Origin of the sequence: Pseudomonas sp. NFACC14 (assembly GCF_900106885.1) — a bacterium.
In the GTDB taxonomy this organism is placed as follows: domain Bacteria; phylum Pseudomonadota; class Gammaproteobacteria; order Pseudomonadales; family Pseudomonadaceae; genus Aquipseudomonas; species Aquipseudomonas fluorescens_AA.
In genome coordinates this window covers 1-115,343 of sequence record NZ_FNOA01000006.1, presented here as the reverse complement: position 1 = coordinate 115,343, position 115,343 = coordinate 1, and the positions used below count along the sequence as shown (strand labels likewise).

At 62.2% G+C, this 115,343-nt stretch carries 89 protein-coding genes, 3 tRNA genes and 2 pseudogenes (1 of these 94 running past the window's edge); 39 read left to right on the top strand and 55 right to left on the bottom strand.

The window, feature by feature from the left end:
• The 5 genes from BLU85_RS12020 to BLU85_RS12000 form a co-directional block, all read right to left on the bottom strand.
• Positions 1 to 702, bottom strand: partial view of an energy transducer TonB gene (locus BLU85_RS12020; RefSeq protein ID WP_092199555.1) — the 5' portion only. It extends 120 nt beyond the left edge of the window; 702 of the gene's 822 nt are visible here — the first part of the coding sequence; it begins with the start codon at positions 700 to 702; its stop codon lies beyond the left edge, outside the window.
• Positions 699 to 1,145, bottom strand: a complete 447-nt coding sequence (tolR, locus tag BLU85_RS12015; protein WP_092199552.1) for a protein TolR — start codon at positions 1,143 to 1,145, stop codon at positions 699 to 701. Before tolR ends, BLU85_RS12020 begins: the two co-directional genes overlap by 4 nt.
• A gap of 13 nt (positions 1,146 to 1,158) precedes the next feature.
• Positions 1,159 to 1,863 (bottom strand): protein TolQ, encoded by a 705-nt coding sequence (tolQ, locus tag BLU85_RS12010; protein WP_092199549.1) that lies wholly within the window; start codon positions 1,861 to 1,863, stop codon positions 1,159 to 1,161.
• 64 nt (positions 1,864 to 1,927) lie between these two features.
• The gene (locus BLU85_RS12005; RefSeq protein WP_092199546.1) at positions 1,928 to 3,853 is read right to left on the bottom strand and encodes a phytase; all 1,926 of its coding nucleotides are present in this window, start codon (positions 3,851 to 3,853) and stop codon (positions 1,928 to 1,930) included.
• 133 nt (positions 3,854 to 3,986) lie between these two features.
• Positions 3,987 to 6,515 carry a TonB-dependent receptor gene (locus BLU85_RS12000; RefSeq protein WP_092199543.1) on the bottom strand — a complete coding sequence of 843 codons (2,529 nt, stop codon included), beginning with the start codon at positions 6,513 to 6,515 and terminating at the stop codon, positions 3,987 to 3,989.
• 472 nt (positions 6,516 to 6,987) lie between these two features.
• Between BLU85_RS12000 and BLU85_RS11995 the strand changes: the two genes are divergently transcribed.
• Positions 6,988 to 7,902: a GGDEF domain-containing protein gene (locus BLU85_RS11995; RefSeq protein ID WP_092199540.1), complete on the top strand. Its 915-nt coding sequence runs from the start codon at positions 6,988 to 6,990 to the stop codon at positions 7,900 to 7,902.
• The gene (locus tag BLU85_RS11990) at positions 7,899 to 8,936 is read left to right on the top strand and encodes an AraC family transcriptional regulator (RefSeq protein WP_092199537.1); all 1,038 of its coding nucleotides are present in this window, start codon (positions 7,899 to 7,901) and stop codon (positions 8,934 to 8,936) included. The genes BLU85_RS11995 and BLU85_RS11990 overlap by 4 nt, the downstream gene beginning before the upstream one ends.
• A 118-nt stretch (positions 8,937 to 9,054) precedes the next feature.
• Here BLU85_RS11990 and nirD read toward each other — a convergent pair whose 3' ends face one another.
• The 3 genes from nirD to BLU85_RS11975 form a co-directional block, all read right to left on the bottom strand.
• Entirely contained in the window at positions 9,055 to 9,441 is a 387-nt protein-coding gene (nirD, locus tag BLU85_RS11985; protein WP_092199534.1) for a nitrite reductase small subunit NirD, read from the bottom strand.
• Positions 9,441 to 12,002, bottom strand: coding sequence for a nitrite reductase large subunit NirB (nirB, locus tag BLU85_RS11980; protein ID WP_092199532.1), 2,562 nt, complete (start codon positions 12,000 to 12,002; stop codon positions 9,441 to 9,443). The genes nirD and nirB overlap by 1 nt, the downstream gene beginning before the upstream one ends.
• Before the next feature lie 531 nt (positions 12,003 to 12,533).
• The gene (locus BLU85_RS11975) at positions 12,534 to 13,157 is read right to left on the bottom strand and encodes a TetR/AcrR family transcriptional regulator (protein WP_092199529.1); all 624 of its coding nucleotides are present in this window, start codon (positions 13,155 to 13,157) and stop codon (positions 12,534 to 12,536) included.
• Between the two features lie 82 nt (positions 13,158 to 13,239).
• Between BLU85_RS11975 and BLU85_RS11970 the strand changes: the two genes are divergently transcribed.
• Positions 13,240 to 13,869, top strand: coding sequence for an NAD(P)H-dependent oxidoreductase (locus tag BLU85_RS11970; protein WP_092199526.1), 630 nt, complete (start codon positions 13,240 to 13,242; stop codon positions 13,867 to 13,869).
• Between the two features lie 2 nt (positions 13,870 to 13,871).
• Here the strand turns inward: BLU85_RS11970 and BLU85_RS11965 are convergent, their stop codons facing one another.
• On the bottom strand, positions 13,872 to 15,434 hold the full coding sequence (locus BLU85_RS11965; RefSeq protein ID WP_092199523.1) for a L,D-transpeptidase family protein: 1,563 nt from the start codon (positions 15,432 to 15,434) through the stop codon (positions 13,872 to 13,874).
• Between the two features lie 162 nt (positions 15,435 to 15,596).
• Between BLU85_RS11965 and BLU85_RS11960 the strand changes: the two genes are divergently transcribed.
• The gene (locus BLU85_RS11960; protein WP_170847579.1) at positions 15,597 to 16,280 is read left to right on the top strand and encodes a murein L,D-transpeptidase catalytic domain family protein; all 684 of its coding nucleotides are present in this window, start codon (positions 15,597 to 15,599) and stop codon (positions 16,278 to 16,280) included.
• 86 nt (positions 16,281 to 16,366) lie between these two features.
• Positions 16,367 to 17,323, top strand: coding sequence for a class I SAM-dependent methyltransferase (locus tag BLU85_RS11955; RefSeq protein ID WP_092199517.1), 957 nt, complete (start codon positions 16,367 to 16,369; stop codon positions 17,321 to 17,323).
• Here the strand turns inward: BLU85_RS11955 and BLU85_RS11950 are convergent.
• From BLU85_RS11950 to BLU85_RS11910, 9 genes are all read right to left on the bottom strand, one after another.
• Positions 17,292 to 22,415 (bottom strand): dermonecrotic toxin domain-containing protein, encoded by a 5,124-nt coding sequence (locus BLU85_RS11950; protein ID WP_092199515.1) that lies wholly within the window; start codon positions 22,413 to 22,415, stop codon positions 17,292 to 17,294. The genes BLU85_RS11955 and BLU85_RS11950 overlap by 32 nt on opposite strands.
• Positions 22,416 to 22,561: 146 nt before the next feature.
• The gene (locus BLU85_RS11945) at positions 22,562 to 23,164 is read right to left on the bottom strand and encodes a LysE family translocator (protein ID WP_092199512.1); all 603 of its coding nucleotides are present in this window, start codon (positions 23,162 to 23,164) and stop codon (positions 22,562 to 22,564) included.
• 53 nt (positions 23,165 to 23,217) lie between these two features.
• The gene (locus BLU85_RS11940) at positions 23,218 to 24,054 is read right to left on the bottom strand and encodes an AraC family transcriptional regulator (RefSeq protein ID WP_092199509.1); all 837 of its coding nucleotides are present in this window, start codon (positions 24,052 to 24,054) and stop codon (positions 23,218 to 23,220) included.
• 237 nt (positions 24,055 to 24,291) lie between these two features.
• The gene (locus BLU85_RS11935; RefSeq protein ID WP_092199506.1) at positions 24,292 to 24,717 is read right to left on the bottom strand and encodes a GlcG/HbpS family heme-binding protein; all 426 of its coding nucleotides are present in this window, start codon (positions 24,715 to 24,717) and stop codon (positions 24,292 to 24,294) included.
• 69 nt (positions 24,718 to 24,786) lie between these two features.
• The gene (locus BLU85_RS11930) at positions 24,787 to 25,569 is read right to left on the bottom strand and encodes an ABC transporter substrate-binding protein (RefSeq protein WP_092199503.1); all 783 of its coding nucleotides are present in this window, start codon (positions 25,567 to 25,569) and stop codon (positions 24,787 to 24,789) included.
• A gap of 144 nt (positions 25,570 to 25,713) precedes the next feature.
• Complete coding sequence (locus tag BLU85_RS11925) at positions 25,714 to 26,064, bottom strand: RidA family protein (protein ID WP_092199500.1); 351 nt, start codon at positions 26,062 to 26,064, stop codon at positions 25,714 to 25,716.
• Positions 26,061 to 27,434, bottom strand: coding sequence for an FAD/NAD(P)-dependent oxidoreductase (locus tag BLU85_RS11920; RefSeq protein WP_092199497.1), 1,374 nt, complete (start codon positions 27,432 to 27,434; stop codon positions 26,061 to 26,063). The genes BLU85_RS11925 and BLU85_RS11920 overlap by 4 nt, the downstream gene beginning before the upstream one ends.
• Positions 27,427 to 27,756 carry a (2Fe-2S)-binding protein gene (locus BLU85_RS11915; RefSeq protein ID WP_092199494.1) on the bottom strand — a complete coding sequence of 110 codons (330 nt, stop codon included), beginning with the start codon at positions 27,754 to 27,756 and terminating at the stop codon, positions 27,427 to 27,429. Before BLU85_RS11915 ends, BLU85_RS11920 begins: the two co-directional genes overlap by 8 nt.
• On the bottom strand, positions 27,746 to 28,870 hold the full coding sequence (locus BLU85_RS11910) for an NAD(P)/FAD-dependent oxidoreductase (RefSeq protein WP_092199491.1): 1,125 nt from the start codon (positions 28,868 to 28,870) through the stop codon (positions 27,746 to 27,748). Before BLU85_RS11910 ends, BLU85_RS11915 begins: the two co-directional genes overlap by 11 nt.
• 157 nt (positions 28,871 to 29,027) lie before the next feature.
• Here BLU85_RS11910 and BLU85_RS11905 point away from each other — a divergent pair, with 157 nt between their 5' ends.
• From BLU85_RS11905 to BLU85_RS11895, 3 genes are all read left to right on the top strand, one after another.
• A complete protein-coding gene (locus BLU85_RS11905; RefSeq protein WP_092199995.1) occupies positions 29,028 to 29,933 on the top strand; it encodes a LysR substrate-binding domain-containing protein in 906 nt (301 codons plus the stop codon).
• A gap of 138 nt (positions 29,934 to 30,071) precedes the next feature.
• Entirely contained in the window at positions 30,072 to 31,157 is a 1,086-nt protein-coding gene (locus BLU85_RS11900; RefSeq protein WP_092199488.1) for an aromatic ring-hydroxylating oxygenase subunit alpha, read from the top strand.
• Positions 31,154 to 32,104 carry a PDR/VanB family oxidoreductase gene (locus tag BLU85_RS11895; RefSeq protein ID WP_092199485.1) on the top strand — a complete coding sequence of 317 codons (951 nt, stop codon included), beginning with the start codon at positions 31,154 to 31,156 and terminating at the stop codon, positions 32,102 to 32,104. The genes BLU85_RS11900 and BLU85_RS11895 overlap by 4 nt, the downstream gene beginning before the upstream one ends.
• 216 nt (positions 32,105 to 32,320) lie before the next feature.
• Here the strand turns inward: BLU85_RS11895 and BLU85_RS11890 are convergent, their stop codons facing one another.
• The gene (locus BLU85_RS11890) at positions 32,321 to 33,034 is read right to left on the bottom strand and encodes a GntR family transcriptional regulator (RefSeq protein WP_003202123.1); all 714 of its coding nucleotides are present in this window, start codon (positions 33,032 to 33,034) and stop codon (positions 32,321 to 32,323) included.
• Positions 33,035 to 33,132: 98 nt separating this feature from the next.
• Complete coding sequence (locus BLU85_RS11885; protein WP_092199482.1) at positions 33,133 to 34,164, bottom strand: Ldh family oxidoreductase; 1,032 nt, start codon at positions 34,162 to 34,164, stop codon at positions 33,133 to 33,135.
• Positions 34,165 to 34,372: 208 nt separating this feature from the next.
• On the opposite strand from BLU85_RS11885, the gene BLU85_RS11880 reads away from it, so the two are divergent.
• Positions 34,373 to 39,202, top strand: coding sequence for a dermonecrotic toxin domain-containing protein (locus BLU85_RS11880; RefSeq protein ID WP_092199479.1), 4,830 nt, complete (start codon positions 34,373 to 34,375; stop codon positions 39,200 to 39,202).
• 309 nt (positions 39,203 to 39,511) lie between these two features.
• The gene (locus BLU85_RS11875; protein WP_092199476.1) at positions 39,512 to 40,510 is read left to right on the top strand and encodes a FecR family protein; all 999 of its coding nucleotides are present in this window, start codon (positions 39,512 to 39,514) and stop codon (positions 40,508 to 40,510) included.
• Between the two features lie 196 nt (positions 40,511 to 40,706).
• On the opposite strand, the gene BLU85_RS11870 is transcribed toward BLU85_RS11875, so the two are convergent.
• On the bottom strand, positions 40,707 to 43,055 hold the full coding sequence (locus BLU85_RS11870; protein ID WP_092199472.1) for a bifunctional acylase PvdQ: 2,349 nt from the start codon (positions 43,053 to 43,055) through the stop codon (positions 40,707 to 40,709).
• 296 nt (positions 43,056 to 43,351) lie between these two features.
• Here BLU85_RS11870 and BLU85_RS11865 point away from each other — a divergent pair, with 296 nt between their 5' ends.
• The gene (locus tag BLU85_RS11865; protein WP_092199469.1) at positions 43,352 to 43,732 is read left to right on the top strand and encodes a fe2+ zn2+ uptake regulation protein; all 381 of its coding nucleotides are present in this window, start codon (positions 43,352 to 43,354) and stop codon (positions 43,730 to 43,732) included.
• 9 nt (positions 43,733 to 43,741) lie between these two features.
• Here the strand turns inward: BLU85_RS11865 and BLU85_RS11860 are convergent, their stop codons facing one another.
• The gene (locus tag BLU85_RS11860; RefSeq protein ID WP_042731964.1) at positions 43,742 to 43,930 is read right to left on the bottom strand and encodes a hypothetical protein; all 189 of its coding nucleotides are present in this window, start codon (positions 43,928 to 43,930) and stop codon (positions 43,742 to 43,744) included.
• A gap of 239 nt (positions 43,931 to 44,169) precedes the next feature.
• Between BLU85_RS11860 and BLU85_RS31690 the strand changes: the two are divergent.
• The 16 genes and pseudogenes from BLU85_RS31690 to BLU85_RS11785 all read left to right on the top strand — a co-directional run.
• Positions 44,170 to 45,306: pseudogene (locus tag BLU85_RS31690) on the top strand (cache domain-containing protein); the annotation flags it as partial.
• A gap of 330 nt (positions 45,307 to 45,636) precedes the next feature.
• Positions 45,637 to 46,164 (top strand): annotated as a pseudogene (locus BLU85_RS31685) (methyl-accepting chemotaxis protein); the annotation flags it as partial.
• 220 nt (positions 46,165 to 46,384) lie between these two features.
• Positions 46,385 to 46,831: a DUF411 domain-containing protein gene (locus BLU85_RS11850; RefSeq protein WP_092199463.1), complete on the top strand. Its 447-nt coding sequence runs from the start codon at positions 46,385 to 46,387 to the stop codon at positions 46,829 to 46,831.
• Positions 46,831 to 47,265 carry a YqaA family protein gene (locus BLU85_RS11845; RefSeq protein WP_092199460.1) on the top strand — a complete coding sequence of 145 codons (435 nt, stop codon included), beginning with the start codon at positions 46,831 to 46,833 and terminating at the stop codon, positions 47,263 to 47,265. The genes BLU85_RS11850 and BLU85_RS11845 overlap by 1 nt, the downstream gene beginning before the upstream one ends.
• An 85-nt stretch (positions 47,266 to 47,350) precedes the next feature.
• Positions 47,351 to 48,382, top strand: coding sequence for an alpha/beta fold hydrolase (locus BLU85_RS11840; RefSeq protein ID WP_092199457.1), 1,032 nt, complete (start codon positions 47,351 to 47,353; stop codon positions 48,380 to 48,382).
• An 11-nt stretch (positions 48,383 to 48,393) separates the two neighbouring features.
• Positions 48,394 to 49,356, top strand: a complete 963-nt coding sequence (locus BLU85_RS11835) for a D-2-hydroxyacid dehydrogenase family protein (RefSeq protein WP_092199454.1) — start codon at positions 48,394 to 48,396, stop codon at positions 49,354 to 49,356.
• A 636-nt stretch (positions 49,357 to 49,992) separates the two neighbouring features.
• The gene (gene glgA, locus BLU85_RS11830; protein ID WP_092199451.1) at positions 49,993 to 51,564 is read left to right on the top strand and encodes a glycogen synthase GlgA; all 1,572 of its coding nucleotides are present in this window, start codon (positions 49,993 to 49,995) and stop codon (positions 51,562 to 51,564) included.
• 7 nt (positions 51,565 to 51,571) lie between these two features.
• A complete protein-coding gene (gene treZ / locus BLU85_RS11825; protein WP_092199448.1) occupies positions 51,572 to 53,374 on the top strand; it encodes a malto-oligosyltrehalose trehalohydrolase in 1,803 nt (600 codons plus the stop codon).
• Positions 53,371 to 55,449 carry a 4-alpha-glucanotransferase gene (gene malQ, locus BLU85_RS11820; RefSeq protein ID WP_092199445.1) on the top strand — a complete coding sequence of 693 codons (2,079 nt, stop codon included), beginning with the start codon at positions 53,371 to 53,373 and terminating at the stop codon, positions 55,447 to 55,449. The genes treZ and malQ overlap by 4 nt, the downstream gene beginning before the upstream one ends.
• On the top strand, positions 55,446 to 58,232 hold the full coding sequence (locus tag BLU85_RS11815; RefSeq protein WP_092199442.1) for a malto-oligosyltrehalose synthase: 2,787 nt from the start codon (positions 55,446 to 55,448) through the stop codon (positions 58,230 to 58,232). The genes malQ and BLU85_RS11815 overlap by 4 nt, the downstream gene beginning before the upstream one ends.
• Positions 58,233 to 58,252: 20 nt before the next feature.
• On the top strand, positions 58,253 to 58,606 hold the full coding sequence (locus BLU85_RS11810; protein WP_092199439.1) for a DUF2934 domain-containing protein: 354 nt from the start codon (positions 58,253 to 58,255) through the stop codon (positions 58,604 to 58,606).
• Positions 58,607 to 58,834: 228 nt separating this feature from the next.
• Positions 58,835 to 60,994, top strand: coding sequence for a glycogen debranching protein GlgX (gene glgX, locus BLU85_RS11805; RefSeq protein WP_092199436.1), 2,160 nt, complete (start codon positions 58,835 to 58,837; stop codon positions 60,992 to 60,994).
• A gap of 251 nt (positions 60,995 to 61,245) precedes the next feature.
• The gene (locus tag BLU85_RS11800) at positions 61,246 to 62,010 is read left to right on the top strand and encodes a PIG-L deacetylase family protein (RefSeq protein ID WP_092199433.1); all 765 of its coding nucleotides are present in this window, start codon (positions 61,246 to 61,248) and stop codon (positions 62,008 to 62,010) included.
• Between the two features lie 320 nt (positions 62,011 to 62,330).
• Positions 62,331 to 63,095, top strand: a complete 765-nt coding sequence (locus BLU85_RS11795; protein WP_219738694.1) for an endonuclease/exonuclease/phosphatase family protein — start codon at positions 62,331 to 62,333, stop codon at positions 63,093 to 63,095.
• A 181-nt stretch (positions 63,096 to 63,276) separates the two neighbouring features.
• Complete coding sequence (locus tag BLU85_RS11790; protein WP_092199429.1) at positions 63,277 to 65,736, top strand: autotransporter family protein; 2,460 nt, start codon at positions 63,277 to 63,279, stop codon at positions 65,734 to 65,736.
• Positions 65,737 to 66,036: 300 nt separating this feature from the next.
• Positions 66,037 to 67,662, top strand: coding sequence for an NADP-dependent glyceraldehyde-3-phosphate dehydrogenase (locus BLU85_RS11785; protein WP_092199426.1), 1,626 nt, complete (start codon positions 66,037 to 66,039; stop codon positions 67,660 to 67,662).
• A gap of 15 nt (positions 67,663 to 67,677) precedes the next feature.
• Here the strand turns inward: BLU85_RS11785 and BLU85_RS11780 are convergent, their stop codons facing one another.
• The gene (locus tag BLU85_RS11780) at positions 67,678 to 68,571 is read right to left on the bottom strand and encodes a DMT family transporter (RefSeq protein ID WP_092199423.1); all 894 of its coding nucleotides are present in this window, start codon (positions 68,569 to 68,571) and stop codon (positions 67,678 to 67,680) included.
• A gap of 133 nt (positions 68,572 to 68,704) precedes the next feature.
• Between BLU85_RS11780 and BLU85_RS11775 the strand changes: the two genes are divergently transcribed.
• Positions 68,705 to 69,142, top strand: coding sequence for an Lrp/AsnC family transcriptional regulator (locus BLU85_RS11775; protein ID WP_092199420.1), 438 nt, complete (start codon positions 68,705 to 68,707; stop codon positions 69,140 to 69,142).
• Between the two features lie 40 nt (positions 69,143 to 69,182).
• Here the strand turns inward: BLU85_RS11775 and BLU85_RS11770 are convergent, their stop codons facing one another.
• A complete protein-coding gene (locus BLU85_RS11770; RefSeq protein WP_092199417.1) occupies positions 69,183 to 70,532 on the bottom strand; it encodes a hypothetical protein in 1,350 nt (449 codons plus the stop codon).
• Positions 70,533 to 70,913: 381 nt separating this feature from the next.
• On the bottom strand, positions 70,914 to 71,585 hold the full coding sequence (locus BLU85_RS11765; RefSeq protein ID WP_025213780.1) for a Bax inhibitor-1/YccA family protein: 672 nt from the start codon (positions 71,583 to 71,585) through the stop codon (positions 70,914 to 70,916).
• Positions 71,586 to 71,709: 124 nt separating this feature from the next.
• Between BLU85_RS11765 and BLU85_RS11760 the strand changes: the two genes are divergently transcribed.
• The 3 genes from BLU85_RS11760 to BLU85_RS11750 all read left to right on the top strand — a co-directional run bounded on the left by BLU85_RS11760 (position 71,710) and on the right by BLU85_RS11750 (position 74,838).
• Positions 71,710 to 71,797: transfer RNA gene (locus tag BLU85_RS11760), tRNA-Ser, on the top strand.
• 124 nt (positions 71,798 to 71,921) lie between these two features.
• Complete coding sequence (locus BLU85_RS11755) at positions 71,922 to 72,776, top strand: prohibitin family protein (protein ID WP_081015426.1); 855 nt, start codon at positions 71,922 to 71,924, stop codon at positions 72,774 to 72,776.
• Positions 72,777 to 73,041: 265 nt separating this feature from the next.
• A complete protein-coding gene (locus BLU85_RS11750) occupies positions 73,042 to 74,838 on the top strand; it encodes a DAHL domain-containing protein (protein WP_092199414.1) in 1,797 nt (598 codons plus the stop codon).
• Positions 74,839 to 75,025: 187 nt separating this feature from the next.
• Here BLU85_RS11750 and BLU85_RS11745 read toward each other — a convergent pair whose 3' ends face one another.
• Positions 75,026 to 75,217 carry a DUF2188 domain-containing protein gene (locus BLU85_RS11745; protein ID WP_092199992.1) on the bottom strand — a complete coding sequence of 64 codons (192 nt, stop codon included), beginning with the start codon at positions 75,215 to 75,217 and terminating at the stop codon, positions 75,026 to 75,028.
• 100 nt (positions 75,218 to 75,317) lie between these two features.
• Positions 75,318 to 76,217 carry a polysaccharide deacetylase family protein gene (locus BLU85_RS11740; protein ID WP_092199411.1) on the bottom strand — a complete coding sequence of 300 codons (900 nt, stop codon included), beginning with the start codon at positions 76,215 to 76,217 and terminating at the stop codon, positions 75,318 to 75,320.
• A 238-nt stretch (positions 76,218 to 76,455) separates the two neighbouring features.
• Between BLU85_RS11740 and BLU85_RS11735 the strand changes: the two genes are divergently transcribed.
• The 3 genes from BLU85_RS11735 to BLU85_RS11725 all read left to right on the top strand — a co-directional run bounded on the left by BLU85_RS11735 (position 76,456) and on the right by BLU85_RS11725 (position 77,635).
• A complete protein-coding gene (locus BLU85_RS11735; protein WP_060742222.1) occupies positions 76,456 to 76,710 on the top strand; it encodes a DUF6555 family protein in 255 nt (84 codons plus the stop codon).
• A gap of 150 nt (positions 76,711 to 76,860) precedes the next feature.
• Positions 76,861 to 77,091 (top strand): hypothetical protein, encoded by a 231-nt coding sequence (locus BLU85_RS11730; RefSeq protein ID WP_092199408.1) that lies wholly within the window; start codon positions 76,861 to 76,863, stop codon positions 77,089 to 77,091.
• 118 nt (positions 77,092 to 77,209) lie between these two features.
• A complete protein-coding gene (locus tag BLU85_RS11725) occupies positions 77,210 to 77,635 on the top strand; it encodes a hypothetical protein (RefSeq protein WP_092199405.1) in 426 nt (141 codons plus the stop codon).
• Between the two features lie 34 nt (positions 77,636 to 77,669).
• Here the strand turns inward: BLU85_RS11725 and BLU85_RS11720 are convergent, their stop codons facing one another.
• Positions 77,670 to 77,897 carry a PLD nuclease N-terminal domain-containing protein gene (locus tag BLU85_RS11720; RefSeq protein WP_042731642.1) on the bottom strand — a complete coding sequence of 76 codons (228 nt, stop codon included), beginning with the start codon at positions 77,895 to 77,897 and terminating at the stop codon, positions 77,670 to 77,672.
• A gap of 84 nt (positions 77,898 to 77,981) precedes the next feature.
• Entirely contained in the window at positions 77,982 to 78,167 is a 186-nt protein-coding gene (locus BLU85_RS11715; RefSeq protein ID WP_092199402.1) for a hypothetical protein, read from the bottom strand.
• A gap of 277 nt (positions 78,168 to 78,444) precedes the next feature.
• Here BLU85_RS11715 and BLU85_RS11710 point away from each other — a divergent pair, with 277 nt between their 5' ends.
• Positions 78,445 to 78,807 carry an NUDIX hydrolase gene (locus tag BLU85_RS11710; protein ID WP_092199399.1) on the top strand — a complete coding sequence of 121 codons (363 nt, stop codon included), beginning with the start codon at positions 78,445 to 78,447 and terminating at the stop codon, positions 78,805 to 78,807.
• 75 nt (positions 78,808 to 78,882) lie between these two features.
• Here the strand turns inward: BLU85_RS11710 and BLU85_RS11705 are convergent.
• Positions 78,883 to 78,969 (bottom strand) — tRNA-Leu (locus BLU85_RS11705).
• A gap of 192 nt (positions 78,970 to 79,161) precedes the next feature.
• Positions 79,162 to 79,235: transfer RNA gene (locus BLU85_RS11700), tRNA-Cys, on the bottom strand.
• 358 nt (positions 79,236 to 79,593) lie between these two features.
• On the opposite strand from BLU85_RS11700, the gene BLU85_RS11695 reads away from it, so the two are divergent.
• The 3 genes from BLU85_RS11695 (at position 79,594) to BLU85_RS11685 (ending at position 82,479) form a co-directional block, all read left to right on the top strand.
• Complete coding sequence (locus tag BLU85_RS11695; RefSeq protein WP_170847572.1) at positions 79,594 to 80,415, top strand: SRPBCC family protein; 822 nt, start codon at positions 79,594 to 79,596, stop codon at positions 80,413 to 80,415.
• A complete protein-coding gene (locus BLU85_RS11690; protein WP_092199393.1) occupies positions 80,415 to 81,587 on the top strand; it encodes a zinc-dependent alcohol dehydrogenase in 1,173 nt (390 codons plus the stop codon). Before BLU85_RS11695 ends, BLU85_RS11690 begins: the two co-directional genes overlap by 1 nt.
• Before the next feature lie 112 nt (positions 81,588 to 81,699).
• Positions 81,700 to 82,479: a TSUP family transporter gene (locus tag BLU85_RS11685; protein WP_092164354.1), complete on the top strand. Its 780-nt coding sequence runs from the start codon at positions 81,700 to 81,702 to the stop codon at positions 82,477 to 82,479.
• Here the strand turns inward: BLU85_RS11685 and nudC are convergent.
• The 23 genes from nudC to BLU85_RS11565 all read right to left on the bottom strand — a co-directional run bounded on the left by nudC (position 82,447) and on the right by BLU85_RS11565 (position 112,747).
• The gene (gene nudC, locus BLU85_RS11680; RefSeq protein ID WP_092199390.1) at positions 82,447 to 83,277 is read right to left on the bottom strand and encodes an NAD(+) diphosphatase; all 831 of its coding nucleotides are present in this window, start codon (positions 83,275 to 83,277) and stop codon (positions 82,447 to 82,449) included. The two genes, BLU85_RS11685 and nudC, sit on opposite strands and share 33 nt — an antisense overlap.
• Positions 83,278 to 83,283: 6 nt before the next feature.
• Entirely contained in the window at positions 83,284 to 84,096 is an 813-nt protein-coding gene (locus BLU85_RS11675) for a crotonase/enoyl-CoA hydratase family protein (protein ID WP_092199387.1), read from the bottom strand.
• A 243-nt stretch (positions 84,097 to 84,339) separates the two neighbouring features.
• The gene (locus BLU85_RS11665; RefSeq protein ID WP_092199381.1) at positions 84,340 to 85,815 is read right to left on the bottom strand and encodes an efflux transporter outer membrane subunit; all 1,476 of its coding nucleotides are present in this window, start codon (positions 85,813 to 85,815) and stop codon (positions 84,340 to 84,342) included.
• Positions 85,812 to 88,916: an efflux RND transporter permease subunit gene (locus tag BLU85_RS11660; RefSeq protein WP_092199378.1), complete on the bottom strand. Its 3,105-nt coding sequence runs from the start codon at positions 88,914 to 88,916 to the stop codon at positions 85,812 to 85,814. The genes BLU85_RS11665 and BLU85_RS11660 overlap by 4 nt, the downstream gene beginning before the upstream one ends.
• Positions 88,917 to 89,115: 199 nt before the next feature.
• Positions 89,116 to 92,211, bottom strand: a complete 3,096-nt coding sequence (locus tag BLU85_RS11655) for an MdtB/MuxB family multidrug efflux RND transporter permease subunit (RefSeq protein ID WP_092199375.1) — start codon at positions 92,209 to 92,211, stop codon at positions 89,116 to 89,118.
• Complete coding sequence (locus tag BLU85_RS11650) at positions 92,208 to 93,530, bottom strand: MdtA/MuxA family multidrug efflux RND transporter periplasmic adaptor subunit (RefSeq protein WP_092199372.1); 1,323 nt, start codon at positions 93,528 to 93,530, stop codon at positions 92,208 to 92,210. Before BLU85_RS11650 ends, BLU85_RS11655 begins: the two co-directional genes overlap by 4 nt.
• 191 nt (positions 93,531 to 93,721) lie before the next feature.
• Positions 93,722 to 94,222, bottom strand: coding sequence for a thiol peroxidase (tpx, locus tag BLU85_RS11645; RefSeq protein WP_018602018.1), 501 nt, complete (start codon positions 94,220 to 94,222; stop codon positions 93,722 to 93,724).
• Positions 94,223 to 94,340: 118 nt separating this feature from the next.
• The gene (locus BLU85_RS11640; RefSeq protein ID WP_092199369.1) at positions 94,341 to 95,012 is read right to left on the bottom strand and encodes a DUF3313 domain-containing protein; all 672 of its coding nucleotides are present in this window, start codon (positions 95,010 to 95,012) and stop codon (positions 94,341 to 94,343) included.
• A gap of 92 nt (positions 95,013 to 95,104) precedes the next feature.
• On the bottom strand, positions 95,105 to 95,599 hold the full coding sequence (locus BLU85_RS11635; RefSeq protein WP_092199366.1) for a hypothetical protein: 495 nt from the start codon (positions 95,597 to 95,599) through the stop codon (positions 95,105 to 95,107).
• 472 nt (positions 95,600 to 96,071) lie between these two features.
• Positions 96,072 to 97,052 (bottom strand): LysR family transcriptional regulator, encoded by a 981-nt coding sequence (locus tag BLU85_RS11630; protein ID WP_092199363.1) that lies wholly within the window; start codon positions 97,050 to 97,052, stop codon positions 96,072 to 96,074.
• Between the two features lie 204 nt (positions 97,053 to 97,256).
• The gene (locus BLU85_RS11625; RefSeq protein WP_092199360.1) at positions 97,257 to 98,201 is read right to left on the bottom strand and encodes a peptidylprolyl isomerase; all 945 of its coding nucleotides are present in this window, start codon (positions 98,199 to 98,201) and stop codon (positions 97,257 to 97,259) included.
• Entirely contained in the window at positions 98,198 to 98,677 is a 480-nt protein-coding gene (locus tag BLU85_RS11620; RefSeq protein WP_092199357.1) for a YbjN domain-containing protein, read from the bottom strand. Before BLU85_RS11620 ends, BLU85_RS11625 begins: the two co-directional genes overlap by 4 nt.
• A 22-nt stretch (positions 98,678 to 98,699) precedes the next feature.
• Entirely contained in the window at positions 98,700 to 99,347 is a 648-nt protein-coding gene (locus tag BLU85_RS11615) for a DNA repair protein (protein ID WP_092199354.1), read from the bottom strand.
• A 15-nt stretch (positions 99,348 to 99,362) separates the two neighbouring features.
• Complete coding sequence (locus tag BLU85_RS11610; RefSeq protein ID WP_092199351.1) at positions 99,363 to 101,054, bottom strand: putative porin; 1,692 nt, start codon at positions 101,052 to 101,054, stop codon at positions 99,363 to 99,365.
• Between the two features lie 39 nt (positions 101,055 to 101,093).
• Positions 101,094 to 101,798, bottom strand: a complete 705-nt coding sequence (locus BLU85_RS11605; RefSeq protein ID WP_092199348.1) for an energy transducer TonB family protein — start codon at positions 101,796 to 101,798, stop codon at positions 101,094 to 101,096.
• A gap of 2 nt (positions 101,799 to 101,800) precedes the next feature.
• Positions 101,801 to 102,226, bottom strand: coding sequence for an ExbD/TolR family protein (locus BLU85_RS11600; protein WP_003201710.1), 426 nt, complete (start codon positions 102,224 to 102,226; stop codon positions 101,801 to 101,803).
• A 10-nt stretch (positions 102,227 to 102,236) separates the two neighbouring features.
• Positions 102,237 to 104,036, bottom strand: a complete 1,800-nt coding sequence (locus BLU85_RS11595) for a DUF2341 domain-containing protein (protein WP_092199345.1) — start codon at positions 104,034 to 104,036, stop codon at positions 102,237 to 102,239.
• Positions 104,037 to 104,053: 17 nt separating this feature from the next.
• Positions 104,054 to 105,616: a ShlB/FhaC/HecB family hemolysin secretion/activation protein gene (locus BLU85_RS11590; RefSeq protein WP_371914235.1), complete on the bottom strand. Its 1,563-nt coding sequence runs from the start codon at positions 105,614 to 105,616 to the stop codon at positions 104,054 to 104,056.
• 68 nt (positions 105,617 to 105,684) lie between these two features.
• On the bottom strand, positions 105,685 to 106,287 hold the full coding sequence (locus BLU85_RS11585) for a transposase (RefSeq protein WP_092199339.1): 603 nt from the start codon (positions 106,285 to 106,287) through the stop codon (positions 105,685 to 105,687).
• Between the two features lie 466 nt (positions 106,288 to 106,753).
• Positions 106,754 to 107,551, bottom strand: coding sequence for a transglutaminase family protein (locus tag BLU85_RS11580; RefSeq protein WP_092199336.1), 798 nt, complete (start codon positions 107,549 to 107,551; stop codon positions 106,754 to 106,756).
• A complete protein-coding gene (locus BLU85_RS11575; RefSeq protein ID WP_003201699.1) occupies positions 107,548 to 108,498 on the bottom strand; it encodes an alpha-E domain-containing protein in 951 nt (316 codons plus the stop codon). The genes BLU85_RS11580 and BLU85_RS11575 overlap by 4 nt, the downstream gene beginning before the upstream one ends.
• 3 nt (positions 108,499 to 108,501) lie before the next feature.
• Positions 108,502 to 109,911: a circularly permuted type 2 ATP-grasp protein gene (locus BLU85_RS11570; protein WP_092164313.1), complete on the bottom strand. Its 1,410-nt coding sequence runs from the start codon at positions 109,909 to 109,911 to the stop codon at positions 108,502 to 108,504.
• Positions 109,912 to 110,632: 721 nt separating this feature from the next.
• Positions 110,633 to 112,747: a TonB-dependent siderophore receptor gene (locus BLU85_RS11565; protein ID WP_092199333.1), complete on the bottom strand. Its 2,115-nt coding sequence runs from the start codon at positions 112,745 to 112,747 to the stop codon at positions 110,633 to 110,635.
• 208 nt (positions 112,748 to 112,955) lie between these two features.
• Between BLU85_RS11565 and BLU85_RS11560 the strand changes: the two genes are divergently transcribed.
• Complete coding sequence (locus tag BLU85_RS11560; RefSeq protein WP_092199330.1) at positions 112,956 to 114,752, top strand: methyl-accepting chemotaxis protein; 1,797 nt, start codon at positions 112,956 to 112,958, stop codon at positions 114,750 to 114,752.
• A gap of 315 nt (positions 114,753 to 115,067) precedes the next feature.
• Here BLU85_RS11560 and BLU85_RS11555 read toward each other — a convergent pair whose 3' ends face one another.
• Positions 115,068 to 115,265 carry a YbdD/YjiX family protein gene (locus tag BLU85_RS11555; protein ID WP_003182142.1) on the bottom strand — a complete coding sequence of 66 codons (198 nt, stop codon included), beginning with the start codon at positions 115,263 to 115,265 and terminating at the stop codon, positions 115,068 to 115,070.
• Positions 115,266 to 115,343 lie beyond the last annotated feature (78 nt).

Sequence of the window (115,343 nt, the reverse complement as noted above, 5' to 3'; positions counted from 1 at the left end):
CGGGTGGCAGCCGTCGAGCACCTTGGGACTGTCGATCCGCCCGTCCGGCATCACGCTGTATTCCACGGTGCAATCGCCCTCCAAGCCCTTGTCCAGGGCCCGTTGCGGATAGTCCGGCGCTTGCTTGCTCAGGGGCTGATAGCTGCGGCTGTCCGCGGCGGCCTGGCGCGCCTGCTCGGCGTGGCGTTGCTCGGCGAGTGCTTGGGCCTGCCGGGCCTGGCGCTGTTGTTCGGCTGCTTGCTGCTCGGCGTCTTGCCTGAGCCGCTCACTTTCCAGGCGTTCACGCTGCTGCTGTTGCGCCTGTTGCTCGCGTTTTTGCTCCTCGACCCGTTTGCGGGCCAGCGCCGCCTGTTCCAGCTTCTGCGCCTGGACTCGCGGGTCGACAAGCGGCTTGGTGGGGGCAGGAAGTGGCGCTTGCACGGGTGGTGGCGCGGGTTCGACCACCGGTGATGCAACAGGGATGACAGCCGCCGGTGCAGGCGCTTCGGGCACCGGTGCGGCCGGCAACATCACCAGTTGCGTACGCAACACCCGTGTCGTCTCGGCGGCGGGCTTCTCCACGTTCCACCCCAACACCAACAACGCGGCTATCGCGACGTGCAGAGCCACGGCCAGTCCCGCCGCCAGGCTGTTTCTCCACAAACCGGGGCGGCTCAACGCGGGTACGCTCATGAAGGGACTGTGCATGATCATCGCCGTCATTGCGGCGCCTCGGTCACCAGCCCCAGGTTGCTCACGCCACCCTGCTGCAACGCAGCCATGGCCGCGACCACCCGGCCGTAATCGGCATGATCATCGGCACGGATGTACACCTGGGTGTCGCTGCGCTCGGCCACGACCTGCGCCACCTTGACGCGCATCTGCTCCAGGTCCACGGCGCTGTCGGTCTGGTGGCGGGTGTCCAGCTCACCGCCCAGGTTCCAGTAGTAACCGCCTTCGGCCTTTACCGACAGGGTGAGGATTTGCTGGCGACTGTCGGTGGCCAGCGCTTCGCTCGCGACCTTGGGCAATTCGATCTTCACGCCCTGGGTCAGCATCGGCGCGGTGACCATGAAAATCACCAGCAGCACCAACATCACGTCGATGTACGGCACCACGTTCATTTCGGCCTTGGGACCGTGCTTGCGTTGTGGCTTGACGAGCATCTGTCCTCTCCTTTCAAGCGGCCGAGGCCAGGTTCACCGGGGCGCCGTGCAGCTTGCGGTGCAGACGCGCCTGCAGTTCGTTGCCAAACCCGTAGTAACGGGTCAGCAGGGTCTGGCCGCGGGCGGCAAAACGGTTATAGGCAATCACCGCCGGGATCGCCGCGAACAAGCCGATGGCCGTGGCGATCAGCGCTTCTGCAATGCCTGGCGCTACGGTGGAAAGGCTGGCCTGTTGCACCTGGGACAGGCCGAGGAACGCATTCATGATCCCCCAGACCGTGCCGAACAAGCCGATGTAAGGGCTGACCGAACCGACAGTCGCGAGAAACTGCAAACCTTTCTCCAAGTGCACTTCCTGTTCGCTGATCGCCACCTGCAGCGAACGCTCGACGCCTTCGAGCACCACCTCGGGCGTGCAGGCAGGCTGGTTGAGTTGAGTGAAGGCCAGCAAGCCTGCCTGGAAAATCGGCGTGACGCCCTCGTCCTCACGTATGTGTGCGTGTTCCCGGTACAGGGGCAACAGGTCCTGGGTGCTGCGAAAACGTTGCATAAAACCGTTGAGCTGGCGCTCGTTGCGTTGCAGCACGGCACTGCGCTGGATGATCAGGTACCAGCTCAAAAGCGAGGCCAGCAGCAAGGTGAGCATGACCGCCTTGACCAGCAGACTCGCGTCGCTGATCAGCCCCCAGATCGTCATGTGTTCCAAAGTGGCTTGCATGGGTATAACTCCTGTCTGGCTGCTATTCGATGAAATGTTCGTGACCGGTTGATGACCGTGCCGCTCAAGGCAGACGCAGGGCTTTCGCCACGTCGGCCCAGGGCACGAACTTGAAGTTCTGGGTCTGTTCGGGCATGCGCTTGCGGCCGTCCTGGACCACCAGCATGCCCTGGCTCCAGGGCCCGCCGAGGTTCACCGAGGTCACCTCCAGGCCATCGGTCTCCGACGCGCCATCAATGCCCGCAGCCGCGTTCAGGCCGACCCGGAACGCGCCCCGTACGGCGAACGGAGGCTCGGCGTCGAGCACCAGGTAGCTGTCGTTGCCTTGGCTGGAGATCACCAGGTAGTCGCGGCCCTTGGCCTGGTACAAGGCCATGCCCTCGACGTCAGCGTGCAACGACGGGCCAACCTTGATCACACTGCTCAAGGTCGCCGGCTGGTCGGCCCGGGCATCCATCGTCCAGACACCCACGTCCTCCTCTCCGAGAAACAAGCGCTGGCGCTGCTCATCGGCCACGCAGCCTTCGGGCTGGCTGTCGACGCTGAACTGGCGCACCAACTGGCCGTGCACCACGCCGTCCGGCGCACTCAGGCGGTATTGCACAAAGCGCCCGTCCTTGCCGTTGGCGAAGGCGTACAGCTCACCTTCGGCGGGCTGGAACAGGCAGATGCCGTAGATGTCCTTCAATGGCGTCGCAATCTCCCCCGCTTCGCGCAACTCGCCACTGGCGCGGTCGATGCTGAACAGGCTCAAGCTGTTGCGATCACGGTTGCTGGCCACCGCCAGATCGACGGTTTGCGTGCCCAGTTTGAAGTTCGCCCGCACATCGACGTTGTTCAGGCGCCCGACCGGCAGCTCCTGCAGCAACTTTCCTTGCAGGTCATAGGCCAGCAGGCCTTGCTTTTTGTTGGTGCCCAGCACCCGGCTCAAGCCCGGCGTGGTCGGATGCACCCAGATCGCCGGGTCATCCGCGGCGTCGCCCTGGCGGGCCACCGGCTCGCTCTGGGCGATGGCAGCCACCGTGGGCAGTACCGGCGGCAAGGGCATGGGCGTGGGTTGCCAGTCGAGTTCTCCCTGATACAGGCGCCCGTCGTCATCGTCGCGCAGCAGCACCTCGATACCGGTTTTCGTCCGGCGTGCCGCCAGGCTTTCCGGTTCCTTCAGGCCCGGCAGCGACAACGTGGCGCGGGGTGTCCAGCCTTTGCCGTCCTGCTCATACAGGTGCAACTGCAAAGCCTCTGGATCGAGGCCCAACACCCCACCGGGCAATACCGCCAAGGCGCCGGCCGCCTGCTGGATGTCGCCGAACGGCGCACGCATCGCCACGGGCACCCGCACGGTCTCAGCCTCGGAGGATGCCGGGTAGGCCCACCAGCCGATCCGCTCTTCGTTGACGAACAACTGCTGGCTGGCGTCCTGCACTTGGCAGGTCTTGGCGTCCGGCGGCAGAGGCAAGCCACGCACCCGTTGGGCGGTCGCGCCCAACTGCTCGCCGGCGCCCACCAGCCATTGCTCGCCCTTGCCCTCTTCCCCCACCAGAAACACGAACAGGTTGCTCGCCTCGTCGCGGTACAGGCACAGGCCGTTTACCGGGAACTCGCGCGTGGGCAGGTACAGCGGCGTGCCCCACTGGCGGCCTTGTGGGTCGAGGCTAACGACTACGGCTTGCTGGCGCTCGCTGTCGAGGCTGGCGACCAGCACGTTCGCGCCCTGGGCCCGGCTATCGACACCTTCGAAGGTGCCCTTCAGGCGCATCAGTTCGCGACCCTGGGCATCGAGCAAGAACAGGCCCTCGCGGGCACTGGCCAGTCGCTCGGTCGTCGAAGGACCAGGCAGGAATGCCAGGGCGTTGATCGACCGTTGTTCGGCTTGAGGCCAGGGTTGCAGCTTTAGCTTGGGCGCTGAAGCAGCTGCCAGGGCGGCGGCTGATGCCAGGCTGAGCGCCATCGCCAGTAGGCAGCGCTTGGGTAAGGAAAACATCGTGTTCAACGGGAAAATCCTTGTCGTTCAGTCAGACTCAAACGGGCTTGTTGCTCACTTCTATTGCCAGGGAATTCATCTGTGGGAGCAAAGCTTGCTCCCACAGCCAAATCCTCTTGCCACAAGTGATCAGGTTCGCGAATCAGAAATGGGTAAAGGTCAGCCCCAGCTTGTACGTCGGGCCGTACTCTTCGTACTGGCCGTTATAGGAGCGGTGGCCGGTGTAGACGAAATACGACTCGTCGGTGAGGTTCTGGGCTTCGAGGCTGACTTGCAGGTTCTTGGTCAGCGAGTAACGCGCGCTGAAATCGACGAAGGTCTGGGCATCTACGTGCAGGTCATGGTCGCGGTCGCCGATGGACGCCAGTTCGAACAGGTACGCTGACTTGTAGTTGGCCGACAGCCGCAGGCTCAGCTTGTCGTTTTCCCACCCCAGCATCAGGTTGCCGACCGTGTCCGACTGGTTCGGCAGGTCGATGCTGCGCTTGCGCTGGGTACCGCTGGCCTGGTCGAAACCCTCGATCTCGGCGTCCGAACGGCTGAAAGTGGTATTGGCCCCCAACAGCAGCCCGTTCCAGGGGGCCGGCAGCCAGTCGAACTTTTGCGAGTAGGCCAATTCCAGGCCATACAGCTTGGCGCTGTCGCCGTTGGCGTAGCTGTGGGCTTCTGAAAAGTCGGTCCAGGCACCCGTACCGGCCAGGTCGGTGTTGTAGACGAAATGCTTGATGTCCTTGTAGAACAAAAAGGCCGAGACCGTGCCGGCGTGGCCCATGAAATGCTCGATACCCAGGTCCAGGTTGCTCGATTCCAGCGGCTTGAGTTCCGGGTTGCCGAAAGTGGCCTCGTCATCGTCGATGACAAAACCTGGCGCCAATTGCCCGAAGGTTGGACGCACCACGGACTTGGTCCAGGCCGCACGCACCTGGGTGTTCTTGTCCAATTGGTAGCGCGCGTGCAGGCCCGGCAACCAGTGGTGATACTTGCGACGGGTTTCGGTATCGGTGAAGACGCCGTCAGTGGCGCCGGTGCCCTTGGCGTCGAATTCGGTACCTTCGTAGCGCATGCCAGCGATGAAGCGCCAGTCATCGATGTCGACGGTGTTCATCAGGTACGCGGCATTGATGTCCTCGCTCATCTTGAAATCGTTGACTCGCGATTCTTGCTCGTCGAAAAACTCGTCGCGGTTCAGGCCGCCCAGCAACCGTTTGATGGCATCGGCGCTGATGCCCGGACCGAAGCGACCGAGACGGTAGTCCACGCTGCCTTTCCGGAACTGCCCGAGGTTCAATTGCTCGTCGGTGAAACCCAGGTCGTCGAAATCCTCGTAGACCCAGGCGTCCAGGTCGTTGTCCTTGTCCCGCCGGCTGACTTTGCCACCGAACTTGACCTGGGACGCATAGCCGCTGAAGTCGTAGTCCCGGGCCAGGTCCAGGCGCAGGTTTTTCTCGGTGTCGGTGGTCTTCTGCGCTTCCCAGTCCACCTTGTCGAGGCTGAAGTTGGCCGGATCGTAGAACCCCGAGCCGATGATCGGCCGCGGCTTGTCGTTGTCGTAGAAACCACCGTTGAAACCATCGATGCCTTCGAAGGTGGCCCCGGCAATATGGCCGGGGCTGTCTTCGCTGGATTGGCTATAGCCGCCCTGGCCACTCAGGGTCCAGAGACCGAACAGACGCTCGCCACCGAGTACGTAGGATTGGATTTCCTGGGTCTCTTCACGTTGCTTGAGCTTGCGCTCGCCCTCGGCGTCCCCCAGTTGCCCGGCGGCCTGCGGGTCTTCGAAGGCGATGCTGGCGGCGTTGCGGGTTTCGCTGTCCTTGTAGCGGCTGTACAGCGTGCGCAGGTAATAGCTGCTGAAGTCATCGGGTTTGTAGTCGAAGTTCAAGCCGCCACCGGCCCGCTCGCGGCGGATGTCGTAGTCGCGCTGTTCGAACTCTTCGAGGCGTGAACCCTGCGCGAAATCCCAGGCACCGCCGGTTTCGACGTTGTCCGAACCGAAGTCGCGCTTCTGCCAGCTCAGCGCCGCGGCCACGCCGAAGTTGTCGATACCATCGCCAAGGCTGAAACGGTCGCTGATGGCGCCGGAGAATTTCGGGCTGGTCTGGCGGGTGTTCTTGTCATAGCTGGCTTCGCTGCTGCCGGTGTAGAACAGCCCCTTGTGGTCGAAGGCCGAGAGGCTTTTCACATCCACCGTACCGCCCAGGGAGTTGGCGTCCATGTCCGGCGTCAGGGTCTTGATCACCGACAACGATTGCACCAGTTCCGAGGGCAACACATCCAGGGCAACGGCGCGACGCTCGCTTTCCGGAGCCGGCACCAGGGTGCCGTTGATGGTCACGCTGTTGAGGTCCGGCCCCAGGCCACGCACGCTGACAAACCGGCCTTCGCCCTGGTCGCGCTCGACGCTGACACCGGGCAGGCGCTGCACCGCTTCGGCGACGTTTTCATCCGGCAACTGCGCCACGCCGTCGGCATGCACCACGCTCTTGATGCTGTCGGCGCTGCGCTGCTCCTTGAGGGCCTGGTCGATACTCGCCGCCTGGCCGACCACTTCAACGTGTTCCGTGGCGCCGGCCGCTTGCTCGGCGGCACTCAGTCGTTCGCTGGCAATGGCCATCGCCAACGCGGTGAAGGTGAAACCGACGAGCCCGGCGGTGCTTGTGCGGTGGTACATGGTGATCCTCCCCAGGAATCCGGAAATCCGCCAGGCAGTGGCCCGGCAACTGGGAGGGCACGCTAGGGGTGGGGAATGACGGTTCTGTGACAGCGGCGCCAGCCAAAGGACGATATCGGCGATTTAGACAGGTTGGTCGACCGAAGTGAGCTGAAATGACCTCTTCCCTGCGGCTCAATGAATCTGAAGACAATTAATTTTGTGGCGAGGGGATTTATCCCCGCTGGGGTGCGAAGCGCCCCCATGCGGCATACCTGTCACGCCGTGCAATCAGCTCTACAGGGCTGCTGCGCAGCCCAGCGGGGATAAATCCCCTCGCCACAATGGGAGAGGTGCTGTCCCATACAGTGAAAAAAAACGAATGACCGATGAGCTGATTCGACCTCCCCCACCCCGTCACCCGCCGTCACCGCACTGTCACATCCATCTGCTGTGCTGGGCCGCATTCCGCTTCTGGCAAAGGACTCCGGCCATGTTCTTCGTGCTTCGCCCGCACCGCTTCAAACTCGCCCTGCTTCTGCTGGCGGCCAACCTCGGGCTGATCCTGCATTTGGCCAGCGGCGAGCTCAAACCCATTGCCGAATGGGTCTGGCTGGATATTCTCGGCGAAGGTGGCTCGGCGCTGCTGGCGCTGGTCTGGCTGGGGCTGGTATTGAAAAGCCGCCCGGCCGGGCGGGTGACCAACTACCTGGTCCTGGGCCTGGGCTGCATCTTCTTTTCCTGGTGGATCGACAGCCTCGACGAATTCATCCGTTTGCCCGACAGCATCACCTGGGATCACTGGCTCGAGTCCGGGCCCATGCCGGTGGGCATGATCCTGCTGACCCTCGGCATCTATCACTGGCACCGCGAACAGCTGGCGATCAACGGGCAAATGGAGAAGCGCGAGCGACTGTTCCGTGAGCACCGCCTGTTCGACAAGCTCACGCCGTTGGGGGGCGCCGACTTTCTCAAGCACGAGCTGTCCGCCAGCCTGGAAGACACTCGGCGCCGCCAGCAGCCACTGTCGTTGCTGGCCCTGGACCTGGACAACTTCACCGCCATCAACCAACGCTTCGGCCACGGCGAAGGCGATGCGGTGTTGCAGGCGATCAGTCAGTTGCTGGTCCTGAACCTGCGTCGCCAGGATCTGCTGTGCCGCCTGGCCGGCGATCGCTTCGTGGTGCTGCTGCCCGACACCGGCGAGAGCCAGGCCCGGCGCCTGGCCCTGGAGCTGGAAATCGCGGTGCGCAGCCTGGCCCACAAGACCCGGCAACACAGCGAGCGCTTGCAACTGACCGCCAGCACGGCGGTGGTGATGGCGTTCGACGAAGCCCCCGACGCTTTGCTCAAACGCCTGAACCTGGCACTGGCCCAGTCCCGGACCACGCTGGCGAAAAGCGCATGACGCTCAAGACCTGCTGGTACGAAACCGACAGCCGCTTCATTCCGGGGCACTATCAGCCAGCCGCGCTGATTGACCTGGCGCTGTCGCGGGACATCGACAGCCATCGCCTCCTGCGCGGCACCGGACTGTTCCATGACGATATCCTCGCCGGACAGAGCCGCATCAGCCCGCAGCAATTCCTCGGCCTGATCGACAACAGCCGGCGCCTGCTGGATGCCAGCGACAGCAGTTTCCTGTTTGGCCAGCGGCTGTTGCCCGGCCACTACGGACCCGCGAGCCACGCTTTGCGCCACGCGCAGAATCTGCATCAGGCCTTGCAAAGCCTGATCGACCAGCAGGCGCTGCTCAGCCCGTTGGCAGCCCCGCGCCTGTTGCTGGACGAGCACTACGCCTATGTCCATTGGCTGGACAGCTGCGGCGCCGGGGAACAATGGCGCTTCGTGCTGGAGGCGAGCATGACCTCGATGGTGGCGATGAGCGCCTGGCTCAGCGGTGAACGCCTGCCCTGGCAGTGCAGTTTCCGCCACAGCGAGCCGCGTTACGTCGAGCAGTATTGGGTGCACCTGGGCGAGCACACGCAATTCGACCGTCCCCTGGACCTGATGCGCCTGCCCCGCCACTGCCTCGCCCAGCCGTGGCCCAACGTGTCGGCCACCGCTGGCCAGGTGGCGCGGATCGAAGCCCGGGACCAGCTCGACCAACTGGGCTTCGCATCAAGCTTCCTGGATTGCCTCTACGACTACCTGCACGCCCATGTGCAACAGACGCCAAGCCTGGAACAGACCGCCCAGGCCTTCGCCATGAGCCCGGCGACCCTCAAGCGCAAGTTGCACAAGCACCACACCGGGTTCCAGCAACAGGTCGACCGGGTGCACACCCACGTGGCGTTGTATCTGTACCAGGTCAAGGGGTTCAGCAACGAGGAAGTGGCGCAGTACCTGCGCTTCAACGATACGGCGAACTTCCGTCGCTCGTTCAAGCGCTGGACCGGCAGCACGCCGAATCTGATCCGGCAGTTGTTGATGCTGGGCTGAACTGTGGGAGCGAGCTTGCTCGCGATAGCGTTGGATCAGCAGCAGGTTGACGACTGATGCACCGCTATCGCGAGCAAGCTCGCTCCCACAGGTTTTCATTCAGCTTTCAACTCACGGATCAGTCCTCGCCAATCTCCACCACATCGCCATTCAAACGCACCGGCCACACCCGCAGGCTTTGCTCCGGATATTCCAGGCAATGCCCGTCTTCCAGGCGGAAATGCTGCTTGTACATCGGCGAGGCAATCACCAGCTCACCCTTGATGCTGCCCAGCAGGCCGCGGCCGATGACGTTCGCACCGGACTTGGGGTCGCGGTTGTCGATGGCGTACAGCGGCTTGTCCCCATGTTCCGGCAGATAGAGCAACGCCACTTGGCTGCCGTCATGCCAGGCGACTACGCCGGAGTTCGGCACCAAGTCGCCGCGGCGGCACAGGGCACGCCACTGCAAGGGCTCCTGGGGGACATCGCGGGCGGGCATACGAACGACGTTTGACTGGCTCATCAGAGCACCTCCTCGGTAACGGGAATCAGGTGGAGTTCATGGGCGTGAACCGGCCGACGCTGGCCGCGTTCGCGGACGAAGTGAACGTCCGGATCGCCACGTTTGTCGTTGACGAAGGTGCGGAAACGCTTGAGCTTGTCCGGGTCCTTCAAGGCGTTGGCCCATTCGCATTCGTAGCGGTCGACCACCAATTGCATCTGGGCTTCAAGCTCGGCGCCCAGGCCGAGGCTGTCGTCGATGATCACGTCTTTGAGGTAGTCCAGGCCACCTTCCAGGCTTTCGCGCCAGACCGAGGTCCGTTGCAGTTTGTCGGCGGTGCGGATGTAGAACATCAGGAATCGGTCGATGTAGCGGATCAGCGTGGCATCATCCAAGTCCGTGGCGAACAGCTCGGCGTGACGGGGACGCATGCCGCCGTTGCCGGCCACGTAGAGGTTCCAACCCTTCTCGGTGGCGATCACGCCGACGTCCTTGCTCTGGGCCTCGGCGCACTCGCGGGTGCAACCGGACACGGCGAACTTGAGCTTGTGCGGCGAGCGCAGGCCTTTGTAGCGATCTTCGAGGGTCAGGGCCATCTGCACGCTGTCCTGCACGCCGTAGCGGCACCAGGTACTGCCCACGCAGGATTTCACCGTACGGGTGGACTTGCCGTAGGCATGGCCGGTTTCGAAACCGGCTTCGATCAGCTCGGCCCAGATGTCCGGCAACTGGTGCAACTGGGCGCCGAACAGATCGATGCGCTGGCCGCCGGTGATCTTGGTGTAGAGGTCGTATTTCTTGGCGACCACGCCGATGGCGATGAGTTTGTCGGCGGTGATTTCCCCGCCGGCGATGCGCGGCACTACCGAGTAAGTGCCGTTTTTCTGCATGTTCGCCATGAAGGTGTCGTTGGTGTCCTGCAGCGCCACCAGGGACGGGTCCATGATCGGCTGGTTCCAGCACGACGCCAGGATCGAGCCCACCGCCGGCTTGCACAGGTCGCAGCCGGTGTGACCACGACCGTGCTTGGCCAGCAGTTCTTCGAAACTGATGATGCCTTCAACGCGCACCAGCGCATACAACGCCTGGCGGGTGTAGGCGAAGTGTTCGCACAGGCTCTTGTCGACGCTGACGCCACGGGCAATCAATTCGTGCTCGAACACTTGCTTGACCAGGGCCGCGCAACCACCGCAACCGGTACCGGCCTTGGTGTCGCACTTGAGCTGGCCGAGATCGGTGCAGCCGCCGTCGATGGCCGAGCAGATCGAGCCCTTGGTGACGTTATGGCACGAGCAAATCGTGGCAGTTTCCGGCAATACCGCCGGGCCCAGGGTCGGGGCGCCTTCGGACGATGGCAGGATCAGGCTGGCGGCATCCTTGGGCAAGGCGATGCCGTTCTGCATGTATTGCAGCAAGGTGTCGTAGTAGCTGTTGTCCCCCACCAGCACCGCGCCGATCACGCGCTTGCCTGCGGCGTCCACCACCAGCCGCCGGTAGCTGGCGCTGGTTTCGTCGATGAACTGGAAGCTGCGCGAACCTGGAGTGTGGCCATGGGCATCGCCGATGGAGCCGACGTCCACGCCCAGCAACTTGAGCTTGGTGGACATGTCGGCGCCGGTGAAGGCTTCAGCGCTTTCGCCGCACAGCCGGGCCGCGACGTTGCGGGCCATCTGGTAGCCCGGGGCGACCAGGCCGAAAATGCTGCCGTTCCAGGCTGCGCATTCGCCGATGGCGTAGATGTCCGGATCGCTGCTCTGGCAATGATCGTCGATCACCACGCCACCGCGCGGGCCGATCTGCAGGTCGCTCTGGCGCGCCAGGGCATCCTGGGCGCGGATACCGGCGGAAAACACGATGAGGTCCGTTTCCAGGAAATCGTCGTCGCCGAAATTCATCCGATAACGGTACTGCTCGCCGGCGCTGATGGACTGGGTGCCCTTGGACAGGTGCACGCCGACGCCCAGGCTTTCAATGCGCGCCTTGAGGGCCAAGCCGCCCTGGGTGTCCAACTGCACCGGCATCAGCCGTGGCGCGAATTCCACCACATGGGCTTCCAGGCCCAGGGTCTTGAGGGCATTGGCCGCCTCCAGGCCCAGCAGGCCGCCACCGACCACCACGCCGCGGCGGGCATGGCTGGCAGCGGCGCGGATCGCATCCAGGTCTTCAAGGGTGCGGTAGACCAGGCAAGAATCCCCCTCGGCGCCCTGGATCGGCGGCACAAACGGGTAGGAACCGGTGGCGAGCACCAGTTTGTCGTAGCTGAGGCGCTCCCGAGCAGTGACGACCTGGCGCGCCTGGCGGTCGATTTCCAGCACGGGAACGCCCAGGTGCAACGTGACGCCGGGGGTCTGGTACAACGACGCTTCGCCCAGGGCCAGGGACTCGGCATCACGCCCGGAGAAGTATTCGGACAAGTGCACGCGGTCGTAGGCACGCATCGGCTCTTCGCTGAACACATGCACGTGGTAATGATTGAGGGCACCGCGTTCGATCAGTTGCTCAACGCAGTGATGGCCGACCATGCCATTGCCGATCACGATCAGCGTTTGCAGCTTGTTCAGAGAAGCAACGTTGGAATTCATAAAAAGCACCCGACAAAAGCCCATCACGATTTTGAAAGCAAAAAAAAGACGCCTGAAACCTTGCGGTTCCAGGCGTCTTTGCCTGTTCTGTGCGGTATCGGTCCGGCGACTGCGCCCTGACCTACCGTTGTCCCCCGGCCTGTTGGCGCTCGATCTTCGTTGACCGACGGGGCTGCCCACTCGGCTGTGTTCGCGGTGGGCCTGAATAACCTCTTGCAGCGAGCGTGCCAAACCTTATCCGCGACTGTATCCACAACCTCGCATTCGCCGACGATCCCCTGTGGGAGCGGGCCTGGCCGCGACACCGCAGGCTCAGCCACCGCAAGCTGACCAGCCCCTGCGGCGTTTCGCAGGCACCGCCAACTGCCTTGCGATGGTGCGATCACTCCGCCCGCGGCTTCATAAAAGTGCAGCCGTTCAAACCCGCCGTTCACCGTCAGACCGTCATCGCGAGCAAGCTCGCTCCCACAGGGGGAGTTGCGGTTGAGCCCAACCCTCTGTGGGAGCGAGCTTGCTCGCGATAGCGGTGGGTCAGCTTGAAGGGTTATCGGCGGTCCTGGCCACCATCGCCACGATACTGGCCAACAACTCTTCCTTCGCCTCGTCAGCGCTGATTTCCCCGGTGGCGGCGGCATTGGACAGTGCTTCCGCCGCTCCCAGCATCGCCCGCAAACCGGCCCGGGTGATGCCCTTCGTGCCGGCGAACGGCTCCAGCACCGCGCGGCATTTGTCGAGAAAAATACCCTCGTATTCGCGCTTGATACGTTCCAGCTCCGGCGAACTGGTCAACGCTGCAATCACCCCCGGAATCTCTCGGCCTTGCAACAACACGCATTCGACGTAGGAAGAAGCGATCACCGCCGCCCGGCTTTGCAAGGTGGCGTCACTGGCATCCAGGGCCGCCTCCATCCGTGCGGTCTGACGGGCATCGAAATCCTGGTAAAGCGCCGCCAGCAGCCCAGATCGGGTAATGAAGTGGTTGTAGACGATGGGTTTGGTCACCCCCGCCTGGTCCGCCAGCCGGGCCAGGGTCAGGGCGTCGCTGCCCTCCTCCCGCACCAGTCGCCAGGCGACATCCAGCAATTGGCGCTGCCGGTCGTGCCGGGATAAACGACGCCGAGGTGAAGCCTGCGAATGTTCGTCAGTGCTTGACATGCTAACTTTACCAACCGTAACTTACTAAGCGTAACTTAAGCATACCTGTCATCAAGACCTCGTGACCAGAAGGAGTTTCGCCATGCATGCACTCATCGTTGTGGCTCACCATGATCCGCGCTCCCTCACCCACAGCCTGGCCGGGAAAATCGCCGAGGGCATCACCCGCGCCAACCCTGCCGATACGTTCGAGATCGCCGACCTGGCTGCCGAAGGCTTCGATCCGCGCTTCAGCTTCGCCGACCACGCCGTGCACCACCGCGAGGCCTTGCCGCCAGCGGATGTGCTGGCCGAGCAAGCCAGAATCGACCGTGCCGACGCGTTGGTGCTGGTCTATCCGATTTATTGGTGGTCCATGCCGGCACTGCTCAAGGGCTGGATCGACCGGGTGTTCTCCAACGGCTGGGCGTTTGATTTCAGCCTCGACAAGCCGTTTATCCAGAAGCTGCGGCACTTGCGGGTTCATTTGGTGGAAGTCGGTGGCGCCGATGCCGACAGCTTCCAACGCCACGGCTACGGTGAGGCGATGACCACGCAGATCGACCATGGCATTTTCGGTTATTGCGGCGCCCGGGTAGTGAGTTCCCAGCGTTTGCTCGACTCGGAAACCGCCGATCCGCAACAGCATTTGCAGGCCGCCGGCGTTATCGGCCAACGGTTATTCGCAACGCTCGACGAAACCACCCAGGCGCCCGCGACCGCATGCGCCTGAGCTCAGAGCGCACGTCCACGGGCGGCCGACAGCGTCGCGTCACGCCCATAGATATCCGGGACGTACACCGCCTGGCCCTGGCTGTCCGCTTGTGCTGTCCAGTAGCCCAGCAGGATCGGCACGGGCCGGGCCAGCCTGAACTCGTGGGTCGACTCACTGGCCAGCAACGTGTCGGTGCGTGCGCGTTCGGCCGGGCTCACCAGCAGGTCGCGCAGGTGCATCACTTGCTCGATCCGCACGCAGCCTGAACTGAAGGCCCGTGGCCCTTTGCTGAACAACGCCTGGCTCGGTGTGTCATGCAGGTACACCGAAAACGGATTGGGAAAACGGATCGCCATTTTGCCCAACGGGTTCTTCGGACCTGGATCCTGACGCAGCATGAGGTTGCCCGGGTGCTCCCAGTCGATATCTTCCGCCAGCAACGGCAGGCCATCGCCATCGAGGATCCGCAGGTTGTGGCGGCTGAGAAACTCCGGATCGCGGCGGATCTCGGGCAGTTTGTCTTCGCGCATGATGGTCGGCGGAATGGTCCAGGTCGGGTTGAGTGTCAGCCGGGTGACGTGGGATTTGAGCAGCGGCGTCTGCCGTTGCGCACGGCCCACCTGGGTGCGGGTTTGCCAGACCGGCGCGCCGCCCTGGTAAACCGTCAACTGCGCCGCCGCCACGTTGACCAGGACGCTGTCGGTCTCCACGTCCTGGGCCAGCCAGCGCATGCGCTCCAGGTTGATGCGCAACTGCTCGCGGCGCATGGCCGGGCTGATGTTCAGTTCGGTGACGGTCCACGGCCCCACCACGCCATCGGCCTGCAACGAATGCTGGGCCTGGAAGCTCTTCATCGCCTCCACCAGCATGGGGCTGTAGTGCTCGTCGCTCACCTGCGGCGGCGTACTCAGATATCCCTCGTTGAACAGTCGTTGGGCCAGGGCGGGTACGCGGGCGTCCTGTTTGTCCGGTTGCAGCAACGGCCCGCCCGGCACCGCTTGCCATTCGGCCAAAGGCTGTTGCCGCAGCCGGGCATAGAGGCCGCGCAGGTTGCGGTAGAGGTCCAGGTTCGGCCGTGCCTGTTCAAAAGCGTCGGCCAGGTTCTGCAGGCCCAGCCCGGCGATGGCCAGCACCACGGCCGGGTGGTCCTGTGGCGGTGGGTTGGCCTTCCACACCGGTTCCAGCCGGTCTTGCGGCAGGTAGCCAAAACGCAGGTCATGCAAGGCTTGCAGGTAGCGCCGGCTGATGGCGATATCGGCACAATGAGGGCCTTGGGTTGCCCCCTCGCCCGGCAAGCCATAGCGCGCGGGATCCAGGCCGTCATCGGCAAGCTGTTGCAACTGGACCTGCAACGCCCCCCGTCGTTCGTCGTCCGACCAGACTTCCTGGCCTGCGTTTTGCTGATAGAACGCGTGCAAATCGAGCAGCGTCGGAAAGTCGACACCCACCGCGATGTCCGGGCATGCGACCGCCAATTGCGCCAGGGTGGTCTGCACCAGTGCCGGATCGCTGTCTTCGGCTGTGGCGACCAATGGCGCAGTGAGCAATAAAAGGCTCAGGTAACATGCGGACTTTTTGAACAACTGCTTTACTCCAATCCATGGCCGTCTCGTTGACGGTGAATTTTGCGACAGGTACGACCCGCCATCATGCAGACAAACAAAATCGGACGGGATGCCGCGAACGAACACCACGTTGGAACCCCTTCGCCTGTGTCGGGCCTTTTGCGCCGACTCTGCCTGGTCATGCTGGGCCTGGGCATCATTTGCAGCCCGGCACTGGCCGAAAAAAAGGCAAAGCCGCAGACGCTTTACCACAGCCTCGCCCAGGCAGCGCCGGAACTCAATCCCCTGGCGCTCAAAAGTGCCTTGAGCGCCATGCAATGCGCGGTCGCCAATGGCGCCGGCCAAGCCCGTCACCTGGCGGTGATCGACTACTCGCAACCGTCCACGGCCCGGCGTTTGTGGATTTTCGACTTGCGCCAGAAAAAACTGGTGCTGCGCGACCTGGTGGCTCATGGGCAGAAATCCGGGGAAAATTTCGCCACGCAATTCTCCAATCGCCTGGGCAGCTATCAGTCGAGCCTGGGCCTGTTCCGTACCCAGGAAAGCTACCAGGGCACCCACGGCTATTCACTGCGCATGGACGGCCTCGAACCGGGCTTCAATGACCAGGCCCGTGACCGGGCGATCGTGATCCATGCCGCCGACTACGTGAATCCGCTGTGGAGCGTGCGCCAGGGGCGTATCGGCCGCAGCCAGGGTTGCCCGGCGGTGCGCCCGCAAGTGGCGCGGCAGGTGATCGACAAGCTCAAGGGCGGCCAATTCATGTTTTCCTGGTACCCGGACCCGGGCTGGCTCAAGCGTTCGGCCTATCTCAACTGCCAGCCGCAACAGGTGGCGAGCATTCTGGCTACCAGCGGTGGCTGAACAGGCCGTCGCTGCGTAACTGAGCGGGAGCAAGCTGCCTCGCCGCAGGTTAAAATGCCGGCCTTTCGAATCGCTGGCCTTGCCTGATGACCCCTCAAGTTCTACATGACCTGCAGACCCATTTGCTGACAGCCCTGGCGTCCCCGCCGGAAGAAACCCGCCGTTTGTTCCATGGTCGCGGCCGTTGCTGGCCGGGGTTGGAGCAGATCACCGTCGACTGGCTGCAAGGGATTGTGCTGGTTTCGTTGTTCAAGGAACCGGAGCCGGCGCAGTTGGATGACCTGATGGCCATGCTGCTCGCCCTCGCCGCCTCGCCCGCCTGGAAAGACAGCGGCGCCCATACGCTTGCCGTGCAGCACCGCTACCTGCCCCAGAGCCTCACCCAATGGCTGGTGGGCGACCCCATCGACGAATGGACCCTGACCGAAGGTGGCCTGCGCTATCGGATCGACTTGGGCAAGAAACAGAACAACGGCCTGTTCCTCGACATGCGCTACGGTCGCGACTGGGTGCGGGCCAACGCCAGTGGCAAGCGGGTACTGAACCTGTTCGCCTACACCTGCGGTTTCTCGGTGGCGGCCATCGCCGGCGGTGCGCGGCATGTGGTCAACCTGGACATGTCGCGGGCGGCCCTGAGTCGAGGCCGTGACAACCATCGCCTGAACGGCCACGACCTTGGCCAGGTGAGTTTCCTCGGGCATGACCTGTTCAAATCCTGGGGCAAGGTGATCAATAGCGGGCCGTACGACCTGGTGATCATCGACCCGCCGACCTTCCAGAAAGGCAGCTTCCTGCTGACCAAGGACTACCAGCGGGTCCTGCGCCGCCTGCCGGAACTGCTGACGGCAGACGGCACGGTCCTGGCCTGCAGCAATGACCCGGCCACCGGCCCGGACTTCCTCATCGACGGGGTCACCCGCGAAGCCCCCGGCCTGAGGTTCGAGCAGCGCCTGGCCAACCCACCGGAGTTTCCCGATGCCGACGTGCAATGTGGCCTGAAGGCGCTGATCTTCAAAGCGGCAGCACCGGCCACCAGGCGGTAACCAGGCTCCTGGTCACCCGGCGCACCAAGGCCTCGACCTCCCGGCTCTTGACCGAGCGGTAGATGGCCATGGTGCGACGCAACTGATCCTCGTTGAGCGTCACCGGCTGGCCGCCCCTCCAATCCACATCGGCGACGGCTTCGAGTCCCGCGCGACGCCAGACGATCCGCTCGCCTTCGGTGACCGGCTCCAACGGGCTGGGTAATTCGGGGTCCGGCAGGACCAGGTTATCCAGCATGACCTGGGGCCAGCGGGACGGATCGATGGGCTCGCTGAAGGCATTCACCAGGTCGTCATCGACCGTTTCCCAGATCGCCAGTCCTTCGGGCCAGTCGCGGGACATCAACCCCAGGTAAGGCCGCCAGGTCATCTCGCCGGTACGTGGGGTTTGATCGTTGCTATTGAACGTATCCTGGGCGTCGCTGAGCCATTCTATGAATGCCTCCCGGCTCATCTGTGCATGGCGTTGCAAGGGATCGATATAGCGATCCATCAGCGCGAAGTCCCAATGGGAGAGGTGTTCGGCCAGGAAACTCGCAAACGGCGCCCCGTCCCGGGCCAGTCGTGCACGCATCACCGACTCGAACATCGTGAAGTGCACCTCCAGCTCGCCGATGTCCGGCTGCTGCCGATCATGACTGCGGATTTGCAAACGCGTGCGCAGTTGGCGAAGTTGCACATCGAAATCGCCAATCAAGGTGGGCAGGCGGCCATAAACGTTTCCATAACCGATGAAGTGCTGCAGAACGGCCCCGGCCCTCTGGCGAACGCCGAACGCCAGCCCGGCTGGGGAATCCTCGTCGGCTTCGCGGACGCGGCCAGAAAACCAATCGATGAAACCCCGCATCCCGGGATCGTCACGGGCGACCTCCAGTGCCCTTTGGAGCGAGGCAGAAATATAGAGCCACTCGTCGACGGTGTAGTGAAACGCCTCGGGAAACACATTGCGCAGGGCATTGATCTGGGCGCTGGGCAAGGGATTGTCATCAAGCCAGACCCCAAGTGTGTCAAGGCTCGGCAAACGGTTGAGCGCAGGGAGCAGGTCATTCTGGATAGAGGTGATACGGTTGCCGCTGAGATCGACGACGAACGTATCGGAGATGAACACATCGGAATGCCTGGCCAGCACCGCCAAGGCCAACGAGGGCACCCGATCCAGGCCGGTCCTGCCCAGCTCCAGCGTCATCAGGTTTGCAAGCTCGGGGAGCTCCGGCAGGTCCCGGCAGTTGTTTCCACTCAGGCGCAGTTCCTGCAAAGCAGTGGCGCTGCGCAGGAAGGCGCTGCCCTCCTCGTCCAGCCGCAAACCACAGCGCGCCAGGTTCAGCGCCCGCAGGTCAGGCAATGTGGCCGTCAGGGCCTGCAACTGCTCGGGCGTGAAATCCAGGTTGTCGGTCCAGATGACTTCACGCAGGGACGGTAGCGAGGCCAGGCTGCCAATGGCGGCAAGCACCTCGGCGTTGGTGCCCGAAGCCGCGCCGCTGCTGATCCCGGACACGTCCAGGGTCCATAACGGGATCGTGGGATCATCGCCCAGCAGAGGGGCAAACACATCCGGGTTCAAGTGCAACGGGTTGCGAGCCAATGACAGATCCACCAGCGCCCGCAACTCACCTACCGCTACGGGGACGGCGGTGAGGTGATTGCCTCGCAGGTTCAGCGATTCGATGCCGGGGAACATGCGCAGGAAGGCTGAAGGATCCTCGACCAGCTCCAGGTTGGCCAGCACCACCGATTCGATGTGCTCGAAACGAACAGGAATGGGCGGCAGCCTTCCGATGTTGACGTTCTCTATCCGCAGCACCAGCTCTGCGCCCTCCCGGCCCGGGTCAGGCGCGCGTTGCCAGGCCCGGCGGATTTCCCTCGCGATGACCTGGCGCTGCGCGACGAGCGCCTCACGGTCCAGAACCTGTTCGGCGGGATGGTGAAAGCCTTCCTGGTCGACCCATTGGCGCAGCCCCTCGTCCAAGGTGGTCCATTCATGCTCCAAGCGGGTGATCACGTCGTCGAGGCTGATGCGCTCGAGCCCGGCCTGTTCGGTCAGGCCAAGCTGCAGCCGTTCCAGTGCATTGCCCGCGTGGGCGGGATAGAGCCGCTCCAGGCGCTGACGCGTGCTGCCTTGCCATTCCTGCAACGGCAGCCGGCCACGGCCGCTGAGCGGGTAAACCAGGTGTCCGTTCAGCCATTGCGGACGAGACCCGAGGCTGCCCAGGCGACGCATCGCCAAGTACGGACGCAGGGCTTGCCGGTCTTCCAGGGCCTGTGCCAGCAGTTGGCTGCGCAGCCGCTCCGCCTCCCAGATGTTCAGGCCCAGGGCGCTGCGCGCTTCATCCGGCATCGCCCTTAGCAGCGCCGCCTCCAGGGCCACGGCGTTCGCCAGTTCTTCGCCGGTTTCGTCGAAGGGGCGATACCGTTCACCTTCCTGGCGGATGACTTTCAGTGGTCCGGCGTCCCCCAGCCCGACCGGATCCGCCAGCTCGCGCAACCACAGGCGCAGGTGCAGACGCCCGCGGAGCCTGGGCATATCCGCCAGCAGGCCCATGACGATGCGATCCCGATCGACGCTGCTTTCGCCACGCTCCAGGGCGCGCAGCGCACGGCTCAAGCGCAGCTCGCGCAACGCTTCGGCCGCCTGCCTGCCGAGCTGCCCAGCCACCCGCCCCTCGAGCAAACGCAGCCGGTCATCGCCCGTCACGTCGCGCACAAGTTCGTTGGCGATGGATTCAGGCAGGCTCGGGAATGCCTGGACCAAGGGCACTGCCAGCGGATCGAGCCGGGTGGACCTGCCCATGGCCATCGTCACCCGCCTGGCGTCACGCTCCAGGCGTGCGGCCCAACGGCCGGCCAACAGACGACTTCGCTCCAGCGGTTGCAAACCGATACTGCTTTGCCCCAGCAGTACGGTCTGCTCGTCGCTGCTCAGGCCTTCCAGGATGCGAGCGGCCCAAGCGTCATGGGCCAGGTCGGTTTTGGTCAGGAGGATGGAACGGGTGTCGGCCGTATCGCCTACCGGGTACAGATTGATGCCATCGTGGTAGCGCAAGGTCATGTCTTCCGGCCAGCCCGGCAACTCCACGAGGGTCTGGACAATGCGAAAATGCGTTCCTTTCGGTGCTTCGCCACGGCGCAGGCGTTCGATGGTGTGCCGCACCCATTGCCAGTTCCGTGCCTCGTCCAGGGCGTCGGCCAATATGGCCGGCATCGGCCGCGCCTCCACTTGCAGGTAGCGCAGATGCGCTTCGCCGATACCGACCTGGCGTTGCACGGCCAGGATCGTAGAGTCGTCGAGTTCGACGGGCGTCTCGGGGAAGGTTCGCAACAGCTCCAGGCCACTTCGCTGCAAGGGGTTGCGGTGCGCCCACTGCCAGCCTCGCGTGCGGTTCCATTCCAGCGGCGGGGCAACGCCTCTATGCCCGGGAGGCAGGCGCAGATTCACCTTGTCCCGCGTGCCTTGCACTTCGAAGTAACGATCCTCGATCCGCACCCAGGCCTCGTCAGCGGTGCGCCAGACACCCCAGGCGTCCTGCTCGGCATCCACCGGAGGCAAGCGCTGTGCTTCAAAGGAGCGCACGTCGCCATTCCACAGCCGGGTGGTGCCGTCAGCCACCGGCATGGGCTCGATGGCGGCACCAATGAAGCCCAGGTAAGCGCCTTGGGCAACCCCGAACAAGGCGTTGAAGATATGCTCGATACCTTCTTGCGCATGCCCTTCATTGAACGCCTGGATCCCTTCGAAGATTTCGTATACCAGGCGCACCCCGCCGACCGCGGCGGCCACCATGCCGACGGGCGCGCAGAACGGGAAAAAGGTCGCGGCGACCATCAGCGAACGCTCGACCAGGCTTTCCCAGTATTCGAGGCGTGCCAGCAGTGCCCGCCAGTCCTGGTCCCGGGTCGGGACCATCAATGCCGAGGCGTTGGCCAAGGTATGACCGCGCCATTCATGGTAGGTGGCGTGCCAGGGATCCTCGCGCAGGTCATCCAGGCCCCAGGCCACCTTGGGCGTGGGGATCCGGACGCGTCGAGGGTTGTCGTCCTCGCCTCGCTCACCCTCGCGCCAACCGGTGATGCGGGCATGGATTTCCTGGAAGAGGTTGAGGTTGTCCGTGACCTTCCACTCCACCTGATCGTGCAGGGCCGACCCCAGGCTGGCCTGTAGACGCAGCGGCAGATAACGCAACAGGGTCTGGCGGTAACTGCGTTTGCGGACCCGCTCGGTCAGCTCGGCCGACAGTGCCTGCAAGCTGGGAAACTGCTTGAGCGGTGCCACTGCATCATGAGGCATGTGCAGCACGATCGGGCGAACACCCTTGGCATCTCCTTCCAGTCCCCAGTACACCCGTGCGCCGAACAACGGCGCCGACAGCAACGCCAGCGCCTTGACCTCGCAGGCCAGGGGCGCCACGGACCGATCTTCCAACTGCACGCCGACATGGGCCAGTAAACGCTCACCGGTGTTGTCCAGGCGTCCATCCAGCTTCGCCTCGTAGGCGTCATAGGCGAGCTGGCTGCGTGCATAGGCCATGTAAGCCGTGGCGACAATGGGTACTTGACGGCCGATACGCGGCAGCCGCCATTCGAGCGAGCGCCGGTAAGCCCCGCCCACATCCACGCCGCGGCACAGGCGAGCGAAGCTGGCCGGGGTCATGGGCAGCGGCGTGGTGTCCGCTGGGGCACCCCAACGATAGAACTCCCCAGGCTTGCCCTTGATGAAAAGCTCGCCTTTTCGATCGAACGCGCTGCCGGTGACTGCATCGTCGGGCGGATAGTTGCGCATGGCCGCCTCGACGATCGACAGCGCGGGGTCCGTGACGAACGAACTGCGCCGGACCCTTGCCCGACGTAGCGCATCCGCGACATCGCCGCGGCCATTCACCTGGCTCCAGCCTTGCACCTGCGGCTGCTCCTTGAGCAGGTCGAGGGTAAAGGCATAGGGCGCGGGCAGGTCCTTAAGCAATGCGTTGAGTGCATCGCTGTCGTGTTGCAGTTGCCGGGTAAGCACCCTGAAGCGCTCCTGCCGGGGCCGTGGGGCTCGTTTCAGCCAGGCGGGCAGCCTGGCCTGGATAAACTCGACATGGGTATCGAGGGTAGACATGGTGGACCTCCATCCTTGGGGGCGATTGGGTATTCGACAGGTGACGTACGCTTGACCGGCACGAACCCGATGCTCCAAGAAATGGCTGTCTTTTGAAACTGTCCAACCGTTGCAAGGGGTTGCGCGGCGCGGGGCCTGGCAAACGGCTACACCACCAGCGTCAACCATGCCGACGCCAGCAACAACACCGCCATGCTGCGATTGAAGCGTCCCATCGCCACGGCTGAGCGACAGAACCTGGCGGCCCCCAGGCCCAGGTAGGCCCAGACGGTCATGCAGGGAATGGAGATCGCGAAAAATGCCAGGGACAACCAAAGGACCCGGATCGTCCGGTCGGCCTCGGCGCCGGCAAACACGCTGACCACCGCCAGCGCCATCATCCAGGTCTTGGGGTTCACCAATTGCAACCCGGCGGCCCCCGCCAGGCCCAGTCGCGGGCCCTCAACCGGACGGTCCGGGTCGATGGCCTGGGCCGGGGCGCGGAAAATCTGCCAGGCCATCCAGCTCAACCAGGCAATGCCGGCCCATGAAAGCACGGTCTGCAGCGTGGCGTGGCGCGCCAGCACGTCGCCCAATCCGGTGCCCACCAGCAACACCAGCAAAGCCGCCGCGGCGCAGGCCCCCAGGATGATCGGCAAGGTGGTGGCCAGGCCAAAGCGCGAGCTATGGCTCAGCACCAGGATATTGGTCGGGCCCGGGGTGATGGAGGCGACAAAGGCGAACAAGGCAAACGGCAGCAACTGGTCCATGGAGCAACTTCTCGGTGAATGATCGTCACTCGATCATCCCCACGAAGGCCCGCTCAGTCTGGAACAATTGAGCAGCGCTTGCGGTAGTCCGCCGGGCTCAGGCGATAGGCACGCTGGAACCAGCGCCCCAAGTGGCTCTGGTCGGCAAAACCGAGCATGGCCGCCACCGTCCCGGCACTCTCGCCAGAAGCCAGCAAGCGCCGCGCACGGGCCAGGCGCAATTGGATCAGATAGGCATGGGGGGCCAGGCCGAAAGCCGCCTTGAATGCACGGCTCAGGCGAAAACGATCCACACCGGTGACCTGCGCCAGATCGTCCAGACCGATGTCGTCGCTCAGGTGACTGTGCAGATAATCCCGGGCCTGCTGCGCCACCAATGGCAACCGCGGATCCGGGTTGATCCGCGCCCGCCAATGCAGGTGTTGGGTCAGGTTGGCCAACAAGGTATCAAGGGCCGTCTGGCGCACGATGCGGATTTCCTGCTCATGCAGGCTCTGGAAGGCCAAGGCCGTGGCACTCGCCAGCCGCGCATCGTCGGTCAGGGTGGCGGCGAATCCCAATTGGGCGTTGTCCGGCGCCCCGTCGAACAAGGAACGCAACTCACGCTCCAGCCATTGGGGTTCCAGGTACAACGTGCGGTAGGTAAAGCCGTGGTCGTGGGGCGCGTTGCCGTCATGCAACTCGCCGGGCTCGAGCAGGAATACCTTGCCCGGCGTGCTGTTGTGCTGCTGGCGACGGCAATGGAACTGCTGCACCCCCTGCTCGGTCACGCCCACCAGGTAGCTGTCATGCCAGTGGGGATCATAGGCATGCCCCTCGAAATGCGCGCGCACGGTCTCGATACCGGACGTGGCGTCCTGCTTGAGATCGATCCAGTTGCGCGCTGTCATGCCCTGCCCCGTTTAACGAATGTGCTCTTGACAGATTAACTGCTGATGGGGCGTGTGTCTGGAAGATTTGTGCAAACCCTGTGGGGAGCGGGCTTGCTCGCGAAGGCGCTCAGCCTGTAGATACACGGGGCGACTGACCTACCGCTATCGCGAGCAAGCTCGCTCCCACCGTTTCTTGTGGTGCTCACAAAATCGCATTCCCCTGCAAAGCCCCCTTCCCACAGGTTTATGGCCGTCTCAGGCATCCGGGGTGATCGCGGGCAGCACCGCCTCCACCGCCAGTCTGGCCAATTCGGCGTCTTGCTCGGCCTTGACCCCGGACACGCCAATGGCGCCGATGCATTGACCGTCATGACGGATCGTCACCCCACCTTCAAGCATGCCCTGCAGGTGCGGAGCGCTGAGAAACGCGTAGCGACCACCATTGATCATGTCTTCGAAAACCTTGCTGTCGCGCCGGCCCATGGCGGCCGTGCGGGCTTTTTCGGTAGCGATATAGGCCGATAACGGCGAGGCATCGTCCAGGCGCAACAGCCCGAGGGGATGGCCACCGTCGTCCACCACGCAGACCGAAACGGCCCATTGGCGCTGGTGCGCCAGTTCCTTGGCCGCCACCAGCAACTGCGCGACATCCTGTTCAGTGAGTACCGCTTTGCTTTTCATGGATCACTCCGTGCTGTGCCACAGGAAGCCCGCAGGCTAGACCTGCGGGCCAAAAAACAGCCTCGAACGTCATTCACCGTAGATATCGAAATCGAAGTACTTCTGGCGAATCCTGTCGTAGGTGCCGTTGGCGCGAATGGTCGCCAGTGCCTGATTGAAGCGGCCCGCCAGCGCATCGTTCTTGCGTACCGCAATGCCGATACCCGTGCCGAAGTATTGTTCTTCGGTGAAATTGGGTCCGACAAACTCAAAATCCTTGCCCTCGGGACGCTTGAGCAGGCTTTCATCGATCACCACCGAACTGGCCATGGTCGCATCCAGGCGTCCGCCCAACAGGTCGAGGAAAATTTCATTCTGCGAACCATAGCGCACTACTTCGGCACCCGCCGGGGCAAAGTGATCGGTGACATAGCGATCGAAGTTGGTCGCCCGCTGCACACCGATCCGCTTGCCCTTGAGTTGTGCCGGGATGTCGCTGATACCACTGCCCTTGCGGAACACCAGGCGCGCCGGGATCCGGTAGTAGCGGTCGGTGAAATCCACCGACTTCAAGCGCTCCGGGGTGATCGACATGGACGAAATCACCGCGTCGACCTTCTTCACCTTCAGCGCCGGGATCAAGCCATCGAACTCTTGCTCCTGCCAGACACAGCGGACCTTCATCTCGGCGCACAATGCCTGGCCGATGTCATAGTCGAAACCGACGATGGCGTTATCCGGGGTTTTCGAGGCGAATGGCGGGTAAGCCGCCTCAATGCCGATACGCAACGATGATTCGGCGGCTTGCAGGCTCGCGCCGAAGGCCAGCAGCGAGATGAAACCCAGTTTCAGGGCAATGCGTTTAACGTTCATTCATTTGCTCCAGGTGCGATGTTATTGAGTTCGGGCGCTCCACAGAAGTCGCCCGTTATGGCAGCAGCAATGTGAACAAGCCCGGACGGCGACTCTGGCGGTCGCCTGCCCGGTGACAGCACAACGGTGATCCGGCCGGAGGCCTCAGACCGCCGCCGTGACAATCAACTCCAGCAAAATCTCGGGATCGTCGAAGGCCACTTGGGCGGTGGCCCGCGCCGGGGTGTGCGCGGCATCGACCCAGTCACTCCACAACGCGTTCATCGCAGCGAAATCCCGGGCCATGTCTTTCATCCAGATCTGCACACTGAGCAGCCTGTGTTTGTCGCTGCCGGACGCGGCCAGCAGCTCATCGACCCGCTGCAACACCTGGCGGGTCTGGCCCTGGATGTCCTGGCTGCAATCGGCAGCGACGACACCACTGAGCCAGGCCACGCCGTTGTGCACGACGCTGCGGCTCAGGCGTGGGTTGCTTTCGATGCGTTGAATACTCATGAGGGTTCCTCGACAGAGAGACGCTCGCCAGCCAATTGGGCGAGCGTGATGGGTTTGAGGGGCGAACGGATGCGGTAGTAGCCCACCTCGATGGGTGAGACGTGGCGGCGTTCGGCGATGATTTCGGTGACGCTCAGACCACACTGGCGCCCCTGGCACGGGCCCATGCCGCAACGGCCGAAGGCCTTGGCCTGGTTGGGCCCCAGGCAACCCAGGTCGACGTAACGGCGGATGTCCCCGGCGCTGACTTCTTCGCAGCGGCACACGGTGACGTCGTCGGCGGGGATACGATGGCCGACCTGGGGGCGATACAGGGTGTCGAGCAGCGGCCGTGCGGCGCGGGCGCGGCGTAGTGCGTATTGCAGGGGCCGCGCCTGCGCCTGCTGGCCGGCGATGGCCAACGCGGCCAGGCGTCCTTCCAGTCTCGCCACCTGGGCTCCGCCGATGGCGCCACCGTCACCGGCGATGAAAATGCCCGGCGTGCTGCTTTCACCCCATTGGTCACGGCGGGTCATCCAGCACAGCTGCTGCTCGCTCCAATCATGCTCCAGGCGCAATGACCAACTGACCTGGGTGTTCGGCACCACGCCTTGATGCAGCAGGATCAAATCGGCGCGAATGCGCTGCGAACGGCCTTGGCTGTCGAAGCTCAAGGCGCAGGCCCGATCCGCGCCTTCAATCTTCAGGTTGCGCGCACCGTGAAAATGCCGGACGCCAGCCCGCTTGAGTTCCGTCAGCAGCCCCAGCCCTTTGAGCAGGTCGCGCCAACCGCGCAACGCAGCGGGAATGTGTCGCCAGGCCCGCAGCAGATCGCTTCGGTGGCTGGTATCCACCAGCGCTTCAATGACGATGCCGGCACGCAGGTATTGCACTGCCAGCAGGTAAAGCAATGGACCACACCCGGCCAGTACCACGGGCGTGGCCGGCACCATGGCCGCGCCTTTGAGCAGGATCTGCCCGGCGCCAGCGGTCATGACGCCCGGCAAGGTCCAGCCAGGAATCGGCATCGGCCGTTCGAAAGCCCCCGTGGCAATCAACAGGTGGCGCCCTTGCAGGACTTCGGCGCGCCCCTCGACCAGGTAATGCACCTGGCGCTGCGGCGTCACCTGCCAGATGGCCGCATTGGGCAAATAGCGAGCACCGCAGCGCAGAAAGTCGGTGGCCAATGTCGCCCCGGCCCCGTAGTCATCACCCAATACGGCACGGCGATGTGCGTCAGCCTGGAGCACCTGGCGATAAATCTGCCCGCCTGGACTGGCCTGCTCATCCAGCACGACCACCGACAGGCCGTGGCTCCTGGCTTCGAGCGCAGCACTCATTCCCGCCGGGCCAGCGCCGATGACAATCAGATCGATGACCGCGTTACTCATCGCCGCCCTCCTCCCACGGTGCCAGGCAAACGGCCCCGCGTTGACGACGCACGCGTATGCCGGCACGCACCGGCACCAGGCAGGCCTGGGTATTGGCGTGTCCGTTCACCTCCACCAGGCACTCGAAGCACACCCCCATCATGCAATAAGGCGCGCCGGGGCGGCCGTTGATGGCGCTCTCGCGGGTGTGTCGGATGCCGCAACCCAGCAGCGCCGCCGCCAGGGATACCTCGGCGGGTACCGTGAAGGGCGTGCCTTCGAACTCGATTTGCACGGTGTGATCTTCCGAGGCCAATGGCCGGAACAGACTGTCAGCCGACATGGCGCGCCTCTGTTTGCAGGTTGAAACGTTGCAGCCCGAATGGCTTCACCGCCGAATCATCGAATTCGCCGGCGATCCACGGCGCCAGGCGCAAGGCATGGGCAGCAGCCAGCGTCACGCCGCTGTGGCAGCTGACAATCGACAGCCCCGGGCAGCTTGGCGGCGTTTCGTAGATGGGAAAGCCATCGGCACTCATCACCCGCAGCGCCCCCCAGGCCCGCACCAGTCGTACCTGGCCCAAGCGCGGGAAGCACTGCACCGCGCGCCGTGCAATGGCGGCCATGACCTGGCTGCCGGTGCCGTCATCCAAGCCCGTCGACTCGTGAGAATCCCCCAGTTGCAGCGTGCCCTCGTCGGTCTGGCGGACATAGGTGGTGGGGTAATGCAGAAATGGCTCGAGCCGTTCGGTGACCAGGATCTGGCCACGGTTCGGCTGCACCGGTACATCCAACCCCACCATGCCCCCCAGCGCCCGATTGCCGAGGCCGGCGGCCAGCACGACCTGGCGGGCAGACCAGAGCTGCGCTCCGGCCCGCAGCTCGAAACCCTTGGCAACCGCATCGATCGCATCGACATGATGGCCGTTGATGAGCCTGACCCCGCGAGACTGGCAGGCGGCAAAAAGCGAGCGCAGCAGCTTGAGCGGGTTGACGTGACCGTCCATGGGCGAAAAGCAGCCGCCCACCACATCCGGCCCGATGCCGGGCAAGCGCGCCCGCAGTTGCGCGGCGTTCAGCTGTTCAAAGGGGTAGTCGCCGGCAAAGGCATCGCGCAGCCAACCCAGTCGACGGCTTTCTTCGGCCATTTCCGCGTCGCTCAGGCACAACTGGAAGCCACCCCGTTGGCGCAGATGAATGTCGATGCCGGTATCGGCTTGCAACGCCGCGGCAAACCGAGGCCAGAGCGCCACAGATTCCCGCGTCCACCGGGCATACGGACTCATGCGGTAGCCCTTGCCCTGGACCCAGAGCAAACCAAAGTTGCCCCGGGCGGCGCGAATAGCGTCATCGCCCTCGTCGAGCACGCTCACCTGGCGCCCGAGCAAAGCCAGTCCATAGGCGATGGACATGCCCACCAGGCCACCCCCTACGACAATGACATCAGTTTTTAGCATGGCTTTCGGATCGCTGTTTTCGGCGCCGATAATTCAGTCAGGCGCCGGCCCATGGCTGGTTCAAGTGCTTTGCGTCGATCCTAGGGCGATGACAACGGCTTGAAAAATGCTTTATTTTGGCAACCTCATGTCTTTTTGTTATGGGTTGGTCCGCACCATGAATCTCCGTCAGTTGGAAGCCTTTCGCGCCGTCATCCTGGGCCAGACCGTGACCCGCGCCGCCGAAATGCTGCACATCTCACAACCGGCGGCGACCCGGCTGATCGCCAGCCTGGAAGAGGACATCGGTTTCAGCCTGTTCGACCGGGTCAAGGGACGGCTGCAACCCACCGCCGAGGCCATGACGCTGTATCAGGAAGTGCAACGCTCGTTGCTGGGCGTGGAACGCATTGCGCGCACCGCCCAGGACATCCGCACGCTCAAGCGCGGTTCGCTGCACATTGCCTGCGCACCGGCCATGGGCCTGTCATTCGTGCCTCGGGCGATTGCCGCGTTCATGGCCGAACACGATCAGGTACAGATCTCGCTGGTGGTGCATTCGTCCCGGGAAGTGGTGGACCTGGTGGTGGGGCAACGCTGCGACCTGGGCCTGATCGTATTGCCCAACACGTACCCAAGCCCCCGCGCCGAAAAACTGTTGGCAACGCGCATGCTCTGCGCCCTGCCCGCTGGCCATCGCTTGCAGGGCCAGGCGACGATCCGCCCGGAAGACTTGCAAGGCGAACCGTTCATTTCCTACCCGCAGTCGATTGCCTCGCGCCAACACATCGATGCGATCTTCGCCGCCCACGGCGTAGACCGAGAACTGCGGCTGGAAACCCAACTCTCGCTGCCCATGTGCGCATTCGTCGAACAAGGTTTGGGCGTGGCGTTGGTGGACGCCATCAGTGCCGTCGAGTACCGCGGCCAGGGCATCGTCTTCCGGGCTTTCGAACCGGCGATAGAAATGGACTTCAGCATGCTCCTGCCCATCCAGGGGCCGGTTTCCAGGCTGCAAGCCAGCTTCCTGGAGCACATGAAGCGATTCATCGAAGCGCAGGTGCCGGCGGCCTACCGGTTCTGACGCTGTCGCAAAACGGCAGCCAATGGATCCACTGAACAAGCCAATCATCCACTTATCCAGCAAAACCGTTGACAAAGAAATTAGTTAAGAGAGTTAATGGATCCACAGACAAGAACAACATCCGCCTGGAGATCCGTCATGTACCCCAAGAACGCCTGGTACGTTGCCTGCACCCCCGATGAAATCGCCGACAAACCCCTGGGCCGGCAGATTTGCGGTGAAAAGATGGTTTTTTACCGGGGCCATCAAGGTAAGGTCGCGGCCGTGGAAGACTTCTGCCCCCATCGCGGCGCCCCGCTGTCCCTGGGCTATGTCGAAAATGGCAACCTGGTGTGCGGCTATCACGGCTTGGTGATGGGCGGTGATGGCAAGACCGTCGAGATGCCGGGGCAACGGGTACGGGGATTCCCCTGCAACAAGACCTTCGCGGTGCAGGAACGGTATGGCTTCATCTGGGTCTGGCCCGGTGACCAGGCGCTGGCCGACCCGGCACTGATCCATCATCTGGAATGGGCTGAAAGCGATGAATGGGCCTACGGCGGCGGCCTGTTCCACATCCAGTGCGACTATCGCCTGATGATCGACAACCTGATGGACCTGACCCACGAAACCTACGTCCACGCCTCGAGCATCGGCCAGAAGGAAATCGATGAGGCGCCGCCAGTGACCACCGTCGAAGGCGATGAAGTGGTCACCGCCCGCCATATGGAAAACATCATGGCCCCGCCGTTCTGGCGCATGGCCCTGCGCGGCAACAACCTGGCCGATGACGTGCCGGTGGACCGCTGGCAGATCTGCCGCTTCACCCCGCCCAGCCATGTGCTGATCGAAGTGGGCGTGGCCCATGCCGGCAACGGCGGTTATCACGCCGCGCCGCAATTCAAGGCGTCGAGCATCGTGGTGGATTTCATCACACCGGAAACCGAGACCTCGATCTGGTATTTCTGGGGCATGGCCCGGCACTTCCAGCCGCAGGATGAAGCCCTCACCGCGTCCATTCGCGAAGGCCAAGGCAAGATTTTCAGCGAAGACCTGGAAATGCTCGAACGCCAGCAACGCAACCTGCTGGACCACCCGCAACGCAACTTGCTCAAGCTCAACATCGATGCGGGCGGCGTGCAGTCCCGGCGGGTGCTGGAGCGTTGGATAGCACGGGAGCGCGAGCCTCAAGCCGGCTTGATCGCCAGCAGCCAACAGCCACATCTGGCGGAGCAACGGCCATGATCGAAGTCCAGGTCACGGCGCGACACCGCGAAGCCCTCGATATCTGCAGCTACGAGTTGACCCGCGTCGACGGCGCGCCGTTGCCGGCCTTCACCGCTGGTGCCCACATCGATGTGCACTTGCCCGACGGGCTGATTCGCCAATACTCGCTGTGCAATCATCCCGAGGAACGGCATCGCTACCTCATAGGCGTGCTCAAGGACCCGGCGTCCCGCGGTGGTTCGCGCAGCCTGCATGAGCTGATCCAGCCAGGCATGCGCTTGCACATCAGCGAACCACGCAACCTGTTCGCGCTCGCCCCCCACGCCCGGCGCAGCCTGCTGTTTGCCGGAGGCATCGGCATTACGCCGATCCTGTGCATGGCCGAGCACCTGGCCCAGAGCGGTGCAGCGTTCGAGCTGCATTACTGCGCCCGCTCCCGAGACCGTGCTGCCTTTGTCGAACGCCTGCGCCAGGCCCCTTACGCTGACCGGGTGTTCCTGCATTTCGATGAAGAACCAGAAACCCTGCTGGACGCCGCCAGGGTGCTGGCCGCCCCCGATAACGACCTGCACCTCTACGTGTGCGGGCCCGGTGGTTTCATGCAGCACATCCTCGAGACCGCCAAGGACCAGGGTTGGCAGGAAGACCGCCTGCACCGCGAATACTTCGCCGCCGCCCCTACCGACACCCGTGCCGACGGCAGCTTTTCAGTCAAGCTCGCCCGCACAGGCCAGGTCTTCGAGGTGCCGGCGGACCGCAGCGTGGTGCAGGTGCTGGAGAGCCATGGCATCGAGATCCCGATCTCCTGCGAACAAGGCGTGTGCGGCACTTGCCTGACCCGCGTGCTGGAAGGCGTGCCGGAGCATCGGGACATGTTCCTGACCGAGGCTGAACAGGCTTGCAACGACCAGTTCACACCGTGTTGCTCCAGGTCGAAGACGCCGGTGCTGGTGCTGGATCTCTAACGCAGAACACTGTGGGAGCGAGCTTGCTCGCGATGGCGTCGGCTCAGCAGCATTGGTGGCGACTGACACACCGCAATCGCGAGCAAGCTCGCTCCCACAGGAGATCTGTGGCGTATGCGAATCCTGGGGCCACCCCAAAACAACTGTGGGAGCAAGCTCGCTCCCACAAGGGATCTGGGCAAGAGGAAATTCTGCCATTGCCTGCGACCGGGCGAATTACTCCGAACGCAGAATCACCGTCATCCGCTCGTCAGCCAGCGTCGAGCCGAACACTTCGGCGTAACGCAGCGTCGCATTGGCATGCTCGCGCATGATCGCCTCGGCACGGCCGCTCTGGCGATTGATCAGTGCGTCGAACACCGAATGGTGTTGCATGTGGGCATAGTTGAAACGGCGAAACTCGCCGGCCATGTTCTGGCGATCCACCGCCAAGGCGGTGACTGAAGCGAAAGGCAGATGATCGTTGCGAGCCAGGGCGTCGGCGATCGCCGGGTTGTGGCTGCCTTCGACGATCACCTGATGAAAGCGCATGTTGAGGTCGTGATAGACCTCCAGGTCATCCTCGGTCACATAACCTTTGGCGAACAGTTCATCCCCCTGCACCAGGCATTGCTCGAGTATCGCGCGCGCTTCTTCAGACAAGCCATGCTCGGCCGTCTGCCGTGCCGCCAGGCCCTCCAGCACGCCACGTACCTCCACAGCCCCGGCGATTTGCTCGGCACTGACCGAACGCACCTGAAAACCTCGCCCGCCAAAGCGCACCAGCAGCCCTTCCTGCTCCAGGGTGCGGAACGCCATGCGCACCGGCATGCGCGACACGCCGAACAACTCAGCCGTGGGAATTTCCATCAAGCGCTCGCCAGCGGCCAGCTCACCCGAGGCGATCATCTTGCGCAGCGCAACCAGCACCGTTTGGCCGGGCTTACTCATCCAGGCGATTCCAGAGAAAAGAAGCCCTCATAGTAGAAGGCTTGGCGCAACGTGTCACGGCGAGGCACGGGGGCGAGGCCTTGATAAAAGCCGGTGGTTCAAATGCCCGCCAGTTCCCGCAACTGCGCCAAAGTCTGCTCGTCCAGGGTAATCCCCTGCTCATTGGCCTTGCTGCGCTCGCGATGACGACGGTCTCCCGGCAACCGCCGCAGCCCGACGCCATGCATCTGCCTGACCAGTTCCCGGCTGCGTTCGGCAAAATCTTGCCCGGCGGACTTGCTGGGGTCGATCACGATCAACAACTGGCCAGTCCACGGCGTCTTGGCGCCCGGATGATTGTTCCAGTCGAATTCGAAGGAAAAGTTACCCCCGGTCAGGGCCGCCGCCAGCAACTCGACCATCATCGACAACGCCGAGCCCTTATGCCCGCCAAACGGCAGCAGCGCTCCGCCTTCGAGAATCGCCTTGGGGTCGCGGGTCGGTTGGCCGAGGCTGTCCACGCCCATGCCCGGCGGCAACAACTCCCCCTTGCGTGCAGCAATCTGTACGTCACCGTGGGCAATGGCGCTGGTGGCCAGGTCGAAGACAATCGGCTCACCGTCGGCCCGTGGTGCGGCGAAGGCAATGGGGTTGGTGCCGAACAGTGGACGATCCGCGCCATGGGGCACCACACACGTCATGCTGTTGACCACGCTCAACGCCACCAGGCCTTCGTAGGCAAACGGCTCGACATCCGGCCAGAGCGCCGCAAAGTGATGGGAGTTGCGAATGGCCAGGACGGCGATACCGGCGCTGCGGGCCTTTTCCACCAGCAATGGCCGCGCAGCAGCCAGGGCTGGCTGGGCAAAGCCATTGCCGGCATCCACCGCGACGAACCCTGACGCCACGTCTTCGACCACCGGCACGGCCTTGCCGTTGACCCAGCCGCTGTTCAGCGTCGAGACATAACCGGGGATGCGGAACACCCCATGGCTATGGGCACCGTCGCGCTCGGCCCCGGCGCAGTTTTCAGCCAGGCACCGGGCGACTTCGGTCGACGTGCCATGACGCAGGAAAATCTTCTCCAGCAAGCTCACCAGAGCATCGAAGGACAGGGTGCAAGAAGCGGCATGATCGGATGGTGCAGACATCTGAAGCTCCGGAATGATTGTTGGAGGTAGCAACAGCGTGAAGGACCCGCCCGGTGATTAAACACTGTTTCAGGCGCGCACTGTCAATCCTTCCACTGCCGATCGAAGAAGCCCGGCGTGCAATAACTATGTACCACCCTTGCCCATCCATCGCTGCCTAGTCTGAGCGCTTGCGCCCCATTCGCGGCGCCTTGATCGAGAAGCAACGATGACCACTGAAACCACGCCACTGCTATTTCCCGAGGTATTGAACGCCACTCGCCTGGACGAATTGACCGCTCCCCACGGCCTGACCCAGGCCGACCTCGACTGGTTGCACCATGTCTCCCTGCCCAGCCATGCGCAACGTGCGGCGCAGATGCCGTCGATGTCCGCCGAAACGATCCTGCTCCAGGCCGAGAACAAGGCGCCGATTCCATTGGCCGGCTGCTTTACCCTCAAGGTCCTGCCAGATACCGACGCAGCCGACCTCAAGCCTGCGTTCCTTTACACGCCGGACAAGGGGATTACCCGGTTCAGCGACCCGCAAGCCCTCGAAAACAAGATCGATGAAATGCTGCAGGACGCCGCAGGGCGCGACGATCTGTTTCGCTACCTGTCGATTTCCCAGCGCAGCGAACTGAACAGCACGACCGACCTCACACAAACCAGCCAGATCATCGACGAAGACGTTTTCAAGGCGCAGATCGAATCCATCGAATACGCCCAGAGCCTCAACGCCCTGGCCATGGTGGATGAGCTGATCAAACTGCCCACACTGACCTCGATGCTTGACCAGGCCTTGAACGAGCGGCTTCCCGACTTCGATCAACGACAGGCCCGCGTCGCCTTGCGCAAGGGTGTCCCGCTGGGCGCTACCCATGCGATCCCCGTCACCGAGAGCATTGCTCTGAGCGACGCCGTGCTGGTGTACTTTCACCATCAGGGTTGGCCTGCCGGGCATGACGTCGACCTGACGCACCCCGGCACGAGCGCACACACGGCGCAGCAATGGGAAGGCATCATCGAGGCCACGGCCAGGAACCTGATCCCCAAGCTCAGCCAATGCATCGATGCCTACTGGGCGGCGAACAGCCCCTTCCACCTGTCGCGCCGCCACTTTCTTGCCCGCGTCATTCGCGACGCATTGCAGGCCGCGATCCTGATCAAACGTGAAAAAGGGCAACTGACCCAGGCCCAAAGCCAGGAGTTGCTTCGACTGTTCAGGCCTTCGCGCCGGGAAGAGCCACTGCTGTTCATCGAAACGATTCGCCTCTGGGAATATGCGCCGCGTTTCGTCGAACTGGCGGGTTCGTTGATGATCAGCGGCAAGGATCATTATCTCTATACCCCCAGCCATGGTCTGCAGAAGGTCGCGAACTACCTGGGCTTCAAGGATGCACTGTTTAACCCCCCCGCCACAGTCAAGCCCGGGCAAGCGCTCTACAACCTCTTGAGCCTGGAAGAACGCAACCGTTTTCTGCGCTTCGACCAGCCGCAAGTGTCGGGCGAATCGGTGAACCTGCCAGTGGCCGAATCCCTGGCAGACGCGATCATTGCCAAACAGCTGGACAACTTGCACTACGCGTTGGAAATGTCCCGCCAGGGCGACGTCAACCTCCACTCACTCATCGACAAGGCGCTGGATATCCGCACCTTGATCAACAAAAGCCTGCTGGATCAGAAAACCGATGGGCATTGGGGTACACGACCGGCGTTTTACGGAGACTTGCGACCGTCCAACTTCATGGCCGACCAACTGGAAAGGAAGATCAAGAGCTACACCGATGTCGAAGACGCTTTTCACACCCACTTCATCAAGCTGCCCCCCGCCAACACGGCCTCGCTGCACAGCGGGCTGGACAAGCTGCTGCCTGAACTGACCAACGTTTTCTCACTGGGCCTGCGCGCCGAGACCGAACTCAGAGAACGTGACGCAACGCTACCCGCCGCCGCCCATGACTTGATCAGGAGCGTTTTCGCCTACGACGCCGACTACCCGGACCGCACGCAGCGCCCGGGCGTCAGAGGCTTTCAGCCAGATGTCTATTCGTTGAAGCTGACATGCCGTACCGAGGAGCGCGTGATTTCCCTACGCCTGGCCAACTGTTTTTTAATGACCGAGCGCGGCGGCCTGGATACTCCCTACTCGGGCATGGCCATCCTTTGGTCCCCCACCGACGGCCTACAGGCTTTTGCGAACGTCGAGCTGGCCACGGAGCAATTGAACAAAAACCTGCTGGACACTCGAAAACGCTTTGCCTGGCTCTCGAACCTGGCGCCCGCTCAACGCCTGCCCCACGGACGCTACCAACTCCAGGCCTATGAACTGCTGGAAGATAATGTGCTGGTGAATCGGATGAATTCGTTCATCGAACAGTTCAAGAGCGAGCGCAATTACTTGAGCACGTTGAAGGTCGGGGATTGGAAACTCAGCGGATCGGCGCTGCGCAACAGCCTCGACGCCTTGCTGGCCAAAGGCGCGCCCACCAATCTGAAGCGCGCCGTGGACATCGCCCGAGCCAACAGGCGACAACAGACACTGCCCGCCTGGCTCGGTACGGCGTCCCTGGAAGATCAACGCCTGCATATCGAACTGCTCGAGCAGTACAGGAACAGCGTGGTCGATGCCGATGCCAAGGACTACCTCGACGGTATCGAGCCATTGCGCACCTACGTGCATAAAAAGCTCAAAGCGTTACTGGACGCACGTTTCCCTGGAAAAAACCTCGACCCCGACACCCTCCAGATCACACCGAACCTTGCCGTCGTGGGGCCGGCCAGCGCGTTGACCGACTTTGCCTTGCATCATGTCGATGTGACCCGAAACGGCTTCAAGATTTCGTCAACCTCCACGCACAAACTGCCCGACGGCTTGAACGAGATGGCGGTCAGGCAAATATTATCGTCATTGGATATTTCCACCGCCTATAAAGCACAGGTCGTGGAGAAACTTTCCGGTTCTGCCGCGCCAGGCTTGCAAAGCAAGCGACGGTTCCGCCGACAACTCCCCTGGCAACTGCTGCAACATGCTCACGCCCGGCACCTGCAGCAACAGCTCTCCAGCAAGGCATTCGACCTGATTCGCCAGGTACTGGACATGCCGGACGCCATCGCCCGTAGCGCGGTCGAAGGCGCCAGCGCCGTGTTTCGCCCAGTGGAACTGATCAAGACCGGCGGCGCGGCGGCGGTCAAGGCCCTTGGGCTTTACCTGGTGGGTTCGAGCGCCCAGGCAGCCAACCCCCTTGTCCTGTATGCCCCTTATCACTCAGGTCATTGCTTTACCGAATTCAAGGACGAAGCGAGTGTGGTCGCGGCCTTCAACACGCCCGGCGCGCTCCAGGATCTGCTGGTCCACCGGCTTCCCGAGGATCAGCGAGCCATTTTCAAGAACCTGTTCGCTTCGACACTCGGGCGCCTTTCGGAAATCACCCTGGGGTCCAACCCTGTTCGCACAAACCTGCTCGACACGCTGTTCGATGACAACACGAAGTTGCTGGCAGAACTGTTGGGTTCCCAGGCACAGGACAAGCGTCAATTCGACTGGAGTACCGTCTTGCACCTGTTCAGCTCGGGCATCCGGTTAGTGGGAAGACAGTTGCCAGGCAAACTGACGTTCATAGAAACGCTGTGGGACAGTTACCAGGACTTCAAGGCGTCTTCCGAGGCCCTGCAAGCGCGTGACTGGAAAGCCGGCTTGCACAACTTCATCGCCGGCGCCGCCGAGATGGTCTCGCTGGGCCTGCTCAATCGCGACGATACATTCGGTCTGCTCGATCCCGTTGAACCCGCCTTGCCAAGTGCCCCGTCGACGCTCGACTGGAAGAGCATCGCTTCCACCGGCCAACTGCGTACCGACCTGGGCGTCTTCGAAGCCACGGGCGTCAGCCTGTCCAACCTGCAAAAAAACCTGGCTGATGGAACTTACAAGGCCATGGAAAACGGCAGGCTTTATATCCCCTTGGCCGGCAAAGTCTTTCAAGTGGCAAAAGCCGGCCAAAACTGGCGAATCATTCATGAACACGGCGAGGGACCGTTTTTGAAAAAGTCCCCGGATGGCCGGACATGGGAAATCGACCCACAGCGCCAAACCATCCGCTTTGGCAAGGCCGGCTCGAAGATGGCCATCACCTATAGCGACTTCAAAGCCAAAGGCTCATTGAATATTGAAGCACGAGGCATGACGGAAATACGCCGGAAATATCAACATCGGGCAAATGCGATCGTGCAGGCCCTGGAGACCGCGCGGTTCTACTCGTTCAATGCCCTTCACAACCTCCATCAACTCAAGCAACAGGTTGTTCCGGGCTCTCGACTGGACAACTACCTCAGATTGTTTTTTGGTGTCAGCAGCGTCGACGCCAGTCTTATCCGCAAAATAGAGACGGCGATCTCGCCGATATGCCAGGCCTTGGCCGATCCTTCCTGGGAACTGCAAAATGCGAACCGCATCGTTGTCGGCCACCTCAAACATCTGGAGGACAGAGCCACTGCATTCGTGCTCGAACCGACCGCCGTTGGAAGAATCTACCTCACACAGTTCTTCTTCGACATGGAATTGGATGGGTACAAGGCCGTCGTCCCCGATACGTTTAATGTCGACGCCCATGCCCAGGCAGCGACCTTCATCCATGAAGTCTCCCATCAGCTGTTCGATACCCTCGATATCATCTATCTGGACGCGGTACTGCCATTCCTCGACTTGATTTCAACAGCGACTCATCCAGGGCAAGTGCAATACGCCAAGCAAAAGGACCTGCAACTCAACGGACTTTCATTGACCACCCCAAAATCCAAACTGTTCATGCATTGGGACAGCGCAGACAACACCTACAAGAAGTTTGAGCTGCTGCCTTTGTACAAAGAAACAACCCGGGAGATCCTGAAGATCACTGGCGCCAAAACCATGGATATTGCCCGCGATGATTTTCTGGATCCGATTTTGCCGGGCAAGCGCATCGACGTCATACTTCGCAACGCCGACTCGCTCACACTGGTGATTTGTGAACTAGGACGGCAACTCGATGCGAGTCCTTCCCGGCAACTTGCCGTGCCGTGAGCTGCACAAGAGGGGGGTTGATTAATGCCAGTCAAAAACCCGTGGGAGCAAAGCTTGCTCGCGATAGCGGCCGATCAGTCAATGGCATGTCGACTGGCTCACCCAATCGCGAGCAAGCTTTGCTCCACGGGTTTGAGGCTTGACTGACTGGCGCTAGGGGTGTTGATCTTTTTTTCACGCAAAGTATGCGACGGTAGGCTACGACTGTTGTTTGAGCGAAAAAACAGGCTCATTGATGCGCAAACGCCATGACGGCAGTTCTCGGCAGCTCATGCCGAAGGTTAGAATGCGGCAAACCAGGACGAATCAATGACCGAACATACCCTCTCGGAAGCCGAATACGACGCCATTACCGATGCCGCAGCCCATTGGTGCATGCGGTTGCATGCCGTCGACTGCACCGATGCCGAACGGCAGGCATTCAAGCAGTGGCACGATGCCGATCCCCTGCATGCTTTCGAATACCAAGCCATGCTGGAAATCTGGGATGTTGCCGATCATCTGCCGCGTGTCGAGGCCGTAGCCGCCACTCCAGCGTCCAGGCCCCGGTCGCGCTGGAGCCGGTTGGCTGTGGCGGCCGCAGTGTTCGTCGTCGGCCTGCCCCTGGCCGCCTACACTGGCTGGAACCTGGACTGGATCGCCAATTCCTACCAGCGGTTCGAAGCCGGCACGAGCGTGCGCCATGTCACCCTGAGCGACGGCAGCCAGGTGGAACTCAACCTGGGCAGCGAGCTGACCTTCGCCAACCACAAGCACGAGCGCCGGGTAACCCTGGAAAAGGGCGAGGCGTTTTTTGACGTCAGCCATGACAAACAGCATCCGTTTGTCGTGCGCGCGGGCCAAGGCCAGGTGCGTGTGACCGGTACTCGCTTCAACGTCTGGATGTACCAGGACCAGGTGCGGGTCACGCTGGTGGAAGGCTCGGTCAAGGTCACCAGCAACCAGGCGCTCACCCATAACGGCCTGCAACTTTCGCCGGGCATGCAGGCGAGCTACAAGGCGGGCGACTATCAGCCCCAAGTCCGCGAGACGGCCGCGAACGACAGCTCGCTGGCGTGGCGCAACGGCAAGCTGGTGCTGGATGACCTCGCCCTGAGCGACGCGCTACCGCTGATCAACCGCTACCTCGAGCGTCCCGTCATGCTCGCTGACAACAGCACCGGCGGCCTGCGTGTCGGCGGTGTCTACAACATCAGCGAAGTACAGAACCTCGTGGCTTCGTTACCCAAAGTCCTGCCGGTCTACCTGACCCAGAACAAGGACGGCAACCCGGTGCTCAACTCCATTGGGCAGCGGCCGGTCCAATAACTGAAAGTCTCCCCTGTGGGAGTAAAGCGTGCTCGCGATAGCGGTGAATCAGCCTGACTCGTTCTTGAAGTACCGCCCCTATCGCGAGCAAGCTCGCTCCCACATTGGCAGTGTGGTGGACTCAGGTTATGTGAACGCCGCAACGCCCCTGTGGGAGCGAGCTTGCTCGCGATGACGCCGGCAAGCACAACAGCGGTTACTGCGTCGCCACCCTGCCCGCCTCATCACGCTCACGGATAATCACGGCCTGATAATGCGGATCGGCCTTGATCTGCTGTTCGGTGAAAGGCAGCACACTCCACTGCTTCTGCGAAAACGCCTGGGTCTGGTCGGCCGAATACGGTGAAGCGGGGTCGCTGGAAATGGAGAACGCCAACAATCCCTGGGCTTGCGGACCTTTACCGTCAAACGTCACCACTTGCAGGTAGCTGGTACCGCTGACCACCTCCCGCTTGCCGTTCGCCCCCGGCACGCTCTGGATCGCGTTATAGATGCCCAACTCCCCGGGGCCGCCGTGGATCGGCGTCTGTCGGCTGCCGCTGCTGGCCACCTGGACGTCCTGCCATCGGCTGTCCTTCGACAACCCCGCAACCTTCACCGCCTCCACCGAAGCCAGCATGGCCTCGCGCACAGCCTTGAGCACCGGCGGTCGCTCGATCGCCAGGCCACGCGGGGTGCGTTGCGGGTCTTTGGGATCGAACGCAACGCGCCATGAATCCGGCACTGCCTGCAGCCGTTCCATGATCTGCTGGAAGTACACGAACCCCAGACCGCTGTTCAGGCCGGCCTTGCGATCCCAGGCCTTGAGGCTGGTACAGGCCCCGGCCAATGTCGACGCATCGCCCCCCAGGTCACCGGCGCAAACGCCGAGCAGGTCCGGCATCACCTGGTCAGCCAGGTAAACTTGATCGTCCATGACCATGCGCTGCAAATCCTCCACTTTCACCGGCCCGTCCTTGGCCAACTGGCCCACCCGTTCCAGCGCAAACCGCGCCCGCAGGCCCAGCGGCTGGCCTTGCTGGCTGATCACCGGGGAAAAACCGGACAACGGCTGCGCGGGGTTGACCATCCAGGCCGAATCGTTGGAGTTCTGCACGTAATCGCGGCGCAGCAACTGCGGGAGCTTGTCGGCGGCATAAATGCCCTTTTGCACGGCGTTGGCATCGCTGCCCCAGGCACACTCGCTGCGACTGCCATCCAACACGATCAGCTGCAATCCGGCCCTGGGATCGCTGCACCGGGCCAGTTTGTCGGCGTCGACGTTCGGCACCACCGACACGTTCATGTAGAGGCTTTGCCCCTGGTCGTCCACCGCCAGGGTATTGACCCAGGGAATGCCTTGGATCTTATGGACAGCGTCCTGCAAATCCTTGAGGGTGACGGCCTTGTTCATGGCGTACCACTGGGCCAGCACGCGATCGTTTTCCAGGTTCGCGTCCCGCAGGCTGTAGGCGAACCGGTTGTCCCAGTCCAGCCGGCCAGGCCATTGCACGATCAGGCCGAACTGCGAGCCATAGACCACGCGGGAAACCGTCTGCACCTGGCCGTCGGGTTGCCTGATGTCCACCGCGACCGTCTGCTGGCTCATCGGCACGGATTTGCCATCGAGCAGGTAGCGGGTCGGATCTTTCGGGTCGAGCTGCAGCCGGTACAGGGTGAAATGCTTGGAACTGTCGACGGTGTGGGTCCAGGCCAGGTGCTGGCTGAAACCGATATTGATCATCGGCAGGCCTGGCAGCGCCGCCCCCATGACGTCCAGCTTGCCGGGAATGGTCAGGTGCATCTGGTAGAAACGCATGCCGCCCACCCACGGGAAATGCGGGTTCGCCAGCAGCATCCCGCGACCGTTGAACGAACGCTCACTGCCGATGGCCAGGGCATTGCTGCCGCGTTCCAGGGCAAAACGCTGCTGGCGGGTTGCGGCGGCGGCGAAACCGGCGACCGGGGTGTGCGCGAGGGCCGTCGCCTGGGGCGGTTGCGCGCCAGCCAGGGCTTCGGCGAACTGGCCGACGCCGCCTTCCACCAACAACCGACGGGTCAATTTGACCAGGTCCAGCGCGGTGATCGGCCGCACCCAATCGCTGGCGCACTGCTCGGGCAGGCCCTTGGCCTTGCGCTCGGCCAACGCGCGGTTGTAGCCCGCCGCATAACCTTCGACCAGTTGTTGCACTTGAGGCGTCTGGGCCTGCCAGAAACCGGAGACCGCTTGCGGCGTGTTGAGCCAACTGAAAAACAGATCGCTGACGCGGTTCTGCCGCTGCTCGACCGTGACCTGCTCGGGCCCGAAATAACGCGAGCGCTGGGCATTGACCGTGACGATCTCGTTGGCCAGCAGGCACAGATTGTCCTGGGCATAGGCATAACCGATGCCATAACCCAGCCCACGCTCGTCCTGAGCCCGGATATGTGGCACGCCAAAACGGGTGCGACGGATCTCGGCACTGGCCTGCTGCCCATCGTCCTGTGCATTGACCACGGGGCTGAGCCCGAGGGCGATCCCTAGAAAAGCACCTGCAAGGCCAACCCTCGATAACTGCCCGGACATTCTCACGTTCACTCCTGATGAAAACTGCAGAAACCAGGACGGCTACCGGTGCGCCAGTAGACAAGCACTCGGCCCGCCTGGGAAATCACACGCCGCATACTGGGCCGGAATGTGCCTACCTTGAAAACGAACCGGATGAAAAAAAATTAATGACCGCACACCGCTTGAATACGGGGGTTTGACGAAGCAGGGGCAATTTTTTCACATCACCGCCCTCATGATTGCGCATCCTCGTTCGTCCTATTACAGGAGAGCATTCGTGACCTTTTCTGATCTGGCTGGTAAGGAGTTTCTGCATGCGTAACGCGCAACTGCCCATGGAGGGCAAGCCAAGGCCGACCGGCGTCCCGCTGAGCGCCACCCACCGTGAATTCGAGAGACCGCCAGAGCGCGGCGGCAACGACCATATCAGGCGCCTGCTCAAGAGCTTCGGGCTCAGGACCAGCCTGATTCGCCTCAAAGTCATCGACGCGTTGCTCAAGGCCGCCCACGAAAACCGCTGCCTGGGCGTGCGTGGTGTGCACAGTCAGTTATTGGGGCTGGACATTCCGTTGTCCTTTCTCAGCGTGCGCGAGGTGTTGAAGCGCCTGTGCAGCGAGGGTGTCGTGACCCTCAACCCCGATAAAAGCTACCGCCTGCACCCCAGCGCGCTGGCCGTGCTCGAGGCCGAGGAATGAAGCCGGCGCTCAGGGCTTGACCTTGCGCCGCATCACGCCGTTGATCACCACCACGATGACCGCCACGGCAATGGCGATGTATTGAAACAGCTGCTCGCTGATCATGCCCTTGCCCTGCATCCAGGACAGCCCGAGCATGATTGCCAGGACGACGAGGACGATCAGAATCGAGTATTTCAAACGTTGCGAATGAGTCATTGCCAATTTCCTGAATGTATCCGTTCTGTATCCGAAGGCTTGCCGATCCATACCTCATCTACCGGAATGACGACTCACCAACGGGACCCCATGGTACAGCCGAAGGCGTGTCTTCGTGCAATCCGCTCGTTTTATCCCTTGGCTGACTGACCTCTAAAGCTGCGTCCTCCCAGGCCGATATATACGGAACTGCCCATTCGCCAGTTCCAGAAAATCGCCTTCGTGCAAGGATTCCCCGTATGCCCTCACTCCGAACGATTCAGGCTCGCTATACCCTGTTTCTGGTTGTTTTCATGCTGGTGGTGTCCCTCTTGACCGTGGTGGGCATCAGTTACCTGGTCGCGCCCAAGCTGCGCCAGACGGAAGAGAAAGTGGCACTTAACCGCATCGCCGAGGTTGCCGAGCAGATCCAGGGCGAACTGAACAAGGTACAGGCGCAGCAACGCAGCATTACCCAGACCATCCCGCTGCTCGACAGCGATGCCATCGACAAAGTGCTGCCGGGGCTGGTGGACCAGTACGGCGAGCTGAAAGTCTTCGGCGGCGGGATCTGGCCCTTGCCCAACCAGCGGGCCGAGGGACGCAGCAAATTCAGCACGTTCTGGCACCGCGACGCGTCCGGCAAACTGGTGGTCAATACCTTCTGGAACAGTGACGCCGCGCCCAACTATTACGAACAACCCTGGCACAAGGGCGGCATGGCCACTCCACCGGGCAAATGCGCCTGGGCCGCGGCCTACAAAGACGACGCCAGCGCCGAACCACGCACCAACTGCGCCATGGCCATCCAGAAAAACGGCGTGCCTTACGGCGTTTCCACCATCGACGTGACCCTGGGCTTCTTCAATGAGCTGGTGGCACGCAAGGAAGCCGACCTGAGCGCCGAGATGCTGATCGTCGAAGGCGACGGCAAGATCATCAGCAACAGTTCGCGCATCAGCGGTCCGATCGTGCTGAAGAACATCAGTGAACTGGCGGCCACCTCGCCATTCGCCGCCCAGGTCAAGGCGGGCCTGGCCAAGCGCGACCAGCCGCTGCAACGTGTGGAGTTCGACAACAAGGGCGAGGCCAGTACCTTCTTCATGCGCCCTATCGAAGGTTCGCCGTGGTTCCTTGCCACCGCGTTGCCGACCCGCCTGATCACGGCCCAGCGCGATGATGTACTGAGCACGCTGAGCCTGCTGCAGATCCCGATGGTGATCCTGCTGGTCTTGATGCAGCTGTACGCGATCCGCCAATTAACCAATCGCATGAAGGTTCTCAAAGGCAACATCGACGCCCTGTCCACTGGCGATGCCGACCTGACCCGACGCATCACCATCCGGGCCGAGGATGAATTGGGGGCGATCGGGCACTCGGTCAACCGCTTCATCGCTTACCTGCAAGACATGATCGGTGAAGTCACCCAGGCCACCGGCGCCATGGCGTCGAGCCTGGGCGATCTGCAGCGGACCTCGGCCCACACCAGTGAAATCCTGATGCGCCACGCCTCGGAAACCGACCAGACCGTGACGGCCATCACCCAGATGAGCTCCACGGCTGAAAGCGTCGCGCATAACGCGGCCGAGACCGCGGCGTTCACCCAACGCGCCAACGAGCATGCCGATCGCTCCCGCGTGGTGGTCGGTGAGGCCTCCAACAGCGTGGTGGCCTTGATCGACGAAGTGGCCAGCGCCACCCGCAAAGTCGAGAGCATGCAACAGGACGCTCAGCGCATCACCGAGATCCTGGGTGTGATCGGCGCCATCGCCGGGCAGACCAACCTGCTGGCCCTCAACGCGGCCATTGAAGCCGCCCGGGCAGGCGAGCAAGGCCGTGGTTTTGCCGTGGTGGCCGACGAAGTCCGCGCCCTCGCCGCCCGCACCCAGGCCAGCACCTCGGAAATCAATGAAATGCTGACCCGCCTGACCCAAGGCGTGAGTTCGTCGGTCTCGGCCATGGAAAACACCCAGGCCAGCTGCCAGTCGGCCGCCGACGCGACCTCCCGCGTCAACTCTGGCCTGGACGAAATGGCCGGCTCGGTCAGCCAGATCAACAGCCTGAGCACCCAGATCGCCACGGCCGCCGAGCAACAAAGCGCGGTGACCGAGGAGATCAATCGCAGCATGGTGCAAATCCGCCACATGGTGGAGGAACTGGTGGAAAGTGGCCTGGCCAGCGAAACCAACACCCGGCAATTGCTGGAAGCCAACACACGGGTGAATGCGATCATGGGGCGCTTCAAGGTTCGCTAAAACCTCACCATCTCCTGTGGGAGCGAGCTTGCTCGCGATAGCGTCGGATCAACTGCAAGGTTGTGACTGACAAACCGCTATCGCGAGCAAGCTCGCTCCCACAGGACTGTATTCGCCCTCCCAACCTGACAATTCTGTAATCCCTGCCTCAGCCCCCTGTCAGCTCGTGCTCGCTACTCTGTTATCCTTGCGCCAAACCGTTCGACACGAGACCTCCTTCATGGCCAACTCCCTGCACCTGCTCGCCTTGAGCGCCCTGTTCATGACCACCCTGGCCCAGGCCGCCGAACCGGTCACCATCGATGTGCACCGCGACGCCAATTGCGGCTGCTGCAAAAAGTGGATCTCGCATCTGCAAGAAAACGGCTTCAAGGTCAACGACCATGTCGAGGCCGACATGAGTTCGGTCAAGCAACGCCTGGGCGTGGCGCCGAACCTGCGCTCCTGCCACACCGCCGAAATCAACGGCAAATTCGTCGAGGGCCATGTCCCGGCCGACCAGGTACTGGCGCTGAGCAAGCGCGATGACTTGCTCGGCGTGGCCGCACCGGGCATGCCCATGGGCTCGCCCGGCATGGAAATGGACGGCATGAGCGACGCTTATCAAGTGATCGGCCTGAAAAAAGACGGGACCCAAACCGTAGTGGCGGATTACCCGGCCCACTGATGGGCCAAGCCTATATCGGCTTGTTCCTGGCGGCATTTGGCGCGGCGACCTTGCTGCCGCTGCAATCGGAGGCCTTGTTGGTCGGCCTGTTGCTCGGCGAGCGACACGTTGTCTGGCTGTTGCTGGGGGTCGCCACGCTCGGCAACGTCCTGGGTTCGCTGGTGAACTGGTGGCTGGGCACGCGCCTGGAACACTTCAAGGACCGACGCTGGTTTCCGGTCAGCCCGACACACCTGGACAAGGCTCGCGTGCATTACCAGCGCTTCGGCCGCTGGTCGCTGCTGCTCAGTTGGTTGCCGATCATCGGCGATCCGTTGACCCTGGTGGCCGGGGTGATGGGTGAGCCGTGGCGCCGCTTCCTGCTGATCGTGACCGTTGCCAAAGGCTTGCGCTATGGCGTTCTCGCCCTGGCCACGCTGGGCTGGATGGGTTGAACATTCGGGCCGTTCGGTTGCCTGTGGTTAATGTCGCCATAATCGGGTCGCGCCAGGATCGGCGGCGGCCACAAGGAGATTGACCATGTCCCGAACCCCCACGCGCTGGTTGCCCAGCCTCTTGCTCAGCGCCGCCCTGCCCCTGCTCGTCCAGGCCGCCACCCCGCCGGAAAGCCCGGCCTACGGCGCCCAGCTGGAGGGCTTCGAATACCCCTATACCCTCAAGCACTTCGCCTTCCAGTCCCAGGGCCAATCGTTGCAGATGGGCTATATGGACGTGCCGGCCCAAGGCAAGGTCAATGGCCGCACCGTGGTGCTGATGCACGGCAAGAATTTCTGCGCCGCCACCTGGGGCGATTCGATCAAGGCGCTGAGCGAAGCCGGCTACCGGGTCATCGCCGCGGACCAGGTCGGCTTCTGCACATCGAGCAAACCCGAGCATTACCAGTACAGCTTCCAGCAACTGGCGACCAACACCCAGGCCTTGCTCAAGGCCCTCGGTATACAGAAAGCCATCGTCCTCGGCCATTCCACCGGCGGCATGCTCGCCACCCGTTACGCCTTGCAGTTCCCCGATCAGGTCGAGCGCCTGGCGATGGTCAATCCCATTGGCCTGGAAGACTGGAAAGCCTTGGGCGTGCCCTACCGCACCGTGGACCAATGGTACGCCCGTGAGCTGAAAGTCACCGCCGAGGGCATTCGCAATTACGAGCGCACGACCTATTACGCCGGCCGCTGGAAACCTGAGTTCGACCGCTGGGTGGACATGCTCGCCGGTTTGAACAAGGGCCCGGGCCATACACAAGTGGCGTGGAACTCGGCGCTGATCTACGACATGATCTTCACCCAGCCGGTCTATTACGAGTTCAAGGACCTGACCGTACCCACCCTGTTGTTGATCGGTACCTCCGACACCACCGCCATCGGCAGCGACATCGCGCCGCCGGCGGTAAAGGCCAAGCTGGGCCGCTACGAGGTATTGGGCAAGCAGGCCGCCGGGCTGATTCCCCGCTCGACCCTGGTGGAGTTCCCCAATCTGGGGCATGCCCCGCAGATGGAAGAGCCGGATCGGTTTCACAAGGCCCTGCTGGACTGGCTGGACAAACCCATTCCCTGACGAGGTGTTCCATGGCGGTGCAAATAGCAGTCATAGACGATTGGCAAGATGTGGCACGCGGTGTGGTGGACTGGTCGGTGCTGGACAGCGTCGGCCCAGTGACCTTTTTCCACGACTATCCCGCCGACCGCCACACCCTCGCCGAACGCTTGCAGCGCTTCGAGGTGATCTGCGTGATGCGCGAACGCACCGTGTTCGACGAAGGCCTGCTGCGCCGCCTGCCTAATCTCAAGCTGCTGCTCACCGGCGGCATGCGCAATGCCGCCCTGGACCTGAAGGCCGCCGCCGAGCTGGGCATCCAGGTGTGTGGCACCGACAGCTACAAGCATGCCGCGCCCGAACTAACCTGGGCGCTGATCATGGCCCTGGCCCGCAACCTGGTGCAGGAAGCCAATGCCTTGCGCGCCGGTCTGTGGCAGCAAGGCCTGGGCGGCGACCTGCACGGCAAGACGCTGGCGATCCTCGGCCTGGGCAGCATCGGTACACGGGTGGCGCAGTTCGGCCAGGTGTTCGGCATGCGGGTCATCGCCTGGAGCCAGAACCTCAGCGCCGAACGGGCCGCCGAAGTGGGCGTGACCTACGTCAGCAAGCAGGTGTTGTTCGAACAGGCCGACATTCTCTCGATCCACCTGGTGCTCGGCGAACGCACCCGCGGCCTGGTGGATGCCCAGGCGCTGGGCTGGATGAAACCGGAGGCGCTGCTGGTCAACACCTCCCGCGGGCCGATCGTCGATGAAACCGCCCTGATCGACGCCCTCCAGCAGCGGCGCCTGGCCGGCGCCGCCCTGGACGTCTTCGCCCAGGAGCCCTTGCCTCTGGCCCATCCATTCCGCACCCTGGAGAACGTGCTGGCCACACCTCACGTGGGTTACGTCAGCCGACAGAATTACCAGCAGTTCTATTCCCAAATGATCGAAGACCTGCTGGCCTGGGCGGCGGGCCAGCCAATTCGCTTGCTGACGCCGACGAGCTGAACCCCGCGGAGCATCCTCCCTTGCTGTGGGAGCGAGCTTGCTCGCGATAGCGGAGGGTCAGTTGCAGGTTTGTGCCTGACACACCTCTATCGCCAGCTCGCGCCCACGGGAAACAGCGTGCTTCCAAGATGTTATTGGCCATCAAAACGCCTCTACCCCACCCGCCCTCCAATGGTGCATCACGCCATTCCATCGCGCACGCCAATGAGCCAACGCCCTCCCCATACACTTTTTCCTTTGCAGAAAACTGCACTTCGTCGGTGCGTACTCCCCTTCGTCGTGTAAGACATTGCCGCTAAAAAACGTGATTGTCTGACAATGCGACGAACCGAGGCGCACCGCTCTAGGATATGACCTAGACTGCCAAACCGGGGAGAAAACCGACCGGTCATCCGGACGAAAAAAAGTCGAAACTTTTCGCAACGGCGACAGGTCAGGTTAGAGGTAGGGCAACAGCGACTGGTGCAGTCCTTGCACTGGTCATTGCAACAGCTCCTTCAGCTGATTCGCTTCGTCGCGTTTGGGTAGCCGTTCGCTTTCCTTGCGTAGCGCTTGTGCGCCTGGCCGCAGGATTCGGCCAATGAAACAACAGCTCTGGCGCTTGCCGGAAACAGATCGAGAAAATGGGAGATATTTATGATCAGTGCTGCCTTGGAACCACAACAAGTTCGTTCTCAATTACCGCCGGCGGCCGGATCGCCGACGGCCCCGGTGCTGGTCACCGGCGGCAAGGCACTGCTCCCTGTCGTTCGACAGAATCCCAATCGCAAGAAAGTCTTGTTCGTCACCTCTGAAATCGCCGATCTGGTCAAGACCGGCGGCCTGGGCGATGTGTCCTCGGCACTGCCCCGGGCCATGGCCGGGCTGCACGACGTCCGGGTGCTGATCCCCGGCTATCCGCAAGTGATGAACAGCGGCAATCCGATCCACATCGTCGGCGAACTGGGCGGCCACGCAGCACTGCCGCCCTGCAAGATCGGGCGCATGGACATGGCCGACGGCCTGGTGATCTACGTACTGATCTGCCCGGAACTGTTTGCCCGCGAAGGCTCTCCCTACGGCGCCAACAACGGTCGCGACTGGCCGGACAACCACATTCGTTTCGCCCGCCTGGGCCTGGCCGCCGCCGACATCGCCGCCAACCTGGCGCAGATCCACTGGTGCCCGGACCTGGTCCACGCCCACGACTGGCCAGCCGGGTTGGCGCCGGCCTACATGCACTGGCGCGGGCAACGCACCCCGACCCTGTTTACCATCCACAACCTGGCGTACCAGGGCGTGGTCAGCCTGGCGTCCTGCCCGGAACTGGGCATCCCCGAGCACGCCCTGCAACAGGAAGGCATGGAGTTCTACGGCAAACTGTCGTTCCTCAAGGCCGGGATGGCCTACTCCAGCCATATCACCACGGTCAGCGCCACCTATGCCCAGGAGATCACCACCCCTGAGTTTGGTTGCGGACTCGACGGCTTCCTGGCTGCCAAGACCCAACAAGGCTTGCTCAGTGGCATCCCCAACGGCATCGATGAAAGCTGGGACTCGGCCACCGACACCCACCTGTTCCGTCAGTTCGCCATGGGCGACTGGGAAGGCAAGGCCGTCAACGCCAGCCATGTGCGTGAACTGTTTGGCCTCGACGACTCCCCTGGCCCGCTGTTCGCCGTGGTGTCGCGCCTGGTCTACCAGAAAGGCCTGGACCTGACCGAAGCGGTCGCCGAGTTCATCGTCGAATCCGGCGGCCAGATCGCCATCATCGGCCGCGGCGAACCGGAGGAAGAACAGGCCATGCGCGAACTGGCACTGCGCTTCCCCGGCCGCATCGGCGTGCGCATCGGCTTCAACGAAACCGATGCGCGGCGGATGTTCGCCGGCAGCGATTTCCTGCTGATGCCGTCGCGCTACGAGCCCTGCGGCTTGAGCCAGATGTACGCCCAGCGTTTCGGCTCGCTGCCGGTGGCGCGCAATACCGGAGGCCTGGCGGACACCATCGAGGATGGCGTCACCGGTTTCCTGTTCGATGAGTCCACCGTGGAGAGCTACCAACAGGCCTTGAGCCGGGCCTTCAAGGTCTTCGAGTTCCCCGACCTGCTCAACGCCATGCGCTGCCGGGCCATGTCGGCACCGTTCAACTGGCGCCAGGCCGTGGAACCCTATGCCGAACTCTACGAACAGCTGGTGGCGAAGTCACTGGGAAAATCGGCCAGACAATGAGGTAACAATGACGTCAAGGACGCCTAATACATGGACCCACGGGGCGGTCATGCTGGATGACGAGCACACCCGCTTCGCCCTCTGGGCCCCGGATGCCTTTTTTGTCAGTGTCGAACTCGACACTGGAGAGTCAATACCGTTACTGCCCCAAGCCGACGGCTGGTTCATGATCCAGACCCGTTGCCCCGCCGGCACCCGCTACCGCTACAACATCGACGGCGAGCTGGAGGTGCCGGACCCGGCCTCTCGCGCCCAGGCCGGCGACATCGACCGTCACAGCGTGGTGGTCGACCCTCATGCCTACCCATGGCGGCACACCCAATGGTGTGGCCGTCCCTGGCACGAAGCCGTCATCTACGAATTGCACGTGGGCGCCCTGGGCGGCTTCAACGGTGTCGAACAGCATTTGGCCCGCCTGGCCGGGCTGGGCGTCACCGCCATCGAGCTGATGCCGCTGGCGCAGTTTCCCGGCGATCGCAACTGGGGCTACGACGGGGTCCTGCCCTACGCGCCCCAAGCCTCCTACGGCACGCCTGAACAACTCAAGCATCTGATCGACAGCGCCCACGGCCATGGGCTGTCCGTCATCCTGGACGTGGTCTACAACCACTTCGGCCCCGACGGCAATTACCTGCATCGCTATGCCAAGGGCTTCTTCCGCGAAGACAAGCACACGCCCTGGGGCGCGGCGATCGATTTCCGCCGCCGCGAAGTGCGAGACTTCTTCATCGACAATGCGCTCATGTGGCTGCTGGAATACCGCTTCGACGGCCTTCGCCTCGACGCGGTACACGCCATCGAAGACCCGGACTTTCTCCAGGAGCTGGCGGCCAGGGTGCGCGAACAGGTGGACCCGGGCCGGCATGTCTGGCTGACCGTGGAAAACGAACACAACCAGGCCAGCCTGCTGGAACAGGGCTACGACGCCCAGTGGAACGACGATGGCCACAATGCCTTGCACGTACTGCTGACTGGCGAGACCGACGCCTACTACGCCGACTATGCCGAGCAGCCGACGGAACAACTGGCACGTTGCCTGAGCCAGGGTTTTGTCTTCCAGGGCCATACCAATCGCCACGGCGAATCCCGGGGCGAACCCAGCGGTCACCTGCCACCGAGCGCATTCGTGCTGTTCCTGCAGAACCATGACCAGGTCGGCAACCGTGCCCTGGGCGAACGCCTGCATCAGCTCGCCCCACCTCAGGCCTTGCACGCGGCGACCGTCTTGTTGCTGTTGTCACCGATGATTCCGCTGCTGTTCATGGGCGATGAGGTGGCCGCCGAACAACCATTCCTGTTCTTTACCAGTCATCACGGCGAACTGGCAGAACTCGTGCGCGAAGGCCGACGCAACGAGTTCAAGGCGTTCAGTGCCTTTGCCGATCCGCAGAAACGCGAGCGAATTCCCGACCCCAACGCGGCCAGCACCTTCGAGGTTTCACGGCCAAGCCTGGAATCGCAACGTGCGGAGCAGCAGGCCAGCGAGGCGCTGTATCGCCAACTGCTGAAAATCCGCCGTGAAGAGATCGTCCCGCGCCTGCCCGGTGCCCAGGCCCTGGGGGCCGATGTGCTGGGCCATGGTGCCGTCAGCGCACGCTGGCGACTGGGCGATGGCAGCGTGTTGCGCATCGACCTGAACCTTGGCGACCAGCCCGTCGCACACCACGCCCCGGAAGAGACACGCATTCTTTTCGAACATCCGCAGCAGATCGTGGGTCTGTTGCAACAGGGCGTCCTCGCGCCCTACAGCGCGCTGGTCAGTCTGACGCAGGCGACAACCTTGCCCAACATCACTGGAGAGCGCCTATGAGCGATGCGCAACTGGAAATCCTCGCCAGCCGAGCGGGCCTGGCGGTGGATTGGATCGATGCCAATGGCCGGGCCCAGAAAGTCTCGGCGGCGGTCTTGCGCTCAGTCCTCACGGGCCTGGGCCACCCAGCTGGAAGTGCCCAGGAAATCGACGCCAGCCTGCTGCAATTGCAGAAAGATCAACAGAACCATCAACTGCCACCGCTGATCACCGCCGATGTCGGGGCCAGCCTGGACTTGAGCCGCTACTTCGAGGCCGGGACACCCTGCGAAATCAAACTCGAAGACGGCGCGACACTGAATCTGAACCTCGATGCCGACGGCAAGCTGCCGGGCATGGTCCCGGTGGGTTATCAGCACGTCAACATCCGGGGCCAGCATTTCACCCTGGCCGTCGCACCCGCCCGCTGCTACAGCGTGGCCGATGCGGTGGACGACCCGACGCCCCGTGCCTGGGGCTTGAGCGCGCAATTGTATGCCCTGCGACGCCCCGGGGACGGCGGTTTCGGTGATACCCAGGCCCTGGAGGAACTGGTGCGGGTGGCCGGCGAACGCGGCGCCGATGCCGTTGCCATCAGCCCGATGCACGCGATGTTCAGCAGCGACACCGGGCGCTACAGCCCTTACTCGCCGTCCAGCCGACTGTTCCTCAACAGCCTGTATGCCGCCCCCGGCACCATCCTCGGCGAACGCGCCCTGCGCACCGCCATCGACGCCACCGGTTTGACCAACCAATTGCGCAACCTGGAAGAGCAGCCGCTGATCGATTGGCCAGTCGCCGCCCAGGCCAAGCAGAAGATTCTCCGCGCCCTGTACGACGGGTTCAGCCAGGGCGCGCACCCGCTGCATGAAGACTTCAGCAGTTTCCGCCACACCAGCGGCGAGGCCCTGGAAAACCATTGCCGCTTCGAGGCCTTGCAGGCCGAACGCGCCGCCCGTGGCGAAAGCCTCGACTGGCGGCAGTGGCCGGAAGAATGGCGCGATCCTCGCAGCGCGGTCCTGGCCCGTTTCGCCGAAGAAAATGCCGACGAAATCGGTTTCTACGCCTTTTGCCAATGGTTGATCGCCCGCTGCCTGGAACGCGCCCAGAGCGCAGCCAAATCCAGCGGCATGGGCATCGGCCTGATCGCCGACCTGGCGGTAGGTGCCGATGGCGCTGGCAGCCAGGCCTGGAGCCGGCAGGACGAACTGCTCGCATCGTTGACCGTGGGCGCACCGCCGGACATTCTCAATCGCTCCGGCCAAGGCTGGGGCATTTCGGCGTTCTCCCCGGAAGGCCTGGTGCGCAACGGCTTTCGCGCCTTCATTGAAATGCTGCGGGCCAACTTTGCCCACGCCGGTGGCTTGCGCATCGATCACGTCATGGGCTTGCAACGGCTCTGGGTGATTCCCAACGACGCCCCACCCAGCGACGGTGCCTACCTGTATTACCCGGTAGACGACCTGTTGCGCTTGCTGGCACTGGAATCCCATCGGCACCAGGCCATCGTGCTGGGCGAAGACCTCGGTACCGTGCCGGATGGCTTGCGGGACAAACTCAGCGCCCGCTCGATCCTCGGCATGCGCGTGCTGCTGTTCGAACAGGACAACACCCACTTCAAACCCATCCTCGACTGGCCGGACAACGCCCTCGCCACCACCAGCACCCATGACTTGCCGACGCTCAACGGCTGGTGGCACGGTCACGACATCGACTGGAACGCCCGCCTGGACCTGATCGACTCCCACACCGAAATCGACTGGCGCAAACACCGCGAGCGCGAACGCGAAGGTCTGCGCCAAGTGTTGAATCAGGATCCGCAGAATTTTCGCGAAGAACACCGCGAGACCGACCAGGTGCTGGATGCCAGCGTGCGCTTCCTCGGCCACACCCGCGCACCGCTGGTGTTGCTGCCGCTCGAAGATGCCCTGGGGATCGAGGAGCAGGCCAACCTGCCCGGCACCATCGATACCCATCCCAATTGGCGCCGCCGCCTGGCCCAGCAGAGCCAGGCGTTGCTGGATCACCCGGACGCCGCCCGGCGTCTGGAAATACTCGCCTGCGCGCGACTTCAGGCGAACGAGCGTGACCGATGAAACAGCCATTGATCCAACCTCTGCGGGCAACATTGCGCCTGCAGTTCCATAAAGGCTTCACCCTGGACGATGCCATACCCCAGGTGCCGTACTTCGCCGCGTTGGGCATCAGCCACATTTATGCCTCTCCATTGCTCAAAGCCCGGGCCGGCTCCATGCATGGCTACGACGTGGTCGATCCGACCCTGGTCAACCCCGAGCTGGGCGGCGAAACCGCGCTCAGGCGCCTGGTTGCAGCCTTGCGCGAGCACCGGATGGGCTTGATCCTCGACATCGTCTCCAATCACATGGCCGTCGGCGGCAATGACAATCCCTGGTGGCTGGATCTACTGGAATGGGGTCGACTCAGCCCCTACGGCGAGTTCTTCGACATCCAATGGCATTCCCCCGACCCGCTGATGGAAGGCCAGCTGTTGCTGCCGTTCCTGGGCAGCGACTACGGCGTGGCCTTGCAGGAAGGCACCTTGCGACTGCGCTTGGATGCCACCCATGGCAGCTTCTACGTCGAACACTATGAACATCGCTTCCCGATTTGCCCGATGCACTACGGCGAGCTGCTCAAACCCGCCGAAACCCTGCCCGTCGAGCAGGCCGAATCGCTCAAGACCCTGGCTGAGCGCTTCACCACGCTGAATTACCAGACCGATGCCCACGCCCTCGCTCGCCCGCTGCAAACGGAGTTGCGGGACCTGGCGGCACACGCCGGCATCCTGGCCGCCGTCGAGGACAACCTGGCTGGCTACGACTCTACCCAGCCCCAGGGTTTCGAACGCCTGCATCAGTTGCTGGAGCGCCAGAGCTACCGGCTCGCCAGCTGGCGCACCGCGGCGGACGACATCAATTGGCGGCGTTTTTTCGATGTCAATGAATTGGGCGGGCTGCGGGTCGAGCGTCCGGCGGTATTCGAAGCCACCCATGCCAAGATCTTCGAATTGATCGGCGAAGGGTTGGTGGATGGGCTGCGGATCGATCACATCGACGGTCTTGCCGACCCTCGTGGTTACTGCCGCAAATTGCGCCGACGCGTGAATTCGCTGTCGCCGACCCGACACCTGCCGATTTTCGTCGAGAAGATCCTCGGCGATGGCGAGACGTTGCGGCGGGACTGGAACATCGACGGCAGTACCGGTTACGAGTTCATGAACCAGGTCTCGCTGTTGCAGCATGACCCGGCCGGTGCCGCCCCCCTGGCCGAATTCTGGAGCCGGCACAGTGAGCGGCCGGCGCACTTCATCGAAGAAGCCCGCCTGGCTCGCCAGCAGATACTCAATGGTTCCTTGGCCGGGGATTTCGAAAGCGTTGCCCAGGCCCTGCTGCAAGTGGCCAGGGACGATGTGATGACCCGCGACCTGACCCTGGGCGCGATTCGGCGGGCCTTGCAGGAATTGGTCGTGCATTTCCCGGTGTATCGCACCTACATCACGCCGTTGGGACGCTCTGCTGAAGACCAGGTGTTTTTCAACCAGGCCCTGGAAGGCGCCCGGCAAACCCTCAGCGAAGCCGACTGGCCAGTGCTCGACTGCCTGGCCGGCTGGCTCGGTGGCATGCCTTGGCGGCAACGCCCCCGCGGCAGCCAGCGCAAACGCCTGCGCCACGCCTGCGTACGCTTCCAGCAACTGACCTCGCCGGCCGCCGCCAAGGCCGTGGAGGACACTGCCCTCTATCGCTCGGCGGTGCTGCTGTCGCGCAATGACGTGGGCTATGACACCGAGCGTTTCAGCGCCCCGGCGCAGGCGTTCCACCAGGTATGCGCCGAACGCCTCGAGCACTTTCCCGACAACCTGATGACCACCGCCACCCACGACCACAAGCGCGGCGAAGACACCCGCGCCAGGCTGGCCGTGCTCAGCGAGCGCGCCGACTGGTACACCGCCAGCGTGGAGCAATGGCGCATCCTCTCGCCTTCGCTGCACAGCGACCCGGCGGCGCCCTCGGCCGGTGATGAACTGATCCTGTACCAGGCGTTGCTCGGCAGCTGGCCCCTGGACCTCGACCTCCATGACCACCAGGCGCTGGCCGCCTACAACGAACGCCTGTGGCAGTGGCAACGCAAGGCTCTGCGCGAAGCCAAGTTGCAAAGCAGCTGGGCGGCGGTCAACGACGCTTATGAGCAAGCCACCCAGATGTTCCTCGAACGCCTGCTGCTGGGCGATGAGGGGCTGCCCTTGCGCAGCGCCATCGCCGAGGCGGTCCAGGCCGTCGCGCCGGCGGGCGCCCTCAACAGTCTGGCGCAAACTTTGCTGCGCATGACCGTACCCGGCGTACCGGACCTGTACCAAGGCAACGAGTTCTGGGACTTCAGCCTGGTGGACCCGGACAACCGCCGCCCAGTGGATTTCCAGGCACGCCGCGAAGCGATGCAGGCCGACAACACCCCAGCCGCGTTGGTACGCGATTGGCGTGACGGCCGGATCAAACAGGCATTGATCGCCCGGACACTGGCCGTGCGAGCCGAGTATCCGCAACTGTGGCGCCAGGGCCGCTACCAACCGCTGGACGTGCTCGGTGAGCAGGCCCATCGGGTACTGGCTTTCATGCGCGAGGACTCGCAGCAACGGGCGGTCGTTGTCGTACCTGTCCATGTGGCGCATTTGCTGGAAAACAGTGCCGTGCCGCTGGTGGCTGCGTCGGATTGGGGCGATACCCGCGTATCGTTACCGTTCGCCGCCAAGGATGAAAAACTGAAGGGACTTTTTTCAAGCGCAACAGTCACACCCCAAAGGGAGCTGCTGATCAGCACCGCGCTGGGGAATTTCCCGGTCAATGTCTTTATCCAACCTTGAGTTGAATCAGGAGCACTGCGATGAGTACCGACGATAAACGCATTCGCGAATTCGCCTATCAGATCTGGGAGTCCGAAGGTAAGCCTGCTGGGCAGGAAAAACGCCACTGGGAGATGGCGCGCAAACTGGCTGAAGCCGAAGCGCTGGCGCCGAGCAAGCCACCCAAGGCCGCGAGTAAATCGGCGGCCAGCAAGACCGATGGCGCCAAGCCTGCTGCAACCAAGGGCACCACGGCCAAGACCGCCGCGAAAAACACCACGCCCAAGGCCAAGCCAGCGGCCAAGCCTGCCGCGGCGACCGCAGCGGTCGTGCCACCGGCGAACAAGGCCGCCGACAAAAAACCTCGGGCACCGCGCAAGCCACCGGCGGTTTGATTCTTCCTACCGATCTCCTCGTCAGGTGGGAGCAAGGCTTGCTCGCGAAACAGGCGCCTCGATGTCTGGAGGAACCCATCGCTTCGTCAAGGGACAGCCTTGCTCTCACAAAGAAGCAACTTTAGTTCCACGTAACGGGATAAATCCCTCGCCACAGGTGAAGGGTGATGCCATCCCTTCGAAGTGAACAACATCGCTGTATCTGTCTGTTTTTTTGCAGGAGCAACTATGACCCGTCCAAACAAAACCACGCCGCCGCCCGTTATCGAGGCTTCGCGGATTCGTGAAGGGCTGCCTTTTCCACTGGGTGCAACCTGGGATGGCCTCGGGGTCAACTTCGCGCTGTTTTCAGCCAATGCCACCAAGGTCGAACTGTGCATTTTCGATGATACCGGCGAAGTCGAACTCGAACGCATCGAGCTGCCGGAGTACACCGACGAGATTTATCACGGTTACCTGCCGGATGCCCACCCGGGATTGATCTATGGCTACCGGGTCTATGGCCCCTATGATCCGGCGAACGGCCATCGCTTCAACCCGAACAAGCTGCTGATCGACCCCTACGCCAAACAGCTGGTCGGTCAATTGAAGTGGTCCGAAGCCCTGTTCGGCTACACCATCGGCCACCCCGACGGCGACCTCAGTTTCGACGAGCGCGACAGTGCCCCGTTCGTGCCAAAGTGCAAAGTCATCGACCCCGCGCACACCTGGGGCCACGACCAGCGCGTCAGCGTGCCTTGGGACAAGACCATCCTGTATGAAACCCACGTGCGCGGCCTTACCATGCGCCACCCGTCGGTGCCCGAGAACCTGCGCGGTACGTTCGCCGGGCTGATGGTCGACGATGTGCTGGAGCATATCCGCAAGCTCGGTGTCTCTTCGGTGGAACTGCTGCCCATCCATGCCTTCGTCAATGACCAGCACTTGCTGCACAAAGGCATGACCAATTACTGGGGCTACAACAGCATTGCCTTCTTCGCGCCCGACCCGCGCTACCTGGCCAGCGGCAAGATCGCCGAGTTCAAGGAGATGGTCGCTCACCTGCACGAGGCCAACCTGGAAGTCATCCTCGACGTGGTCTACAACCACACCGCCGAGGGCAACGAACAGGGCCCCACCCTGTCCATGCGCGGCATCGATAACGCCTCGTACTACCGGCTGATGCCCGACGACAAGCGCTACTACATCAACGACTCCGGAACCGGCAACACCCTGGACCTGAGCCATCCCTGCGTGCTGCAGATGGTCACCGACTCCCTGCGCTACTGGGCCACGGAAATGCACGTCGATGGCTTCCGCTTCGACCTGGCGACCATTCTCGGCCGTTACCATGACGGTTTCGACGAGCGCCACAGCTTCCTCGTCGCCTGTCGCCAGGATCCGGTGCTGCGCCAGGTGAAAATGATCGCCGAGCCTTGGGACTGCGGCCCCGGAGGCTACCAGGTGGGACGCTTCCCGCCAGGTTGGGTCGAGTGGAACGACAAGTTCCGCGACACGGTGCGGGCCTTCTGGAAGGGTGATGACGGCCAGCTCGCCGATTTTGCCAGCCGAATGACCGCCTCGGGCGAGATGTTCAACCAGCGTGGCCGGCGGCCGTATGCCTCGGTGAACTTCGTCACCGCCCACGACGGTTTCACCTTGCATGACCTGGTGTCGTACAACGACAAGCACAACGAAGCCAACGACGAGAACAATCAGGACGGCAGCAATAACAACCTGTCCTGGAACCATGGCGTCGAAGGCCCGACGGATGATCCGCAAATCAATGCGCTGCGCCATCGGCAGATGCGCAACTTCTTCGCCACCCTGCTGCTGGCCCAAGGCACGCCGATGATCGTCGCCGGCGACGAGTTTGCCCGTACCCAGCACGGCAACAACAACGCCTATTGCCAGGACAGCGAGATCGGCTGGGTCAACTGGGACCTGAGCGAGGATGGCGCGGCGCTGCTCAAGTTCGTCAGGCGCCTGATCAAGTTGCGCCTGACCTACCCGATCCTGCGACGCGGACGCTTCCTGGTGGGTAACTACAACGAGGACATCGGCGTCAAGGACGTGACTTGGCTGGCCCCGGACGGCAGCGAAATGACCATCGAACAATGGCAGGACAGCCATGGTCGCTGCCTCGGCATGCTGATGGACGGCCGCGCCCAGGAAACCGGTATTCGGCGCAAAGGGGGCGATGCGACGCTGCTGCTGGTGGTCAACGCGCATCATGACATCGTCAACTTCCGCTTGTCGGAAGTCCCGGAGGGGAGTTTCTGGACCTGTATGGTCGACACCAACCAGCCGACCGTTCGTGGACAGGAGCGCTTCGATTTCGATTCCGAATACTCCGTCACCGGACGCTCGCTGCTGCTGTTCGAACTGCAACGCGAAGAAGAGGATTGAAATACCTGCTGTAAACAGCCATAAGGAACCGCAAGGACGCGGTTTTTTATTCCACACCGTCCAGTTTCAAGAAAAAAATGCAGCTCAGATGCACATGTCACGAGACGGATCGGCTGACATGGTCAATACTTACCCCTGCGGTAGTCTCCAGGATTCGGAGCACTGTGAATCGCAGTCATGCCCCATCGGTGCCATCGGACAGTAGGCCCGGTGCATGGCTGAAAGATTGAATACACACAAGGATGTCGCTTATGAAGCCCGCCTCTCGCCTGCCTGGCCGGCAGCACCCGCAAATCTGGAACAGTGCCGCGCAACTGGCCGATATTCCGATCATCAGTACCCAGACACTCATTCCCGCCGGCGCTCGCGCCGTCATCCTTGCCCCGCACCCGGGCGATGAGATCGGGGCCTGTGGCGGATTGCTGCAGTTGCTGAACAACCTGGACCAGCCCATGTTGCTGATCTCGGTCACCGATGGCGCCCTCGCCCACCCCGGCTCACCGCTGTGGAACGACGAACGCCTGCGTGCACACCGCCCTCATCCCCAGGAAAGCGTCGACGCCCTGCATCGCCTGGGCATCGCTGCCCATGGCCTGCAATGGGTGCGCGGCGGTTTCCCGGAAAAAAACCTGGCCGAGCACGAAACCGAGCTGGCCACGTTCATTGCCCGTCACCTGCGCCCCGGTGACGTGGTGTTCAGCACCTGGCGCCAGGATGGCGACAGCGACCACGACACCGTCGGGCGCGCCGGAGCCCTGGCCGCCGACAGGATCGGAGTGGCGTTCAACGAGCTGCCGGTGTGGGCCTGGCACTGGCCGGTCCGCGAGCAGAATAAAATCCCCTGGCACCGGGCCCGCAAACTGCGGCTCGACGTCTGGACCACCGCCCGCAAACGTCACGCCATGCACGCCTACGTCAGCCAACTCAGCGGCGAACCGGCGAGCGGCATCGCCCCACTGTTGCCCAGGGTCATTCTTGACCGGATGGGCTTGCCCTATGAGATTGTCTTCATTTGAACGCCTGCCTGTTGTTCGCGGTGGCGGTGGTTCAGATACACCGCCATCGCGAGCAAGCTCGCTCCCACATTGGTTCCTTGGGAATGCAACCTCTGCGTGCGCCCCCCTGTGGGAGCAAGGCTTGCCCGCGATGGCGGTGGTACATTCAGTGATGATGTTGGATGTGCCGACGTCTTCGCGAGCAAGCCCGCTCCCACAATGGATCGGTGGGGACACGAAAAATCCGGAACTGCCGGTGTCTTGGATCAGTCGCATGAACAAGTACGTCTGATTCAGGAGTGAACGTGACTCAAGATCCCGATTGGCGAGCTGTCGAACCCATGCCATCGGACGCGCCTGCGGCGGTTCATCGGCTGCGGGTCCTGACGGTCAACACTCATAAGGGCTTCACCGCCCTCAACCGGCGCTTCATCCTGCCCGAATTGCGCGAAGCGGTGCGCAGTACCGGTGCCGATCTGGTGTTCCTGCAAGAAGTACTCGGCGAACATGACCGCCACGCGTCACGCTACGACAACTGGCCCCAGACGTCCCAGTACGAATTCCTCGCCGACAGCATGTGGAGCGACTTCGCCTACGGCCGTAATGCGGTCTACCCCGATGGCCACCATGGCAACGCCTTGCTTTCCAAGTACCCGATCCGCCAATTCCGCAATCTCGATGTGTCCATCACCGGCCCCGAACGGCGCGGGTTGCTGCATTGCGTGCTGGATGTGCCAGGCCACGCCGCGGTCCACGGGATCTGCGTGCATTTGAGCCTGCTGGAAAGCCATCGCCAGCTGCAGCTCAAACTGCTCTGCCAATTGCTCGACTCGCTGCCCGAGGACGCCCCGGTGATCATTGCCGGTGACTTCAATGACTGGCAACTGCGCGGCAACCTCGCCCTGGCCCGCCGAGGTTACTTGCACGAAGCCTTCGAGCACCACCTCGGCCGCCCCGCCAGAACCTATCCGGCCCGCTTCCCGCTGTTGCGCCTGGACCGCATCTACCTGCGCAACGCCAGCAGTCATTCCCCGCAAATACTGGGCAACAAGCCCTGGACCCACCTGAGCGATCATCTGCCGCTTTCGGTGGAAGTGCATTTGTAGAGCGCGCCTTCCCCCACGCTTTCCGCCCTTGGACCTGTAAGTTCTGACAGTAGCGACGCCCTTTATTCGTTGCTAGCGTGCCATTCCATACAGCGAGCGTTGCCAGGCCCTGTGTGCCATCTGTTGTGCAACCGATGCTGAAACCGGTGTCCATGGGGATGCCGATGCAGAGGGATAGCACATGATTCGGCACGATAAAGGATTCAATCGGCTGTTCAACGCCTTGTGGGTATCGGCTCCCTTCCTGTTACCCGCGCCCGCCGCCATGGCAGCCTGCACACTGGCGCCAACCGCAGGCGATGACACCTATGTCTGCGACAGCGGCACCAGCCCCGGGCTGACGGACCTTTCAGGCAACAACAGCCTGACCATGCCCGCCAAAGGCAGCGGCGTCATTACCGGGGATGTCACGTTCGGCACCGGCGTCGATACCCTCGAAATCAACGCCAACGGCGTGATTGATGGTGATGTCGAGCAAGGCTCGGAAGCCGACTCTTTCGTCATGAACGGCGGCAGGATCCTCTCCCTGGCCCAAGGTGATGGTCTCGATCAATTCCTGATGACCGGTGGCACCATCGTCGATGCGTTCGAAGACGGCGACATCGCCAAGATGACGGGCGGTACCATCGGCCGGGTCGACATGAAGCTCGATGACAACGTTTTCGATATGTCCGGTGGCAATATCATCGGCAACCTGGTGACCGGTTTCGGCCAGGACACCATCATCCTCTCCGGGGGACGCATCGGCGGCAATGTCAGTGTCAGCGGCGGCAACGACAGCATTACCGTCAGCGGTGGCGAAATCCTCGGTGAAGTCCGGGCCAGTGCCGGCGATGACCAGTTTCGGTGGAGCGGCGGCCTCATTCACTCGGCCATCCTGATGGGTGACGGCAGCGACACAGCGTTATTGAGCAACCTCAATGAAACCCAGCTCGCTACCACACCCAGCCTGAACGGTGGCGCGGGCCAGGACGTCTTGACCTTCAGTGGCAGCACCTCCAGCACCGGCGCCCGTTATCTCAACTGGGAAACGGTCAACCTCACCCAGGGCTCGCAACTGGACCTCAACGACACACTGACCTTGGGTGACAGCGCCACCGGCACCGGGACGCTCAACATCGAGAGCGGCAGCACGCTGACGGCGACCCAAGGCGTCATCGCCCCTTTTACTGCCGGCCAACTGGCGACACTCAATAACGCCGGCACGATAGACCTTACCCAGGGCAACACCCGCACCAACGACACGCTTACCGTCCAGGGCAATTACGTCGGCGGCAACGGCCAGTTACACGTGCAAACGGTCGTCGGCGCCGATGGCTCGGCCAGCGACAAACTGGTGGTCAATGGCGGGACACTCACCGGCAATACCGCTATCACGGTCACGAACCTGGGCGGCACGGGCGCACTGACGACTCAGGATGGCATCGAAGTGGTCCAGGCCCTGGGTGGCGCGGTCAGTAACGTCAATGCCTTTTCGCTGGCGCAGTCCGTCTCGGCCGGCGCGTTCGATTACCGTCTGTTCAAGGGTGGCGTGAGCGGCAACCCAGACAACTGGTACCTGCGCTCCACCGTGGTCGCCGGGCCGGTAGCGGCGCCCATCCCGACGGCGCCTCCCGCGCCGGGCGCGCCCCCCGCCCCGACGCTGCCGCCCTTGCCAACCGCAGTGCCCGGCGCGGCCCCCATCCCGTTGTATCGCCCGGAAGTGCCGACCTGGTCGGTACTGCCTCCGGCGGCGGCGCAATTGACGTTGATGGCCCTCGGTACGTTCCATGACCGTCAGGGTGACCAGCGCCTGCTCACGGAAACCGGCGCGTTCGGCGCGGGTTGGGGCCGGGTCTATGGCGTAGACCTGGATAAAACCTGGGCCGGTACGGTGACGCCGCAGTTCGATGGGTCGATCAAGGGGTTCCAGGTGGGCAACGATCTGTACAGCTCGCTTCTGTCCGGCGGCCAGACCCAGCGCATTGGCTTCTTCGTCGGGCACACGGAATTGAACGGCGATGTCAAAGGCTTCAACCTGGGGTTCGAAGGCCGGCACGCCGGCAAGATAGAACTCGACGGCGACAGCTACGGGCTCTACTGGACGCTCACCGACCCCAGCGGCGGCTACGTCGACACCGTGGTGATGGGCACGCGATTGAACGGCGACAACCGTTCCGAGCGCGGCCTGAAAATCGACAATCGCGGGCACGCCTTGACCGCTTCGGCAGAGACCGGCTACCCCTTCAAGGTGACCACTGACTGGGACTTTGAACCCCAGGCCCAGATCATCTACCAAAAGGTTTCCCTGGATACGCAAAACGATGGGGTCTCCAAGGTCGAATTCGATTCCGACGGTGCCTGGACCGGCCGCCTCGGTGCGCGCCTCAAGGGCCGCTACCAGGTCAGCGGCATGCCCGTGGAACCGTACTTGCGCACCAATCTCTGGCATACGTTTTCCGGCACCGATTCGGTGATATTCGACGACACCGAACGGGTCGAGACCCAACAGCGCGCCTCCACCGGTGACCTCGGGATTGGCGTCACCGTGAGCCTGGCGCCCACCGTCGCCCTGTACGCCGGCGCGAACTACAGCCAAAACCTCGACAGCAACCAGCAACACAGTGTCATGGGGAACGTCGGTTTGCGGATCAGTTGGTAGACGGGGTCTTGACGCCCCAATAGGCATCACAGTAACCCATTGAAATCAGCGCCTTATTGGCGCTGGTTTCAACTGCCAGGTCAGCGGCCTCGCTTTCGCTTGGGGACTCGAGTGTCCGGGGGGAAGATCGCAGCCTCGTTTCACTCGTCAGCTCCTACATAGCTCCTCTCCTGCATAGCTCCTGCAATGCAGTCCGGCGCAAGCAATCTGCCGCCACTTAAAAAACACCTCCATTAAGGCGTATAACGCTAAAAGCGTTTCATGCCTGCACATGGCTCATTTCATTGATGGAGTAACGACATGACCACAGCCCCCTTCCTCGCCAACCTGTTCCCCGGTGCCGCCGACATCCCCGACGCCTACCGCCTCGAAGGTCGGATCGAGCAGCGCGAATACCTGGTCGATGGCGTCCTGGAAACCTGGCAAGGGCCGCTGGCCGTCGTCCGCAGCCCCGTCTACCTGACCGGCGAGCTGGGTGATGAACAAGTGATTCTCGGCAGCACGCCCCTGCTGGATGCCGAGACCGCCCTCACCGCCCTGGACGCCGCTGTCCGGGCTTACGATCGCGGCCAGGGCCAGTGGCCGACGATGCGCGTCGCCGAGCGCATCCGCCATGTGGAAACCTTCCTGGCGCGCATGCGCGAGCAGCGCGAGGCCGTGGTCAAGTTGCTGATGTGGGAGATCGGCAAAAATCTCAAGGACTCCCAGAAGGAATTCGACCGCACCTGCGATTACATCGTCGACACCATCAATGCCCTCAAGGAACTGGACCGCCGCTCCAGCCGGTTCGAGCTGGAACAGGACACCCTCGGGCAGATCCGCCGCGTTCCCCTGGGCGTGGCGTTGTGCATGGGGCCCTACAACTATCCACTGAACGAAACCTTCACCACCCTGATTCCGGCCTTGATCATGGGCAACACCGTCGTGTTCAAGCCGGCCAAGCTCGGTGTGCTGCTGGTGCGGCCGCTGCTCGAAGCCTTCCGCGACAGCTTCCCGGCGGGTGTGATCAACGTGATCTACGGCAGCGGCCGGGAAACCGTCAGCGCGCTGATGGCCAGCGGCAAGATCGACATCTTCGCCTTCATTGGCACCAACAAGGCCGCCAGCGACCTGAAGAAACTCCACCCGCGCCCGCACCGCTTGCGTGCCGCCCTGGGGCTGGATGCGAAGAATCCCGGGCTGGTGCTGCCGGATGTGGACCTGGACAACGCGGTCAGCGAGGCATTGACTGGCTCGCTGTCCTTCAACGGCCAACGCTGCACGGCGCTGAAAATCCTGTTTGTCCATGAAGACGTGGCACCGGCATTCATCGAAAAATTCAACGCCAGGCTGGCCGGCCTGAAACCCGGCATGCCGTGGGAAGAGGGTGTGGCGCTGACGCCCTTGCCCGAGGCGGGCAAGGTCGACTACCTGCATTCACTGGTCGCCGATGCGGTCGCCAAGGGTGCGGAGGTGAAGAATGTCCACGGTGGCGAATCGCGCAACTCATTCTTCTATCCGGCGGTACTGTACCCGGTGAACACGGCGATGCGGGTCTACCACGAAGAACAGTTCGGCCCGGTCGTGCCCATCGTGCCGTACCGCGACCTCAATACCGTGATCGATTACGTACTGGAGTCCGACTTCGGCCAGCAGCTCAGCATTTTCGGCACCGACCCGGCACAAGTCGGCAAGCTGGTGGACACCTTCGCCAACCAGGTCGGCCGCATCAACATCAACGCCCAGTGCCAGCGTGGCCCGGACACCTTCCCGTTCAATGGTCGGAAGAACTCGGCCGAGGGCACCTTGTCCGTCCATGATGCGCTGCGCACCTTTTCCATCCGCACGCTGGTGGCGACCAAGTTCCAGGAGAGCAACAAGGCGTTGATCAGCGACATCATCCGTGAGCGGGATTCCAACTTCCTGACCACGGACTACATCTTCTGAGCCACGCCCGGTGGGCTACGGCAGGGCTGGGCGACGCCACTTGATGCCCCAGCCCTGTTGCATGCCGGCAGCCGCCAGCAGGATCGCCGCCACCCCCAGCCACTGCAGCGGTTCGAGGCGATGGCCGAAGGCGAACCAGTCGACGAAGATCGCCGCGATGGGATAGATGAACGACAGGGCCCCGGTCAACGCGGTCGGCAACCGTTGGATGGCGCTGTACAGCAGCACGTACATCACGCCGGTATGCACCATGCCCAGGGTCAACAGGCTGGCCCAGGCCTGGGTGTGTTGCGGTAACGCCGAGAAGTTCGCCCAGGGCGCCAACAGCAATACGCCGGTGCTGACCTGGATCAGGGCGATCAGATGGGGTGGCGTGCCCGTCAGGCGCTTGATGATCAACGCCGCGACGGCGTACAACAACGCAGCCCCCAGCGCCAACGCAATGCCCAGCAGATAGTCACCGCCGCCCTGCCCTTGCTCACCATGGGCACTGACGATGGCCAGCATTCCGAGAAACGACACCGCCAGCCAGAACAGTTTTTGCGTGGTGATCTTCTCCCCCAGGAACAACGCCGCCAGCCCTACCAACATGAATGGCTGGACGTTGTACACCGCCGTGCCGATGGCAATCGAAGCACGGGAGTAAGAGGCAAATAACAACACCCAGTTACCGACGATCGCCACTCCACTGAGCACCGCCAGCAGGAAGGTGGCACGGGTGAGGATGCCGGGCCGCAAAAAGCCGAAACCGGCGCAGATCAGCAGCAAAGTCACGGCACCGAACACGCAGCGCCAGAACACCACATCCAGCACCGGCAAACCGGAAACCAGCACGAACCAACCAATGGTTCCGGAGATCAGCATGGCGGCGGTCATTTCCAGCGAACCACGGCGTAAGGTCTTGTCCATCTTCAGGCTCCTTCAGCAAGTGGGCACAGTATGCCGAGCCGACTGGGGCCTTCTCCATGGCTTGAAAAAGGCTAAACTGCGTTTCGACCTTTTTTATCAAGGCAACTTCACGCATTCGCCTAATGGAGCTGAAATGACTGACGACATTGACCAGATCCTCATCAGCGCCCTGATGGAAGACTCCCGACGCTCTCTCAAGGCCCTGGCAAACCTCAGCGGCCTGTCCTCCCCCAGTGTCGCCGAACGTCTTCGCCGGCTCGAGGAACGGGGCGTGCTCAGGGGCTACACCGTCGAGGTGGACCCCAAGTGCTTCGGCTATCAACTCCAGGCCATCGTGCGCATCCGCCCGCTGCCAGGGCAGTTGCAGGAAGTGGAGCGGCAGATCCAGGCCATCGCTGAATTCACCGAATGCGACAAGGTTACCGGCGACGACTGCTTCATCGCACGCCTGCATGTGCGCTCGATGGAACAGCTGGATACCTTGCTGGACAAGCTCAATGTCCACGCCGAGACCAATACAGCCATTGTCAAGAAGAGCCCGGTCAAGCGGCGGTTGCCGCCGATGGCGTGAGTGGAAACCGGCCTCGGGTCGTCCGAGGCCGGGAAGAGGGTTATTCGAGTTCTTCCAACTCGGGGCTGCGCTGCACTTTGTGCACTTGTTCCTCAGGCGCGTTGCTCGCTTTGATCAACTTCAGCGTCTGGAGCTTGGTGCAGGCATTGACGCCATCGGCATAGACGCCGCTGTGGTTGCACTTCCAGTCATAGAAATTGGCCAGGGCTCCGGACAGTTGCAGGCTGTAGTCCGTGCTTTGCGTACCCGGGCTGAACGGTTGACCGGCCGGAATGTTCTGGAACCATTGCATCCAGACATCGCCCCCCACAGTTGGCGGGTTGGCCTGGAACGTCGGGTTCATGATCGCCAATTGCTGGTACTCGGCGGTCATGTGGCAACTCAGGCAGGACGCCTGGGGATTGTCCACCGGCCCATTGAGTCGCCCATTCCAACCCAGGTGGGTCGGTGGCAGTTCCTGGGTGTTGGCGTTGATCGCGGTCTGTTTCAGGGCCGGGTTGATCTTGGTGACCACCGGCTTGGGGTTGGTGAAGTCGTTGCCGGTTTCCTTGGGATCATTGCCCCACATGATCCCCACCGGCACCAGGTTGTTCCAGTTCGCCTTGCCGGTCTTGGCGCCGTTGTATTGGAATGTGCCGAACAGCCAGCCGGTATCGCTCACGCGGGTGTCGCGCACGGCAATGTCCATCTGAATCAGCGCCACTTTGGTGACGTGCCGTTTTGTGGAAGTGAAGGTTTCGGCGGTGTAGGCGTTCCAGAGCAATGGGTTCGCCAGGAACGGCACTGTCTTGACGTCTATATCGGCGAACAGCGCCTTGCAGACCACCGTGCCGTTGGCAAAGCTCTTGGGTTTGGAGGTATAGCTTGGGTCTGGATTATCCGGGTCTTTCCAGACCTGGCCGATGGTGTAGGCCCCTATGTCGTTATAGATACCCACCGCGTAGGTCTGCCCGCTGTCGGTCTGCGTACTTGCCAGTTGCCCAGGCTGAATCGGTGCCTCCTTGGTCAGCCCGCTGATGCCTTCACGACCGTTGGGACCATAATGCTGCCAAGGCATGTGATACCACTGGCGAACCTTGTTCTTCTGTACTTTCCAGCCGATTTCAGTATTGCCTTCCAAGCAATATTTTTTCACTTCCTCCATGTACGGGCGCCAGGTTTCAAAGTCATTGGAGAATGTCTTGGGCAAATGTTGGAAAAATGCCGGTACCGACGATGCGCCCGGGGCCACCTTCGGATAATCCTGGCTGAGCTGGAACGGGGCTCCGGAGTATGCGCTCTTGGGCGGGGCGTAGCCGAAATCGGGGAAGACTCCGGCATGGACACTAGCGGTGGACAATGCCCCCGTCAGGGCCAGCCACGCGATGATCTTTCCTTGAGACTGCTTCATCAATATCTCCTTATAGGGAAGCGCCTGCTACCGCATCGGATTCCTGGCCGATGTGCAGGGCCTCCTTCTGTTATCAGGCTGCAGCACGATGCCCAAGCCTGCTCACGGTCCTGCGGAGTCGCCTTGATAGCCTCCCGATCCCAACGAACGGCCACGACCAGACCGGGCTCGGTGGCCAAATACGTGATAGGGGAACTTCAGGCAGGTAACCAAGCGATCCACTTCTTGCCTCCCATGGCAATACGCTTCCATTTCCTAGGTGTAGATCATTTATCCGAAGGTGCCATCTGTTTCAGATTTTTTGTTGGCCATTGGCCATAACTCGAAACACGGGCGAAAAAAAGCCCGCCGAAGCGGGCTTTTCGTTCATCGCGGATGCAATCAGTCGTCACGACCCATCAGGCCGAACAGCTGCAGCAGGCTGACGAACAGGTTGTAGATCGATACATACAGGCTGACAGTCGCCATGATGTAGTTGCGCTCGCCGCCGTGGATGATGGCGCTGGTCTGATACAGGATGCAGACCGACGAGAACAACACGAAGCCGGCGCTGATCGCCAGTTGCAGGCCGCTGATCTGGAAGAAGAAGCTGGCCAGCACGGCGCCCATCAGGACGAAGAAACCCGCGGTGATGAAACCGCCGAGGAAACTCATGTCCTTGCGGGAAATCAGCACGTAGGCCGACAGGCCACCAAATACCAGGGCGGTCATGGCAAAGGCCGAGCTGACCACTTCGGCACCGCCCTGCATTTGCAGGTAGCGATTGAGGATCGGGCCGAGCAGGAAGCCCATGAAGCCGGTCAGGGCGAAAGCCGACACCAGGCCCCAGGCCGAATCACGGAGTTTGTTGGTGAGGAAGAAAAGGCCATAGAAACCGATCAGCACGACGAAGATGTTCGGGTAACCCACCCGCATCTGTTGTGCGACGTAGGCCATCACACCGCTGAAAGCGAGTGTGAGTGCCAGCAGGCCATAAGTGTTGCGCAGGACGCGGCTAACCTCTAGCTGCTCAGCCTGCACGCTGTTGTTCACTGCGTAATCCTGTTCGCGCATGGCGACACTCCTCCGGTTTTGAAACATTCAGTGGCAAGGATCATAACAGACGCTCTGTAACAAGCTACGTAGAGAGTTTGACAGTGTGTTTCATTCCGGTATTATGGCGCCCGCAACGCAATACGGAGGTGTGGCCGAGTGGTTTAAGGCAACGGTCTTGAAAACCGTCGACTGTAACAGGTCCATGAGTTCGAATCCCATCGCCTCCGCCATCTTCTAACGTCAAAGCCCTGATTATTCAGGGCTTTTTCGTGTCTGGCATTCTGAATACCTATCGCAGCTTCAGCATTGGACATCGCTATGGCAAACCCCGCCCCGCCACTCAAGGAAAGAAAAGTGACCAGCAAAACCATCGGCTCCATCGGTGCTGCAATCATCGGCATCGTCTTGTTGTGCGTACTGTTCGGCAGTTGGTACACGGTCGACGAGACCGAGCGTGGCGTGCTGCTGCGCAATGGGGCGCTGGTCGGGGTGGTTGAACCGGGATTGTCCTTCAAGACGCCCTTCATCGAATCCGTACGCATGATCAGCGTCCAGAGCCAAGTCACCGCTTACGAAGACCTGCAGGCCTACAGCAAGGACCAACAGTCCGCCCAGCTCAAGGTGTCCGTGTCCTGGCATATCGCCCCGTCCGATGTGGCGAAGGTCTATACCCAGTTCAAGGACCTTGAAGGCATCCGCGACCGGATGATCAGCCGCCAGGTGCCGACCCAGGTGGAAAACGTCTTTGGCAAGTTCAACGCCGTGGCTGCCGTGCAGAACCGCGTCCAACTGGTCAACGATATTTCCACGGCCATCAAGGCCACCATTACCGGGCCGGTGATCATCGACAGCGTCCAGGTCGAAAACATCGATTTCAGCGATGCCTACGAAAAAGCCATCGAGGCGCGCATGGCCGCTGAAGTCCAGGTCAAGACCCGCGAACAACAGCTCGCCACCGAGCAGGTCCAGGCCCAGATCCGCGTGACCCAGGCCCAGGCGGAAGCCGATTCGCAAGTGGCCCAGGCCAAGGCGGACGCACTGGCGACCGAGCTGCGGGGCAAAGCCGAAGCCGAGGCCATCAAGGCGCGGGCCCAGGCCCTGGCCAGCAACCAGAACCTGGTGGAACTGACCAAGGCCGAACGCTGGAATGGCGTGCTGCCCACCACCGTGCTGCCGAACAGCGCCATGCCCTTCATCGACATCAAGTGACACCCCAGGCGCGGCCTCCCTGGCCGCGCCAGCTCCATCCCGGCGCGCCCCGAGCAAGCGTCGCCCCTCTCGTTAGCGCTACACTGCCAATGAATCCGACGTCCATCGTTAGCAGGGAGCTCAACGTGTACCCAGGCAAAAGCAGATCGACACGCCCTACCGTACGACGATTATCTCGTCTCCCCTTCGGCTCAGGCCTTGAGCAACTCCCTCCCCCCGGCAATTCACCGACGCATTCGATAAGCACCCTGGACAGGAGAGTCGCGTGACCACTCTTATCAAGAAATATAAATGGCCTGCCCTGTTGGCCGTCGCGCTTATTGTGTTTTCCGCACTGATATTCTTTTTGATCAAGTCATACACGTACGACTCATCGACCTACTTCGAGTCCCGCGACTTCATTCGTCAACTCAAACAATCCGATGCGAACTGGAACGGCAAGATCCTGAGGAAAAAGATCGGCATCAACAACAACCTGTCACTGGCCCCGCCCCCGGAGGCCGACAGTCGCTGGCAGCAGTTGGAACGACTCAACAATTCAGGCCCCTTGGCGGCGCTTTGGGCGTCCCGGCGCCAGGGTTATGTGGATGCCGTCAAGAACAAGACCTTGCTGGTTGAGCAATTCGAACAACACAACGCCCATCTGCGCACGTCCCTGGATGCGCTGCCGCAGGTCGAAGACCAGATTCAAGCGCTGCTCGAGGACATGCACATCGAAAGCCCCATGGAGCGCCTGACCGCGGCGTCCAATGTGCTTGAGTTGACCCTGACGACACTGGAGTTCGGGCTTTATGTCACGACAGACAAAGCCCGGGAAGTACAAGGCAAGCTGACTGAGCTGGAGCCGTACATTCACCAGTTGCCCGCCACCTATCAGGCGCCTTTCATCAGCCTCATCCAGCACGTCAAGACCATTGTCCAGGAGCAACCGGTGGTCAATGACCTGCTTGACCGCATCAGCGTCATTCCGGTTGCCCAGGAACTGGACAACATCAATGAGCTGTTGAACGAGACACAGCGCAGGACCGCCGCTACCGACCGTCAATACCACATCTACCTGGCCGTGTGCGCCAGCCTGATGGCACTGCTGATGATCTACCTGGCGGTGCGCCTGGTTCGCAGCTATGCCGTGATCAATCAGATCAACCAAGCGTTACAATCGTCCAACGAACGCCTGGAAGAGCGCGTGCAGGAGCGTACCCGTGAATTGAAGGAAGCCGAACGCGAACTGGTGGACGCGGCCCGAATGGCGGGCATGGCCGAAATCGCGACGAATGTGTTGCACAACGTCGGCAATGTGCTCAACAGCGTCAATATTTCCGCCGAGCTGGTGACCCGCAAGTTGAGGAGCAGCAAGACGCTCGGACTCACCAAAGCCGTCAACATGATGAACGAACATGCCGAGGACCTTGGCCGGTTCATTACCCTTGATGAAAAAGGCCGGTTGCTGCCGCGTTACTTCAACGAGTTGGTCGACTCCATTGCCGCCGAACAGAAACTGCTTATCGATGAATTGGCACAGTTGACCAAGAGCATCGATCACATCAAGGAAATCGTCACGACTCAACAGACTTACGCAGGGGCCGCCAGGCTGATCGAACCGCTTAATGTCAGCGACCTGTTCGAAGATGCGCTGCGCATGAACTCGGGTGCCCTGAGCCGGCATCACGTCTGCGTCATCAAGGATTACCATGACGTACCCGCGATCATGGGAGACAAGCACAGGTTATTGCTGATCCTGATCAACTTGATCAGCAACGCCAAATTCGCCATGTCGCACATCAGCGAACATCCGCGTGAAATGACCCTGGGGATCCGTATCCTCGACGAAACCAAGCTGTGCCTGAGCGTCAAGGACTGCGGAGAAGGCATTTCCCCAGAGAACCTGACGCGCATCTTCAACCATGGTTTCACCACCCGCAAGGATGGTCATGGCTTTGGCCTGCACAGCTGCGCCCTGGCGGCGGTTGAAATGAACGGCCGCCTCCATGTCCATAGCGACGGCCCCGGGCAAGGTGCCCTGTTTACCCTGGAGATCCCGTTGGAGCTGGCGCGCGCCTGATCAGCGAAACACGCAGGCTGAGCCACCGCCATCGCGAGCAAGCTCGCTCCCACAGGGGATCTATGATGGACGCACTCTTGATGGGCACCCGGGAAAAACTGTGGGAGCGAGCTTGCTCGCGATGGCGGCGTGGCTGTCACCCAGATTTCGAATGTACTGACCGCATCGCGAGCAGGCTCGCTCCCACCTATTTCGTGTTCCCAGGCCGGCCGCTACGGTTTCTCCGGGTCGGCAATGCCGCCGCGTAGGCCAGCGCCTCCTCCCGGGACGCAAAGGAGCCCAACCGGTCAGCCTGGGTACAGACTCGCCATGGGCCGCTGTTTACGCTGAGCACGTCATAACCGTTGATGTGCATTTTCGTCATCATCGCAGTACTCATGATCACCTCCGACTTCAACAAGGGTGCATCGCCTACCATACACGCTGATGACCACGGCTGCCGACCGGACGTCGCGAAGCCGACTGCATCCGTGATGCCCTCAGTGGGAATCCGAATCCCACAACCAGTCCCACAATCCCGGCAAATGGACGGGCTCTGCACTGTGATCGACCGTCCGGGCCAAGGCCGCTCGCTCCAATGCCTGGTGGTCATCGTAGAACGGCCTGGGGGCGGTCCTCATGCCCGTCGCCTTGGCGCTATCGAGCAGGATCTGCAGGTATTCGCGGGCATGTCGGGCGGTATAACGATTGATGTCGTGAAAAGTCACCACCACCGGGATGACCCCATCCACCGCTGGCAGTTGCCCGGCGGCGATGCGCTCGCGCACCTCGGAGAGTTGTCGGGTCAGGTTGATCCGCCGCCGCGGGCTCATCGTGATGCCCCAGACCTTGCCGTCATTGGCGCTCAGGTCGGTCAACAAGATGTGCAGGCCGTGTTGCCGGTAGGCCGCTGCGGTACGCCTGTCGAAACTCCAGAAAGGTGGCCTGACCAGGGACGGTGCCGCGCCGGTCATGGCGGCGATATCACTCCCGCCGCGGGTGAGCGATTGCTCCAGCTCATCAGGGCTCAGGAACCGATGATTGGTGTGCCAGTAGGTCGCCGTATGGAAACCCAGCACATGGCCTTCCTGCTGCTGGCGACGCATCACTGAGCGGCCGATATCACTGCCGCCGGCCCGCGGCCCGCGGGTCTGCAGAAAAAACACCGCCTTGATGCCAGGCTGCACCGGGTTGTCTGCAAGTGCGTCCAGCACCTCCAGGCTAGGGTTCCAGATAGACGATGCACTGGGTCCATCGTCGAATGTCAGCAGGAAACGGATCGGGGGTTGTTCGAGCAGGCGTTGTTCGGTTTGCGGCGTCAGTTCGATGGGGGCACCAATGCAGCCCGATAAACCGATGGCGAGGGCTGCAATGGACAGGACCCTGGCGATTTTTTTCATGTTTTGCCTTTAGTTGATGCCGCGTTGCTTCGCCTTTGATCCCTGGCCGACGGTGTTGAAGCCCACCTTGGAGAAGGGTAACCGGGTTTGGTTCCTTGCAGTGAACAATGGCTGTTCGCAAAATTGTTGTCGCCCCGCGCTTGAGCTTGAGCGGTATTAATTTGACCGTCTGGAAATTCGATGGAATTTTCCCAATGCCTTTGCATCCATCCGTATAGAACTATATTAGGGAGGATTTATGGGCGGGCCATCGCTTTACATCATTGACTACATACTCCATGGCGAACCCAAGTCATTCATTATTCGCGCAGAAGTGATGAATAACTCCGAGGCTTGGCATTGGGCCAGTTGCGACGCGGGAGTCGGGCGTATACCGAAATTCGGCAGGGAGAAGGTCAAGCGGGTTTCCAAGCCCCTGGCGGAAAAATACGGCATTACCGATGTACGCTGGCGGGCGAGCGTCGCGCCGACCTGGGTCAAGGAGTCCGGCTGAAATAACGTGTACCGTTCCGGCGCGCCGGTTGTCTGGCCGGGCGCCGGATTCTTCGACAGATCCGAAATAACTCAACTACGCTTAGACCACAGCATGGCCCGCCCCTGGCGGGTTTCGTGCTGCCTCATCAACCCTGAATGGAGGTGTGACATGTCCGAAAAAGAGTCCATCACCACCCTGCTCACCCTGCTGGAATCACGTCAGGCCAGGCTCACGGCAGCCTGCAAGGAAATCGCCGATTGGGTCGACCACCAAGGTGGGCACCCTACCGCGGTGCGTATCCGCGACCGGCTCGCGGACATCGACAAAGACGCTCCATCGATCCAGAGCGCGCTGACGTCACTCAAGCCCGCTGAGCCACCGCTGCCCAAGTTTCGCTGACACGCTACGTCAGGGGTTTCCCTCGAGTTCTACCGGTTGGAAAACTGATGGAACGCGGCCATTTTTTGCGCCTCGAAATGGATAGTCACCGGTGCAAAAGCCGCAGAGGGAAAATCACATGAATGCCAGAATCCTGCTATTGATCGCTTGTGCGAGCCCCGCCGCCGTCATGGCCCAAGGCTGCGACGTCATCACCCACTCCCAGAGCCAGTCGGTCCCGGTGATCGAAAGCCATAGCTGCTACGAATACAAAGGCATGCCCGCCGAAACCCTGGATTGGTCTTGCAGCAATGAAAGCAAGGGAACGCTCAGCACCCAAAAGCGTAAAGTCGAGCGTTGTGCCGAAGGATATGTGGCGACCTGCCAGGCCAGGCTGACCCAGGAAGCGCTGGCCAACCCGCGCTCAACCAGTAAAGACAAGCACGGAGGATCGGCCAACCTTCCCGACAACGCCAAAGTGAATTGGTATTACTACGATGTCGAGCAGCTACAGCAGGCCCAGGAAGACTGCGAAAGCACCGGCGGCGAGTGGAAAAGACAGTGACAGGCCGGGTACGTGCGGCGCAACTTGTTCGTTCCTAGCCCTTGCTGTGCTCCGGTGACGACGGCCCCTCCTTGATGCCACGGGGCCCGGCTACGCCCCAGATGACCAGCCCCAACACCGGCAGGATGATCAGCAGCAGCGCCCAGCCGGCCTTGGTCCCGGCCGACTTGTCGCTTCGAAAGACACTGACGATCGCCCATAGATCCACGAGTAGCAAAAGCACCGCGACAGCGATCCAGAAGTAACTGGCTAACTCAGACATGGCCTAATCCTCTTGTCGGTTTAAGGATTAGGCACAGCCGTTCAGGCACCGTTCAAAGAATTTCGCCCATGGCGCGTGCGGCAGCTACCCCCGCTCATTCAGATAAGCGACCCACCGCTCATAGGCTTCATGTTGACGCTGAACCGCCTCATCCCAAGTCGCTCCGCTCATTTGATGGACGCATATGAGCTGCATCATTTCCGCTGTGGCCGCATCGAGCTCCACCAGGAGCTGATGGGATTTGATTTTGAAGTCTTCAACGGTGGTCATTTGTCTTTCTCCCCTACGGGGCAGGCTATTGCACCCAACATGGATTCATTTTTTTGGAGCTGATTCAATTTGAGGCGATAGCCGGTCGAAAGCCTGGCGCTGACGGTAGGGAGATCGACGGGAGCGATGACAGACTCAAATGAACCCAGCCTTTTCAACCCTGTCGTGGTCTTACGGATAGGACCCTGGAAATCGATATTTGAACGAGCAGCTAATGCCATGCTCAAATATTGCAGATATATTTCAGTTTAATGACAGTCACGGATCGAACACCATCATGAAAATTCGAGCGACCGTCATCTGCGAAGACAATCGCCACGTCCTGCTGGTCCGCAAAGCCAATAGCCGCTGGACGCTTCCCGGCGGTACCGTCGAACGGGGAGAAACCCGTGAGGGCGCAGCCATCCGGGAACTGGCGGAAGAAACTGGCCTGGACGTCGAGAACCTGCTCTACCTGATGCGCATCAATGATGGGCAAACCGAGCACCACGTGTTCGAAGCGTCCGTCAGCGACTCGGCGGCGGCCCGGCCACAGAATGAAATCAGCGATTGTCTCTGGCACCCGCTGGATGCCATTGCCCAACTGCAAATGAAAAAAGGCACGCGGGATATTCTCGAGGCGTTTCGCCGGCGGTTGTGATGAGCCGGTACAAGCGGGAAACCGAAACGAACAAGGGTTTGCATTAGCTTTCGCTCGCAAACCCTTGATTTTAGATGGTGCCCGAAGCCGGAATCGAACCGGCACGCCCTTACGAGCGGGGGATTTTAAGTCCCATGCGTCTACCAGTTTCGCCATTCGGGCGGTAGCGCGGTGAGCCATGGGAACGTCGGCAAATCCAATGGCCGAAGTCCTGGCTGGTGCAACAAGAGGGGGAATATATACATCCCTCCCCTGTGAAGCAAGGTCGCTTATGCCCTTTTCAAGACAAAACCTTTCAATGCTTCGAAAATAAAAAAGCTCCGTAAATCATAGATCTACAGAGCTTTTTAAAAGTGGAGGCCGAAGTCGGAATCGAACCGGCGTAGGTGGATTTGCAATCCACTGCATAACCATTTTGCTATTCGGCCTCAAGACGCTCGATGCGATGCAGCCACATCAATCGCAGTACAAACCTGATCAGGAAACAAGCCACTTACTCAGCGCTATCTCCTTGAAAACATTGAGATTTTTTACGTCCCAGTGCGTTCGATGGGCGCAATTATGTACTCATTTGCCTAGGCTGACAACCCCTTGATTTCAAAAAAAATTCGTCGAACGATCAGCTTTTCCCTTCCCTGGTCAAACCAACCAGCGAATCCCGGACCGCCCTGGCAAACGCTTGCAGCGCCATGATTCGCCTCATCGGAAAGCTCGCACGTCGACGGAACAACCGCACCTCCCCTTGGCTCATTCCTTATGTCGCCCCTGGAGAATGAGGAAACCATCATGTCTGAACGACCCAAACTGGTTGCGAGCCGGGCAGCGGTGCCGACCCCGTCGCATCCCAATCTCGGCACACCGGAGCGTGCGGTGTCTTTGCTGGCCGGCACGCTGTTGATCGCCAATGGACTGCGCCAGGGCGGGCTCCAGGGTTGGCCGCAAGTGCTGTTGGGGGCCTGTGCCGCCTGGCGCGGTTATTCAGGCACGTGCAGGATCAAGCGCGCGCTGACCCACACTCCTTTCGAACAAGCTTTCGAACAGGATCGAGACTGGGACGGCAGCAAGGTGATCTCTCGTAGCATTACCGTGGGTAAACCAAGGGAAGCGGTCTTCGCGTTCTGTCGCAATCCGGGCAACCTCGGTGCACTGGTACCCTGGGTCGATGCAATCGAACAGACCGGTGAACGCACCTACCGCTGGATCGCCCACGGGCCGATGGATAAGACCCTGCATTGCGACATTGAACAGGACGAACCCAAGGACGGCCGCAAGCTGCATTGGACGGCCGCTCCGGATACACGATTCAAGCATGACATCCAGATGCACTTCAGTGATGCACCGGCCGGTCGAGGCACGCAGCTCAAGGTTATCGTCGCCTGCCAGACGCTCCCCAGTGCTGCGGGATATGCCCTGGCAGCCGCTCTTTCGAAGTTTTCGGACAAAGCCTTGTTGCACCTGCTGCGCAGCATCAAGCAACAACTGGAAACCGGTGAGGTGGCCACCCATCGAATGCACGTCCCTGGCACCAAGGATTTCTTGTTCGTCCACCCGGCCACCGATACCCCTCAAACACCGACCCACCAGCCGTCCACTGGAGGTAATGCCTGATGCGCGCATTGACTTGGCAAGGTCCGAACAAGCTACAAGTTGAAACCGTCGATGACCCGTCCATTATCAATCCCCGCGACGCTATCGTCCGGGTGAAAATGTCGTCGGTGTGTGGGTCAGACCTGCATCTGCTGGGAGGCTACGTACCAACTATGCAGGCCGGCGACATCATTGGCCATGAATTCATGGGTGAAGTCGTGGAGATCGGTTCAGCCGTCAGCTCATTGCGCAAAGGCGACCGGGTCGTCACGGTTTCGATCCTGGGTTGCGGCGAGTGTGAACATTGCAGGCGCTCGGATTTTTCCTGCTGCGACAACTCCAACCCCAATCCCAGCGCCACGGATCTCGCCTACGGCCAACCGGCATGCGGGATTATCGGCTACAGCCATGCGTTTGGCGGCTATGCCGGCAGCCATGCGACCTATATTCGCGTGCCGTTTGCCGACGTCAACCTGTTCAAGATTCCCGACGGCATCCGCGACGAGCAGGCGGTATTCGTCTCCGACGCGGTGCCCACCGGTTATTTCGCCGCCGATAACGCCAATATCCAAAAGGGCGATACCGTGGCGGTATGGGGGTGCGGCGGGGTCGGGTTGATGGCGATGTCCAGTGCCTATTTGCTGGGGGCCGAACGGGTGATTGCCATCGACCGCCTGCCTGATCGCTTGCAACTGGCCGAAGAAAAGACCGGCGCCATCGCCCTCAACTATGAAACCACGGACGTGCATGCCGCCTTGCTGGAGCTCACCGGCGGCCGGGGCCCGGATCGCTGCATCGACTGTGTGGGCATGGAGGCCCATGGTACAGAGATCGACTATCTCTACGACAAGACCAAGCAAATGCTGCGCCTGCACACCGAACGCGGGACGGTGCTGCGCCAGTCGATCCGAGCCTGTCGCAAAGGCGGCACGGTCTCGGTGGTCGGCGTCTATGGCGGTCTGCTGGACAAATTTCCCATGGGGGCCATCGTCAATAAAGCCTTGACCTTGCGCTCCGGCCAACAGCCCGGACAGCGTTACGTGGAACGATTGTTCGAACACATCCAGAAAGGTGAACTGGACCCCTCCTATCTGCTGACTCATCCAATGGGGCTCGAACAGTCGGTGGAAGGTTATGCAATGTTCAAGGAGAAGACAGGGAATTGTGTCCGGGCAGTGTTCCGGCCAGAGTGATTGCAGTGTCTGCAGGGCTGTGCACTCGCCAGCAGTCGCAGCCCTGCACCATTATGGGTAACATACCGGCCTTCCCGCAGCCCTTCTGCGACCTGCCAAATAAGCCCATTCCATGCCTTTCGAACTCAGCGTTGACCTCACTACCCTCGCTATCCTTGCCGTTGTCGCTTTCATTGCCGGCTTCATCGATGCCATCGCCGGTGGCGGTGGACTGCTGACCACGCCGGCGCTGCTGACCGCAGGCCTGCCACCTCACCTGGTCCTGGGGACCAATAAACTCAGCTCGACCTTCGGCTCGGCGACGGCCAGCTTCACCTTCTACAAGCGCAAGCTGTTCCACCCGAGGCAATGGACCCACGCCCTCGTCGGCACACTGGTCGGCGCCCTGACCGGTGCCATCGTCGCCCATTACCTGCCTGCCGAGTGGCTGAACAAGATGCTGCCGGTGATCGTCTTCGCCTGCGGCCTGTACCTGTTGTTTGGCGGCACGCCCAAGGCACCGCTGGACAGCGATGCGCCGATCAAGAAGACATGGCAATCGTCCCAGGGTTTCAGCCTGGGTTTCTATGACGGCGTGGCCGGGCCCGGTACCGGTGCGTTCTGGACGGTCAGCAGCCTGCTGCTCTACCCCATCGACCTGGTGAAGGCCAGCGGCGTGGCGCGCAGCATGAATTTCGTCAGCAACATCGCGGCGTTGTCGGTGTTCGTCTTTTCCGGACAGGTGGACTGGGTCATCGGCCTGAGCATGGGCCTGTCGGTGATGATCGGCGCATTCTTCGGCGCTCGCACCGCCATCAGCGGCGGCGCGAAGTTCATCCGACCGGTGTTCATCACCGTGGTGCTGGGCTTGACCGTGCGCCTAGCCTGGCAGCACTGGTTCAGCGTGGCCTAAGCGCCGCGCCACATAAAGGTCGATCAGGTAGCGGGCGATCGAGCGCGAGGCCGGCAACGGTGGCAGGTCGTGGACGTTGAACCATTGGGCGTCCTCGATTTCATCTTCCTGGGGCACGATGTCGCCGCCGGCATATTCAGCGTGAAAACCGAGCATCATCGAATGGGGGAACGGCCAGCACTGGCTACCCATGTACTGGATGTTCTTCACTTCGATACTGACTTCTTCACGCACCTCCCGCACCAGGCAATCCTCGGCCGACTCGCCAGGCTCGGCAAACCCCGCCAGGGTGCTGTAGACGCCCGTGACGAAACGCGGCGAACGGGCCAGCAGGACTTCATCGCCGCGGGTAATCAACACGATCATGCTCGGTGAAATCCGCGGGTAATGACGCAGGTCACAGGCGTCGCAATACATGGCCCGCTCCAACGGAATCTGGCTCATGCGCTTGCCGCAACTGCCACAGAAACGATGCTCCCGGGCCCAGGTGCCGATCTGCGCCGCATAGCCCAACACCTTGTACAGCGTGTGGTCGCCCTCGAGCATGAACGCCCGCAGGCCTGTCCAGTTGCAGCCAGGAATCTCCAGCGGGCTGTGCAACTCCAACAGGTAGACCGGCTCGCCATCCAGGTGACCGATGCCGTGTTCGGCGAGAATCGACAGGTCTTGGCGCTTGAGCCACTCGCGGGGGAACAGCGCGCCGTTGTCGTCGAACAGAAAGCCTTCCGGGCTACGGGCCACGGCCCAGCCGCCAGGAAGATCGGTATCGAGTACTGCGGTGGTCCAGCGTGAAGTCATGGTCAGTCAATCCAGAAATTCGGGTTTCTGTTTGCTCATATGGGCGGCCATGGCCACGCGCAGGTCGGTCGATTGCAGCATGGCGGCGTTCCAGGTGGCGACGTATTCCAGGCCGTCGTCGATGCTGTGGTCGCGCATGTAGCTGATCATTGCCTTGGTGCCGGTCACGGCGATCGGCGACTTGGCGGCGATTTCCCGGGCAATGCCCAGCACGCCGTCGAGCAGGCTGGCGGTGTCGCTGTACAGGCGATTGACCAAGCCGATGCTGCGCGCTTCTTCGGCACCGAAGGTGCGCCCCGTATAAGCGAGTTCACGCAGCATGCCGTCCCCGATGATCCGGGGCAAGCGTTGCAATGTGCCAACATCGGCAGCCATGCCGATATCGATTTCCTTGATGGAGAACTGGGCGTCCTCGGCGGCATAACGCATGTCGCACGCGGCGATCAGGTCGATGGCACCGCCCAGGCAATAGCCTTGAATGGCCGCGAGCACCGGCTTGCGGCAATTGTCCACGGCGTTGAACGAGGCTTGCAGTTGCAGGATCTTGCGCCGCAACAGGCGCGCATTGCGTCCCACGTCCTTGCCCAGCTCGTTGGCCACACCGGCCAGCATCATCAGGTCGATGCCAGAGGAAAAATGCTTGCCGGCACCGCTGAGCACCACCACCCGCGCCTCATCGGTGTCATCGATCCATTGGAAGATCTCGATGATCTCGCGCCAGAAATCAACGTTCATCGCATTGATCTTTTCCGGGCGATTGATCTGCACATGGGCGATGTTGTCGGCAAGTTCGACGTTGAACGCTTGGTATTTCGACATGGCAGTGATCCTTTACCGGCTGAAAAGAGGCCTGAACTATACCAAGCCATCGCGACAGGACGTAGGCAGTGCATCGGCCAAAAGCGGGACTTACAGCGCGAGAATCCCCCCCTGTGGGAGCGAGCTTGCTCGCGATAGCGGTGGGTCAGCTTGCAGCGATGGCGAATGTACTGCCGTCATCGCGAGCAAGCTCGCTCCCACAGGAGTTTTCAATGGACACACCCCCCTTTGAATTACCCGCGGCTACTCGCCCGCCTGTAACTGCCCATCCCAACCACCGCCCAACGCCGCAATCAGTTGCACGCTGGCAATCAAGCGGCTCTGTTGCAGGCTCAGCATGCTGCGCTCGTTGCTCAATGCGGTGGCCTGGACGGTGACCACGTCGAGGTAGGCAATCAATCCGGCCCGGTATTGGTTCTGCGTCAGGCGCAGGGATTCCCGAGCGGCGTCCAGGGCTTCCTGGCGTACACGGGCTTCGTCTTCCAGCACCTTGAGCTGGATCATGTAGTTTTCCACCTCGCGCAAGCCATCGAGCACGGTCTGGCGATAGGTGGCGACGGTCTGGTCATACGCCGCGACGGTGCGGTCGACTTCCGCCGATCGCTGGCCGCCATCGAACAGTGTCATTGCCAGTTGCGGCCCTACCGACCAGAAGCGGTTCGGCACGCTCACCCAGTTGTCGTAGGTACTGCTGCTGTAGCCGCCGCTGAGGCTCAGGGTCAGGTCCGGGTAATACGCGGCCTTGGCGACGCCGATGTTGGCATTGGCGGCCATCACCGAGCGCTCTGCCGAAGCGATGTCCGGCCGGCGCTCGAGCAGTTGCGAGGGTAGCGCCACCGGGATCTGCGGCAGTGCTGGGATGTCCTGGACCTCGGCCAGGTTGAACTCCGCCGGCGGCAGGCCGATGAGCACGGCGATGGCGTTTTCGAACTGGGCCCGCTGCCAGATCAGGTCGATCAGGTCGCCCTGGGTGGTCTTGAGCTGGTTTTGCGCCTGGGCCACCGCGTCCTTGCCGGAGACCCCGGCACGGTACTGGTTTTCGGTCATCTTCAGCGAGCGCTGATAGTTGTCGACGGTGGTTTGCAACAAACGCTTCTGTTCATCGATCACCCGCAACTGCAAGTAGTTCTGCACCAGTTCCGATTGCTGGCTCAGGCGCATCGCCGCCAGGTCGGCGAAACTGGCTTGCGCGCTCGCCTCGTCGGCTTCCAGGGTGCGGCGCAACTTGCCCCACACGTCCGCCTCCCAGCTGACGCCGGCCTGGGCGTTGTAGGTGTCGCGAATGCCGCTGGACGAACTGCTCAGGCTCGAACTGCTGCTGCCGGTGCCCTGGCTGGAGCGCGTCTTGCCGACGGTCAGGTCCACGGTGGGGAAAAACGCGCCACGAGCATTGCGCACCAGTGCCCGGGCCTGCCGGTACTGGGCTTCGGCCTGGGCTACGGTCTGGTTGGAGGCGTTGAGCTTGTCCACCAGACCGTTGAGTTGCGTATCACCGTAGAGCTCCCACCAGGCGCCCCGGGCCAGGGCATCGCTGGGGTTGGCCTGGCGCCAGCCCTGGGCCTCCTTGTACTGCACCGGGGCCGCTGCCGCGGGGCGCTGGTAATCCGGGCCGACGGCGCAGGCGCTGAGCATCGCCATGCACAGCACCAGGCTCAGCACCCGCGAGCCACGGGCGGTCGCCAGCGTCGCGGCAAGATTGAAAGGCGAACGGTCGGTCATAGCGGAGTTTCCAGGGCAGCATCAGTGCGCACGCCACGCCAGCGGTTGAAGCGATGGCGCAGCTTGTCGAGATAAAGGTAAACCACCGGCGTGGTATAGAGCGTCAGCACCTGGCTGAACACCAGCCCGCCGATGATGGTCAGGCCTAGCGGCTGGCGCATTTCCGCGCCTTCGGCGGCGCCGAGCAGCAGCGGCAAGGCACCCAGGATCGCCGCCAGCGTGGTCATCAGGATTGGCCGCAATCGCAGCAGGCAAGCGCTGCGGATCGACTCCAGCGGCGTCTGCCCGGCACGTTCCAGTTGCAGCGCCAGATCGATCATCAGGATGGCGTTTTTCTTCACCACGCCGATCAGCAGGAACAGTCCCAACAGCGAGATCAGGCTGAACTCGCTGCCCAGTGCGTAGATCGACAACAAGGCGCCGACCCCGGCCGATGGCAAGGTGGACAGGATGGTCAGCGGATGAATATAGCTTTCATACAGCACGCCCAGCACCAGGTACACCGCCAGCAACGCGCCGAGGATCATGAACGGCTGGCTCTTCTGGGTGGCGGCGAATGCGTCGGCGGTACCGGCCATTTTCGCGATGACATCCTCGGGCATCCCGAGCTTGGCAATCGCCCGCTCGATAGCCGCGGTGCCCTGCTCCACCGTGACGCCTTCGGCCATGTCGAAGGAAATGCCCTCGGAAGCGAACTGGCCTTCATGGCTGACACGGTCGTCCTCCAGGCTGTTCTCGTAATGGGCAATGGCCGACAGTGGCACCCGCGCGCCGTCGGCGGTGATCACTTGGACCTGCTCGAGGGTGCTCGGGTCCTGGGCATACTTGGGATTGACCTCCATCACCACCTGGTACTGGTTGAGGCTGTCGTAGATGGTGGAAATCTGCCGCTGGCTGTAGGCGTTGTTGAGCACCGCGGTGACCATGTCCATGTCGATGCCCAGGCGCTTGGCCTGGTCGCGGTCCACCACCAGCGTCACCTGCTGCGCCCCGCCACCGTCGCGGGCGTCGATGGCGGTCAGCTCCGGCAAGGCCCGGAAGGCGGCCACGACCTTGGGGTACCAGGTGCGCAGCGTCGCCAGGTCGGCGCTTTGCAGGATGTAGGAATACTGCGAAGTGGTCTGCTCGCGACCGCCACCGAATTGCAGGTCCTGGTCGGCCATCAGCATCAATTGGCCGCCGGGCACCTTGGGCATTTCCTTGCGCAGGCGCTCGATGACTTTCTGTGCGGAAATCCCCCGCTCCTTGATTGGCTTGAGGCGCACCAGCATGAAGGCGTTGTTGGTGCCGTTGTTGCCGCCGATGAAACCGGCGACGCTTTGCACTGCCTCGTCCTTGAGCACGGCACGGCGGAAGATTTCCATTTTCGGCTGCATCACATTGAACGACAGCCCGTCGTCGCCACGCACGAAACCGATCAGTTGGCCGGTGTCCTGCTGTGGCATGAAGGTTTTCGGCACCACCACATACAACGCGACGTTCACGCCAATGGTCACCAGCAGGCTGAGCAAGGTCAGGCGCCGATGGCGCAGCACCCAGTCCAGGCTGGTGGCGTAACCACGGACCATCCGCTCATTGAGCCCCAGGCTCCAGCGCTGCAAGCGGTTTTCCTGCCCCGGTACGTGAGGCTTGAGCCAGCGGGCGCAGAGCATCGGCGTGAGCGTCAGCGAGACCACCAGCGAAACCACGATGGAGGCCGCCAGGGTGATGGAGAATTCGCGGAACAGGCTCTCGATGATGCCGCCCATGAACAGGATCGACAGGAATACCGCCACCAGCGAGACGTTCATAGACAGCAACGTAAAGCCGACTTCTTCGGCGCCCAGATAGGCGGCTTTCATCGGTGGCACGCCTTCGTCGATGTGCCGGGAAATGTTCTCCAGCACCACGATGGCGTCATCCACCACCAACCCGGTCGCCAGGATCAACGCCATCAGTGACAGGTTGTTCAAGGAGAAACCGTACAGGTACATCACCGCAAACGTGCCCACCAGCGACACCGGTACCGCCAGGGTCGGGATCAGCGAGGCGCGGAAGTTGCCGAGGAACAGGAACACGACCAGCACCACCAGGGCCACGGCGATCAGCAAGGTCATTTCCGCTTCATGCAGGGTGGCCTTGATCACCGGCGAACGGTCCATCGCCAGGTTCAACTTGACGCTGGCCGGCAGCACCGCCTGCAACGCCGGCAGTTGCGCCTTGATCTCGTTGACCGTCTCGATGATGTTGGCCCCGGCCTGGCGGTTGATCACCAGCAACACGGCGGCATCGTTGTTGAAGAAACCGCTGTTGTAGCGATCCTCGACGCTGTCGGTGACTTTCGCCACGTCCTTGAGCCGCAGGACCGAGCCGTCCTGGTAGCGGATGATCAGCGTTTCGTAGTCCTTGGCCTTCTCCAACTGGTCGTTGGCCTGGACCTGCCACATGCGCCGGTCGTCCTCCACCGAACCCTTCGGCCGGCGTACGTTGCTGTCGGCGATGGCGGTGCGCACATCGTCCAGGGCCACGCCGTACTGATTGAGCAACTGTGGCTCCAGTTCGATGCGCACCGCTGGCAACGAGCTGCCGCCGATCTGCACCTCGCCGACGCCCGACACCTGGGACAGGCTCTGGGACAGGATGGTGGACGCCAGGTCGTAGAGCTGGCCTTTTTCCAATACATCCGAGGTCAGCGACAGCACCATGATCGGCGCCTGGGACGGGTTGACCTTCTTGTAGGTAGGCATGCTGCGCATGCCACTGGGCAACAGGTTGCGCGACGCATTGATGGCCGCCTGCACTTCCCGGGCGGCGCCGTTGATGTCACGGTCCAGGTCGAATTGCAGGATGACCCGCGTAGAACCCTGGCTGGAGCGGCTGCTCATGGTGTTGACCCCGGCGATCGCGCCGAAGGAACGTTCCAGGGGCGTTGCCACTGTCGAAGCCATCACCTCGGGGCTGGCTCCTGGCAGGTTGGCCTGGACCACGATGACCGGGAAATCCATTTGCGGCAGCGGCGAAACCGGCAGCAGGCCGAAACACACGCCACCGAGCAACATGATGGCGAAACTCAGGAGCATGGTCGCTACGGGGCGGCGGATGAAGGGGCCGGAAAGGTTCATCGGCCAGCGCTCCGGGCTTCAGACCAAAGACCGAAAGGAATGACCGGGCTCTTGTGGCGAGGGGATTTATCCCCGCTGGGCTGCGCAGCGGCCCCTTTTGTGAGCGCTGCGCACTCAAGCGGGGATAAATCCCCTCGCCACAAAAAGCGCACTTGCCCCGAGTTCCGCGGCGCAGGGTCCAGCCGGAAGCTCCCGACCGTCATACCCGCACCTCTTTCCCTTCCGGCCTGGCAAACCGGCGGCCCAGGCGATCGAAGTACAGGTAGATCACCGGCGTGGTGAACAAGGTCAGGACCTGGCTCACCAACAATCCACCCACCATCACCAAGCCCAGGGGCTGGCGCAATTCGGCACCGGAACCGGTGGCGAACATCAGCGGTATGGCACCGAACAACGCCGCCAGGGTGGTCATCAGGATCGGGCGGAAGCGCAGCAACGCCGCCTGGTAGATCGCCGTCTGAGGGTCCATGCCCTGGTTGCGTTCAGCGTCGAGGGCGAAGTCGATCATCATGATCGCGTTCTTCTTGACGATGCCGATCAGCAGGATGATGCCGATGATCGCGATCATGCCCAGGTCATTGCCGCTGAGGATCAACGCCAGCAAGGCGCCGATGGCCGCCGAGGGCAAGGTGGAAAGGATGGTGATCGGGTGGATGTAGCTTTCGTACAGCACACCCAGGACAATGTACATGGTCACCACCGCCGCCAGGATCAGCAGCAAGGTACTCGACAACGATGCCTGGAACGCCTGGGCCGCGCCTTGGAACTCGGTCTGCACGCCCACCGGCATGCCGATGTCCCGCTGGACCTTTTCGATCACCTCCACCCCATGCCCGAGGGCCACGCCCGGGGCGAGGTTGAACGACATCATCACCGCCGGAAACTGGCCGATGTGGGCAATCGCCAATTGCGCCTGGCGCTCTTCGACCCGGGCCAGGCTCGACAAGCGCACCTGCCCGCCGTCGGTGGTCTTGACGTGGATCTGCTCCAGCGCCTGCGGTCCGATCCGCTCCCCGGCCTGGGCCTGCAACACCACGCGGTACTGGCTGGCCTGGGTGTAGATGGTGGAGATCTGCCGCTGGCCGAAGGCGTCATACAGCGCATCGGTGATGTTCGACACCGAGACGCCCAGGCGTGACGCCGCGTCGCGGTCGATCACCAAATAGACCTGCAAGCCCTTGTCCTGCAGGTCGCTGGCCACGTCGGTCAGTTCCGGCTGGCGGCCCAGGGCCTCGACCAGGCGCCCGCTCCAGAGGCTGAGCAATTCGGCGTCCGGCGATGACAGGCTGAATTGGTACTGGGTCCGGCTGACCCGGTCTTCGATGGTCAGGTCCTGCACCGGCTGCATGAACAGGCGAATGCCCACCAGTCGATCCAGTTGTGGCTGCAAGCGGGCAATGATCTCGGTGGCGCTGTCATCCCGTTCGCTGTGGGGCTTGAGGTTGATCAGCAGGCGACCGCTGTTGAGCGTAGCGTTGTCGCCATCCACGCCGATGTAGGACGACAGGCTCTGCACCGCCGGGTCGGCGAGGATCACCTTGGCCAACTGCTGCTGGCGCTCGCTCATGGCGGCAAAGGAGATCGATTGCGGCGCCTCGGAAATACCCTGGATCACCCCGGTGTCCTGCACCGGGAAAAAGCCCTTGGGCACGGCCAGGTACAGCACCACCGTCAGCACCAGGCTGCCCACCGCCACCAGCAGGGTCAGTGGCTGATGCTTGAGCACCCACTGCAACTTGCGCCCGTAGGCGGCGATCAACCAGTCGATCCAGGCGCCGCTGGCACGGTAGAAACGGCCCTGCTCTGCTTCCTTGGGCTCGCGCTTGAGCAAGCGGGCGCACATCATTGGCGTCAGGGTCAGGGACACCACCAGGGAAATCAGGATCGCCACCGCCAGGGTGATGGCGAACTCGCGGAACAAGCGCCCGACCACATCGGCCATGAACAGCAACGGGATCAGCACGGCAATCAACGACAAGGTCAGGGAAATCAGCGTGAAACCGATCTGCTTCGCGCCCTTGAGCGCAGCCTGCAACGGGCTGTCGCCCTCCTCGATGAAGCGGGCGATGTTCTCCAGCATGACGATGGCGTCGTCCACCACGAAACCGGTGGCGATGGTCAGGGCCATCAGGGTCAGGTTATTGATGGAGAAACCGGCCAGGTACATCACGCCGAAGGTGCCGATCAACGACAACGGCACGGCCACCGACGGGATGATCGTGGCACTGACGCGACGCAGGAACAGGAACGTCACCATGACCACCAGGGCGATGGCGATCAGCAACTCATGCTGCACGTCGGTGACCGAGGCGCGGATGGTCTGGGTGCGGTCGGTCAGCACGGTGACGTCCAGGCCGGCCGGCAGGTTATCGGTGATGCTCGGCAGCAGGGCCTTGATCCGGTCCACCACCTCGATGACATTGGCCCCCGGCTGTCGCTGGATGTTCAGCAGCACGGCCTGGTTTTCGTTGGCCCAGGCGGCAAGGCGTTCGTTTTCGGCCCCGTCGACGATCTGTGCCACGTCCTTGAGCCGCAACGGCGCGCCATTGGCGTAGGCCAGGATCAGCTCGGCGTAGTCCTTGGGCGAGGTCAACTGGTCGTTGGCATCGAGCATCGAGACCCGGGTCGGGCCGTCGAAGTTACCCTTGGGCTGATTGACGTTGGAAGCACCGATCAGCGTGCGCACATCCGCCAGGTTCAGGCCGTTGGCCGCCAGGGCCTCGGGGTTGACCTTGATTCGCACGGCCTGGCGCTGGCCACCGGCGATGGTGACCATGCCGACGCCGCTGATCTGGGCGATTTTCTGCGCCATGCGGGTGTCCACCAAGTCATTGAGCTTGGGCAGCAGCATGGTCTTGGAGGTGATCGCCAGGGTCAGCACCGGGGTGTCGGCCGGATTGACCTTGTTGTACACCGGCGGGGCCGGCAGGTCCTTGGGCAGCAAATTGGTGGCCGCATTGATCGCGGCCTGCACCTGCTGCTCGGCGACATCCATGTTGATGTCCAGGTTGAAGCGCAGGGTGATCACCGACGCGCCGCCGGAACTGGTGGAGGCCATTTGCGTCAGGCCCGGCATCTGCCCGAACTGCCGCTCGAGGGGCGCGGTGACCGCACTGGTCATCACATCGGGACTGGCGCCCGGGTACAGGGTCATCACGCGGATGGTCGGGTAGTCGACCTGGGGCAATGCCGACACCGGCAGCAACCGGTAGGCAATCAGGCCGGCGAGGATGATCGCCAGCATGCTCAGGGTGGTGGCGACCGGGCGAAGAATGAACAGCCGCGAGAGATTCATGCGCCGCCCTTGTTCGCCTTGTCGGCCTCAGCCGACCCAGGCACCGCCGCAGACTTGCCCTGCAAGTGCTCGGTCGGCGTGGTGGGCACCTCCTGGCTGTCGTTGACCACCTCCACTTCGCTGCCTTCCTTCAGGCGATCGGTGCCTTCGAGCACCACCCGGTCGCCAGCGGCCAGGCCTTCGGTGACCACGGTGTTCGTGCCGTCGCTGGCCCCGATCTTCAGCTTCTTGATGGTGACCTTCTTGTCCCCCTCCAGGGCGTAGACGAAAGTGCCGTTGGTGCCGAATTGAATAGCCGCCGTCGGCGCCAGGACCACGCCTTTGAGGGTGTCGGCCAGCAGGTGGACGTTGACGAACTGATTGGGGAACAGCGACTGGTCGCGGTTCTCGTAGCGCGCCTTGAACTTCAAGGTGCCGGTGGCGACATCGATCTGGTTGTCCAGGCTTTGCAATACGCCACTGGCCTGGCGCTTCACATCGCCCCGGTCCCAGGCTTCGACGGGCAGCTTCGCCCCGCTGCGATAACGGGCGAGCACGGTGTCGAGGTTGTTCTCCGGCAAGGTGAACACGACACTGATGGGTTGAGTCTGGGTAATGACCGCCAGGGCCGTGGTGTCGTTGGCCGACACCAGGTTGCCGATGTCCAGTTGCCTCAAGCCCACGCGGCCGGTAATCGGCGCGCGGATCCTGGTGAATTCCAGGTTGAGCTTGGCGTCGTTGACCGCCGCCTGGTTGGTCTTGACCGTGCCCTGGTACTGGCCCACCAAGGCCGCGGCGGTGTCGAGGGTCTGCTTGGCAATACTGTCTTCGGCGTACAGGCCGCGATACCGCTCAAGGTCGACCTGGGCATTTTTCAGTTGGGCCTGGTTCTGCAACAGCGTGCCTTCGGCCTGGAGCAAGGCGTTCTGGTACGGCCGTGGGTCGATCTCGGCCAGCAAGTCCCCAGCCTTGACCATTTGTCCCTCTTCGAAGGCGATCTTGACCAGTTCGCCACCCACGCGGCTACGCACGTTGATGGTGTTGAGGGCCGTGACCGTACCCAGCGCCTTGAAGTACAGCGGGAAATCCCCGGTCACCGCCGGCGCCACCCGCACCGGGATCGGCCCCGTCGCCCCACCGAACCCCGGCCGCATGCCGCCCGAGCGTCCTACGTGCCCCGTCGCGGCCTTGTCCCCCGCCCCCGGCTTCTGGGCCGAACCACCGGGCCAGAACTTCCAGGCCAGCGCCGCGACGACCAACAGGACGAACAGGCCGAACAGGCCGAACAGCCAGCGACGGGAATTGCGGGAAACAGACGATTGCATGGAGTGATCAACCATTGGGCGCGTGGACTTCTTTTACGGGAGGCTGAACGATAAGCACTGGCGGGTATTTAGCAAAGCGCCTTTACCGGCAATTTACGTTGGGCTTACCTTTCGAATAGTCGGCTAAAGCCTTGAAGCACAAAAGAAAACGGCCTGGACAGGGCCAGACCGTTAACAATTGTAATAAATACCTTATTTCATTCCACTTATTTCAGAACAGCCAGGGCCGCGTCGTAGTTCGGCTCTTCGGCGATTTCCTTGACCAGCTCGCTGTGCAGCACGGTGTCGTTTTCGTCCAGCACGACCACGGCACGGGCGGTCAGGCCTTTCAATGGACCGTCGGCAATCGCCACGCCGTAGTCCTGGATGAACTCGGCACCGCGCAGCGTGGACAGGTTCTGGACGTTTTCCAGGCCTTCGGCACCGCAGAAGCGCGCCTGGGCAAATGGCAGGTCGGCGGAGATGCACAGCACCACGGTGTTGTTCAGTTCGTTGGCCTGAGCATTGAATTTGCGCACGGAGGTGGCGCAGGTCGGCGTGTCGACGCTTGGGAAAATGTTCAGCACTTTGCGCTTGCCGGCGAAGTCCTTCAGGGAAACGTCCGACAGATTGCCGGCGACCAGGGAAAAGGCTGGTGCCTTGGAACCGGCTTGTGGCAACTGACCGTTGACTTGGACCGGGTTGCCTTTGAGGGTGACTTGAGCCATGAACGGATTCCTTCTGACAGTTTGAAAATGGTGAGGCCGGAGTTAACCACGAAATGCTCGCGCGACCTATGGGCGGACATAAAAAGACGTGGCGTCGACACCCCGGCGACGGTAAGGGTTATTTGGCCTTGAGCTGTAGAAACGACTGATGCAAGTCCGACGCCCAGCCATCGATGACCCCTTTGACATCATCGGGCTTCATGACCTGGGATTCGTTGGACAGTGGCTTGCCCGTGCCCTTGCGCACCACCTGGGCGACCACCGCGTTGTTGCCACCGTCGAGAAAAGCCGCTTCGGTGCCCAAGGTGGTTTCCTGGTCGCGAATACCGCTGGCAGTGCTGACAGCGGCCGCCACCAGCGCAATCGGGACCACCTCATACGGTTTCAAGCCTTCGGTCTTGCTACTGACAGCCGTGATCGCCGCCCGTATCACCAATACACCCGGTCCTGGGACGGTCGCCAGGGGCAAGGACTTACCCGCCTCCCGCATGAGGGCCTGATCGTAATACGCGGTGATGCCCGACAGCGTGGCCTGGGGGATCCTCACGGTCGGCTGCGGCTTGGGGTAAAGCTGCGTCGGCTCGATATAGAGGCTGGTGTACTTGCTCAGATCGATCTTCGGATCGACCCAACGCATGACCTCGGCCCCCGACGGCGACTTCTCTTCCTTGAGCCGGCTGTAATCCCCCAGGAACCCGGAATATTCATCCGGCTGGGTGACTTTGCTCGAACAACCCGCCAAGGCAAGCGAGGCTATGCAGATGCTGCCAATCATTGACGCGAACTTCATGCTGTCACTCCTGTAAGCCACACGAGGCGGGGCCGGAACTACAGGTATAGCCAATGGGCAGTTTTTTGCCTGCCCTGAAAAGAACAAGTGATTCAGCCGCGCTCGCGGGGTATCAGGCTCTGCAATTGTTGGGCGAGGAAGTTTGCATCGAAGGCAAACGTGTCGGGGTCCTTCAACCCATTGGTACGGCGCCATTGCCATTGCGTCGATGGCGGCTGGCACACCAGGGAAATGCTGCCGTGACGGGTCGCGGCCAGGCCGATGATCGACAAAGAAACCAAGCCGCCCCCCCCCATCACATCCGGCACGAACTCTACCGGTTTACCGGTAATGGCCAAGGTCAGTTTTTCGGTCTTGAAAGCGGATGTTTCTACCGGAACGTTCGATCCGTGGGCCACATACGCCTCACGGTTCAGCTCCAACAAGCCGAGCGCCATGACCGGCGCCAGCCATTGCTCGATTTGCCCGTACAGCGCCTTGATCTGTTGCGCCCAAACCGCCGACTGGGCCTGGTGCAGTTGTTTCTTGTGCGCTTCGCTGTCGGCGTAGTGACGAAGCATCTCGCCCAGTTGCTGTACATCGTCCATGGGCCGTTCCTCGGTTAGGGAGTGCTGCGAAGCTGGATGATGACAGGTCCAAGACGCCGGTGTACGTAAAAGCCACTTCACCTGCGTGGCTGATCCTTCAGCGCAGCCGCGCCATGGCGAGGGTGTCCGCCGGCATTGATGTCGAATGAACCACCGCTATCGCGAGCAGGCTCGCTCCCACATGGGTTTCGAGTGACTGCGAGGTCTGGGGGCACTGACGATTTACTGTGGGAACGAGCTTGCTCGCGATGAGGCCCTTTCAGCCGGCATTGATGTCGAATGAACCACCGCTATCGCGAGCAGGCTCGCTCCCACATGGGTTTCGAGTGACTGCGAGGTCTGGGGGCACTGACGATTTACTGTGGGAGCGAGCTTGCTCGCGATGAGGCCCTTTCAGCCGGCATTGATGTCGAATGAACGACCGCTATCGCGAGCGGGCTCGCTCCCACATGGGTGTTACTTCCTGTTTCGGTCAGGCCTGGAACCAATCCCGCCGCTCATCCAGCGTGTGGTGGATCAGTTCACGCAGCATCTGCACTTCCGGCGAGCCTTCGGCCTGGGCATTGACGGCCATCCACAAGTGCCGTTGCATCGACAGGCCGAACACTTGCGGCAATGCCACCAGGCCTCGGTCGAAGCGGCTCATGTACTGCGGCAACAGGCCGATGCAGGCGCTGCAGCGAATCATTTCCAGCATCAGTTCGTAGGATTGCACCTGCACCACGCCGGCCCGGCGTTGGTCTATCAAGGCGTTCCACGGTGCGAAGCCGTCCACGTGTCGGTCCGCCTGCCATTGCACCAGCATGTAGTCGTTCAGGTCGTCCAGGCAGTCCGGGCGCGTGGCCGGGCGTGAGTAGCGCTTGGCGATGTGCGGCACATAGTCCAGCCGCGCCAGTCGATCCGCGGGCAATGTGGCGAAACTCGGCCCCGGCCCCAATGTGTGGGCATCGCTCAACCACAGCACCAGGTCGGCGCTGACGGCTTGCAGCGCCAGGTCACTGTCCAGGGTGATGATCTGCAGTCGCACGCTGGCGTTGCGTCGCAGCAATGAAATCAGGTCACGGCCCAGGATGTCATGCAGTATCGACTCGGCCACGGCCAGGCGAACCAAGGGTTGATCGTTCAGGGGCGGCGCGCTTTCGTGGGCCAGGCTGATCAAGCGCGCCTGTAACTGCCGGCCCTCGCGGCTGAGGGTCAAGGCGCTGCCCTGAAAGCTGAACAGCGAACGCTGCAGGCGCGCCTCCAATTGCGCCAACTGCTTGCGCAGCCAGGTCGCCTTGACGTTGAGGCTGCGGGCCGCTTGCATGAAGCAGCCGCAACGGGCACTGACCAGGAAGCACTGCGCCACCTGCGGCTCGATACCACCGGCCATGGCCAGCCACGGGTCGGGTGCACGCAACGGTGTGCGGTATGCGATGACAGCCTGGCGTCCTGCGGGCTCGATGAAGGTCATGGGTGACTCCCTGTCGGTTGTACGAAGTGGCGAGGGGATTTATCCCCGTGGGTCGCGAAGCGGCCCCCCTTGGCTTGAACTCCATCAGGTCTGACACTGAGGGATATTGATAGGGGCTGCTACGCAGCTCAACGGGGATAAATCCCCTCGCCACAAATTAATCCTCTTGCCACAAAGGTGTTCACATCAAACAAAGTACCTGGGCTAAAGCCCCTCCTCCAGCACCTTGCTCAACTGCGCGCCATCGATGCTCAACGTCGCCGTGTCGAGCATGCCGTCCAGGTACGCCTTGGCGATCTGTTCCTGGCGCTGGGCACGCAGGGCCTGGGTCAGGCGCTCGCGGACTTCGTCCAGGGTCGCCTCTCGGGCCGGTTGTTGCTCGGTGAGTTTGATGACATGGAACCCTGCCGGGCTCTGCACCGGGTCCGATACCGCGCCGACCTTCAAGCGTGCCACGGCCTCGCGCACCGGCGGCACCAGTTGCTGCAACGGCTGATAACCACTGTCACCGCCGCGCTCGGCACTGGTGCGGTCCTGGGAAAAACGACTGGCCAGGGCGCCGAACTCAGCAGGTGAGGCCTGGGCTTTCTTGCTCAACTCCAGCGCTTGCCGACGCACCGCTTCCACGGTTTGCGGCTCGCTGGCTGCCAGGAAAATCTGACTGACACGGTACAATGCCGGCGCGGTCCAATTGGCTTTCCCGGCGTCGTAAGCCTGTTTCAACTCGTCCTCACTGGGATAGCCGGCCGGCACCTGGCTCACCGACTGCAAGTAATCGCGAAACACAATCTGCTCGGCCGCCGCTCGTGTCTGCCGCTCCACCTCGGGCCGCTGGCGCCAACCCTGGGCATCGGCCTGCTCCAACACGGCTTTTTCCGCCAGGCGGGCACGGATCCAGCCCTCCAGCGCAGCCCGATTACCCCGCATTTGCTGACGAACCTCGGGAGCCAGTGCGGCCAGCAAGGTCTTGAGTTCTTCGGGGCTGACCTGCTGGTTGCCTAATCGGGCCAAACTCGGCGAGTCGGCCGGCACAACGCTGGCGGCCTGCACCGCGGCGACCGGATCGCTGCCCGGCCGCAGGCCCAGCACCAGCGCCAAGGCGATCAGCCCCAGCGCCGCGGCGCTGATGACGAAGGTCGGTTTTTTCACGATGCGACGGCCTCCTCCAGGGGCGCCTCGACGGGCTCGGCCGGGGTTTGCGCCCGCACCGCGTTCTGGCTGTACTCACGCAGGTAGACAATGAATTCCTGCAACAGGCGGTCCCACAGTTCCAGATGACTGCGCAGATGATCGGCACTCACGCCCGCCGCAACCACGACGTCCATTTCCATCACCAGGAATTCGCCTTGCAACGACAACCGGGCAAAACGTCGCGAGGCGTTCCACAGTTCTGCCAACCCGTCCGGCAATTGGCCTTGCACCCGCAAGGCACAGCTGAAGGTGAAGTCCAGGTATTGGCCCGCCGTCGCCGCCGGATTGCCGAAACGCACGGCAAAGCCGATGCCCTGGCTGGCACTGAGCAGTTGCACAATGCCGTTCTGCTCGGTTTCGTTGACCCGATAACCCGCGGCCTGCAACAACTCGGTCAGGGATTTCGCACCGACATTTTCAATCATTGAGGTCATGTTCGATTCATCCTTGTTCTGTTCAGTGAGTGATCGAGGCCTGGGGCGCATCGAAACGGTTCTTGTAGAGATCATCGCCGAACCCTTGGGCCAGCTCTTCGAAACGCACCCGGGCCTTGGCCGCGAACGGCTGGCGGATCTTCACGATGTCGGTCACATCAATGGTTTCGTAGGCATGCAGCAGCGTCTTGGCGACTTCGTACATCTGCTGATTCTTGACCGAACATTGCTGCACTTGTGTGTCACGCTCGGTCAATTGCGCCTCCAGACGCGCGCGCTCGGCCTCTTTGCCGCGAGCCAGGACCAGCAGCTCGTCGTAGGCTTTCTTGAACTTGCCCATTTGCTCGTTGCTGGCCGCCACCTGGGCCTGGGCCTGGCTTTGCAGGTTTTGCTGATGCCCGGCCAGTTGCTCATTCAGGGCCTGGGCCTTGCTCAATTGCGCGCTCAATTGCTTGATCTGCGCCTGGGCCTCCTTGGCCTGGCTCTCCGCGGCCTGCCGGGCGGCACTGGCCTGGGCCTGTTCGCTTTGCAGGGTCTGCAACTGGGCGGTGGTGCTGCGCAGTTGCGCCCGCAGGCGTTCTTCCAGGCCTTCGCCGTGGGCACCGCCGCTCAGAAGCAGGCCCAGCACCAGTAACGCGGCCGGACATTGGTAGATGACACGCCTTTTCATGAGACCTCCCTGCGCTTAGAAGCGCGTGTTGATTTCAAGCTGCAAGACATCGATGTCGTACGGCGCGCCGTACACCGCTTCGGAACTCAACCAGCGACCGGTGGCGAAGACGTTGCTCGCCAGGCCATAGTTGCCGCCCAGGAAATAACCCTTGGCGTTGGTGCCACCCAGATGGAATGACGAATCGTTGAAGCCGTCCGGCAAGGCGTCCGGCTGGATGTACTTGTAGCCGGCGAACAGGTTCCAGTCGCCTTCGCGCTTGAGTTCCAGGGAGTTGCCAAGGGTGAACTGGAGCATCCAGGCGTTGGCACCGCTTTCCACCTCGCCATCGCTGTCCAGGTTGTTGGCGAACTGCCCCGCGGAGCGCTTGCGCATCTCGCCTTCGTCGTAGCCCAGGTTGTGGACGTAGTGGGCCTGGCTGCGCAGTTTCAGGTCTTCGGGCAGATCGGTGTCCCACGCGAAGTTCAGGTCCAGCAGGTTGAACTCCGAGGCCAGGCCGACGTATTGCGGCTGTGGCGTGGTCGACGGGTTGAGGGGGTTGGGCGTGATGTCGCGCAGCAGGAACACGGTGTTGCCCTTCTGCATGAACGCCACCCGCGAACCGTCGCTGTCACAGCCTGGATCACCGGCCCAGGGCTGGCACGGCGAGGAACGCTGGCCTTCGATGTCGTCGAAGCGGTAATAGGCCAACGCGCCCTTGATCCGGTTGCTGTCGTTGATGGCCCAGTTGGCCCCCAGTTGCGCACCGTACAGCCACTTGTTGTCGCTCTCTTCCTTGTCGCTGCCATTGCTGGTGCTGGTGTCGTTGGTGTACTCCACCGGGAACGCGCCGACGGTGCCGAACACGCCCCAGTCCTGATTGAGCTTGTGGTTGAAATTCGCCGCCACGCCATCGAAGTTCAGGTCGCCGGAATACAACAGGTCGGTGGAGAAGAACGGGTTGGCGAAACGCCCGCCGGTCAAGGTCAACTCGTCCGAGGGCTTCCAGGTCAGGTAGCCCTGGTCGAGCCAGATGTCTTTTTTGCCAAAGCCGCCGCCGAGGGTCTGGGTGGTGGACACCGGGTTGTTGTCCGAGCCGGTGCCGATGCGGATGCCCGCCGTCCATTGCGGGGCAATCACGGCCTTCATGCCCAGGCGGGCACGCAGGCGGAACAGGTTTTCCCGGTCTTCCCGAGTATTGAGCAACGGCGGCAGGCTGGAACTGCTGTTGGGGTTGACGTCGTAAGGCCCCTTGTCATTGAGCCGGGCGAAATCAACGATTTCGTTGCTGTTGGTGCCGGAGTAATAGCGCGACTCATCCCGCAAGCGAATGTCGCCATCGAAACTGATGCGCGAGACCCAATCCGGGAAGGTGTTGGGCTGGGCCCAGTTTTCCTGCTTGGCGGTGGCCATGACTTCGGCCTTGACCTGGTCGCGGATCTGCTCACGCACGATGTTCGGCACGTATTGCACCCGCACGTCCCCCGGCGCACCGACCGGCGTCGCGGCGACTGCCGTGGCGGCTTGGCGGGCCTGCACGGCCTCCCGCTCGGCCTGGGCGATCAAGCCATCGGCCTGGTCCTGTTTCAACACGCCCTGCTGCACCAGCAGGCGGATCAGATTGATCGTGGCGTTTTCCGAAGGCGCCGGGGCGGCGGCCGCGTGGCCGGCCAGGCTCAGGACCACCAGGCCGATCGCCCACGACAATCGATTCACATTGGAAATCATCTGCACACAACTCCTGTTGGCAAACTTTCAAATAGTCGGTTAACCCGGCCGCCGTCCCTGCAAGGACAGGCGCACGGGCAACGTCAGGGAGGCCGGGGGCCGTTCACTCAAATGGGGCGCGGCACGCAGGGCGGAAATCACTTGCTCGTCCACTTGCCGGTTGCCGCTGGACTTGACCAGCTCGACCCGGGTGATTTCGCCCACGGCACTGAGCCAGACATCGGCCTGCAGGGAGAACGCCAGGCTGCGCAGGTCGGGGTTTTCCCGCAGCAAGCGCTGGAAGGTGAACGCCAGGAACTGGCTGTAGGTGCCATTGCCCAGGCGTCCGCCCCCTGCCCCGGCCATGCCGCCGCCCTTGCCGGCACCGATGTTGAACGCGTCGTTGCCGGACTGGGCATCGCCGTCCATTTGCATCGGGTTCGCCAGGTCATCCACCGGCGACGGCGGCGCTTCTTCTTCGGGCTTGACCTCTTCGGGTTCCGGGGTCGGCTCTGGCTCGACCACTTTCTCCTCGACCTGGGGTTCCGGCTCCTTGGGCTTCTCCGGCGGTGGTGGGGGCGGAGGCGGCAGCGGGATGATGGTCGGCACCTTCGGGGCTTCGCGGCGCACGCCACTCATGTCATTGGCCCACTGCCACAGCAGCCAGGCCGCGACGACGCCCAGCAGCAGGCCGGCGACCCACTTAAGCAGGCGCAGCGGCGAAGTCTTCACCGGGGGCGGATCGATGGGAAGTCTGGCGGTCATGATCAGCCCTGGCTCGGTTTGCCGGTCACGAGACCGACCTGGGACAGTTCCAGGCGCCGCAACAGATCCAGCACTTCAATGACTTTCTGGTACTGCACCGTCGCGTCGCCGCGCACGATCACCGGGAAGTCCGGGCTCTGTGCCTTTTCGATGCGTAGGCGCTCTTCCAGTTCGGCCAGGGTCACCGGATAGGCATCGAGGAACACCTGCCCGCCGTCATTCACCGAAATCGCCTTGGTCTTGGCCTCGGACAACGACACCGAGGCACTGGCCTTGGGCAGGTTGATCTGGATACCTGACACCTGGGCGGTGGCCGTGAGGATGAACATCACCAGTACCACCATGAGCACATCCACCAGTGGCGTGATGTTGATGCTGTCGACCGCTGCATCATCGTCGTCATCGTGTGAAGCGTTTACGCTAGCCATGGCGACTCCCTCAGGCGGGTACGGACGATTGGACGTGATGACCGCGACGAGGGGCCGCTTCACCGGACTGGCCTTCGCCGTGCATCTCCGCCAGGCGCGTGATGAACTCGTCGACGAAGACCCGCATGTCGGCGCTGACTTCCTTGTTACGGGTGATCAGGCGGTTGTAGCCGAACAACGCCGGGATCGCGACGAACAGGCCCATGGCGGTGGCGAGCAATGCCGCGGCCATGCCTGGGGCGATAGCGTTGATGTTCACGTCGCCGGCCATGGCCGTGCCGAGGAACACCACCATGATCCCCAGCACAGTGCCGAGCAGGCCGATGTACGGCCCGCCGGCGATGGCGTTGGACAGGGTCGAGAGCTTCGAACTCAGCGCCTGGTTCTCGCGGGTGCGCACGCCATCCATCGAGCAACGGATCGCTTCGATGGTGGCCGCTGATACCGACGAGGTGTCCGCGCCCTGCTCACGGCGGGTGCGGATTTCCTTGACGGCCACCAGGTACAAGCGCCACAGCGATGAATGTTGCAGGCGCTGGGCGAGGTCCTGGTCGTCGGCGAACATTTCCAGGCGCGTGCCGATCTTGGCGAACTGCTCGCGGAAAACTTCGTTGGCGGCACTGAGGCGGCTGACCATGCGGTTCTTGCGGATCATGATGATCCACGACTGGAACATCATCAGCACCAGCACCCCGATGATCACCCAAGCGTCGAGCGGCACGGCGTTGAGCAGGAACCCCAGGCTGCCGAAACCGAAGCCGGACTGTTCTTCATCGACGCCGTAGGCCACCAGTTTCGATTCGGCGCCCTGGGCATTGGCGTCGGCCAACAGCAACGGCGCCGGACGAGCGACCTTGGACAGGCGCGCTTCGTCCATGGCGCCGCTGAAAGGCGCGAAGGCTCCGGCGGAGACATCGGCACCCAGGGCGATCGGCGAATTGAACGCCGGCATCGCCACCGCCAGGCTCGCGGTCTCACGCCCGTTGACGTACAGCACGACCCGGTCGCCCGAGGCGGTCAACGCCAGGTGCTGCCATTGACCGGGGTTCAGCGGCTGGGTCGAGACGGCGCGCTGGTCATTGATCGCCACGAACGGCACACCCTGGTTGACCCCAACCAACAGGCTGGTGGCGGCTTCGCGACGGGCCAGGATCACCTGTTCGCCACTGGCCTGGTCCTGGCGCAGCCAGGTGCTGAAGGTGAACGCCGCGCCGGCGCTGTGTTGCAACGACGGACTGGCCGGCAACAACAACGGCTGGCCATTGAACTGCAAGGCCCGTCCGATCACGCCGTCGATGCTCACGCCGGTCGCGCCCTGGGCATTGTTGCCGTAGGCCGTGGTATCCCGGGGCGGTACGCCGGTGGCGCCGTCGAAGTGGTACAGCGCGGTGTAGTCCGGGTCGAAGGTCAACTGGCCGCCGCTCGTGGCCGGCGCCTTCTGGTTGCCGTAATACATCCACACGTCCTGGCGCTGACCGCCCTCCACGCTCGGCACGTCGACCCAGATCAGCGCCATGCCCATCAGCGGGTCGAAGCTTTCGATCTGGTGATTGAGCACGGTCTTGTCGTCGGCACTGACGAAACGCAAGTCCGAGCCGTCGTCCTTGACCCCGTCGAAGGTGAAGTTGCCGGTGTGCAAGCGCACCAGCAACGCGGTGCGGCCCAAGGCCTGGGCGATGGCGGCGCCCTGGGGCGTGGTGTCCACCGAAATCTGTTTGCGATAGTGCCAGTCGTCCTGCCACCAGGCGTTGGCGGTCGCCGGAAGCACCAGCCCCAGGCAGATAAACAGGGATAACAATAAGCGTTGCATGGACATGACTCCTGGGTTCAAAACGTCGCTTGCAGGTTGAAGTGCAGGCGCGATTCCTGTTTCGAGGTGTTCGGCCCTTCGAGCAGCGGATAGCCCCAGTCGAGGCTGCCGGACAGCCATTTGCTCAGGCTCGCGCGGGTGCCGAGGCCGACGCTGGCGAGGCTGTAGTCGGCGTCCTGGTCGGGCAGTTCGTCACGCAAATACAGCTGCGCGCCTTCGGCGAAGGCATAGAAGCGCCACTCCTGGACATAACTGCCGAGGAACTTGGCCAGGGACGGGGTACGCAGCTCCTGGGACAGCAGGTAGCCGTCGTCGCCGGTGCGCTCGGCAGCCAGGTAGCCGCGCACCGACGTGGCGCCACCGGCGGAGAATTGCTCGTTGGAAACCAACGGCCCGGAGGCCAGTTGGAAAGCGGCCTTGGAGGCCGTCTGCCAGTCGTTGCCGAAGGTGAAGGTGTAATTGCCGTCGCCCTTGAGCACCGCGAAGCTGGGGCTGGCGCGATAGCGCTTGTAGTCGAACTCTTCGTCGGAGCTGCCATAGCCCAGCAGACTCCGGGTACCCGCCACCAGGCTCAGGCCGAGGCCCAACTGGCTGTTCTCGGTGTAGCGGAAACCGTTATAGGCGAAGATGAACGGTGCGTATTTGAGCGGCGCCTTGTCGCTGGCACCGCCCAGGTTCAGCTCTTCCTCGAAGTCCTTGAAATCCACCCCGACCGAAAAGCTGTTGGCCCATGCCCCCGTGGAGGGCAGGCTGTAGATCGCCGACACCCCGTAGGAATGCCCTTTGCCCAACACGTTACTGCCGCCGACGGTCGCCACGTTGCTGTCGGACTGGTACCCCGAGAACTGCACACTCCAGCGTTCGCTCAGCGGCGCGGTGTAGGAACCCGACCAGACCTTGGCGTTTTCGGTGTCCTGGGGCGCGGTGAAGAAGGTCAGCGAAACGCTGTGGCCCAGTTGCCAGAGGTTGTTGTAGCCCAGGCTGGCGACCGTGCGCAGTTTTTCGGTGTCGGCACTGTAGTCGTTGTTCAGCCCCAGGCTGGCCTGCCAGGGGTCCTGGTCCTGGACTTGCAAGTCCACGTCCATGGTCCCGGGGCGCTGGCCTTCGCGCACCAGCGGCATGACCTGGCGCCCCGGGGTCTTGTTCAACTGCGCCAGCTCTGCCTGGACCCGGGCGAAATCGGGCACCTCGCCTTCCTTCAGCGCCGGCACGTCGTCACGGATTTCAACGGGCGAATAGTGCTTGGCCCCGACCACGCGCACACGACCGATCTTGGTTTCGCTGACTTGCAGGTAGACGATGCCGTCTTCGACTTTCTGCTCTGGCAACTCGACGAATACCGATTGATAACCGCGGGCCTGATAGGCTTTTTGCAGGGCTTCCCGGGCGCCTTCGATGTCGCTCAAGGCCTTTTGCGGTCCCAGGAACGGGTACACCGCTTCCTCGATCGCCCGGGCATCGAGCACGGTGTTGCCGCGCACGAAGTACTCGTTCACATCCACCCGGCGCGTCGGCGCCGCGTCGGCCTCCTGCCCGCCTTCGGCGGCAAAGGCCGACGGCCCCCCGACCGCCAGCAGCAGCCAGCCCCACAGCGCCGGCCGCGATTTGAAGAAATGCTCCACACCACCCCCTGAGTTCAAAGTACGGCTCAATTGCTTATGGTCGATGTCGTGGCGTGCCGGGCCAGCCAGGTGTGCAGCAGCGCGAAGTTCAAGGAGAACTCCGGCATTTGCAGCAAGGCGCCACAGAACACTTCACCGATGATTTTCTCGATGAGCCGCACCGCCCGCGCATCGCCCAGCAGCGTGGCGAGGTCTTTACTCAGGACGTTGAAGCTCCAGACCTTCTGGTTCAGGTCCAGGCCGACGAACCAGCGGAACAGCAGGTTGTAATTGAGTTGTTCGTAGAGTTGCTGCTCGCTGGGCACCGAATAGAGCAGTTGCAGCAGGAGGATGTGCATGGCAGTTTGCGGTGCGATCAGCATCTGGGCTCTGGCGTTGAGGCCCTGCAGCACATCGCGATGGTCATCCAGCAGGTCGTCGATCTGCGGACGCAGCAAGACCAGTGAATGGCCTTGCGGAATGTAGCTGGACACTTCCTTGAGCGCGCCCTGCCAGTCATCCTGGGAAACGATCCAGACCCAAGGCGCACCGTAGCGATACACCGAGACCGGTTGCTTGCGCGCCGCCTCGACGATCTTCGACAGCCGCTGGTCAAGCTCCTGCATGCCCACTTTCGAATAACGTTCCATAGTCCCCATCGCCTCACTCCCGGCTTCGCGCCCCGGCTCCAAACGACCTGAAAGGCCCCCTCGAACACGTCACACAGGCATGACGGGAATGGCGATGTGCTACCGAACTTTTGTCATGAAAGCTTCATTTTGGAGAGTAAGGAGGGAGTGAGCTTTTTGTGGGAGCGAGCTTGCTCGCGATGGCGGTGGGTCTGTTGGCGATGATGTCGAATGGGCAGCCGTTATCGCGAGCAAGCTCGCTCCCACAGGGGTTTTCGGATGGAGACAGGGTTTGTGTCCACCACCCTTCCAGTGTGGGAGCCGAGCTTGCTCGCGATGGTGGTGGGTCTGTTGGCGGTGATGTCGAATGGACAGCCGTCATCGCGAGCAAGCTCGCTCCCACAGAGGTTCTCGGGTGGAGACGGGGTTTGTGTCCACCACTCATTCCAATGTGGGAGCTCGGGTGTTGGCGAGGAGGCCTGTGTCTTTATTGGTGCTGCACCTGCACCATCGAACTCACCTGCACCCGCGCCTGCATCTGTTCCGCCCCGCCACCCCGGCGCATGCCGCGTACTGGGCAGGCGTCGAGGTAGTCCAGGCCGATCGCCAGTTTCAGGTGGCGATCGGGAAGGGTCAGGCGGTTGGTCACGTCGAAGCTGTACCAGCCATCGTCCAGCCAGGCTTCGGCCCAGGCGTGGCTTGCCAGGTGGCTTTCATCTTCGGTGCACAGATAGCCGGAAACATAGCGCGCTGGAATACCCAGGCTGCGTGCGCAGGCCAGGAAGGCGTGGGTATGGTCCTGGCAAACCCCCGTTCCACCGGCAAACGCCTCGGCGGCGGTGCTGTTGACCGCTGTCGTGCCGGGGCTGTAGGGCATCCGCGCCGCCAGGCCGTTCATCAGGTCGGTCAAGGCCGAACGATCACGCCGGCCAGCGCATTGTTCGACGGCGAAGGCGCTGAGGGTCTCATCCGCCTGGGTGAGGCGGCTGGTGCGCAGAAACGGCAGCGGTGACTGAGAGTCCGGTTCCATCGCGATGGACTGATGGATTTCCACCTCGCCATACGCCGTCAGCACCAAGGCACCGTGGGGCTCGTCCATGGTCATCACGTGGAGAATGTTGCCATAGGGGTCAATCTGGCTGCGCACCAGTCGCGGCAGTTCCAGATGCCATTGCAGGATGCGCTGGCGCTGAGTGTCCCGAGGCGTCAGGCGCAGGAACTGGATGCTGGTGCAGACTTCATCGGCGTAGCTGTAAGTTGTGTCGTGGCGTATGGACAGTTTCATACGACCTCCAGGTAAGACTCATGGACGGTCTGGCCCAAGTGACGGATCTGACCAATCAGGTCGGTCAACCATTGGTGCAGGCCCGACGCCAGGATTTCGTCGATCCCGGAATAGCGCAGGCGCGCATTCAGCTCGGCGGCCAGGCGTTGTGCCGGCCGGCCGTTGTTGCCCGGCAAGCTGGCGAGGATATGGTCCAGTTCCTCGATACAGGCATGCAGCGAGCGTGGGACGTCGGCCCGCAACAGCAGCATCTCGGACACCTGCTCGGCATTGGGCGCGTTGCGGTAGATCTCGTTGAACGCCTCGAACGAAGACAACGCGCGCAACAAGGCACTCCACTGGTAATAACCACGGGCCGAGTTGTCGCTGACCTCTTCCGATTCCTCGCCGAACATTTCATAGCGAGCATCCAGCAGGCGCAGGGTGTTGTCGGCTCGTTCGATAAAGGTCCCCAGGCGGATGAAACAGTAGGCATCATTGCGCATGATGGTGCCCGATGTCGCGCCACGGAACAGGTGCGAACGCTCCTTGACCCACTCACAGAAATGGCTGATGCCGTAGCGCCCCAGGCCGTTGCTGGCGATGTTGCGCATTTCCAGCCAGGTGGCGTTGATGTTTTCCCACATGTCGGCGGTGATGCGCCCGCGCACGGCATGGGCATTGGTCCGCGCGGCTCGCAGGCAGCTATAGATACTGCCGGGGTTGGTTTCGTCCAAGGCGAAGAAATGCAGCATGCGCTCGGTGTTGAGCGCGTCATAACGGGCGTTGTAGTCGTCCAGCGTGCCGGCCGCCAGCAGCGACATCGCCAGCTCGGCATGGCCATCGCTGCGTCCGGCCTGGGGCATCAGCGACAGCGAATAACTGACTTCGAGCATGCGCGCCAGGTTCTCGGCGCGCTCCAGGTAGCGGGACATCCAATAGAGGTCCGAAGCAGTTCTTGAAAGCATGTCTTAGTCCTCCACTACCCAAGTGTCTTTGGTGCCGCCGCCCTGGGACGAGTTCACCACCAGCGAGCCCTCACGCAGCGCCACGCGGGTCAGCCCGCCAGGCACCAGGCGGGTTTCCTTGCCCGACAGCACGAACGGGCGCAGGTCGATGTGGCGCGGCGCGATGCCGCTTTCGACAAAGGTCGGGCACGTGGACAGGCTCAAGGTCGGCTGGGCGATGTAGGCTTCGGGACGGGCCTTGAGGCGTGCACGGAAATCTTCGATTTCCGCCGCGCTGGCTGCCGGCCCGACCAGCATGCCGTAGCCGCCGGAACCCTGGGTTTCCTTGACCACCAGATCCGGCAGGTTGGCCAACACATGGGACAGGTCCTGGGGCTTGCGGCACTGCCAGGTGGGCACGTTCTTCAGGATCGGTTCTTCGGTGAGGTAGAAGCGGATCATTTCGTCGACGTAAGGGTAGATCGACTTGTCGTCGGCCACGCCTGTGCCGACCGCGTTCGCCAGCACCACGTTGCCCGCACGGTAAACGGCGATCAGCCCGGGCACGCCCAGCATCGAATCGGGGTTGAACGACAACGGGTCGAGGTAGGCATCGTCAAGGCGACGGTAAATCACGTCCACCTGTCGAGGGCCGGCAGTGGTGCGCATGTACACGTGGTCGTCCCGCACGAACAGATCGGCCCCCTCCACCAGCTCCACGCCCATTTCACGGGCCAGGAAGGCGTGTTCGAAATAGGCACTGTTGAAGCGTCCCGGCGTCAGCACCACGGCGGTGGGGTTTTCCAGGGGGCTTGAGCTCTTGAGGGTGTCGAGCAGCAGGTTCGGGTAATGATCGATGGGGGCCACGCGCTGGGCGGCGAAGAGCTCGGGGAACAGGCGCATCATCATCTTGCGGTCTTCGAGCATGTAGCTCACGCCGCTGGGCGTACGCAGGTTGTCTTCCAGCACGTAATAGCTGCCGTCACCGTCGCGAACCAGGTCGACACCGGCGATATGGGCGTAGATGCCCCGGTGCAGGTTCAGGCCCTGCATCGCGATCTGGTAGCCCTCGTTGGCCAGGACCTGCTCGGGCGGGATGATCCCCTCCTTGAGGATGCGCTGCCCATGGTAGATGTCGGCCAGGAACATGTTCAGGGCCTGGACCCGCTGGATGCAGCCACGCTCGACCATCTGCCATTCACTGGCCTTGATGCTGCGGGGAATGATATCGAAGGGGATCAGGCGCTCGGTGCCCTGCTCGTCCCCATAGAGGGTGAAGGTGATGCCGGCCCGGTGGAACAGCAGGTCGGCTTCGCGGCGGCGTTGCTCGAGCAGTTCAAGCGGGGTATCCGCCAGCCAGCGCGAGAAGGCTTGGTAATGCGGGCGGCAGTCACCCTTTGCGTCATACATTTCATTAAAAAAAGCGTGGGGCATAGCCAACTCCCAGCCGCGTTCTACACGGCATTTCTTATCACTTCGTCATTCCGACGGTTCGGCCTTGCCTTGCTTTAAACCCTGCTTGATTGAGTGCGGTCCCGGGATTGTCCTCTGTTACTCTTCATGGATGGTGTGTCCTGGCCTGAAAGGCCGGGTTTTCAATACTTAGCAAAGGGTGTGCCTAAGCGTGACGGTGGCACGTACTGAATAGAAGAAGCATTGCAAAACCGCAAAAAGGCGAAATTATTTTTCGATCTGGCGACATGAATGAACCTGAATACTGGCGCCCTTTGTCTCGACCGCTGGCTTGAGCGGCCCTTGAGCGGGTGAAATGGGACACGATGCCCCCACAACAGGGAAGTTTTTACTCATTCGCCCACGGCGGATCCTTCAGGCGCCGCGAACAACTCCAGGTGGCGCGAACCTCAACGCACTGCAACGTTGCAGGAACATGCACGGATTCATACCCTCGCCCCACCTTGAAGCAGCCAGGCCGTTCACCTCAGCTCATCCAGGACCGGGCGGTGATTGAACCATTGGCGATTTCCAAAGGCCTACGTCCTCGGGACCTGTCGCGGGTGACCCGAAACAATCAGATGCCTGTGCACGAAGCGTAGACCACTTCCCTCAAGGTCGCGGGCAGGTTGCCTCTGGCTGGCGTACAAAAAAATGCCCGGGACGCAGGTCCCAGGCATTTTTGTGTTTCAGTGCAGCAGAATCAGAACGTCACGCTGGCGCTCAGCTTGGCGGTACGCGGCTCACCGACAGCGACCTGCAACTGGCTGCCGGTGGAGGACGGGTAGTACTGCTTGTCGAACAGGTTGTCGACGTTCAATTGCAACGAGGTCTTGTGCCCCATCACCGGCGCTTCCCAGCGCAGGAAAGCGTCGGCGACGGTGTAGCTGCTCAGCCAGAAATCGTTGGCGTTGTTGGCGGCGCGTTCGCCGACGTAGCGAGCGCCGGCACCGGCGTGCCAGGCGCCGAATTCGGCCGGCACGTTCAAGTGGTGGGTCAGGTAGAGGCTGGCGGTGTGTTTCGGCGCATCGGCCAAGCGATGACCTTCGTCGTCCGGGTCGTCGAGGATTTCCGTGTGGGTGTAGGCGTAGGTACCGATCAGGTCCCAGCGGTCGGCCAGACGCCCGGTAATATCCAGCTCCAGGCCTTGGGAGCCGACTTTGCCGGCGGCTTCCGCGACATTGTCCACCACCGTCACCACATTCGTTTTAACGATATCGAACAGAGCGAGATTGATGTTCAGTCCTGGCAATGGGTCGTACTTCGCACCCAGCTCATAGCTGCGGCCCTCCTCCGGGTCGAATGTCTGAACGCCATCGGAGACGACGTCATTTGGTTTGAATGACCGACTGTAGTTACCGTACAGCGACAACGTGTCGGTGGCTTTGTAGACCAGACCAAGGAACGGAACGAAGGCGTCGCCGTTGTCATCACGATTAAGTTTGTAGCTGCCGCCCAAGCCTTGATCACTGTATTGATCGTAATGTTGATAGCGGCCACCGAAGACAAGGATCCAGCGATCATCCAGGTGCCAGTTGTCCTTCAGGTAAACGGAGCTGGAGGTCAGTTTGCTACTCAGGTTGCTTTGCGCTGCACTTATTCTGCTTGGCTCTGCCAGACCACCATAAACCGGCGCGGTGATATCGAACCCTCCTTGTGCATTGCCACGATAGGTCTTGCCACGGTATTGATCGGACACCTGATTATCGACACCGACCAGCAGATCATGCCGCTGCCCGAACAACTCCTGCTTACCCATGAAGTCCCAACTGGCATAGCGGGTTTCATCATCGTAATGAGCACCATTGGCCGCCCGGCGCAAAGCGCCGCTACTGTTAAGACTCGGTTGCACGAGTGAGAGGCTATAACGATCGTTATTCCAGCCATAAGTCACACGAGTCTTCCACGCCTCGCTCAGCTCATACTCGAAGCGTGCCGTCGCCGTCTCGCGAATCCCCACGCTCTTGGCCCAAGGCTCATCGAGGCGCTTGTCATAATCGATATCGGCCGGATGCCCGTTGGTGAACATCGTACCCCGGTCAAACGGATTGGAGTATTCGTTGTACTCATAACTCAGGTTCAACGAAGCCCGCTCCCCCGTCCAAGCCAGGGACGGCGCCACCAGCGTGCTCTCATTGACGCCGTAGTTGCGCCAGTAGTCCTCGTGGCCGCGCTCGGCAATCAGGCGATAGGCCAGGCCGGTATCGCCCAGCGGCCCGGTGGTGTCCAGGGCCATGGTGCCGCCGCCTTCGCTATAGGCCGAGCCGCTCAGCGTGGTGCTTTGGGTGTATTCCGGTTTCTTGCTGATGACATTGATCAGGCCGCCGGGCTCCAGCGCGCCGTACAGCATCGAGGCCGGGCCCTTGAGTACTTCGACGCGGTCGGTGGTGGCGCTGAAGTTGTGGCCCAGGTTCGAACGCACGCCGTCGCGCAGGATCGAACCGTCGTCGTTGGTGCCGAACCCGCGCTTGACCAACGAGTCCCGCGAGCCGCCCAGGGTATTGCCCTGGCTGACGCCGCTGACGAACTTCATCGCATCATCCAACGAACGCACCTGGTAATCCGACAAGGTCTGCTGGGTCACCACGTTGATCGACTGCGCCTCTTCCTTGATCGGTACATCGCTCTTGCTCGCCGTGCTGGCTTGCGACGTCGTATAGCCCTCGTCCTGAGTGACACGACTGCCCTGGATATCCGTGGCCGGCAGTTCGACAGCGTCCTGTGCCCACAACGGGCTTGCAATGAAGCAGCAGGACAGGGTTGGCAACACACACTGGATGAAGACGTTGCGATTTGCGAGGGGGGTGGAACGATTCAAGACGCGCACTCATGGAAGGGACGTTAATGAGAGCAAATATACTTTGAGAATCATTCCCAGTAAATATTTTGTATCAAGTGATGATCACCCCAAACCTCTGTGGGGCTTGCTCCCACAGGTGATATCAAATCGCCCCGCCGCCCTAAAGCTTTGCCGCTCGCGGTCGAATGTATTCCATTAAGAGATTTTTTTGCCCAGGAGCAGCGGCATGCGGACGTTAAAGGACTTGTACGAGTCTATCGAAATGCGGTTTTTCGATACCCTCACCAAAAAGCTGTCGAGTCTTTTCCTGTTGGTGCTGGTCAGTGGCTTGCTTTATTGGGTGGCCGTCAGCGCCCGCGCCGAGATCCTGCTGCTGTTGCGCAACGCGCAGCTGGACGGCGCCTTGCTGGGGCAGATCGAAGGCCGGCTCGACAGCCTTACCTACGCCCTGCTCCTCGGCGCGGTCCTGACGCTGGGCATGATCAGTTTCATGGTCTGGTATTTCCGCCACCTCATCGTGCGCCCCGTCACCGCCATGACCAAGGCCCTGGAAGAGATCGCCAATGGCGAAGGCGACCTGTCCAAGGACCTGCCGCTGGTGACCCACGACGAGATCCGCGTATTGGCCGGCACCTGCAACCGATTCCTGGCCAAGCAACGGGAGATCATCAGCAATGTCCAGGTACTGACTGTGCACATCGCTGTCGAGTCGGCCCGCTCGCTGAAGAACATCAGCGACTCCAGCGACAGCGCCACCCACCAGGCCCGCTTCGCCAAGGAAGTGATGGACCAGAGCAACACCGCCGTGGGCCGCATCGAAGAAGTCTCGCGCCAGACCCAGGGCATCTCCAGCACCACCGCCCAGAACCTGAGCATGGCCCGCGACTCCTACGCCGAGCTACTGGAAGTAACCGGCAACATCAGTGAGATTTCCAGCAGCCTCGGTGAATTTGCCGCCCTGGTGAGCGCCTTGAACCAGCGTTCCTCGAGTATCAAGTCGATTGTCGGGTTGATCCAGCAGATTTCTGCCCAGACCAACCTGCTGGCCCTCAATGCCGCCATCGAAGCCGCCCGGGCCGGCGAAAGTGGCCGTGGCTTCGCGGTGGTGGCCGATGAAGTGCGCACCTTGGCACAGAATGTCAGCCGGGCCACCGACGATATCTCGCGCAACATCGACGCCATGCTCGAGGAAGTCAGCTCCACCCACGAACAGACCACGCAGATCAGCCACAGCGCCCGGGAAACCCAGAAAGTGGTGGAGCGCGCCTCCGGCCATTTCGAGAGCATGATCGTCGATTTCGAATCCACCAACGGCAAGCTGGCGGACATCGCGACCCACATCCAGCAGTTCGCCGACAGCAACACCGGGATCAACGACCGGGTGACCCAGATTCATGCCGACAGCGAGTTGATCGACCAGCGCATGCAGCATTCGGCAACGGCCACCCGCGACCTGTCCGGCGTGGCCGAAAAGGTCCAGGCGTTGCTGGGTCGTTTCGTGCTCGGCCACGGCAAGCTGGATGCCGCCATTACCCGCGCCAGCGAGTGCCGCGACACGCTCCAGGTCCGCCTGGAGGCGCTGCAACGCGAAGGCCTGAACCTGTTCGATCAGAATTACCAGCTGATTCCCGGTACCGATCCCAAGCAGTACATGGCCAGCTACACCGAACGCTTTGCCCAGGTGTGCCAGGAAGAATGCGACAAACTCACCCGCAGCACGCCGGGTGGCAAGGTTTCGTTCATTGTCGACAGCAAGGGCTACTGCCCGGTGAACAACAGTTGGGTCTCCAAGCCGCCAACCGGCGACCGGGCGGTGGATTTGCCGGTGTGCCGCAACAAGCGAATCTTCAATGACCCGATCGGCCTGCGCGCGGCGGGCAACGTCCAGCGCTTCCTGCTGCAGACCTACCTGCGCGATACCGGGGAAATCATGACCGAGATCGACGTGCCGTTCTTCCTCGGCGGCCGCCATTGGGGCAACTTGCGGGTGGGCTTCGATGCGGCGGTGTTGTTGGCGGAGTGAGGGTGCGCTTGCACGACGCCTGCCCCCTAAAAAACAACTGTGCGAGCTATTTGTGGGGGCCTGACTTGCCCGCGATAGCATCACCCCGGTAGCCAGATCAATCGAGGTGTCGGCATCGCGGGCAAGCCTTGCTCCCACACGGGCTCGTTTTTGCAAGGGATCCGGGGTGGATGACAATCCTGCCCCCCAAAAACGACTGTGGGAGCGAGCTTGCTCGCGATGGCGCTGGATCAGTCGACATCATCGTCAACTGACGCTCCGCCATCGCGAGCAAGCTCGCTCCCACAAGGGTTACATCATCCACCGGCCATCAGTTCAACAGCACTTGGGCCCACCCTTGCCGCCGTAACGGGCCTCCTGGCGTTCGCGAAAGAACGCCTCGTAGTCCATCATCGGTTTGTCCGGGTGCTTGGTTTGCATGTGCTCGACGTAGTTGTCGTAGTCGGGCATGCCGACCATCAGGCGGGCGGCCTGACCGAGGTATTTACCCAGGCGACTCAAGTCATTGAACATTGTTGCAATCCTCTATCAAGCGTCCGGCAGGGCCTGGAATGGCGCTTCCTTGTCCGTGCGTTCCTTGGTGCCCCAGGC

Bases quoted from the DNA above. Each gene is read 5' to 3' on its own strand.
- glgX (WP_092199436.1), top strand. From the start codon at position 58,835: ATGACCCGTCCAAACAAAACCACGCCGCCGCCCGTTATCGAGGCTTCG.
- BLU85_RS11640 (WP_092199369.1), bottom strand. From the start codon at position 95,012: ATGAAGTTCGCGTCAATGATTGGCAGCATCTGCATAGCCTCGCTTGCC.
- BLU85_RS11610 (WP_092199351.1), bottom strand. From the start codon at position 101,054: ATGATTTCCAATGTGAATCGATTGTCGTGGGCGATCGGCCTGGTGGTC.
- BLU85_RS11920 (WP_092199497.1), bottom strand. From the start codon at position 27,434: ATGAGTAACGCGGTCATCGATCTGATTGTCATCGGCGCTGGCCCGGCG.
- BLU85_RS11560 (WP_092199330.1), top strand. From the start codon at position 112,956: ATGCGGACGTTAAAGGACTTGTACGAGTCTATCGAAATGCGGTTTTTC.
- BLU85_RS11925 (WP_092199500.1), bottom strand. From the start codon at position 26,064: ATGAGTATTCAACGCATCGAAAGCAACCCACGCCTGAGCCGCAGCGTC.
- BLU85_RS11840 (WP_092199457.1), top strand. From the start codon at position 47,351: ATGTCCCGAACCCCCACGCGCTGGTTGCCCAGCCTCTTGCTCAGCGCC.
- nudC (WP_092199390.1), bottom strand. From the start codon at position 83,277: ATGACTTCACGCTGGACCACCGCAGTACTCGATACCGATCTTCCTGGC.
- nirB (WP_092199532.1), bottom strand. From the start codon at position 12,002: ATGAATTCCAACGTTGCTTCTCTGAACAAGCTGCAAACGCTGATCGTG.
- BLU85_RS11580 (WP_092199336.1), bottom strand. From the start codon at position 107,551: ATGAAACTGTCCATACGCCACGACACAACTTACAGCTACGCCGATGAA.
- BLU85_RS11870 (WP_092199472.1), bottom strand. From the start codon at position 43,055: ATGTCCGGGCAGTTATCGAGGGTTGGCCTTGCAGGTGCTTTTCTAGGG.
- BLU85_RS11555 (WP_003182142.1), bottom strand. From the start codon at position 115,265: ATGTTCAATGACTTGAGTCGCCTGGGTAAATACCTCGGTCAGGCCGCC.
- BLU85_RS11620 (WP_092199357.1), bottom strand. From the start codon at position 98,677: ATGACCTCAATGATTGAAAATGTCGGTGCGAAATCCCTGACCGAGTTG.
- BLU85_RS11795 (WP_219738694.1), top strand. From the start codon at position 62,331: ATGCCATCGGACGCGCCTGCGGCGGTTCATCGGCTGCGGGTCCTGACG.
- treZ (WP_092199448.1), top strand. From the start codon at position 51,572: ATGACGTCAAGGACGCCTAATACATGGACCCACGGGGCGGTCATGCTG.
- BLU85_RS11655 (WP_092199375.1), bottom strand. From the start codon at position 92,211: ATGAATCTCTCGCGGCTGTTCATTCTTCGCCCGGTCGCCACCACCCTG.
- BLU85_RS11935 (WP_092199506.1), bottom strand. From the start codon at position 24,717: ATGAAAAGCAAAGCGGTACTCACTGAACAGGATGTCGCGCAGTTGCTG.
- BLU85_RS11715 (WP_092199402.1), bottom strand. From the start codon at position 78,167: ATGACCACCGTTGAAGACTTCAAAATCAAATCCCATCAGCTCCTGGTG.
- BLU85_RS11815 (WP_092199442.1), top strand. From the start codon at position 55,446: ATGAAACAGCCATTGATCCAACCTCTGCGGGCAACATTGCGCCTGCAG.
- BLU85_RS11690 (WP_092199393.1), top strand. From the start codon at position 80,415: ATGCGCGCATTGACTTGGCAAGGTCCGAACAAGCTACAAGTTGAAACC.
- BLU85_RS11835 (WP_092199454.1), top strand. From the start codon at position 48,394: ATGGCGGTGCAAATAGCAGTCATAGACGATTGGCAAGATGTGGCACGC.
- BLU85_RS11885 (WP_092199482.1), bottom strand. From the start codon at position 34,164: ATGTCTGCACCATCCGATCATGCCGCTTCTTGCACCCTGTCCTTCGAT.
- BLU85_RS11745 (WP_092199992.1), bottom strand. From the start codon at position 75,217: ATGAGTACTGCGATGATGACGAAAATGCACATCAACGGTTATGACGTG.
- BLU85_RS11775 (WP_092199420.1), top strand. From the start codon at position 68,705: ATGACTGACGACATTGACCAGATCCTCATCAGCGCCCTGATGGAAGAC.
- BLU85_RS11660 (WP_092199378.1), bottom strand. From the start codon at position 88,916: ATGAACCTTTCCGGCCCCTTCATCCGCCGCCCCGTAGCGACCATGCTC.
- BLU85_RS11605 (WP_092199348.1), bottom strand. From the start codon at position 101,798: ATGACCGCCAGACTTCCCATCGATCCGCCCCCGGTGAAGACTTCGCCG.
- BLU85_RS11890 (WP_003202123.1), bottom strand. From the start codon at position 33,034: ATGAGTAAGCCCGGCCAAACGGTGCTGGTTGCGCTGCGCAAGATGATC.
- BLU85_RS11900 (WP_092199488.1), top strand. From the start codon at position 30,072: ATGTACCCCAAGAACGCCTGGTACGTTGCCTGCACCCCCGATGAAATC.
- tolR (WP_092199552.1), bottom strand. From the start codon at position 1,145: ATGCTCGTCAAGCCACAACGCAAGCACGGTCCCAAGGCCGAAATGAAC.
- tolQ (WP_092199549.1), bottom strand. From the start codon at position 1,863: ATGCAAGCCACTTTGGAACACATGACGATCTGGGGGCTGATCAGCGAC.
- BLU85_RS11810 (WP_092199439.1), top strand. From the start codon at position 58,253: ATGAGTACCGACGATAAACGCATTCGCGAATTCGCCTATCAGATCTGG.
- BLU85_RS11780 (WP_092199423.1), bottom strand. From the start codon at position 68,571: ATGGACAAGACCTTACGCCGTGGTTCGCTGGAAATGACCGCCGCCATG.
- BLU85_RS11790 (WP_092199429.1), top strand. From the start codon at position 63,277: ATGATTCGGCACGATAAAGGATTCAATCGGCTGTTCAACGCCTTGTGG.
- BLU85_RS11630 (WP_092199363.1), bottom strand. From the start codon at position 97,052: ATGACCTTCATCGAGCCCGCAGGACGCCAGGCTGTCATCGCATACCGC.
- BLU85_RS11765 (WP_025213780.1), bottom strand. From the start codon at position 71,585: ATGCGCGAACAGGATTACGCAGTGAACAACAGCGTGCAGGCTGAGCAG.
- BLU85_RS11785 (WP_092199426.1), top strand. From the start codon at position 66,037: ATGACCACAGCCCCCTTCCTCGCCAACCTGTTCCCCGGTGCCGCCGAC.
- BLU85_RS11940 (WP_092199509.1), bottom strand. From the start codon at position 24,054: ATGACAGCGCGCAACTGGATCGATCTCAAGCAGGACGCCACGTCCGGT.
- nirD (WP_092199534.1), bottom strand. From the start codon at position 9,441: ATGAGCCAGTCAAACGTCGTTCGTATGCCCGCCCGCGATGTCCCCCAG.
- BLU85_RS11770 (WP_092199417.1), bottom strand. From the start codon at position 70,532: ATGAAGCAGTCTCAAGGAAAGATCATCGCGTGGCTGGCCCTGACGGGG.
- BLU85_RS11955 (WP_092199517.1), top strand. From the start codon at position 16,367: ATGACCCCTCAAGTTCTACATGACCTGCAGACCCATTTGCTGACAGCC.
- BLU85_RS11995 (WP_092199540.1), top strand. From the start codon at position 6,988: ATGTTCTTCGTGCTTCGCCCGCACCGCTTCAAACTCGCCCTGCTTCTG.
- BLU85_RS11930 (WP_092199503.1), bottom strand. From the start codon at position 25,569: ATGAACGTTAAACGCATTGCCCTGAAACTGGGTTTCATCTCGCTGCTG.
- BLU85_RS11595 (WP_092199345.1), bottom strand. From the start codon at position 104,036: ATGCAACGCTTATTGTTATCCCTGTTTATCTGCCTGGGGCTGGTGCTT.
- BLU85_RS11800 (WP_092199433.1), top strand. From the start codon at position 61,246: ATGAAGCCCGCCTCTCGCCTGCCTGGCCGGCAGCACCCGCAAATCTGG.
- BLU85_RS11950 (WP_092199515.1), bottom strand. From the start codon at position 22,415: ATGTCTACCCTCGATACCCATGTCGAGTTTATCCAGGCCAGGCTGCCC.
- BLU85_RS11585 (WP_092199339.1), bottom strand. From the start codon at position 106,287: ATGGAACGTTATTCGAAAGTGGGCATGCAGGAGCTTGACCAGCGGCTG.
- BLU85_RS11740 (WP_092199411.1), bottom strand. From the start codon at position 76,217: ATGAAAAAAATCGCCAGGGTCCTGTCCATTGCAGCCCTCGCCATCGGT.
- BLU85_RS11720 (WP_042731642.1), bottom strand. From the start codon at position 77,897: ATGTCTGAGTTAGCCAGTTACTTCTGGATCGCTGTCGCGGTGCTTTTG.
- BLU85_RS11970 (WP_092199526.1), top strand. From the start codon at position 13,240: ATGCATGCACTCATCGTTGTGGCTCACCATGATCCGCGCTCCCTCACC.
- BLU85_RS11650 (WP_092199372.1), bottom strand. From the start codon at position 93,530: ATGGTTGATCACTCCATGCAATCGTCTGTTTCCCGCAATTCCCGTCGC.
- BLU85_RS11710 (WP_092199399.1), top strand. From the start codon at position 78,445: ATGAAAATTCGAGCGACCGTCATCTGCGAAGACAATCGCCACGTCCTG.
- BLU85_RS11735 (WP_060742222.1), top strand. From the start codon at position 76,456: ATGGGCGGGCCATCGCTTTACATCATTGACTACATACTCCATGGCGAA.
- BLU85_RS11615 (WP_092199354.1), bottom strand. From the start codon at position 99,347: ATGAAAAGGCGTGTCATCTACCAATGTCCGGCCGCGTTACTGGTGCTG.
- BLU85_RS11730 (WP_092199408.1), top strand. From the start codon at position 76,861: ATGTCCGAAAAAGAGTCCATCACCACCCTGCTCACCCTGCTGGAATCA.
- BLU85_RS11685 (WP_092164354.1), top strand. From the start codon at position 81,700: ATGCCTTTCGAACTCAGCGTTGACCTCACTACCCTCGCTATCCTTGCC.
- BLU85_RS11910 (WP_092199491.1), bottom strand. From the start codon at position 28,870: ATGCTAAAAACTGATGTCATTGTCGTAGGGGGTGGCCTGGTGGGCATG.
- BLU85_RS11990 (WP_092199537.1), top strand. From the start codon at position 7,899: ATGACGCTCAAGACCTGCTGGTACGAAACCGACAGCCGCTTCATTCCG.
- BLU85_RS11945 (WP_092199512.1), bottom strand. From the start codon at position 23,164: ATGGACCAGTTGCTGCCGTTTGCCTTGTTCGCCTTTGTCGCCTCCATC.
- BLU85_RS11845 (WP_092199460.1), top strand. From the start codon at position 46,831: ATGGGCCAAGCCTATATCGGCTTGTTCCTGGCGGCATTTGGCGCGGCG.
- BLU85_RS11975 (WP_092199529.1), bottom strand. From the start codon at position 13,157: ATGTCAAGCACTGACGAACATTCGCAGGCTTCACCTCGGCGTCGTTTA.
- BLU85_RS12000 (WP_092199543.1), bottom strand. From the start codon at position 6,515: ATGTACCACCGCACAAGCACCGCCGGGCTCGTCGGTTTCACCTTCACC.
- BLU85_RS11875 (WP_092199476.1), top strand. From the start codon at position 39,512: ATGACCGAACATACCCTCTCGGAAGCCGAATACGACGCCATTACCGAT.
- BLU85_RS11915 (WP_092199494.1), bottom strand. From the start codon at position 27,756: ATGTCGGCTGACAGTCTGTTCCGGCCATTGGCCTCGGAAGATCACACC.
- BLU85_RS11850 (WP_092199463.1), top strand. From the start codon at position 46,385: ATGGCCAACTCCCTGCACCTGCTCGCCTTGAGCGCCCTGTTCATGACC.
- BLU85_RS11570 (WP_092164313.1), bottom strand. From the start codon at position 109,911: ATGCCCCACGCTTTTTTTAATGAAATGTATGACGCAAAGGGTGACTGC.
- BLU85_RS11600 (WP_003201710.1), bottom strand. From the start codon at position 102,226: ATGGCTAGCGTAAACGCTTCACACGATGACGACGATGATGCAGCGGTC.
- malQ (WP_092199445.1), top strand. From the start codon at position 53,371: ATGAGCGATGCGCAACTGGAAATCCTCGCCAGCCGAGCGGGCCTGGCG.
- BLU85_RS11960 (WP_170847579.1), top strand. From the start codon at position 15,597: ATGCTGGGCCTGGGCATCATTTGCAGCCCGGCACTGGCCGAAAAAAAG.
- BLU85_RS11880 (WP_092199479.1), top strand. From the start codon at position 34,373: ATGACCACTGAAACCACGCCACTGCTATTTCCCGAGGTATTGAACGCC.
- BLU85_RS11860 (WP_042731964.1), bottom strand. From the start codon at position 43,930: ATGACTCATTCGCAACGTTTGAAATACTCGATTCTGATCGTCCTCGTC.
- BLU85_RS11905 (WP_092199995.1), top strand. From the start codon at position 29,028: ATGAATCTCCGTCAGTTGGAAGCCTTTCGCGCCGTCATCCTGGGCCAG.
- BLU85_RS11635 (WP_092199366.1), bottom strand. From the start codon at position 95,599: ATGGACGATGTACAGCAACTGGGCGAGATGCTTCGTCACTACGCCGAC.
- BLU85_RS11695 (WP_170847572.1), top strand. From the start codon at position 79,594: ATGTCTGAACGACCCAAACTGGTTGCGAGCCGGGCAGCGGTGCCGACC.
- BLU85_RS11895 (WP_092199485.1), top strand. From the start codon at position 31,154: ATGATCGAAGTCCAGGTCACGGCGCGACACCGCGAAGCCCTCGATATC.
- BLU85_RS11675 (WP_092199387.1), bottom strand. From the start codon at position 84,096: ATGTCGAAATACCAAGCGTTCAACGTCGAACTTGCCGACAACATCGCC.
- BLU85_RS11665 (WP_092199381.1), bottom strand. From the start codon at position 85,815: ATGACCGACCGTTCGCCTTTCAATCTTGCCGCGACGCTGGCGACCGCC.
- BLU85_RS11725 (WP_092199405.1), top strand. From the start codon at position 77,210: ATGAATGCCAGAATCCTGCTATTGATCGCTTGTGCGAGCCCCGCCGCC.
- glgA (WP_092199451.1), top strand. From the start codon at position 49,993: ATGATCAGTGCTGCCTTGGAACCACAACAAGTTCGTTCTCAATTACCG.
- BLU85_RS11575 (WP_003201699.1), bottom strand. From the start codon at position 108,498: ATGCTTTCAAGAACTGCTTCGGACCTCTATTGGATGTCCCGCTACCTG.
- tpx (WP_018602018.1), bottom strand. From the start codon at position 94,222: ATGGCTCAAGTCACCCTCAAAGGCAACCCGGTCCAAGTCAACGGTCAG.
- BLU85_RS11865 (WP_092199469.1), top strand. From the start codon at position 43,352: ATGCGTAACGCGCAACTGCCCATGGAGGGCAAGCCAAGGCCGACCGGC.